Source organism: Pseudomonas poae (assembly GCF_001439785.1).
Taxonomy (GTDB): domain Bacteria; phylum Pseudomonadota; class Gammaproteobacteria; order Pseudomonadales; family Pseudomonadaceae; genus Aquipseudomonas; species Aquipseudomonas poae.
This window is the reverse complement of the sequence record NZ_JYLI01000005.1, coordinates 167,400-279,263: the sequence shown is the minus strand read 5'-3', so window position 1 is coordinate 279,263 and position 111,864 is coordinate 167,400. Positions and strand designations below refer to the sequence as shown.

Sequence of the window (111,864 nt, the reverse complement as noted above, 5' to 3'; positions counted from 1 at the left end):
TTTATTTCACCCCGTGGCGCCGTTTCAGTGTTTTGTGCGCAGCCGAAAGCATGCCCTGAGCGGCCGGAACGGTTAGGATAGCCGCCTGTTTCAGTCAGTTTTTTTTCGGGAGTTGCCCATGAGCGCCGTCAATCGCGCAGCGGTGGAAGCCGTTCTTCGCCAGTACACCGACCCCTACTTGAACCAGGACCCGGTGAGTGCCGGATGCGTACGCGCCATCGAGGTCCAGGGTGACCAGGTCACCGTCCAGTTGGAATTGGGCTATGCCGCAGGCCTGTTCAAGCGCGGCTGGGCGCAGATGCTGCAAATGGCCATCGAAGGCCTGGACGGCGTGCGCTCGGCAACGGTCGATATTCAGTGCGTGATTGCAGCGCACAAGGCCCAGGCGCAGATCCCCGGCCTGGCAAACGTCAAGAATGTGATCGCGGTGGCGTCCGGCAAGGGCGGTGTGGGCAAGTCCACCACGGCCGCCAACCTGGCGCTGGCACTGGCGCGCGAGGGGGCTCGAGTGGGCATTCTTGATGCCGATATCTATGGCCCCAGCCAGGGCGTGATGTTCGGCATCGCCGAAGGCACGCGGCCGAAGGTCAAGGACCAGAAATGGTTCGTGCCGATCGAGTCCCTGGGTGTGGAAGTCATGTCCATGGCGTTTCTCACCGACGACAACACGCCGATGGTGTGGCGCGGGCCGATGGTGTCCGGCGCGCTGTTGCAACTGGTCACCCAGACCGCCTGGGGCGACCTGGACTACCTCGTGATCGACATGCCGCCCGGCACCGGCGATATCCAGTTGACCCTGGCGCAGAAAGTCCCGGTGGCCGGCTCGGTCATCGTCACCACGCCCCAGGACCTGGCGCTGCTTGACGCCAGGAAGGGCGTGGAGATGTTCCGCAAGGTCAATATCCCGGTACTGGGTGTGGTGGAAAACATGGCCGTGCACATCTGTTCCAACTGCGGGCATGCCGAGCATCTGTTTGGCGAGGGCGGCGGTGAGAAACTGGCGAGCCAATACGGCGTCGAATTGCTGGCCTCGTTGCCGCTGTCGATGAGCATTCGCGAGCAGGCCGACGGCGGCAAACCCACCGTGGCGGCTGAACCCGATGGCCAGATTGCCATGGTTTATCAGGAGCTGGCGCGCCACGTCGGTGCGCGCATCGTATTGCAGGAAGCGGCAGCGCCGGCGATGCCGACCATTACGGTCAGCGACGACTGAGTGCATGCTTGCGCCTGCAACATTGCGCTTCAAGCCGACCGTTACGCTTTTACGCAATGGCTGGTGTAAGCATTGGCTTACTTTTCCGTAAGTGTTTGGTTTTTTAGCTCGACGCGTACGGCTCGAATCGCTGCAGGATCTTTCTATCCTTTTGAAATATAACAATTATTTATGGCGGCGAACGTTCAGGGGGCTGCCAGTGTCTTCGTAGCATCCAGTTGAACATCCCTTGGAACTCTTTAACATCAGCCCTGTGTCCACGGAATGACACGGCCATCAAGGAACGGTGGTTTGAAGGAACGTCGCAGGATGCGATTCATCAGGACGATGAAAAAGGAATACAGGGACAGGGAAGAAATGTGGGCGGGTCATACCGCCCCTTTTTTTCGCCTGCAGAAAAGTGAAATACCTTTCCCTGGAATGCAAAAAAGGCCCGCGAAGGGCCTTTTCTATTGGGGCAGCGGCGCGTTTCAGCGCTCCAGGTGCTCGATCTTGCCTGGCTTGCCATCCCACTCGGCCGCGTCCGGCAACGAGTCTTTCTTTTCGGTGATGTTTGGCCAGACTTCCGCCAGCTCGACGTTCAACTGAATGAAGTTTTCCATACCTGCCGGAATTTCATCCTCGGAGAAAATCGCCACGGCCGGGCATTCAGGCTCGCACAGGGCGCAGTCGATGCACTCGTCCGGGTGGATGACCAGGAAGTTCGGGCCTTCGTAGAAGCAGTCCACCGGACATACTTCTACGCAGTCGGTGTACTTGCACTTGATGCAGTTGTCGGTGACGACGAAGGTCATTTCTAATTCTCTCCTCAGGCGGCGGCAGCGAAACCCCTTGTGGCGGGGCTCGCGAGGTTCGGGAGCGATAGTCTGCAGGCCAGGCTAAGAGCCTGCAGCATCCCAAACCGCGCGAGAGTCTACCAGCTTGCAAGCGTCTGCGTTATATCCGAGTCTTCAGTGCATATAACATTTCGAGCGCTTTGCGCGGCGTCAGATCATCCAGGTCCATCTTGGCCAGTTCGTCCAGCACCGGATGGGGCAGACTGGCGAACATGTCGCTCTGATGCGGCGCAGAGGGCTTTTTGCTGGCTTTGGCGGGGCTGACCACCACGTTTTCATGGGGCAGCGCCGTGGTTTCCAGGCGACTGAGGTGCTCGCGGGCCCGGGTGATCACGTCGCCCGGCACGCCGGCCAGTTGCGCCACGGCCAGGCCATAACTCTGGCTGGCGGGGCCTGGCAGCACATGGTGCAGGAACACGATGCGCTCATTGTGCTCGGTGGCATTCAGATGCACGTTGGCCACCAACGGCTCGCTTTCCGGCAATACCGTCAGCTCGAAATAGTGGGTGGCAAACAGCGTATACGCCCGCAGGTGCGCCAGGCGCTCGGCCGCCGCCCAGGCCAGGGACAGGCCGTCGAAGGTGCTCGTGCCGCGACCCACTTCGTCCATCAGCACCAGGCTGCGCTCGGTGGCGTTATGCAGAATGTTCGCCGTTTCGCTCATTTCCACCATAAAGGTCGAACGGCCACCGGCCAGGTCGTCGCTGGAACCGATTCGCGTGAAAATACGGTCCACCAGGGACAGCTCGCAACTGGCCGCCGGCACAAAGCTGCCGATATGCGCCAGCAATACAATCAACGCGGTCTGACGCATGTAGGTGGATTTACCACCCATGTTGGGACCGGTGATCACCAGCATACGGGTATCGTCGTCCAGCGCCAGATCGTTGGCCACGAACGGCGTGGTCAACACCTGCTCCACCACCGGATGGCGACCCTGCACGATGCGCATGCACGGCTCGCTGACAAAACGCGGGCAGTTCAAATCCAGGTTCAGCGCACGCTCGGCCAGGTTGCTCAGCACATCCAGCTCCGCCAGGGCGGCGGCAGTGTCTTGCAGGGGCGCCAGGCGGCTGATCAGGTCTTCGAGCAGGGCTTCATAAAGCATCTTTTCCCGTGCCAAGGCGCGGCTCTTGGCCGACAGTGCCTTGTCTTCGAATTCCTTGAGCTCAGGCGTGATAAAGCGCTCGGCCCCTTTAAGGGTCTGGCGACGCTGATAGTCGATGGGGGCCAACTCGGCCTGCTTGCTTGGCAACTCGATAAAGTAGCCGTGCACACGGTTGTAGCCGACTTTCAGGTTGGCCAGGCCCGTGCGCGCTTTTTCGCGGGCCTCCAGATCGATCAGGAACTGACCGGCGTTTTCGCTCAAGGATTGCAGCTCGTCCAGCTCGCTGTCGTAGCCGGTCTTGAGTACGCCACCGTCACGGATGATGGCGGGCGGGTTGTCGATGATGGCCTTTTCCAGCAACGCGGCCAGATCCGGGTACGTACCTGCCGTCACCGCCAACTGTTGCAGGTGCGGCGTGTCCAGTTCAGTCATCGCCGCCTGCAACTGCGGCAGCGCGCCCAAGGCGTCACGCAGTCGAGCCAGGTCACGGGGCCGCGCATTACGCAGGCCGATCCGCGCCAGAATGCGCTCGATATCTCCGATTTCCTTGAGTTGCGGCTGCAGCTTTTCGAAGCGATAACCGTCCAGCAGGCAGGTGATGGACGTCTGCCGCGCTTGCAGCACGCTCAAATCCCGCAGCGGACGGTTCAACCAGCGGGTCAGCAAGCGGCTGCCCATGGCGGTCTGGCAACGGTCGACCACCGATTGCAGGGTGTTGTCACGCCCGCCGCTGAGGTTGGTGTCCAGTTCAAGGTTGCGACGGCTGGCGCCATCGAGCACCACGGTATCGTCCAGCCGCTCATGACGCAGGCTGCGCAAGTGCGGCAGGGCAGTGCGCTGGGTTTCTTTGGCGTAGCTGAGCAGACAGCCGGCCGCACCAATGGCGAGTGTCAGGGTTTCACAGCCGAAGCCTTTAAGGTCCTGCACCGAGAATTGCTGGCACAGGCTTTTCAGCGCCGAGTCACGCTCAAAATCCCACGGCGCGCGACGCTTGGTCCCACGGCGCTTTTCCGCTGGCAAGTCTTTGGGCCAATCATCCGGGATCAGCAACTCCACCGGATTGATACGCTCAAGCTCCGCCAGCAGGTTCTCCCAGCCCTTGATCTCCAGCACGCTGAAATTGCCGCTGGTGATATCCAGTACCGAAAGCCCGAACAGACGCTCGTCACCCAGCACCGCAGCGATCAGGTTATCGCGCCGCTCATCCAGCAGCGCCTCATCACTCACCGTGCCCGGCGTAATAATGCGCACTACCTGGCGTTCCACCGGGCCTTTACTGGTGGCCGGATCGCCGATCTGCTCGCAAATGACCACCGACTCGCCCAGCTTGACCAACTTGACCAGATAACCTTCCAACGAATGGTAAGGAATCCCGCACATCGGAATCGACTGCCCCGCCGATTGCCCGCGCGCGGTCAGCGTAATGTCCAGCAGCTTGGCGGCCTTCTTCGCGTCTTCGTAGAAAATCTCGTAGAAGTCGCCCATGCGATAGAACATCAACTGATCAGGGTGCTGGTTTTTCAGGCGCCAGTACTGCTGCATCATTGGGGTGTGGGAAGACAGATCGGAGCTGTTTTTACTCATTGGATAGTAGGCAAATTCGTTGAAAGTGGTGGGGCAAAGGGGCGCTTGGCCCAGCATTTATTGCGATGGGCGCAAGGTTAACACGCGAGGTCGGGGGTTCGCAGGTTGCAAACGGCCAGGTAAAACACAAAAGGAAGACGGCGCACTTGTTCAACTGCGCCGCTCCCTTTTCTGGCGCTTAGTCCGGTTTCTGCCTCGACCGAAACGCCGCCACTTTCATGCGATTGCCGCAGGTCGCCATGCTGCACCAGCGGCGACGGTGGGATTTGCTCAAGTCGTGGAAGAGCAGAATGCAGTCATGCGCCTCGCATTGACGCACGAATTCGAACTTGTCGCCCGTCACCACATTTACCAACGCATCGGCTATCGGCCAGAGCAAGCTTGCCGGGGTGCTGTCCGTTCGGTGAACGGTCAGCCGATATCCCTGCGCCTGGCTCTCCCATTCCAGTCTGTTGACCGGGCGACCCGCCTCAAGCACCTGGTTGATCACGCCAGGATCCACCGCAACGCCATTCATTGCAGCGTTCACCAGCGCCCTTGCCGCGTCACGCAGTTGGCGTGCTTCGGCGAGCAAGCCCTCGAATGCTTGCAGTTCAGCGTTCTGCGGCAACAGCCCAGCCGTTTTGAGCCAATTCATCACGCTTTGATCATCGCTGAGACAGTCATGCAGTTGCTCACCCACGCCGTACTGGCTGTTGATGAAGTCGAGGGCGAGGTTGTCAGCGAGGAAGAGGGCGCCGGAAGCGGTATTGGTCGATGTCATGATGTTCTGTAACTCATAAAATATGTTTGACAGGTTACCAAAATTATACGTAACCTTCAAATCTCAAATATAACGGTTACAAGGAAATCGCCATGACTGCTTCCAAACCCATCGCCGCCGCCGGGCTTGCGGCTTCTTTGCTGGTAGGCGGCGCGCAAGCTGCAGATGCAGAGCGCCAGGTTCACTACCGCTACGAACAAGTGGGTGATGTGAAAGTGTTCTACCGGGAGGCTGGCAACCCCACGGCACCGACGGTGCTGCTGCTTCATGGTTTTGCCGGCTCATCGTTCATGTTCCGCGACCTGATTCCCGAACTCGCCGATCGCTATCACGTGATTGCTCCGGACCTGCCGGCGTTCGGCTTCACCGAAGCGCCTGCGCGGGGCGACTACCCCTACACGTTCAGCCAACTGGCGAAGACCGTCGGCCAGTTCACTGAACAGCTCAAGCTCCAGAAATACACGCTGATGGTTCACGACTACGGCGCGCCGGTGGGATGGCGTCTGGCGGTCGCCCATCCGGAGCGGGTCACGGCGATCATTTCGCAAAACGGCAACGCGTATGACGAAGGCCTGGGCGACAGTTGGGCGCCTATCCAGAAATACTGGCGTGCACCGACGCAACAGAACCGCGAGGCGCTGCACGACTTCCCGACACCGGCTTCGATCAAGTGGCAATACCTTGAAGGGGTTGCCGACAAGAGCACGGTTTCGCCAGACGCCTACACGCTGGAAGGGCTGCAGATCGTGAAGCCGGGCAATGCGCAGATCCAGCTTGACCTGCTGCTGGATTACGCCTCGAACGTCGCCATGTACCCCGCGTTCCAGGCGTACTTTCGCCAGTACCAGCCGCCACTGCTAGCAGTGTGGGGAAAAAACGATCCGTTCTTCCTGCCGGCCGGGGCGCAGGCGTGGAAGCGCGATCTGCCCAAGGCGGATATTCGCTTTTACGACACCGGGCATTTCGCGCTGGAAACCCACAGCCGGGAAATCATTCCGGTGATTCGTGAGTTTCTGGACGTCAACGTTCGTTAATAGATGTTCATGCCTGGCCAAGGGCAGGAGTGGCGCTCGGTTTGGAAGCAGTATTCACTTCCAGACCAAGCGCAATGAGCGCGCTAAACCGGCGAGGCTGGGAATGGACCTTCTCGGTCTCTGGCCTCGGGTCAAATTAAAGTGGCGATAACCGCTTTCGCACCCGCAGCATTAGCGGACTACAGATCAGGATGCGGCCGTAACGCATAAAATATGCAAATTAGCATTTGCCAACCCCCAGATCTCCCGGCACTATCTCCCGTTATGCAAAAACGCAACGTTTCAATCGTCCTCAAAGAGCTGCTGGACCGCGACCGGATCTCCCCCACGGAGCTTCACCGGCGCACCGGCGTGCCTCAATCCACCCTGTCCCGGATCCTCAACGGCAAGATCGTGGACCCGTCGGACAAGCACATCTCCCGCATTGCCGAGTACTTTCGCGTCAGCACCGATCAGTTGCGCGGGCGCGCGGCCATAGGCGCTCTGCGAGATGAAGAACGCGACCCGATGCATTCGGAACTCAAGGACATAAGCCTGTGGGACGACGACACCCCCGTGAATGACGACGAGGTGTCGATCCCCTTTCTGCGCGAGGTTGAATTGGCTGCTGGATCAGGAAGATTCGTCATTGAGGAAAGCGAAAAGGCCAGCCTGCGGTTCGGCAAGCGCAGCCTGCGGCATAACGGTGTGCAGTTCGACCAGGCCAAGTGTGTGACGGTGCGCGGCAACAGCATGTTGCCGGTGTTGCGTGATGGCGCAACGGTCGGGGTGAATGCGGGCAAGAGCGGCATTGGCGATATCGTTGATGGCGACCTGTATGCCATCAATCACAACGGGCAATTGCGGGTTAAACAGCTCTATCGCCTGCCTTCCGGGATTCGCCTGCGCAGCTTCAACCGCGATGAGCACCCGGACGAGGACTACAGCTTCCAGGATATTCAGGACGAGCAGATCAGCATCCTCGGCCATGTTTTCTGGTGGGGCATGTACGCTCGCTAACCTTGCTCTGTAAGAAAAAACCTGCCAGCGAGCAGGTTTTTTTTCGCCTGCAAAACGCCTCAATCCCCACGCCTACCTGCGTGAAAATGCATTCGTGCATTTAACCACGAAAATAAATGCATTTACGCATTGACTGTATATGCATAAATGCATATTCTTCATCTCAAGCCAGCCAACAAGGTCTGGTGGAGGCAGCAAGGATGCTGCCAGGGAAGACAAGGAAGGCACGCAACATCGGCAAGGATGCCATCGACGCGATGGCAGGGATGCCAGGCAACACCGGCAAGGATGCCGACGCTCTTTAGTGGTACCGCTTCAAAAACAGGCAGCGATGAACCGGCCTTAACGGTTCAGAGGGTTGGCAACTGACCCGGGTGTGCAGCGTAAAGCACCAGAAGCAGTTATCCGGCAGACAGGGATCGTGGTCGGAAAAACATTGAGGAAAGGACCGTACCGCGCCAGTAGCGCCGAAAGTCCGCGGACAGCATTACTGAAAAGCCCGGGCGACCGGGCTTTTTGGAATGCCTACCTATCGAATTATTTGCAAATGAAAAACGGACTATTCAGTGCTCAGCCAGGAGGCGTGACATGACAAACGAACAACAGGCGTTAGCGGAAATGCCTATCTGGCTGGTCATCATATTGGCGGTGATCGGCGGCGTGTCCGGCGAAATGTGGCGTGCCGACAAGGAAGGCGCCCGCGGCTGGTCGCTGATTCGGCGCCTGGCGCTGCGCTCCGGGGCCTGCATGGTCTGCGGCGTTTCAGCCTTGATGCTGTGTTACGCCGCCGGCATGTCGATCTGGACGGCCGGCGCCATCGGATGCCTCACCGCCATGGCCGGCGCCGACGCAGCCATCGGGCTCTACGAGCGCTGGGCGGCCAAACGTATCGGGATCAACGAAGGCCCGCGCCAGGATCCGCGTTAATTGCTGCAAGGAAGTCACTGACATGATGCTCATCGAAAAACCCTCCCAATTGCCGCAAGCCATCGGCCAGGCGCTGCACGCTGCCTTCCCCGACCTGAAGATCGGCAGCCATCAGGACTTTCAGGGCGGCGGCGTAAACACCGGCGTGCTGGTCACGGTCGAGGGCAACGGCCCCGGCATTCGCTCGCCAGAAGGGCGCAAGGCACACGCGCTGACCATTTCGCTCAAGGCCATGGTTGCACCGGGTGCCTTGCCGTTCGACGCCTGCGACCTGGCCAGTCAACTGATGGACCTGGTGCTGGACAACCGCTGGAACCTGCCCCAGGCACAGTGCGATTTGCCGACGAATATCATTGCCGCTCCTGCTTCGCGGGCTGCGGCAGAAACGGACTACGACACCTGGGCTGTTTCCTTCACCCAAACCCTCTACATCGGGCCGGTGTTGCTCAACGACCCTACAGGCCAACCTCTGTTTGCCAGCACTTGGGAAGTCATGAACATCAATGACCCTGACCAATACAAACCACTGGCGGAGTAATTTATGTTCGACGCGCTCTTACGCATGCAACTGGGGCCGATTGTCGAGCGCCTGGCAGAAATGGAAAGCCAGCTCGAAGACCTGTATCGACGCGCCGAGAGCTTTTGCCGAATCGGTGTTTGCCAGCAGGTCGACGCCGCCGCCAATACCTGCAAGGTCAGCCATGGCGATCTGCTCACGCCAGCGATCCGTTTTTTCAATCCCAGCGCTGGTGCGCAAACCGAAACGCGCATTCCATCGGTGGGTGAGCAGTGCCTGTTGCTCAACTATGCCGGTGGCGAAGGCGGCGCGCAGTCGGTGGCCTTGTTCGGGCTCAACAGCAGCGTGTTTCCGCCGGTCTCCAGCGTTGCGTCGTTAACCCGGCGCCGTCATCAGGACGGTACGCAGAGCGACTACGACGACGCCAGCCACACATTCAACTGGGTCAACGGCCCGACCACGTTTAGCGGCTCGCGCGAGCAGATCGAGGCCAGGGTCGGCGCCAGCGGCCTGATCCTCAACGCCCAGGGCATCACCCTGCAAATCGGCGGCACCGCGTTGTTGCTCGACGCCGGCGGCGCCCATTTCAGCGGCCCGGTGGTTGACCACCAAGGGCGCCTCATCAGCCCCCGATAAGGACATCCCATGATCGGTATCGACCGAAACAGCGGGGCAGCCGTCGATGACTGGCTGCAATTCGTGCAGCGCGCCACCCGAGCGCTCACCACTCCTCTGGGCACTCGCCAGAAGCGTCCGTTGTACGGCTCGCGGGTCCCGCAACTGCTGGGCCAGAACCTTGGCGATGATCTGCTCATTCTTGCGCAGAGCCACGCCGCCCAGGCGTTCTACAACGCGCAGAACGGCATTGGCGACTTTCAACCCCAGGTCATCGTCGCCACTCGCCAGGGGGCCGGCTTGTTGCTGCGGTTCTCCGGCACTTGGAAAAACCGCCAACAAACCTTCGAGGTCGTGACATGAGCATGTTGATCCCCGGCCAGAACCAACTGGCGGAACCGGCCATCATTGCGGTGGACGAGTTCGAACCCTTGCTGGCCGAATTCAAGGCGTTCGTGGTGGACTACGTTGCCACCCGCGCGCCGCAAAGCGCGGCCAAACTCAAGGTCAGCCTCGACAACGAAAGCGAACTGCTGACCCTGGCCCTTGAAGCCTTTTGCGTGCGTCTGCAAACCCATGAGCGCCAATACAACGCCCGCATCAAGCAGATGCTGGCGTGGTGGGCCACCGGCAGCAATCTGGATGCGCGCCTGGCCGATATGGGCCTGGAGCGCCAGGTGCTGGACCCCGGCGACTCCGCCGCATTCCCGCCGGTGCCGCCGACCCTGGAAAGCGACGAGGATGCCCGGTTACGCTACTACCTCGCCCCTCACGCCCCGGCTGCCGGCTCGCGCATGCAGTACCGCCGCGAAGTGTTCACCCTTGGCGAACGCCCGGCGGTGAATGTGCAGAGCGCGACGCCGGGCGTGGTCACGGTCACGTATACCTTCGACCCGGACGGTTATGCGGTGCGGGTCAAGGATGGCAATGGGCGGCGAACCGCACCTGGCGAGGTCATGGTCACCGTCCTGGCGCGGGAAGGCGATGGCACGCCGTCTGCCGACTTGCTGGACGGCGTTCGACGACATTTCGCACGGCCGGATGTCCGTCCGGAAACCGACCTGGTCAGTGTGCAAGGCGCACACATCCTGCCGTACAAAATCCGCGTGGTCGCCAAGATCAATGCCGGACCGGATTCCGGACTCACCCAGGTCGCCGCGCAAAAGCTGCTGCAGGCATACGCCGATTCCTGCCATCGCCTGGAAGGGCGGGTGGACCCGAGCTGGATCGACTACGCCATCCACAGTGCTGGCGCGGCACAACTGCAGATCCTTGAACCGCTGGAGCCGATTGTCAGCTCGGCGTTCGAGGCTCCGTACTGCACGGGTGTCGAGGTGGAGGTGCGCACGCTATGAGTGACCTCAACGCGAGTTTGTTGCCGGCCAACAGTTCACCGCTGGAAAAGGCGCTGGATGTGGGGTTCGGAGTATTGCTCGACCGGGTTGTGCCGCCGTTTCCCGGGTTGATGGACCCAACCCATACGCCTGTCGCGTTCCTGCCCTATTTGGCCGCCGACCGAGGTGTCAAGGAGTGGAGCACTGGTGCACCTGTGATCGAGAAACGCCTGACCGTAAAACTGGCCTGGCCCACTGCTCGCCAGGCGGGCACCCGGCAAGCGCTGGAAAATGCAGCCAGGGGCCTTCAACTGAGGCCGCAAGTACAGGCCTGGTACGAACAACGCCCACCGGGACTGCCCTACAGCTTCTCCGTTCGAGCCTATACCGAGCTGCCTTACAGCGAAGCGATTGACATACGTTTGGACCGCCGCCTCGGTGATGCAAAAAGTGAGCGCGATGTGCTGTCTGTCTCTGTTGGGTTGAGTGTTTCCGGTCGCCACTGCATCGGTGCCGCGACACTTTGCGGCGAACTAACGACGATTTGCCCTACGTTGGTACCGGGTGTTCAGGCATCGGGTACTTCCTACCGAGCAGTTGGGCTCTATACCGTCGAAACCACCACTCTTTATCCACAGGAATAGAAAATGGCTGACTATTACACACTGCTTACAGACGCAGGCATTGCTTACGAAACAGCCTGCAAGGCGGCCGGCATACCTATCAAGCTGGCGCAGATATCCGTCGGTGATGGGAATGGTGCTATCTACAACCCCGATGCAACAGCCAAAGCACTCAAGCGCGAAGTCTGGCGGGGGCCCTTGAATGCGCTTTTTCAGGATCAGAAAAATGCCAATTGGCTGATGGCGGAAGTCACTATTCCGTCAGACGTTGGCGGCTGGTATGTGCGCGAAGCAGGCCTTTGGACCGATACGGGTATCTTATATGCGATTGTCAAGTACCCTGAGTCTTACAAACCTCTGCTGGAGACGTCTGGAACGGGCAAAGAGTTTTATATTCGCTCGATTTTTGAAACCACCAATGCTTCGCTGGTCACGCTGCTTATTGATGACACGGTAGTGAAAGCTACGCGTGCTTGGGTGATGGATTACGTTGCGAAGGCGACTTACACCAAGGCTGAAGTCGACGCGATGACCGCGCAGGCGACTGAAGTAAACCGAGGTACGGCGAGAATTTCGACTCCGGCTCATATCAATCAAGGCTTGGATGACTCCACGATTGTTACGCCAAAAAAGTTGCGTTTGGGTTTTTCAATTTCCTTGGGTGCCCAGAGCTATATGGTTTTTCCGAGTTGGCTGGGGGGATTAATCTTGCAAATGGGCAATAGCGCGATAGTGACAGGAAGTACCGATGTCTCTTTCCCTATCGCTTTCCCAAACCGCTGTATCTGGGTTTCGGAGCACGACAACACAGGCCCAGGCGGAGCCATGAAAGCCGTCTGGCAATTTCGGGCGATCACAAAGACCGGACTGAACGCGCTCAACATGGGAACGCTCACTCAAGGGAGCACCACATTTAACGGGCCTACCGCATCTGGCTGTGTTTACTTTGCAATTGGTTATTGAGGTTTCATTATGAAGCGGTACTACAGTCAACAAACCGGATGTACTTACCTGGAGGGCTTGCATGAAGTCATCCCTGCAGATGCGGTTCCCATGTCCGAAGCTTCTTATAACGAGATTATTCGAGATGCAGGCACCGATAAGGCTCGTCACCATGATGATCACGGTGTGCCATTTCTGGTTGATATCGTTCCCGTAGCGCTCGACCCGGCTTTTGAGGAGCGCACTTGGCGCGATGCCCAATTGATGCAGATTACTTGGTTACGTGATCGGCATCGTGATCAGTTGGAACTCAAGGCGCCTGTGACCCTAGAGGCAGAACAGTTCCTTGCGTTGCTGACATACATGCAGGCACTGCGTGATTGGCCGCAATCTCCTGATTTTCCTCACTTGGAGCACCGGCCGACAGCGCCACTTTGGTTGGCCGAACAGACGGCATAACTACCTTTAATGGCTCGGATTTCCCGCTCGCCACACACGTTTCACTCAATACCGCGCAAGCGGTTTTTTTTCGCCTGGAGATTTTTCCCATGCCCACCCGCCAAACCTACACCGTCCTCATCCCATTCCCCATCGGAGGGGGCCACTGGTCTACCGCCGGCGAGGAGCTGGAACTGCTCGACGTCGAAGCATCCGCCCTGCGCACCGCCGGCCGCCTGGAACTGACCAGCGTCCTCAACTCCACCCCCAAGAAGGCTGACTAATCATGGCTGAGGTTTTGAACTTCGAGCACAACGGCATCACCGTCAATGCCACCGAATCTCCCGAGGCCATGGGTGGCCTGGGCGATAACGTGATCGGCCTGGTCGGCACCGCGCCGAACGCCCACGGGTCGATCCCGAAAAACGCGCCGTTTCGCATCAACAGCTTCACCACCCAGGCGCTGCTGGACCCCACTGGCACTGAATCGGGCACGCTGTTTCAAGCGGTGTACCAGATCCTCAAAGTGGTGAAGGTGCCGGTCTACGTGGTGATCGTGGAGGAGGGCGCCACCCCGGCCGATACGATCAACAATGTGATCGGCGGCAACGACCCGGTCACCGGTCGCAAGCTGGGCCTGGCTGCCCTGAGCAGCGTCCCTGAAGACCTGACCATCATCGGCGCTCCAGGTTTTACTGGCACCAAAGCCGTAGCCGGTGAGTTTGCCTCCTTCGGCAAGCGCATCAAGGCACGTGTGGTACTGGATGGCAAGGACGCTTCGGTGGCCGACCAAGTGACCTACAGCGGCGAGTTGGGCGGTGCAGACTTGGGCTTCGACCGCTGCCTGCTGGTGCACAACATGCCGTCTGTGTACTCCAAGGCGGCGAAGAAAAACGTGTTCCTGTCGCCGTCCTCCCTGGCCATCGCCGCACTGGCCAAGGTCAAGCAGTGGGAAAGCCCGGGCAATCAGGTGACCTTCGCCGAAGACGTTTCCCGCGTGGTCGAGTACAACATCCTCGACACCTCCACCGAAGGCGACCTGCTCAACCGATATGGCGTGAGCTACTACGCCCGCACCATCCTCGGCGGGTTCTCGCTGCTGGGTAACCGTTCCCTCACCGGCAAGTTCATCAGCTACGTCGGCCTGGAAGACGCCATCAGCCGCAAGCTGGTCAAAGCCGGGCAGAAGGCCATGGCCAAGAACCTCACCAAGTCCTTCATGGACCAGGAGGTCAAGCGCATCAACGACTGGCTGCAAACCCTGGTCGCCGACGAAACCATTCCCGGCGGCAGCGTGTACCTGCACCCGGAATTGAACAGCGTCGAGAAGTACAAGAACGGCACCTGGTTCATCGTCATCGACTACGGCCGCTACGCGCCGAACGAACACATGGTTTATCAACTCAACGCCCGCGATGAAATCATCGAGCAGTTCCTGGAGGACGTTCTCTAATGTTTACCAACCGAGTCAGACAGGCCATTGCGGCCACCCTTCAAGGCCTGCCGTTGTCCGCGACCGTTGAGGAATTCACCCCGCCGAAGATCGAATTCGAGATGGAAGCCATGTCCGGTGGCCGCTTCATTGCCGAGGAAATGGCCAAGAGCGGCAAGGTGCTGGGCGCCACACTGGTGCTGCAAGGTGCCGGCCCCGAAATCATGCTGGCCCTGGGCGTACGCACGGGTGACGACATCCTGCTGAACGTGCGTGAAGCCGGCCAGGATCAGGACGGCAAGACCTATTTCACCTACCACACCGTCGGCGGCAAGTTGAAATCCCTGGGCGAAGCCAAGCTGAAAATGGGCGACAAGGCCACGACCACGCTGGAGCTGTCCTGCCGCACCTACAACCGTCTGGATAACGGCATTTCGGTGATCGATATCGACGTGCGCACCCAGAAGTTCGTGCTCAATGGCGTCGATATTCTGGGCGATGCGCGCCGCGCGGTGCTGATGCCTTAAGCACGCCGGCAACCTGAAACGCGCACGGTCCATGTGGGAGCTGGCTTGCCTGCGATGGCATCACCTCGGTTCAACAGATACCTCGAGTCGCCTGCATCGCGGGCAAGTCCGGCTCCCACATTGACCGCGCCCGGCTTCACGGTTGCGGTGCTTTTATCCCACCTTCATCAAGGAATAACCCATGGCCTGGATGCCGCCGCTGCACCACCTGCTGTCTCCGATCACTGCCGACACCGGCGCTGTGATCGAGCAGGTGCAACTCAAACCGCTGTTCTACGCCGCGCAGAAAGACGCGCTGGCCCGGGCCGGTGATGACGAGGACGACCAGTTTTTCGAACTGGCGAAACTTGCCACCGGCCTGTCGGAAAAAGAGCTCGACCAACTCAAGCGCCCGGACTACGTGAGCATTGCGCAATACGTGCATGAAATGTCGACGCGCCCGGCGTCGTTCTTCCTGCAAGCGCAAGAAGAAAACCGCCATGACCAGCCGGTCCAGTTGCTGCTGCCCCTCAATGCCGCTGGCCGCACGCTGACCGAACTCCCACTGGAAATGCCCGCCCTGCGTGCCACCAAGGTGATGAAAAAACTCGCCACCAACAAAGAGCGCGCCGAGTTCATCACCGCTCACTGCACCGGCCTGATGATCCCTGACCTGGGCGACTTGACCGTGCCCGACTGGACGCAATTGCAGGAGCGCATCGACGATTTTTTAAATCAACCGGCGGACTTCTTTCGCAGCGCGACATCGAAGTGATCCTTGATGTGGTACCGCTGGTTTACTCGGTCAATGAAGCGGACATCCTCGATTGGGATGCTGCAAAAGCGTTGCGCCGCTACGACATCGCGATCACTCGCCTTGGCGTCAAACAGGAGTAAGCGGGATGCAGAATACCTATTCGCTCGCCTATGCCGTGGCCAGGGATGGCCAGGGCGCTTTCGGTCGCGCAGAGGGCGCCAATGATGCCGATATTGCCAGTCCAGGCGCGCTGTCAGCTGACCGTTCAGGCCAACTGGCGGGCTTGCCTGCGCTGTCCGAAACACTGGCTGCGCTGACCAACGCGAATCTGAAGCTTGATGAATTGGCGCAGTCGCTGGGCACCTTGCGCGAGGGTGTGGACTCGCTCGACACCGTCTTGTCATCGTTGAGAACCCTTGATCGGCAGCCTGTGCGCAGGGATGAGCGGACAGAATCAACAACGCTGTCTGAGTCCACTTCGAGCACGTCTGTGGATCAGCGGCAAACTCGCGAGGCCCTGATGCTGGGCAGCGCGCAGATCATCGATCTGGCCAGTGCGCTGCAGCAGTCGGGCAGCCACCTGACGCTCGAGAAAACCGCCCGCTCGGAACAGTCGATCAGCGTGCTGCGTGAAGCGTCCAGTGCAAGCGAAAAACGCTTTTCCACCACCTTGGATGCCGCACCGGTGTGGGGCGAAGCGCTGTGGTTGAAGGCCAGGACCGGGCTGACAGAGAGCGCCAATGGCGCCGTTGAAGGTTCGCCGGCTTTGGCCAGTGCGGTCAAAACGGCTCAGGCCGTGGTGTCGACCACGGTGACGCCGATGATTTCCGAAGTCCTTTCAGGCTTGGGAGAAACGATTAAAAGCCGGGTTGCAGGCAATGTGGTCGATGCCACCCTCGGCAGGCTCCCCGGCATTGGCAAGCTGTTCAAGGACGGCGGTTTTGATGGCGAAAAGGGCAAGGACGCGCACTGTTGCTGCGCCAGTCCACTGTCCCTCGGCGCGCCGGATGCGTTGGGCGGATCTGCGGCGCAGATGCCCGAGAGTGTTGGCGATACGGTGCGTAGGAAAGACAAGGACAAACCGGCCGTTAACAAGAAACGGCGCGTCAGGCTTCCCAGGCCGGGCCAACCGGTTGCGCGCCAGCCCCTTGCAGCCGGCCCACGGCAATCGGTGCAACGCCAACCCCGGACATCCGGCTCCCAGCAATCCGCGCAGCTCCAACCATTGCGTCCAGCGCCGGTGATCAGGCCTGGCCCTGCACTCAGTGCAATGAGCCAACCCCCAGTGCCGTTCGACGCGGCCCGTGTGACCCCACCGTCGACCCAGGTTCCCGGCAACGCGTTTGCCGCCCCTGTTGCGCCAGCAGCCATCCGGCCGTTGGCTCGCAGCAGCGAAAAAGGCCTGGCGGCAGGTCTGTCCGGCACGTTGGCCAAGCTGGAGTCCGGCGTTGCCCGGCGCCTGGGCCCGTTGAAGTATGTCGACACGGCCATCGATGTGGTGCAGGGCGTGCGCAATGGTGACGTCAATGCCGTCGGCGCCGGCTTGAGCACTGCCGGTGGCGCCTGGGCCGGTGCGTCCGCTGGCGCCGCACTCGGCACGCTGGTCTTCCCGGGTGTCGGTACCGCCATCGGCGGGGCCATTGGCGGCTTGCTCGGCAGTGAAGCGGGCGCCTGGCTCGGGGACAAAGTGTTTGGCTCAAGCGACCGTCTGCCCGCGCCCGCTGCACTGAGCAAGGAACTCACCCGCGCCAGCTCGGATAACGTCCAGGTCACGATTTCACCGAACATCCAGATCACCGGCGTGAACCCGGCGGATGCCCAGCAGGTGGTCAATCAGGTGATCCAGGCCTTGCAGTTCCAGTGCCTGCCGATGGTGACCGACACCTTGGGCATCCGACGTAACGCGGCACTGGCCGATCCATCAGGAGGTGATTGATGCGACAACAAATGGTGCTCGGCGACTTTATTTTCGGCCTGTCCCGAGGGTTCGCCTATTCCACGCTGTCCCGCGCCAGCGACGGCGGCTGGCAGGACCTGGCGATTATCGCCAGCAAGCCGCAGTCGCGACAGAACGGCCAAAAGCTGGAAAAGCTGACCTTCGGCGGTACCGCAATGTACGCCGTGGGCATGCAGCGCCTCGACGAACTGCGCGCCTTGCAGAACGCCCGTGCGCCGCTGCCGCTGGTCGACGGTATCGGCCGTAATTGGGGCCTGTGGCGGATCAATTCGGTGACGGAAGCCCAAAGCAACGTGATCGATGACGGCACCGCCATGGTCATGACCTGGACCCTTGAACTGGAGGAATTCGTCAATGCGTAGAGTGCGAAGCATCGCCGGCGATTCGGTCAACCTGCTGCTCTACCGAGAGCTGGGCCGTTGCGACGATAGCGCGGAGGAAACGCTTTGGCGTCTGAACCCCGAGCTTGCCGAGTACGGCCCGGTGCTGCCGGCAGGCGTGTGGGTCATTGTGCCCGAGCTGACGTCGCGGCCTGCTGCCGTGCGTCCCGTTTTGGCCTGGGATTAAGGAGGCGGCATGGCACAGGGATTTACCCCCATCGTCGAGTTTTACGGCGTGAATGCGGCGCTGCTCAATCAACGCTTGATGCATTGGAGTCATACTGATGCGGCGGGGATTGAGTCCGATCGGTTGGAATTGACGCTCAATATCGAGGGCTTGGAAGGCCTGCCCAGCCTGAGTGGCAAGATCGGCCTGCGCGCTGGCTATCAGGAATCCGGGCTGGTAGAAAAAGGCGAGTTCGTCATTACCCAGCGCACCCCCGTGTTGTTTCCCATGCGCTTGATGATTGTGGCGACGGCAGCGCCCTTCAGCGTGGCGGATGCCAGTGGCTATCGTCAGCGCAGGTCGGAAAGTCATGGGCCGACAACATTGGGTGCGCTATTTCGCCAATTGGTCAGCCGGCACGGCTTTTCACCGCGTGTGGCGCCGGCACTGGACGGCATTGCGATCGCTCATATCGACCAGTCCAACGAAAGCGACATGGCCTTTATCACTCGTCTAGCCCAACGCTACAACGCGGTAACTAAACCGATTAATGAGCTCTATGTTCTGGCTGAAGCGGGACAGGTCAAGACGCTGTCCGGTCAGCTGCTGCCCGAAGTGAAATTGTCCGTGACACAAGATAATCGCCCCGGTGATCAAGCCTTTATCACCGCCAGGCTTGATGAAAAATCGCGCGCCAAATACATGGGCAGCCGGGTCGCCTGGTGGGATGCCCCCGCTGGCAAGCTGCGCATGGTTCAAATCGGCGTCGCACCCTTCAAAAACCTGCGCCAACGCTACCAGAACGAGTCAGAGGCACGCGCCGTGGCCGAAGGTGAACTGCGTCGAGTGGGTCGCGAAGGTTTGACATTGCAGATCGATTGCCCGGGCAATCCACTGCTGGCTGCTGAAGGTGTACTGATGCTGGATGAGACTTGGCCTTCTTACATGCAGGGGCGCTGGTCGATGACCAAGGTGACCCATGTGGGTGACCCGGCGACGGGATATCGCAGCTCAATTGTCGCCAGCGGCTTGGCGTCCTGATTGCCAACGCTGCGCGCGGGCGATCGTTGAAATTTCCCCCAGTGTAAATCCCTACCGCAATCGATAGAGGAACCGATGCCTATGAATGACGAAGAACTGGCCGCGATCAACCGTTTGATCGCTGCCCTGCAAACCCAGACCGATGGCCAGGTCGCGCTCAACGCGGCCATTCGGTTGTTGGCCCAGAGCAACCAGGCAATGGTCGACGTGATCAAGAACCGTGAACCGGACCCGAATGCACCGCCTTATCTGGATGGTAAACCGGCCACCTGATTCACCCGACCTGCCTCGCTTGCAGCGACACAGTCGTTACACCCCCACAACCCGCCTTTGCGGGTTTTTTATTGTTCATGGAGAACACTCGATGTCGATTCTTACCCAAGGTACCCAGATTTTTGCCCTCGTTCCGCCGGTCTCCGGCACCGGGCCCTACACTGTGCTGGAAGTCGAGCACGCCACCTCGTTCGAACCGGGCGGCGCACCGGCCGAACAGATTGAAGACACCAGCCTCAATGCCGAAGAGCGCAGCTACAAAAAAGGCCTACGCACCCCAGGCACGGCGAGCCTTGGCCTGAACGCCGACCCGACCAATGCAAGCCATATTCGCCTGCACCAGTTGTCGGAGGCCAAGGGCGATACCGGCGTCAAATGGGCAGTGGGCTGGTCCGACGGCAAAGACGTGCTGCCAGCGGTGAATGCCAAAGGTGATGGCTTTGAACTGCCGGCGACCCGCACCTGGTTCACCTTCGACGGCTACGTCTCGGACTTTCCGTTCAACTTCGCATTGAACGCGGTCGTGACCACCACCGTCACCATCCAACGCACCGGCGGCAGCGCCTGGATCAAGAAAACCTGAGAGACGCCATGAACTTCAAACAACTGAAAGCCAAGGGTGGCATCGTCGATAGCCAGCCGGTGAAAAAAGACATTAGCTGGACGCATCTGGACAGCCAAACCGGCAAAGAAGTGACCGACACATTCACGTTGCACATCCGACGCCAGTCATTCGGCGTGATCGAGCGTCTCTTCAGCCAAGGTGAGTCTGCACAGAGCCGCAATGCCAGCTACCTCGCGGCGTCGGTGTCGCTGGGCGCCGAGGGTGATGAAGCCCTGTGTTACGACGATGCCTTTGGTCTTGAGCCCTCATTGGGGTTTGTGATCCTCAATGCAGTCAATGAGGTCAATGGCACTCAGGGTGGCGGTGCAAAGAGCTGACGGTCGCCGATGAGTTCTGGCACGAACTGGTGCTGAACGGAGTGGGCGGCCGCACGATCGCCGAAGCCAAGGAACGCATGACCTATCACGAAGCCCTGGCTTGGGGGCGCTATATCGACCGATATGGCTCCCTGCATGCCGGTAGGCGGCTGGAGGCGGGCAGCGCATTGATAGCGTTGCAGACCCACCGGCTGGGCGGTGGCACGGCTGAGCTGATTGATTTCATGCCCCATGAGCTGCGCCGGGGCATGTCACTCGAGCGTGCAATGAACGCGTGGCGTTAAGGACGACGCCACGTTCCTTGAAACCCGTTTCGACGGGTTTTATCCATGACCCGGAGAAACCTATGGCAACTGCTTCCCAGGGTAATTTGACGCTCAACCTCGGCAGCCTTGAGCAGGCCCTGGCGAAGGCGTCACGGATTACCGAAAACAGCATGCGCGAGATGCAGCAGAAGATCGAGGTCGCCAGTAAAAAGGTCAGCGCTTCTGCCGCAGCGGCGCTACAGGTCACGTCCGGCCAGTTCAAGGGCTTTCAAAGGGCCTATGACCCGGCCACGGATGCGGCAGAAAAATTTATCCAGAAAAACGCGCAACTGTTACAAGTGCTCAAGCAGAGCCAGGGTGCGCAGAATGATTTTGTTGGCGCGTTGGATTCGCAGTCCAGTTATACCGAGCGGGCCGGGCTGAAGTTTCCAGCAGGTGGGCCGTATAGGGATGTACCTGTGCCGGGCGCGGGTGATGACTCGTCCGGGTTTGCCTTCCTGGATGATGATAAGACACAGCAGGTTCAAGGTCATTTCACCTTACTGACCAAGCTGGTCGATGATTGGAGCGCAGGTGCTCAAAGCGCATTCAAAGACTACCTGAGCAGCTCGGGAACCGCCGCAGAACAATCGAAAGCCATGTTCACCGGCGCTTTCAAACAGATGGATGATGCCGTTGCGACGTTTGTCACCACCGGCAAGTTCAACTTCTCCGAGTTCGCCAAGTCGGTCCTCAAGGACATGGCGACGATGGCGGCGAAAACTGCCGGGTCGAGTGCGTTGAGCTCATTGTTCGGCATCGCCAGTTCAGCACTGCAGAGTTTGTTTACACCGAGTGCTGGAGCGCCAGGCGCCAGCACCGCAGTTGGACCAGGCGGCTATACCAACGCGCTCAAACCACCAGCAGACTTCAATTATTCACCTCCCTCAACATTCAAGTTTGCCAACGGTGGTGCGTTCACCAATTCCGTCGCCACTGGCCCAACCTTGGCCCCCATGGCCCTTTTCGGCGAAGCCGGCCCCGAAGCCATCATGCCTCTGAGCCGTGGTTCCGACGGCTCCCTGGGCGTGCGCGCACTGGGCGGCAGCCAAGCAGGCAACACCAGCAGCAACCAAGTGGTGATCCAGCAAACCATCAACGTTGCCGACGGCCAAGGCTCAGGCACCGACGCCAACACCCAGAACGTCGCCCGCGCCTATGCCGGTTCAGCCCGCCAGGGTGCCGCCGAGCAGATCGCCCGCGACCTCAAACCGGGCGGGCAAATCTGGTCGGCCATCAACGGCCGCTGACCCTCAACGGCTTAGGCCTGGAGAAAACATGAGCACAGAAATTTTCACATGGGTGCCTAAGGTGGAGCCCGTCGGCAGCGTCGAGTTTCGTCTTAAGACGGCCAAGTTTGGCGATGGCTACCAGCAGACAGCAGCGGACGGGATCAACAACAAGACCCAGTCCTGGCCACTGACGTTCGTGGGTGACGAAGCGCGCATCAAAGCGATCGTCGCTTTCCTTGATCGCCATGCCGGCGCCAAGGCGTTCAACTGGACCGCACCACTTGCAGCGCCTGCGTTGTATCGCTGCAAGGGCTACCAGCCAACGCCCATGGGCGCCGGGCTCTACTCTCTGACAGCTACGTTCGAGCAAGCCTTCCACCCCTAGCGCCGCCTCCACCCCGCCGTAGTGCGGGGTTTCTTTGCCCGGAGAATCATATGTCCATCACTGCAGATATCCAGACCCTGGAGCCCGGGGCCTGGGTGGAGCTTTTCGAACTCGATGCCACCCCCCTGGGCGCCGAGTTGTACCGGTTTCACGGTTACCCCCAGGAGTCATCGATCTTCTGGCAGGGCCATGAATATTCACCCTGGCCGATCCAGGCCGAGGGCTTCGAAATGTCGGGGCAGGGCGCCCAACCGACGCCAACGCTGGCCGTAGGTAACGTCGGTGGTTTCATCACGGCGCTGGTGCTGTATTTCGAAGATTTGGTAGGCGCGCGACTGATCCGCCATCGGACTTTGGCCAAATACCTCGACGGCCAACCCGAAGCCGACCCTGAAGAGGAACTGCCGCCGGACATCTGGTACGTCGAGCGCAAAGTCGCGGAAAGCAGCGAGACGGTGAAGTTCGAACTGGCCAGTGCGCTGGACTTCAACGGCGTGCAGCTGCCACGTCGCCAGATCGTTGCCAACGTGTGTTGGTGGCTCAGTTGCGGTGGTTACCGCGGTCCTTATTGCGGCTATAACGGCGGCCCGGTGGCGGATGCCAATGACGTGATCGTCACCGACGCTGCCAAGGATAAATGCGGTGGGCGGCTGACCAGCTGCAAGCTGCGTTTCGGCGAGAACAACCCATTGCCCTACGGCTCATTCCCGGCAGCCGGACTGTTGCGGAGCTGATCATGAACAAGACCAACCTGGCGGCGATTACCCGGCACGCCGTGGCCGCGTATCCCCATGAGTGTTGCGGCTTGCTGATTCGTGAAGGGCGCAAGCGTGTGTATGTGCCTTGTCGAAATACGGCGAGCACACCCAGCGAACACTTTCGGCTGGCGCCCGAGGACTATGCCGGCGCGGAAGAACGCGGCGAAATCCTCGCTGTGGTGCACAGCCATCCGGATTGCCCGGTGACACCCAGTGAAGCAGACCGCGTGGCGTGCGAAGCCTCCGGGTTGCCTTGGCACATCGTTGAAGTACGCACCGACGAGGACGGGCAGGTGCGCACCGGTGAATGGGCCAGTTGCACGCCAAACGGCTACCAGGCGCCCCTGATCGGTCGCGCCTTCGCCCACGGCGTGCATGACTGCCTGAGCATTATCCTTGACTACTACCGCCGCGAGCTGGGCATCGAGCTGGGTGACTATCAGCGTGAAGACGGTTGGTGGGACAAGGGCGGCAACCTCTACCTGGACAACCTGCCGGCCGCTGGCTTCGTGCCGGTCAGCCAACTCCAACAGGGCGATATCGTACTGATGCAGATCCGCTCGCCAGTGCCCAACCATGCCGCGATCTACCTGGCCGATGGCGTGCTGCAAAGTGAACCCGAACATTACCCCGCTCCCGGTTCGATCCTGCACCACCTGTATGGCCGCGACAGCAAGCGCGATACCTACGGCGGCTACTGGGGTGAGGTGACGGTGAGCTACTGGCGACACGGCCTGCGGGCCAAACATTAACCACATCGGCGGATCATTCGCCGGGAGGATGCCATGCATCATGAAAAAGTCAGGACGGTGCGCCTCTACGGCAGCCTTGGCGCGAGCTTCGGGCGCGTGCATCGACTGGCGGTGAGCAACGCCTCGGAAGCGATCCATGCGCTGTGCATTCTGGTGCCGGGGTTCGAGCGCTTCCTGATGGAATCCAAGGACCGGGGCGTGACGTATTCGATTTTCCTGGGCCGTGACAACATTGCCCAGGATCGCCTCAAGGCACCTCCAGGCGCTGCGGATATCCGTATCGCACCGGTACTGCTGGGCAGTAAGCGCGCAGGGTCGATGCAAACCATTATTGGCGTGGCGCTGATTGTGGCTGCGTCGTACTTCTCTGGCGGTCTGGCCTCGGGCAGTTCCTCCACCCTGATCGGTGCTTCATCCACCACTGGCTGGACCTTTGCCGCGAGCATGGGGATTTCCATGGCCATGGGGGGCGTCGCGCAGTTGATGTCGCCCATGCCCAAGGGCCTGGGCACCATGGACCGCCCGGGTAATCGCTCCAGCTACAGCTTCAATGGCCCGGTGAACACTAGCATCCAGGGTGGCCCGGTAGGCCTGTTGTATGGCGAACTGACGGTGGGCAGTGCGGTGGTCAGCGCGGGTATCTATGCGCAGGACCAACTCTAGCCAACGTTGCGAAGATGACCAGGAGAGTGCTCATGGGATTGGCAGTAGAACAAAATACGATGCGAACCGTCCTGCTATCAGGCTCGCTCGCCAGGCTTTTCGGTCGAGAGCATCGTGTGACCACCACGGGTGGTTTCAAGGACGTGATGGGCTACTTCAAACAGTTTCCCGGCTTTGAACGTTACATGCTGCAGAGCGCTGATAAAGGTTTGCGTTTTGCGGTATTCAACGGCAAACGCAACATTGCCGAAGACGATATTCAAAAGCCTCTTGGCAAGGACGTGATTCGTATCGCGCCAGTGTTGACCGGCTCCAAGCGGGCCGGCGGGCTACAGACCATTATCGGCGCGGTATTAATCGCGGTGGCCTATTACAACCCGTTTGGCTTTCTCACGGGGCCGGCGGCCAGCATGATGATGATGGCCGGTGCGTCCATGGCGATGGGGGGCGTCATGCAGATGTTGTCACCTCCCCCCAAAGGGCTTGGCGCCCAGGATAGCCCCAACAATCGCCCGAGCTACAGCTTCAATGGCCCGGTCAATACCAACGCCCAGGGCAATCCGGTAGGGCTGCTCTACGGCGAGTTAGTCGTCGGTAGTGCTGTGATCAGTGCCGGCATCTACGCCCAGGACCAACTCTAACCGTCCTCCTTTTCACCCAGCCCGCCGAGTGCGGGCTTTATTTCGCCTGAAGGAAAGCCATGACTGACCTCACTCTCGCTGGCAGCAAAGGCGGCGCGTCCAAGCCCCGTCCCTCCGTGGAGGCGCCAGACAGCCTGCAAAGTACGGCCTATGCCCGTATCCTCGATCTCGTCAGCGAAGGCGAGATTGTCGGTTTGAAAAACGATAAGCGCTCGGTGTTTCTTGACGAGACCCCGCTGGCCAACGCCGATGGCAGCCTCAACTTCAGTGGCGTGACCCTCGACACCCGCAATGGCAGCCAGGACCAGTCACACATACCTGGCTTCCCGGCGGTGGAAAACGAAAGCCCGGTGTCCGTCGAGCTGCGCAGTGATCAGCCCTGGACCAAGTCCTATTCCAACCTGCAACTGTCGGCGGTACGGGTTCGCCTGGCCGTGACGCGGCTGTCGCAGACCAACACCAGCAACGGCGACACCAACGGTTATACCGTGCAGTACGCCATCGACCTGTCCACCGACGGCGGCGCATTTACAGAGGTGCTGGCCGCCGCGTTCAGTGGCAAAACCACCACCAAGTACGAACGTTCCCACCGTGTCGACTTGCCACCTGCGAAAGTCGGCTGGACTTTGCGCGTGCGCCGTATCACGCCGAACTCCACCAGTGGCACGATTGCCGATACCACCACCGTAGAATCGTCCACCGAGGTGATTGACGCCAAGCTGCGCTACCCGGGCTCGGCGCTGATCGGCCTGCAATTCGATGCCGCTCAATTTCAGTCGATCCCCTCGCGCTCCTTCGAACTGCGCGGGCGCATCATCAAGGTGCCAAATAACTACGACCCGCAAACCCGCACCTACAGCGGTGTATGGGACGGTACGTTCAAATCGGCCTGGACCGACAACCCGGCGTGGATCTACTACGACCTGCTATTGCACCAACGCTATGGGCTGGGCCACCTGCTCAACGCCGGCCAAGTGGATAAGTGGGAGCTTTACCGCATCGGCCAGTACTGCGACCAGCCGGTGTCCGACGGCAAGGGCGGTACCGAACCGCGCTTCACCTGCAACCTGTACCTGTCGGTGCGTGCCGATGCACTGAAGGTGCTGCAAGACCTGGCGACTACCTTCCGGGGCATGGCCTATTGGGGTGCCGGTTCCGTGATGGCCGTGGCGGATATGCCGGAAGACCCGGTGTACACCTACTCCAACGCCAACGTGATCGGTGGCCAGTTCATCTACGGCGGCTCGGCGAAAAAGACCCGCTATACCGTTGCACTGGTCAGCTGGAATGACCCGGCGGATTTCTATCGCCAGAAGGTGCAGTACGTCGACGACGCCGAAGGCATCGCGCGCTACGGCATTCAGCAAACCGAAATCAGCGCCACCGGTTGCACGTCCCAGGCGCAAGCCCAGCGTATCGGCAAATGGGCATTGCTGACCAACCGTTTGGAAACCGAAAGCGTGACCTTCTCGGTCGGGCTCGACGGCACCCTGGCGCGGCCCGGCCAGGTCATTCGCGTGGCCGACAACGACCGCGCCGGCCGCCGCATTGGCGGGCGCCTGCGTGCTGCCACACTCGACAGCCTGACCCTGGACGCCGAAGTCACCGCCACGGCAGGCGACACCATCACCCTGGTGATGCCCAACGGCAAGGCTGTGTCCCGAAAGGTCAAATCCGTCAGCGCCGCAGGTACGGATGGGCAGTTGGTAGTGCTGCAAACCAAGCTCGACGAACTCCCGCCGGCCCAATCGATCTGGGCCATCGACTCCGCGACCCTGGCTTTGCAACAGTTCCGCGTGCTGTCGATTTCCGAAGACTTTTCGGATGACGAAATCAAATACAGCCTCAGCGCGGTCAAGCACGTACCGAGCAAATTTGCCGCCATCGACGACGGCGCCAAAATCGACAGCCCGCCGATCACTGTAATCCCGCCGAGCGTGCAAGCAGCACCGACCGGCGTGACCGTCAGCAACGACCATTTCGTCGAGCAAGGCAGCGCTGTCAATGTCATGACCATCGAGTGGCAGCGGGCGGCCAATGCCATTGCCTATGAGGCTTACTGGCGCAAGAACGACGGTGAATGGGTCTACGCAGGCCGCACGGGCGGCAGTTCTATCGAGGTGTCCGGCATTTATGCCGGACGTTATGTGGCCAAGGTGCGGGCGATCAATGCGCTGGATATCGGCTCCCTGTACAGCGAGTCCGTGGAGACCGTACTTAACGGCAAGACCACACTGCCGCCGACCGTGGCAGCGCTGACGACAGAATCGTTGGTATTTGCGATCAAGGTGAAATGGCAGATTCCGCAGGGTGTTAGCACAGCGGATTTGCAGCGCACGGAGATCTGGTACGGGAAAACCGCTGATTTGGCGATGGCAACCAAGCTGGGGGATTACGCCTATCCGCAGACCGATTTGACCATGATGGGGCTGGCGGCGGGGACGTCGTTATTTTTCTGGGCACGGTTGGTGGACCGGACGGGCAATATTGGGCCGTGGTTTCCAAGCGGGTCGGGCGTCAACGGGCAAGCGAGTTCGGATGCGTCGCCGATCCTGGATCTGATTGCAGGGCAAATCAGCGAGACGCAACTGGGCAAGCACTTGCTCGACCGTATCGAGTTGATTGATGGATCTGGCTCGGGTTCGGTCAACGACCGATTGGACAATACCCGTAAAGAACTGCAAGCACTGGTTGATCAAGTCACGGATGCGTTGCTGTACGACGCGGCCCGGACATATGCCAGTGGCGAGTTTGTACGCCAGGAAAATCATCTTTACCAGGCTATCCAGGCAGTACCGGCTAACAGCCCACCGGCTAACGCGGCTTATTGGCTGGACATTGGCTCCCTGGTGCAAACCAGCAATGCACTGGCGTTGCAGATCCAGCAGAACAAAACGGCGATTGAGACGGTGGACGGCAAGGTCACCAGTACTGCCCAGAAAACCGACGGGGTGTATGCCCAGGTCAACCCGAAGATGGCAGGTGATGAGCAAACCTCATTCGCGGGTGATGACGTTTCCATGGCTGGCACTTGGTCGGTGATGTCGGCGATTGCCGAGGGTGATATTGCCCAGGCAATGAAGACGGATGCGTTGGAGGTGAGGGTCAATCAGAACCGAGCCAGTATTACCAACGTAGACAGCGCTTCTGCTTCCCGGGATGAAGCCCTTGCCCAGCGAGTTACGCGACTGGATGCAAGGGTCAGTCAGAACAAGGCCAGTATCACCAACGTAGACAGCGCTTCAGCTTCCCGGGATGAAGCCATTGCCCAGCGGGTTACGCAGCTGGATGCAAAGGTCAATAACAACTCGGCATCGATTGATACGCGACTAACGACCTTGGCCACTGCGGATAAAACGCTGGCCCAAAGCATTGAAACGGTACAGACCAAAGTTAACCAACAGTCAGTGAGTATCCAGACCAATGCCTCGGCGATTGCGGATACCAATGGGAAGTTGGCGGCGAATTGGTCAGTGCGGATGCAAGTTGCTGCGGGGGGGGGTTATAAGTTTGCCGGTATTGGGTTGGGCATCGAGAATGGTCCAGGTGGGGTGCAAAGTCAGTTTCTGATTTCGGCGGATCAGTTTGCGATTTATAACGAAAATACGCCGGGTAAGCCTTCGACACCGTTCGCGGTTAGAGGGGCTGAAACATTTATCAATAGTGCGTTTATTCAAAATGGCACGATCACCAACGCCAAAATTGGCAGCACTATTCAATCTGATGCGCTGGGCGTCAATGGGAAACCAGTGTGGATTTTGGATAAGTCAGGTTTATTTGAACTTAATAGTTCCGGGCCAGGGGGGCGTCGTGAAGTTCGACCAAATGTTGACAAGATTTATGATGCTGAAGGAAACCTAAGGATAAAAATTGGAGATCTCAACTCATGACGCATGGTATCCAGTTTTACGATAATCGAGGAGGCAAAACCTTAGGGCTTGACTCAAAAACCATGAGAGCAGTTTCCCTTGTTCATGGGAAGGGCTTGCCAACGAATGGCGCAGTGGTAGCGCTTCCGAATTTTGATCCTCAAAAGGGGGTAGTTATGGTGGAGGCCTATGGCATAGAACAAACAATAATGCCGGGCTACTCCATTATGGGCGCATATCCAAATGCAAGTTTGAAATTCGATGTGCTGGATGCGCAGTGGGCAGCTGCTTTCGCCGCGCAGTATGCGAATCAGCAATATTCGATTATGGCGGTGCACTATAAATGAGCTATGGAATATTATGTGTTGGTAACGATGGTCAAACGATTATCGACGATGAAAACTCTCTGTTTCATGTTATGTCATCAGGAAGCTATGCCGCTGCGGCACCCAATGTTGAAGGGTGTTGGATCTATGTGACGTACACAGCGCCGATAAACTCGCCCAGACCACCGCTGGTATTTATTTCGCCGGATGGCGCGGGTGTTTATTTTCCGGTTGTACATACGGGCACTGCTGGAGCATGGACGGGATTTTCGGTTTACTTTGCCGGCAATTACCCAACGGTAGGTCTCGCTTACACTGGAAAGTATTGCGCCTGTGTCGCTCATCCACCCGCAACAGATGGTTATGGAATGCAGGTGTTTGATAAAAGCGGTCAGGTGGTGTTTGACAGTAATTACAAGATAATGAGTTTTGTAGGTGGGGTCCAGGATTGGGTCCCCCATGACTATCTGGATATGAGCTTTTTCTTTCGAGTGTGGATGTATAACCTGCCTTGGACCTACGGTAAGAATTCATATTTTTTAATGAATATTTTTCGACAGGACTTTTTGTCCGGGATGAATTTGTCATCAGTGACTGTAGGGTTCCCCAATGCATCGAGAGAAACTATTGAATTATCCATTGTGACCGGTAAAACGGCTGCGCCGAGGGTAAATTGGCCGCTGCTCGTCGGTATACCTTAATTTCATGAAATCTGATTTTTTAGCGCGAGTCCTCTGTAGATATTTTATGTGTGCGACCAGTGCTGAAGGTTTTTTGATCTACTAGCGGAAGGAAAAAATGGCACGACAAGAAATTGACCTAGGTACAAAACCCGCGGGCATCGGCGGGGATACTCCCCGCAGTGCTAATTTAAAAATCAACTCGATGACCCAAGAGTTATACAGCCGAATCGATGCGCTGGGCACAGCAGCCACTGGCATATTGACTACAAGTGCCGACGACCATACTCCAGGCCGAGTCGTTCGCGTGGGCGACTTTGGCATGGGTGCCTACAACCCCCTCCCGGAGGCGGACCTTGATGGTGTACGCAAAGCGGGCACCTATTATTCAATATCCGGCTTGCATACCCCCACAGGCCAAAACGGTTGGTTGACCGTCAATGAGGCGGGTGCCGGCTACACAATGCAAGAGTACTTCGTCGTCAACGACGCTTCGAAGTGGGTTCGTGTGGAGGTTGTGGGTGTTTGGCAACCCTGGCAAAAAGTTCTCACTGACGGCCCGGGCCTGGCTTCCACCCAGCAACGGCTGGGTCTCAAGTCGCGTGCCTTTCAGGCCGATGGTGAGCGCCTGCTTGGACAAAACACCACGGAGGCGGGGAGGGCCAGTGGTTCGCTGGTTTCCTCGCTGACCATTCACACCGCCATCCCCTATACCGAGAGTGAATCGCCGTTGATTCGTTGTGTGGGCTGCATAAACGGCTACACGTCGCCGTTTACGCTCGACCTATCCTGGTACTACTACCAGGGCGGTTTCAGTTCCGGCGTTGCGCTGTTGAATGCAGCATCCCCGGCCATCGGCAACTTGCAAGGCGGACCTGCTTTGAAAGTCCGCGTGTACCGCCGTCCAGAGACCGGCCTGATGTCCATTTACATCGGATTTCCCGGAGTTGTCTACCTGCCTCGGTTTGCGATGTACTCAATTCAGACTGGCACCCTTGAAGTACCTGCAGCCTTTGCATCGAACTGGCTCACGGAGTCGGACATCGCACCGCCTACCACCAGCATGAACATGGGCGCGCTGAATGTCATCACCACTTTGAACACCGCCAACTGTGCAAAGCAGGCCGATGGCTCGATAAAGGCGATTTGAAAATGAGAGCAGTCATTGAACTACGCGGGGCCGAGGGCGCTTGCACGGTTGTTCCCTTCAGCAATCAGAAAGTCACCTCGAAGCGAAAGGCTCAAGGTGTCTATGAGGTGCGCGGTACGTTGGGCCTTATCCCGCTGGCGCCTGAAGGGAGTGGGTGGGGCTACAGCATGGGAGTGGGTGAGAAAGAAGTGTCGGCAGTTGTCACCTACTCCAGAAAAGTCATGACCGTCAAACTGCAAAAAGACGGGCAACCCTATGAGTTGGCTGGGGCCGTTTCTCTGCATTGTGAAATCGCAGATTCGGCTCCGGTGATCGTGCCAGTTTTTGAATAGTTGACTGGCATTTTCCCGTGCCCGCCTTCGCGCGGGCTTTTTATTGAATTGACTATGGAGAGTCCACATGGCACGACAGGAAATCAATATTGGTGCAGCACCCACTGGCGTCGGCGGCGACACACCACGCAGCGCCAGCGTCAAGATCAACGCAATGACCCAGGAACTGTTCGCCCAGCAGGCCCAACTCGGTACTGCCGCCACCCAAAGCATCGTCACCGCCAGCGATGATTTCACTCCAGGTCGCATACCCATTACGGGCCACGCTGGCTGGGGCGCTCAGCCGATTCCGAAACAACCCACTGACGATGCCAATGAGTTACCGCGCGTCAGCGGCTTGTTTCAGTTCGGTAACGGCGGCGTCAATCTGCCTAATCCTTACGTACAGATCCTGCAGATTGCCAACTCGGGCGGCTATATTTGGCAAACCGCGAAAGCCATGCTTGATGAGTCGACTTTTACACGAGGGAGACGAGGTGATGGCCAATGGACCCCGTGGCGTACCGAAATCAATACCTCGCTCTTCGCCATCGGGACCGCGCAAGGCGCAGCGCCGGGAGAGTTGATGGGGTTGTCGGCGCCGCAAAGTGCTTCGCCCAATAAAGCAAATACCGGCCTCTATAGCTATTACCAGCACCCCGATGGTGTGCCGGGGTTTGGCGCAATCAGTGTTCTGTCACAGGCGTGGGGCCATGATCCGCAATGGCGCGCGCAGTTGTCGATGGCAGTGTCTGGGGATGGTATTCACTTCCGCCAGTTCAGCGTCAATCCAGGCGCGGCTGCGCCCAATTGGCGCAGTATTCTTCATAACGGCAATGCGATTTCCGGTGTGCTCAACGCTGGCACTTCGGGTGCTTTGCCGATTAATTCCGGGCTCATTGAGCGCGGCGGGGCACTCGACAACTGGTATTTCCGCTTTGCCGGCGGCCTGCAAATCTGTCAGCAGCGATTTACCGGCTACACCGCCGGCGTCACGCGCAACGTCTCATGGTTGGCAGCTTTCGCGGACACGCCTGTGGCGGTGTTCCACAACATCTACCCGTCGATTGACTGGGATCTGACGGCCAGATGCTACGGCAATGGTGGTTCCTACTTCTTTATGTCCGACCGGACGCTCAACAATATCGTGACAGTAACGGCAATCGGGAGATGGCACGCATGATTATTCACCACGTTCCTTTTCGGCCTCTTGGCCCCGCCATCCCCACGAAAGCTTTCATCGAGGGGGAAACACTGATCCTGAATGATGAAAGGATTGATCTTTCACTGATCCCTGACGGGATGACCCTGCCTATGTCCGCGATAGGAAATGAGTTGTTCGCAGGGCCTGTCAGCCGTCGTAACGGTGAGATCGAGCTGACCTTGAAGCTGGCTCTCAACGCAGGTGCGCCCGCCTATATGTGGCAGAACGGGAGGCTCCAGGTATCGGCCGGCCCCGTTCCTTTTCCGGTCGAGCCAATTGATGTTTCCATCCGTCCAGCCAAACCTGATGAGGGCCTGAGCGATGTTTGATCTTTCGAAGCTGGAAAAAACCCAGAGCCCTCAGGACCTCCAGGCACAGCAAGACTCGCGTGAGGCCCTTGCTTATCTGGCTTTAACCGACTGGTACAGCTTGCGGTTCCTTGAAGAGAATACGCCCGTGCCCGCAGCCATTCTGGCGGCCAGGGCGGCGGCCCGAGGCAAGGTCATCTCATGACGCTCGCACAACTCCAGCAAGTCTTCCCACGCGCCCGCTCTTTAGCGGGCGTTTTCATCTGCGCACTTAACTCGGCAATGCTGAATCGGCAAATCAACACTCCCCAACGTGCTGCTGCCTTCCTCGCTCAAATCGGTCATGAATCCGGTGAACTGCATTACGTGCGCGAATTGGGCAGCGATCAATACTTGAGCAAATATGACACCGGCGCCTTGGCAGTGCGTCTAGGCAACACCCCCGAGGCGGATGGCGACGGCCAGAAGTACCGTGGACGAGGGTTGATTCAGATCACGGGACGTCGCAACTACCGATCATGCAGCCAGGCATTGTTTGGCGATGATCGCCTGCTGCTGCAACCGCAGTTGCTGGAGCAACCTCAGTGGGCCTGTGAGTCGGCCGCCTGGTTCTGGCAAAGCAATGGCCTCAACCAGTTGGCTGATAAAGACCAGTTCAACACTATCACACGTCGCATTAATGGGGGCTTGAACGGCCTTCAGGATCGCTTGCAGATTTGGGAACGGGCCAAGGTGGTGCTATGCGTTTTCTAGGGGATGGCCGTGTGATTGGGGCGTGCGTGCTCATGGCACTGGTATGGCAAGTTCAGGCCTGGCGTTACGGCGCGCAGCTTGAACACCAGGCAACAGGTCATGCGCAGGCGCTCAGTCAGCAAAGCCAGGCGGCCTTGCGGCGGCAACAGGCAGAACAGGATAAACGCCTGGCCCTTGAGCAACAGCTCAGCACCAGCGACAAACTACATGCACAGGAGTTGAGCGATGCCCAACGTAACCAGACTGCTCTGCGCGACCGCCTGGCCACTGCTGATGTGCGGTTGTCAGTCCTTCTCGACGCCACCGACGCCAGCGGTTGCGCTGCAGTGCCTGCCTCCACCGCCACCGGCAGCGTGGTTCATGCAGCCCCGCGAGCCCGACTTGACCCGGCGCATGCTCAGCGAATTATCGGCATCACCGACGACGGTGATAACGCCCTGATCGCCTTGCGTGCTTGCCAGGCCTATGTGCGAGCGATTGTGCGTTAGCGTCTTGATGCACTCTGCAACTTGCATGGTTGAACGGCTCCTGTAGGGTAGGCAAACGCCCGCCCACTCCCGGAGACGACCGTGAACGAAATCACCCAGCTTGCCGCTGAACTTGGCCGCCGTCTGCAGGTGCTCAATGCCCATGTCACTACGGCCGAGTCGTGTACGGGCGGTGGCATTGCCGAGGCCATCACGCGCATCCCCGGCAGCTCGGCCTGGTTCGAGGCGGGTTATGTCACCTATTCCAATCGGCAGAAGACTCGGCAATTGAATGTGCCGGAGCAACTGTTCGACAGCGTCGGGGCCGTCAGCCAGCACGTGGTGGAAGCGATGGTGCGTGGCGCGCAGGAGAAAAGCCTGTCGCGCTTTGCCGTGGCGGTCAGTGGCGTGGCGGGGCCGGATGGCGGCTCACCAGACAAACCGGTGGGCACCGTCTGGCTGGCGTGGGGGGTAGGCGATGAGGTGTCGGCGCAGCTTGCGCACTTTCCCGGCAACCGTGATGAGGTCCGCCGACAAACGGTAAAGGCCGCGCTGGAGGGCTTGTTGCGACGAGCTGCAGCAGAAATGGAAAATCAGGGGTAGGCGATCTCTGATCTTTGTGGAACAATACTGTCTACTTATACAGGTGTTGGCCGTCAGGCCTTATTGATTACGTGAGGACTTTAATGGACGACAACAAGAAGAAAGCCTTGGCTGCGGCCCTGGGTCAGATCGAACGTCAATTCGGCAAGGGTGCCGTAATGCGTATGGGCGATCACGACCGTCAGGCGATCCCGGCTATTTCCACTGGCTCTCTGGGTCTGGACATCGCGCTCGGCATTGGCGGCCTGCCAAAAGGCCGTATCGTCGAAATTTACGGTCCTGAATCTTCCGGTAAAACCACCTTGACCCTGTCGGTGATTGCCCAGGCACAAAAGATGGGCGCCACCTGCGCGTTCGTCGACGCCGAGCACGCCCTCGACCCTGAGTACGCCGGCAAGCTGGGCGTCAACGTTGACGACCTGCTGGTTTCCCAGCCGGATACCGGCGAGCAGGCCCTGGAAATCACCGACATGCTGGTGCGCTCCAACGCCATCGATGTGATCGTGGTTGACTCCGTGGCAGCCCTGGTACCCAAGGCTGAAATCGAAGGCGAAATGGGTGACATGCACGTGGGCCTGCAAGCCCGTCTGATGTCCCAGGCGCTGCGTAAAATCACCGGTAACATCAAGAACGCCAACTGCCTGGTGATCTTCATCAACCAGATCCGCATGAAGATCGGCGTGATGTTCGGCAGCCCGGAAACCACCACCGGTGGTAACGCGCTGAAGTTCTACGCTTCGGTCCGTCTGGATATCCGCCGTACTGGCGCGGTGAAAGAAGGTGACGAAGTGGTAGGTAGCGAAACCCGCGTTAAAGTCGTGAAGAACAAGGTTGCTCCGCCGTTCCGTCAGGCCGAGTTCCAGATTCTCTACGGCAAGGGTATCTACCTGAACGGCGAGATGATCGACCTGGGCGTGCTGCACGGTTTCGTCGAGAAGTCCGGTGCCTGGTATGCCTACAACGGCAGCAAGATCGGCCAAGGCAAGGCCAACTCGGCCAAGTTCCTGGCGGAGAACCCGGATATCGCGGCCACACTTGAGAAGCAGATTCGCGACAAGCTGCTCACCGCCGCGCCGGATGTGAAGGCTGCAGCCAACCGTGAGCCGGTTGAAGAAGTTGAAGAAGCTGACACTGATATCTGAAGCAAACGATGACCGTTGTACTGGATACACTCGTCGCCGTTCGGCGCACTGCAATGGACCTGCTCGCTCGCCGCGAGCATGGTCGGGTCGAGCTGACGCGTAAATTGCGTCAGCGCGGCGCAGAGCCCGAAATGATCGAAACAGCCCTGGACCGTTTGACGGAAGAGGGGCTGCTGTCTGAATCCCGTTATCTCGAAAGTTTCGTGTCTTATCGAGCGCGCTCCGGTTACGGTCCTGCGCGAATTCGTGAAGAACTGAGCCAGCGTGGTCTGCAACGTGCCGATATCGACCTTGCCTTGCGCGAGTGCGGTATCAGTTGGCAGACGCAGCTGGAAGACACCTGGCGTCGCAAGTTCTCTGGTCATTTGCCGATTGATGCCAGAGAGCGTGCGAAGCAAGGGCGTTTTTTGAGTTATCGCGGTTTTTCGATGGACATGATCAGTCGCTTGTTAAGCGGTCGGGATATGGACGATTAGATAGCACACAAGCATATTGAGGGCGGTAAATCCGTTCTCACTTTGAACACACTTGGCGCCATTTAGAGTGCCAGTCAGAAAAGGCCCACTATGAAAATAGTGGGCCTTTTTTGTTTCAGAAAATCGTTGAGTCAAAAAATCAGAGCATCGCTTTGATCCGCCATAAAGGAGTCCCCATGAAACAGAAAGGAATCAGTATGAAGAAGATCATCATCGCGCTTATGTGCCTATTGTCTGCCGCAGCCCATGCCGAAAAATACTCTACCTATGCAGAGTCCCCTGGAACTGCTGTGGGATTCGTCACTTCAGTCGTTGATTACAGCCCTGGAAGTGGGGCATCTGGTGACGGCGCTATTCAAAGTAACGCAGTGGGCACGCCGGATGGTAAGTACCTCTCGCTTGGGAAGAGTGGCAGCGCAGTATTTAAAGTGGGTCCCAATGCGCTTAAGGCTGATGGCACTTCAGATGTGGACATCTACGTATATGAGGCTGGCTGGTGGGATTCATTTGATGTGTACGTCTCGGCCAATGGCGTGTCTTACACTAGGCTGACACCCACGATTGTCTCCCTGGCATCCGGTGGTTCAGGTTCTTGGGTAGGTTTCAATATCGACGGACAAGTCGATAAGGTGCTTGCTTATCCTTATGTGAAGGTGGTTGACACCAGCAACAGCACCAGTGTAATCCCGGGCACCGATGGAGCCGATGTCGACGCCATCATAATTACAACTGCTGCCGAGCCGGTAGGCAACAATGTGCTTTATGATACCGACACGCTCAACGGTGACACCTACAACCTCTATGCGGATGCGGATTCTGGTGTTGTAGGGGTAAAAGTTATTAAATCGAACGGTGTGGTTACCTATATTCCATTTTCAGCTGGTAACACGCTGACACCTATCGCTGTTTCCGTCCAGTCTGATGTGAACGGTGATTCGGTAAATGACATTAATGTACTTGCAACTCGTAAATCCGATAATGCGCAGCTCAATATCTACCGTGATTTGAATGGCGCGCTCATCAAGACGGTTGATAATTCCGCCATCAAATAATGCGTGTAAAAATGTGGGAGGAGGCTTGCTCCCACATGAATGCATTTGGCAAAATTTAAGGCACTGTGCAGAAAAGGCCCACTATGAGAATAGTGGGCCTTTTTTTTTGCTCAAAAATCACGCAGGCTCCGGCGCCGCTCTCTGCTGCGTCGTGCCCTGGGCCTCTGCCCAGTTCTCCGGCAAGTTGATGTAATCCACCAGCTCACGCAAACGGCCTTGATCACGGCCGTTGAAGTTGAACACCAGTCGCGTCAGATGGCTGAACTTCGGCTCATCATGATCTTCCCCGGTGTAGGCATGTTGCTGGAATTCGCCGCTCAAGCGCAGACTGGCGAACTCATCCTGCAGGTGAGTCATTGCGCGTTCGCTGAGAGCGTGATGCATGCGCAACACAAATTCCCGCTTCAGCCAGCGTGTGGAATGGAAGTTGGCATAGAACTGATTGATTTCTTCCACGGCTTCTTCTGCGCTGTACACCAACCGCAACAGCTTGAGGTCTGTGGGCAGGATATAGCGGTTGGCTTCCAGCTGGCTGCGGATAAAGTCCAGGGCGCCTTGCCAGAAACCGCCCCCCGGCGCATCCAGCAGCACCACGGGTACCAGCGGGCTTTTGCCGGTCTGGATCAAGGTCAACACCTCCAGCGCTTCATCCAGCGTGCCGAACCCGCCTGGGCACAGTACCAGCGCATCGGCCTCCTTGACGAAGAACAGTTTGCGGGTAAAAAAGAAATGGAAGGACAGCAGGTTATCGGTGCCATCGATGGTCGGATTGGCGTGCTGTTCAAACGGCAGGGTAATGTTGAACCCTAGGCTGTGCTCCAGGCCTGCGCCTTCATGTGCTGCGGCCATGATGCCGCCACCGCCGCCGGTGATGACCATCAGGTCCGAGCTCGCCAGCGCGGCGCCGACTTCCCGAGCAAGTGCGTACAACGGACTTTCCATCGGCGTACGGGCTGAGCCGAACACTGTCACCTTGCGCCGGCCTTTGAACTGTTCCAGCACGCGAAAGGCGTGATCCAGCTCCCTGATAGCGCGCAGGGTGATTTTGGCGTTCCAGCGGTCCCGGTCGTCTTGTGCCATGCGCAGCACAGTAAGAATCATGTCGCGATATAGCGCAATATTCTGGCTGTTGGGGGCGATCAGTTGGAGCTGCGCGTCGACCTGTTGCGTGAGATCGGTCCCGTTTTCTTCAAAGTGCCGTAATAGAAGCTCATTCGATTCATAAGGCATTCAACTTCTCCTTTTTTGCCCTGAAAATATGACAGAACAGCAGTGAGACTGCTGCGAGCGAAAGGATGGGATGGCTTGATCATGGGCCGAAAAACCCTTGGCTGGCAACCGCTTATTGGCGGTCAGGCAAGCGTCTGGCTGGGCGGGAGAAACTGACGCGGGGAGTCACGCGCCCAGGGACCTGGGCACGAGGAGAGCAAGCAGGGCTTACTTTTTCTTTTTAGCGGCAGTCGGTGCCGGGCAATCGGCTTCCACGAACTTGACCGACGCCACAGGGCGGTTGGTCTTGTTCTCGGTAATCTCGTAGCGCATGACGGCGCCCTTGGCCATCAGTTCGCGGTAACCCGGATTGAGGCACACGCTCTGGCCCAGCTGGAAATACACAGCCTTGGGGTTGGCGCGCATCTGTTCGGCGCGGTCAGGCAGTACGCTGAGGTGATCGATCAGCTGCATGCCTTCAACGGTGTAGGCCACTTCCAGGGTTTTTTCGTCAATTTCCCGGGGCAGGTCCTTGTTGCTTTCAGCCGCGACGCTTTGCAGCTTCCTGTTCATTTGGGCCTCCAGCAGCGAGGCCGCCTGGGCGCCAACAGGCAGCACCAGCGCGAGGGCGATGGACGGGGCAGCAAGGCGCAGCATGGAACGCAGCATGAAACTCTCCTGATTCGGTTACTGGTGCATAGACCCGCCACAGGGCCGTGCGTTCAGTGGCGCGCGATTATAGGTGAGCCCTGGCCACTACAGCCAGGCGTATCGCTGGTAAACTGCGGCCACTTTTGCCTTCCACGAGTTTTTCCCGTGTCGATTGACCCGATTTTGTGGCGCACCCGATGAGCCACGCCGTTTTCCGCCTGCGCACCGAGCGCCTGGCGCGAGCCGTGCGACCCTTCCTCAACCGTGGTTCGCGCGCTGAACGTTGCCCCAACTGCCGTGTGATTCCCGAGTATTGTCTGTGCGCCTGGCGACCAGAGGTCCAGGCCCGGTCGGCCATGTGCCTGTTGATGCACGATGTTGAACCGATGAAACCCAGCAACACTGGCTGGCTGATTGCGGATGTCATTCGCGACACCACAGCATTCGCCTGGTCGCGCACTGAGGTCGATCAGGGTTTGCTCACCTTGTTGGCCGACCCGCAGTGGCAACCCTACATCGTGTTTCCCGGTGAGTTCGTGACGCCTGAGCGTGTGGTCAGCGAAGTTCGCGTGGAGGAGGGCAAGCGCCCGTTGTTCATCCTGCTGGACGGCACCTGGAGCGAAGCGCGCAAGATGTTTCGCAAGAGCCCGTATCTGGAGCGTCTGCCGGTGCTGAGCCTGGCGCCGGAACAGCTGTCGCGCTACAAGCTGCGGCGTTCCAAGCGTGATGATCATTTCTGCACGGCCGAAGTCGCAGCCCTGTGCCTGGAGCTGGCCGACGACCTGGCCGCCAGCGAAGTGCTCGACGCCTACCTCGACGTGTTCAGCACCCATTACCTGGCCGCCAAATTCCAGTTGCCACTGGACCCGACCGACGACGCCCACACGCGCCTTGCGCCCTTTGTACCGATGGCAAAGCCATGATGGCAAGGTAACGCTACAACCCGCTAAAATGCCCGCGGCGTAGTGCTTGACCCTCCAGGCAGCGCTGGGCAAGCCGGGCGCCGATCAGGGGCCCCATAAAAACAGGATCATTTAATCAATGGCCACATACGAAATCCTGATAGCCGATGACCATCCGCTGTTTCGCAGTGCGCTGCATCAGGCCGTCACTCTGGGCCTGGGTCCTGATGTTCGCCTGGTCGAAGTGGCCAGCATTGCCGAACTGGAGGCGCGCCTCACCGAAAAAGCCGACTGGGACCTGGTGCTGCTCGACCTGAACATGCCGGGCGCCTATGGCTTTTCGGGGCTGGTGCTGCTGCGTGGCCAGTATCCGCAGATCCCCGTGGTGATGGTCTCGGCTCAGGAGGACGCCGATGTGGTGGTGCGCTCCAAGGAGTTCGGTGCCAGCGGCTTCATACCCAAGTCCAGCGCGATGGAAGACATTCAGCAGGCTGTGCGCACGGTATTGGACGGTGATGTGTCGTGGCCGCCGCAAGCGTTTGAAGAAATCAACGTGTCCGACGAAGCCAAGGCTGCCCGCGATGGTCTGGCGAGCCTGACGCCCCAGCAGTTCCGCGTATTGACCATGGTCTGCGAAGGTCTGCTGAACAAGCAGATTGCCTACGAGCTGAGCGTGTCGGAAGCGACGATCAAGGCCCACGTCACGGCGATCTTTCGCAAACTTGGGGTGCGTACGCGAACCCAGGCGGCGTTGCTCTTGCAACAACTTGAGTCAATTTCTCAGCATTAAGCTGTTACCGCTTCACGCTTTTTTGACTTTGCGTGATCTAGCTTCCCCACTTCTTTGGTTCAGTTGCCTATATCTATGTCGCCTTTCAAGGGTCAAACCGGTATCAAACGTATCTTCAACGCTGGGGGTTATTCCCTGGATGGCCTGCGCGCAGCCTTCACCGGTGAGGCAGCCTTTCGTCAGTTGGTGCTACTCAACGTCGTTCTGGTGCCACTGAGCTTTTTCCTGAATGTCAGCCGGGTCGAGCGGGCGCTGATGATTGCCGTGTGCTTGCTGGCTTTGATCGTCGAGTTGCTCAATTCGGCGGTTGAAGCGGCCATCGACCGTATTTCCCTGGACCTCCATCCCCTGTCGAAAAACGCCAAGGACATGGGCAGCGCCGCGCAATTTGTGGCGCTGACGATGATTGCGCTGGTGTGGGGCGTGATCCTCGTCTGACCCTCAGGCGATGCTCGGCAGCACGATCTCGTCGCTGCGCTGAACGCCTGCGGTGAACGCGCGGCACAGCTCCAGAAACTCGCGCATCGCCGAGGTCTGGTATTTCTGTTTATGCCAGATGAAGTAGAACTGCCGGGCCAGGTCCAGATCCGGTGTTTCCACCGGCACCAGGCTGCCGCGGCGAAACGCGTCGCGCAGCGCCAGGCGCGAGATACAGCCAATCCCCAAACCCGACTCCACCGCGCGTTTGATCGCTTCGGTGTGTTCCAGCTCCAGGCGAATATTCAACGTGCTGCGGTGATGGCGCATGGCTTGGTCGAAGGTCAGGCGCGTGCCAGAGCCTTGTTCGCGCAGAATCCACGCCTCGCGGGTCAGCTCATCCAGGCTTGCCGTGCCCCGTTTGGCCAGGTGATGTTGCGGCGCGCAAAACACCACCAGTTCATCCTCCACCCAGGTTTGCACTTCGATATCAGGGTGGCTGCAGTCGCCTTCGATCAGACCCAGGTCAATTTCGTAGTGCGCCACCTGATGCACGATGTTGGCCGTGTTCTGCACATGCAGCTTCACCTGACTCTCGGGGTGCTGCTGCATGAAGCTGCCGATCAGCAGGGTAGCCAGGTAGTTACCGATGGTCAGGGTCGCGCCGACCGCCAGGGAGCCGAAGCCGGACTTGCCGTTGAGCAGGTCCTCAATCTCCTTGGCCTGGTCCAGCAGCGCCACTGCCTGGGGCAACAGTTGATGGCCGAGCGCATTGAGACTCAGGCGTTTGCCGGCGCGGTCGAACAATTGGCAGCTGGATTGACGCTCCAGCTCAGTGATCGAAGTGCTGGCGGCGGATTGCGATAAGGCCAGAAGGCCAGCAGCGCGCGAAACGCTTTCCTGCTGGGCGACGGCGACGAAAACTTGCAGTTGACGGAGAGTAAATCGCATATCGATATAACCGATAACCCTTATCTTAATAATCCAGTTAACAGATATTGTCGCCGCCATTAGAATGCTGTGCAATTGCGCATCCACACCTTTGGCGCAGACCCATCTCCAGGAGTCCCCCGTACATGAGCAACATGAACCACGAGCGTGTCCTCAGTGTTCATCACTGGAACGACACTCTGTTCAGCTTCAAGTGCACCCGCGATCCGGGCCTGCGCTTCGAGAACGGTCAGTTCGTGATGATCGGCCTGCAACAGCCCAACGGCCGCCCGCTCATGCGCGCTTACTCCATTGCCAGCCCAAACTGGGAAGAGCATCTGGAGTTCTTCAGCATCAAGGTGCCCGATGGCCCGCTGACCTCCCAATTGCAGCACTTGAAGGAAGGCGACGAGATCATCATCAGCAAGAAACCGACGGGCACCCTGGTGCTTGACGATCTGAAGCCTGGCAAACACCTGTACCTGCTCAGCACCGGTACTGGCCTGGCGCCCTTCATGAGCGTGATCCAGGACCCGGAAACCTACGAGCGTTTCGAAAAAGTGATCCTGTGCCACGGCGTGCGTTACGTCAACGAAGTCGCCTACCGCGAATTCATCACCGAGCATCTGCCGCAGAACGAATTCTTCGGCGAGGCCCTGCGTGACAAGTTGATCTACTACCCGACTGTGACCCGCGAGCCGTTCGAAAACGAAGGTCGCCTGACTGACCTGATGCGCAGCGGCAAGCTGTTCACCGACATCGGCCTGCCGCCGATCAACCCCGAGGACGACCGCGCCATGCTGTGCGGCAGTCCGAGCATGTTGGACGAAACCAGCGAAGTGCTGAACAGCTTCGGTCTGAAGGTTTCGCCACGCATGCGTGAGCCGGGTGATTACCTGATCGAACGCGCGTTCGTCGAAAAGTAATTCCGCGCCACTGACAAACGCACAACCAAAAATGTGGGAGGGGGCTTGCTCCCGATTACGGTAGGTCAGTCAACCGAGACAGTGACTGACACGCCGCGATCGGGAGCAAGCCCCCTCCCACATCTGGTTTGCGTGCTATTGAGCCGGCAGCACTTCCAGCACGCAAATCATCCCAGGCTCCGGATAGTGCCAACGCACATCCACATCCCAGAACTGCGCCCCATATTCGCGCTCTGACGTTGGCACCTGATACGCCGGCCTCGGGTCCTGCGCCAGACACTGCTCAACCAGTTCCACCAACGGTTCGTCCAGGCGCTGGGCATGGCCTTGCGCCTGTTGCAACGCAGTCTTGAGCCACTGCACGCCAATCAGCTGCGGCGCAGCGCTGGCGACGTTGTTGGTGGCGGTGTCGATGATGTCGGCATACGGCACATACGGCTTGATATCCAGCACTGGCGTGCCGTCGAGCAGATCGATCCCGGAAATCCACAGCCGGCCCGCTTCCACCTTGTCCAGCTTCACCACCGACTGGCCGATGCCATTGGGCCGATGGGTGGCGCGGGTGGCGAACACGCCCATGGACGCGTTGCCGCCCAGGCGCGGCGGCCGCACTTTGAGGCGCGGCTTGTCTTCCAGTGCTTGATGGAACACAAACAGCAACCACACATGGCTGACTTGCTCCAGGCCCTGCACCGCCTCACCCTTGTCGAACGGCGCCACCAGTTCCAACACGCCCCGTGCCGCAGGCGCCAATTGCGGTTGGCGCGGAATGGCGAACTTCTCCTTGAAGCAGGAGCGCACGAAGCCGACAGGCGAGACGTTGTAAGTCATGGCTTACGCACGAACCCGCAGCGTCAGGCCCTTGAGGAAATTGCGCAGCAGCTGGTCGCCGCACGGGCGATAGTTGGTGTGCCCGAACTTGCGAAACAGTGCGCTCAGCTCCGGCTTGGACACTGGAAACTCGGCGGCCTTGAGGATGGCGTGCATGTCGTCTTCCTTGAGTTCGAAGGCCACGCGCAGTTTCTTGAGGATGATGTTATTGGTGACCGGCGTTTCGATCGGTTGCGGTGGACGGCTTTCGTCCTTGCCACGCTTGAAGATCACCAAACCATCGAGGAAGTGCGCCATGACGTCGTCCGGGCAGAACACAAAGCCTTCTTCCTCGTCTTTCTTGAGGTAGGTCAGCAGGTCTTCCTTGGTCACGTCCATGCCGCCGATCTTGATAATCTCGACCATCTTGTTGTCGCTGATGTCGAGCATGTAGCGCACGCTGCGCAGTACGTCGTTGTGAATCATGGTGAGCAATCCTGGTATTCAACTGAGGACACCGCCCATCAGGCGGTGTCGAGAAAAGGGGAACGGCGTTTTAGAACTTCTCTTTGCCGGACAGATAGCGCCACTGGCCTACCGGCACCTTGCCAATGGACACGCCGCCGATGCGGATGCGGCGAATGGCGACCACCTTCAGACCAACGGCTTCGCAGAACAGCGCGATCACGCCCGGTTGCGGATTTTTCATCGCAAAGCGCAGGCGGTTTTCGTTCTGCCAACTGGCCTTGACCGGCGGCAATTCCTTGCCCTTGTACGTCAGGCCGTGGTTCAGACGGTTGAGGCCGTGGGCAACCATGTCGCCTTCGACCTCCACCACATACTCCTGCTCGATCTTGGCGGCATCGGCGGTCAGCTTGCGCAGGATCTTCCAGTCCTGGGTGAACACCAGCAGGCCACTGGCTTTGGCTTGCAGGTCAGCGCTTGCGGTCAGGCGCAAGAAGTGGCCCTTGAGCGGACGCTTGCTGAAACGGTGTTCTTCGGACAGCGTCTCGGCGCTGATCGAGGCCATCGCCGTTTCGGCATCCACGCCGGCTGGCGCGTGCAGCAGAATGGTCACCGGCTCCGGCACGGTGGCCTTGGCGTCCGGGTCCAGTTCGACTTTTTGCGTGGTGACCTTGAACTGCGGCTCGTCGATCACTTCACCGTCCACCGAGACCCAACCGCCTTCGATAAACAGCTCAGCCTCCCGACGGGAGCAGCCGACCAGTTCGATAAGGCGTTTGGAGAGGCGTATGGGGTCGGTCATGACAAGGGCCGTAACAAAATGGGGCGCCTATTGTACCTGCCTGGCGCCGGTTAATCCCGGTCCCATTTCAGCTCGCTTGAAAATGTGGCGGCTGGCTTGCCATGGGTCGCTCACGCAAACGCAGATGCAGCAACGGGTAGGGCTGGCCCAGGCCGTCATGGGCCGTGCGGCCGACCACCTCAAAACCCTGCTTGAGGTAAAACCCGAGTGCCTCGGGGTTTTGCTCATTCACATCAAGCGCTTGGGCATTCAAATGCTCGATTGCGTAACGCAGCAATTGACGGCCCAGACCCTGGCCTCGGTGTTGCGGGTCGATAAACAGCATTTCGACCTTGCCCGCCGCCACGCCGGCAAACCCGGTGATGCGCTGGCGGGTGTCTCGGGTGCACACCAGCATCACCGCATCGAGGTAGCGGGTGAGCACCAGGTTTTTCAGCAGCACAATGTAACTGTCCGGCAGAAAATCGTGGGTGGCCCGCACGGAGTCTTCCCAGATGCGCGTCAACTCCACGTAGTCAGTGGTGTTGGGTGTATGGATGACCGAATGCTCACGCATGTCCGCTGCTCCTTGCCTCTCTCTGCCCTTTATGGGCAAAACAATAGACCCAAAAAAGCCCCGCCTCTTGTTCAGAGGCGGGGCTTTTGTATTTCTTTACAGAATTAGTCGCGCTTTTCGGCCCACAGGTCGTACTCGTCGGCATCGGTCACGGTGCACCAGACCTTGTCGCCCGGCTTAAGGCCGCTGGCGTCGTCGATAAACACGTTACCGTCGATTTCCGGCGCATCGAAGAAGCAGCGGCCAACTGCGCCTTGCTCGTCGACTTCGTCGATCAGCACTTCGATTTCCTTGCCGATGCGCAGTTGCAGGCGCGCCGAGCTGATCGCCTGCTGATGCGCCATGAAACGCTCCCAACGGTCTTGCTTGACGTCGTCCGGCACCACGGCCAGGTCCAGCAGATTGGCCGGAGCACCTTCCACCGGCGAATACTGGAAGCAGCCGACGCGGTCCAGCTGCGCTTCAGTCAGCCAGTCCAGCAGGTACTGGAAGTCTTCCTCGGTTTCGCCGGGGAAGCCAACGATGAAGGTCGACCGGATGATCAGTTCCGGGCAGATCTCGCGCCAGTTCTTGATACGCGCCAGGGTCTTGTCTTCGAACGCCGGGCGTTTCATCGCCTTGAGCACCCTGGGGCTGGCGTGCTGGAACGGAATGTCCAGGTACGGCAGGATCTTGCCGGCGGCCATCAACGGAATCAGCTCGTCCACATGCGGGTAAGGGTAGACGTAGTGCAGGCGAACCCACACACCCAGGCTGCTGAGGGCTTCGCACAGTTCGGTCATGCGGGTTTTCACCGGCGCGCCGTTCCAGAAACCGGTGCGGTATTTCACATCGACGCCGTAGGCGCTGGTGTCCTGGGAGATCACCAACAGCTCTTTGACGCCGGATTTGACCAGGCGCTGGGCCTCGTCGAGAACATCGCCCACCGGACGGCTGACCAGCTTGCCGCGCATCGACGGGATGATGCAGAAGCTGCAGCTGTGGTTGCAGCCTTCGGAAATCTTCAGGTACGCATAGTGACGCGGCGTCAGCTTGATGCCTTGAGGCGGCACCAGGTCGATCAGCGGATTATGGTCCTGACGCGGCGGCACCACCTCGTGCACGGCGTTGACCACCTGCTCATACTGCTGCGGACCGGTCACCGCCAGCACGCTGGGGTGCACGTTGCGGATATTGCCTTCTTCCACGCCCATGCAGCCGGTCACGATGACCTTGCCGTTTTCCTTGATGGCCTCGCCAATCACTTCCAGCGACTCCGCCTTGGCCGAATCGATAAAGCCACAAGTGTTGACCACCACCACGTCAGCGTCCTGATAGGTGGACACCACGTCATAGCCTTCCATGCGCAGTTGCGTGAGGATGCGTTCGGAGTCGACCAGAGCCTTCGGGCAACCCAGGGAAACAAAGCCAACCTTGGGGTTGGCCTTTGCGATGGTGGTGGACATGTCTAACCTCGGTATTGAATGACACCGCCAGTCGGGCACGACAAGGCGGTTGCCGGGCACTTGGTGTGCCTCTGATCAAAAAGTGCGCAATTCTAGCGATGGGCGGCGCAGTTGACCAGCTTTATGCGGGGAAATGCGACGAGTGCTGCGCTATGCTTCGCGCCTCTACTCACGGGCCGGTCCCGTGAGTCAATAAAACGTCTGTTACGAGAAGTTAAACGGCGCATGCTAGGGTCCGCTCAGGTGCGTTGTTTATAAATGGCCGCAGGTCTAAGGGCAGGAGTGGTTGATGGGTCAGGCAAGTAGTCAGGCGGCGGGTGCCGAGCATTCAAACACCAAGCCGATAGGCATGCTGGTGGCGGCGGTCGGGGTGGTTTATGGCGATATCGGGACCAGTCCACTTTATACCCTCAAGGAAGTATTCACTGGCGGTTATGGGGTGCAGGTCAACCATGACGGTGTGTTGGGGATCCTGGCGCTGATTTTCTGGTCGCTGATCTGGGTCGTGTCGATCAAGTACATGCTGTTCGTGCTGCGCGCCGACAACCAGGGCGAGGGCGGCATCATGGCCCTGACCGCGCTGGCGCGACGTGCGGCGGGGGAGCGCAAGAAGTTGCGCAGTTTCCTCGTGGTCTGTGGCCTGTGCGGTGCGGCGTTGTTCTATGGCGACAGCATGATCACTCCGGCGATCTCGGTGCTGTCGGCCGTGGAAGGCCTGGAGCTGGCGTTCGACGGCGTGGATAAGTGGGTGGTGCCCATCGCGCTGGTGGTGCTGGTGGCGCTGTTCCTGATCCAGAAACACGGCACCGACCGCATCGGCAAGCTGTTCGGGCCGGTGATGGTGACCTGGTTTCTGGTGCTCGGCGGCCTTGGTGTGTATGGCATCACCCTGCACCCGGAAGTGCTCAGTGCGTTGAACCCGATGTGGGCCGTACGTTTCTTCGAGGCGCACCCCGGCATCGGCGTGGCGATTCTGGGCGCAGTGGTGCTGGCGTTGACCGGTGCCGAAGCGCTGTACGCCGACATGGGCCACTTTGGGCGCAAGCCCATCGCCCGCGCCTGGTTCATTTTGGTGCTGCCGGCGCTGGTGCTCAATTATTTCGGCCAGGGCGCCATGCTGCTGGGCGACCCTGAAGCCGCGCGCAACCCCTTCTACCTGCTGGCGCCGAGCTGGGCGCTGATCCCGCTGGTGGTGCTGTCCACCCTGGCCACGGTGATTGCCTCCCAGGCGGTAATTTCCGGCGCGTTCTCGTTGACGCGCCAGGCGATCCAGCTGGGTTACATCCCGCGCATGCACATCCAGCACACCTCCAGCGCCGAGCAGGGCCAGATCTATATCGGTGCGGTGAACTGGTCGCTGATGGTCGGTGTGATCCTGCTGGTGCTGGGCTTCGAATCCTCCAACGCGTTGGCCTCGGCCTACGGAGTGGCCGTGACCGGCACCATGCTGATGACCACCATCCTCGTGTCGGCGGTGATGCTGCTGCTGTGGAAATGGCCACCGATACTGGCCGTGCCGGTATTGCTCTGCTGCCTGTTGGTGGACGGGCTGTATTTTGCCGCCAACGTGCCGAAGATCATCCAGGGCGGCGCCTTCCCGGTGCTCGCGGGGATCGTGCTGTTCGTGTTGATGACGACGTGGAAGCGCGGCAAGCAGTTGCTGGTGGAGCGCCTCGACGAGGGTGGCCTGCCGCTGCCGATCTTTATCAACAGCATTCGCGTGCAACCGCCTCACCGCGTACAGGGCACGGCGGTGTTTCTTACCGCGCGGCCGGACGCAACGCCCCATGCGCTGCTGCACAACCTGCTGCACAACCAGGTGCTGCATGAGCAGGTGGTGTTGCTGACGGTGGTCTACGAGGACATTCCGCGCGTACCTGCCGCCCGGCGCTTCGAGGTGGATGCCTACGGTGAAGGTTTCTTCCGGGTGATCCTGCACTTTGGTTTTACCGACGAGCCGGATGTGCCCCAGGCGCTGAAGCTTTGTCATCTGGAAGAGCTGGATTTCAGCCCGATGCGCACCACGTATTTTCTCAGCCGCGAAACCGTGATCGCCTCGCGCATCAAGGGCATGGCGCGTTGGCGCGAAGCGCTGTTCGCCTTCATGTTGAAGAACGCCAACGGCAACCTGCGCTTCTTCAAACTCCCGGTCAATCGCGTGATCGAGCTGGGCACCCAGGTCGAAATGTAGACGGCCGTACCGCGGGAGCCGGCAATCGGCTCCCGTCTTTACTTCTGAACCCTGTGTGACGGGCGGTTGTCGACTAGGCTCCAGGCACCGTTGATGTGCCTACAGATCCCGCAAGAGGTGCGCCATGAGTCAATTGCTCGAACCCTATGCCCTGCGCCAACTGACCCTGCTCAATCGCATCGTGGTCTCGCCGATGTGCCAGTACTCCAGCGCCGATGGCCTGGCCAACGACTGGCATCTGGTCCACCTCGGCAGTCGCGCGGTGGGCGGCGCCGGGCTGATCTTTACCGAATCCACCGCCGTGACCGCCGATGGCCGTATCACCGCCCAGGATTTGGGACTGTGGAACGACGCACAGATCGAGCCGCTGCAGCGCATCACCCGGTTCATTGCGGCCCAGGGCGCGGTGGCCGGTATCCAGCTGGGCCATGCCGGACGCAAGGCCAGCACTCACCGCCCGTGGATCGGCAAGCATGGCAGCGTCAAGCCGGAAGACGGCGGCTGGGTGCCGGTGGGGCCCTCGCCGATCGCGTTCGACCCTCAGCACACCCAGCCCACGCCGCTGGACGAAGGGCAGATCCAGCAAGTGATCGCCGATTTCGTGGCAGCCGCCAGGCGCGCGTTGACGGCGGGTTTCGAGGTGGTGGAAATCCACGCCGCCCACGGCTACTTGCTGCACCAGTTTCTCTCGCCCATCAGTAACCAGCGGCGCGACCAGTACGGCGGCTCCTTCGAAAACCGTATCCGCCTGGTGCTCGAAGTGACCCGCGCGGTACGCGAAGTCTGGCCTCAAGAACTACCGCTGTTTGTGCGCGTGTCGGCCACCGACTGGGTGGAGGACGGCTGGAACCCTGATGAAACCGTGGAGCTGGCGCGGCGCCTGAAGGACCTGGGCGTCGACCTGATCGACGTCTCCTCCGGCGGCACCGCCGCCAACGCTGAAATCCCTACGGGCCCCGGCTACCAGACGCGTTTTGCCGAGCGTGTGCGCAAGGAGTCCGGGATTGCCACCGGCACCGTTGGCATGATCACCGAGCCGGCCCAGGCCGAGCATATCCTGCGCACCTGCCAGGCCGACCTGATCTTCCTCGCCCGTGAACTGCTGCGCGACCCGTACTGGCCGCTGCATGCCGATGACGACCTGGGCGGACGCAAGGCGACCTGGCCGGCGCAGTATCAACGCGCGACCCATCGCGACCAGCCGATCCATGAATCTGATCTGCGCGATTGATTCCACGCAGACGGCACCGAAACCCACCCTGACCCGGTGGGTTTTTTTGTGTCTGGAATGTGGGATTCGGCTGTAGGTATTTGTTACCGAAGCATTTTTTTAAGTGAATACTCTAAAAAAATCCCACACGTGACGAGATTGTTTCTACGCTTAGGGTAAGTCTGGTTTCTGGCCCGAGAAGTCAGTCGGTTTGCCCGCGAAGGGATTGCACTTCATGGCAGACAAAAAATGGGCACAAGGAGTATTTGATCGTTATCAGGAGAATCAGGTCATGGCCAAGTCCTATGGTGTAGCGGGTGCGGTGGCGTCTTATCTGACCCGCAGAATGTCCCAGCGTGGTCACAGGTTGAGTTCGGACGAGGCTGAATTGCTGGCGCAGTATCGCGCCCTGACCGAAAACGATCAGGTGGCGATGCGGTATCTGGTTGGGGCAATGAAGAGTGTGTCGCGCTTTTAAAACCAGCGAAAATCAAATGTAGGAGCGGCGGTGCGACGATTCGACTTGCCCGCGATGACGGTAGACCAGTTGCGACATGAACGACTGACTCATCGCTATCGCGGGCAAACCCGTTCCCCTGTTTATAATCGGCGCCTCACGTGTACTTGCGTTTGTCCGGCGCAGGCGGGAAGTACTGGTACAGCCAGGTTTCACTCAAGGTGCGGTCCTGGGTGCGGATAAACAGGCGCAGCTCCACCGGCTCCACGCTGTCGCTGGTGGGGTACCAGTCGAACAGGATGCGGTAACCCTTGATGTTGTCGAGCACCAGCACGCTGAAATCCTTCACCTCACCATGGGAGCAGGTCACCACTGGCTCGATGCCGGTGCCGGCCGGCAGGCGGTCCAGGCCGCCGCCCTTGAAGTCCACTGCAAAGCGCCGCGCCCACACTTCGGGGTAATGCTCGCCGGGTGCCCAGCCTTCGGTAAAGCCGCCCATGCCGGAACGGGTGGCGTCGACCTGCGCCAACGGCGTGCTGACCGGGGGCAGGGCGCTCCAGTACAGTTTGTAGCCATAATTGAGGGAGTCACCGGCAGCGACGGGCTTTTTCGGGGTCCAGAAGGCCACGATATTGTCCAGGGTCTCTCCGGTGGTGGGGATTTCCAGCAGGTCGATCGAGCCTTCGCCCCAGGCGGTGGTCGGTTCCACCCACAGGCTTGGACGCTTGCTGTACCAGTCCACGGTGTCCTGATAGCTGGCGAACTCGTGGTCGGTCTGCACCAGGCCAAACCCTTTTGGGTCGGTGTCGGCGAATGCGTTGAATTGCAGCTTGGCCGGGTTGTTCAGCGGGCGGCACACCCACTCGCCGTTACCGCGCCACATCGCCAGGCGGTCCGAGTCGTGGATTTGCGGGTGAATGGTGTCGCACATGCGCCGTTCATGGGTGCCACAGCTGAACATGCTGGTCATCGCCGCGATGCCCAGTTGTTCGATGGCGGTACGCGCGTTGATATGCGCGTCGATCGCCATCACCACCTGGTTGGCCTGACAGTCGATATCGAAGCGATAGGCACCCGTGGCGCTCGGCGAGTCGAGCAGGGCGTAGACCACGAAGCGCGTGGCGTTCTTCTCCGGGGTCTCGAACCAGAACTGGGTGAAGTCGGGGAATTCCTCGCGCTTTTTCGCGTAGGTATCAATTGCCAGGCCGCGTGCCGAAAGGCCGTACTGGCCGGTGGAGTCCACCGCGCGGAAATAGCTGGCGCCCAAAAACGACAACACGTCATGACGGTCCAGCTCCGGCGCCTTGAACAGCTTGAAGCCGGAAAACCCCAGGTCACCGGTCAGTTGTTTGGTGTCCACCGTGGTCTTTTCATAGTTGAACAGTGAGGGGCGGAAATGCACCTCACGGGCTTCGCGGGTCTTGGGGTCGACGCTGTGCATGCGCACCGGCGTCTTGAAGCCCATGCCGACGTGGAAGAACTGCACATCCAACTGGCCGTTCAGTTCTTTCCATAGCGAATGATTGCCGTCGTAGCCAATCGCGTTGAAATTTTGCGGGGTCATGGTCGCCAGCGTGGGCGGCAGCACCTGCCGGGTGTCTTTGTAGGCAGAGCCTGCGAGCTGTTTAGCCTGGGCCTTGAGCGTTTCAAAATCGAATGCCACGGCCTTGCCATCGGCGGCACGGTTACCGGCCCAGGCCTGAGCGGCCAGCAGGCCACTGGCCGACAAACCGGTGTAAGCCGCAATGGCCATGGACGCTTTGAGCAAATTCCTGCGATGCATAGAGACAACCTGTCGTGAGCAAATCCCGCGCCGTTCCTGGCACGTAATGGATCAGAAATAACGGTTCGGACATGCCTTCGGCCAAACGCAACGGACATTAAACAGACGCCGGATAGCCTAAGCGGTTCGATGAACAAGGAAAATTGATTGATAGCACTGTGCCTGCTTCGCATGTGCGACAAGACATTTCCAAGTTAGCAGGCGGGCGACTGTAAAGCTTCAAAGTACAAGTGGGGTGTTACATCTGGAAGCACTCTAGCGGGCAATAAATTTGGCACTTGGTTTTACGCTGGGGTCTGTTTGTCCTGTGTACCCCCTAGTGCCTGGAGGCTATTTATGAATACCCGTGGATTGCTCGATCAGTTGCTTAAGTCTGGTCAGGACATGTTGCAGAAAAAGGCGGGCGGTCAGCGCAAGTCGGATGAAAAGGGCGCCCTGGATGGCCTGCTCGGCAGTGGCGGCCTTGGCAGCTTGCTCGGCGGGGCCGGCGGTGGCGCGTTGGCGGCGGGTGCCATGGGCCTGCTGATGGGTAACAAGAAGGCGCGCAAATTTGGCGGCAAGGCGCTGACCTACGGCGGGCTGGCTGCCCTGGGCGTCATCGCCTACAAGGCGTACGGCAACTGGCAGGCGCAGCAGGCCAGCGCGCCGCAGAGCGAACCGCAGACCATCGACCGCCTGCCGCCGGCCCAGGTCGAGCAGCATAGCCAGGGCATCCTCAAGGCACTGGTCGCCGCCGCCAAGGCCGACGGGCATGTGGATGATCGCGAGCGCGCGCTGATCGAAGGCGAGTTCACCAAGCTGGACAACGACTTCGAGCTGCAAAGCTGGCTGCACGCCGAACTCAACAAACCCCTGGACCCCGCCGATGTAGCCCGCGCCGCAGGTACTCCAGAAATGGCCGCCGAGATGTACATCGCCAGCGTGATGCTGGTGGACGAGGAAAACTTCATGGAAAAGTCATACCTCGACGAACTGGCCCGCCAGCTCCGGCTGGAGCCCGGCCTGAAGGCCGAACTGGAGAAGCAGGTGCGTCTGGCCCAGTAAATACAGGCGGTACGCAAATCAAGATATGGGAGGCCCCGTTTCTTGTGGCGAGCGGGCTTGCCCCGCGTTGGGGTGCGAAGCGCCCCCAATCAAGAAACCCTCGGTATACCTGATACTACGCGGAGGCTGGTTTTGGGGCTGCTGCGCAGCCCAACGCAGGACAAGCCTGCTCGCCACAGGGAGTCTGCGCTTGACTGAACGGCGTTAGGTCAAGCCCGTTCGCCACAGCAATGAGGTTGCCTGAGCCAGTCAGTCAGTACCTTTGATACAAACACACCGGCATCGCAAGCAACCCCCCTCGCACATTCCGCTCAGCTATACTCCCCTCCATTTGAACGGCCCTTCGAGGAATTACTGTGAAGAACTGGACCTTGCGCCAACGGATTTTGGCGAGCTTTGCGGTCATTATCGCCATCATGTTGTTGATGGTCGTGGTGTCCTACTCACGGTTGCTGAAGATCGAAGCCAGCCAGGAAGCCGTCAGGGATGATGCGGTGCCCGGGGTCTACTTAAGCTCGATGATCCGCAGCGCGTGGGTCGACAGCTATTTGCTGACGATTGACATCATCGGCCTGCGCGAGGAAAAGACCCTCACCAATACCGACAAGAACGACTACAAGTCCTTCGAAGCGCGTATCGAGCAGCAGATGGCCAACTATGAAAAAACCGTGCATGAACAGGCTGACCGCATGGAGTTCGACAACTTCAAGGCCGCGCACATCAATTACAACAAAGTGCTGGACCAGGTGCTGGAACGCGTTGAAGCCAACGACCTGCCCGCTGCCAGCGTGTTGCTCGAAGAGCAATTGACGCCCATCTGGACCGAAGGGCGCATGAAGCTCAACGACATCATCACTGAAAACAAGAACGTGGCCGACCGCGCCACGGCCGCCATTGATGAGTCCGTGATGTCAGCCAAGATCAGCATGGTGGTGTCGCTGATCATCGCCGTCCTGGCGGCTGGGTTGTGTGGCCTGCTGCTGATGCGCGCAATCATGGCGCCGATGAAGCGCATCGTCGAGATCCTCGAAACCATGCGCACCGGTGACCTGAGCATGCGCTTGAACCTGGAACGCAAGGACGAATTCAACGCGGTGGAAACCGGCTTCAACGACATGATGACCGAGCTGACCGCCCTGGTGTCCCAGGCCCAGCGCTCCTCGGTGCAGGTGACCACCTCGGTGACCGAGATTGCCGCCACCTCCAAGCAGCAGCAGGCCACCGCAACCGAAACCGCTGCCACCACCACCGAAATTGGCGCCACGTCGCGGGAAATCGCCGCCACGTCCAAGGACCTGGTACGCACCATGACCGAAGTCTCCACCGCCGCCGATCAGGCCTCGGTGGCTGCCGGCTCCGGCCAGCAGGGCCTGGCGCGCATGGAAGAAACCATGCACTCGGTGATGGGCGCCGCTGACCTGGTGAACGCCAAGCTGGCGATCCTCAATGAGAAGGCTGGCAACATCAACCAGGTGGTGGTGACCATCGTCAAGGTCGCCGACCAGACCAACCTGCTGTCGCTCAATGCAGCCATCGAGGCCGAGAAGGCGGGCGAATACGGGCGCGGCTTTGCCGTCGTAGCCACCGAAGTACGACGCCTGGCCGACCAGACCGCCGTGGCCACCTATGACATCGAGCAGATGGTGCGCGAGATCCAGTCGGCGGTGTCGGCGGGGGTGATGGGCATGGACAAGTTCTCCGAGGAAGTGCGCCGCGGCATGTTCGAAGTGCAGCAGGTAGGCGAGCAACTTTCCCAGATTATCCATCAGGTACAGGCGCTGGCGCCGCGGGTGTTGATGGTCAACGAGGGCATGCAGGCCCAGGCCACCGGCGCCGAGCAGATCAACCACGCGCTGGTGCAGCTCGGCGACGCCAGCAGCCAGACCGTGGAGTCCTTGCGTCAGGCCAGCTTTGCCATTGATGAATTGAGCCAGGTTGCGGTGGGTCTGCGCAGCGGCGTGTCGCGTTTCAAAGTCTGATGAGCGACCTCGCGGCTAAACGCGGCGCCGTTACGGCAGCGAAAAAGGCGTTGTTCCTGCTGTTCCACATCGGCAGTGAACGCTTTGCCCTCAAGGCCACCGAAGTGGCCGAGGTATTGCCGCGCCTGCCACTCAAGCCCATCGCCCACGCGCCGGTCTGGGTGCCCGGCATTTTCGCCCATCGCGGCGCGCTGGTGCCGGTCATCGACCTGAGTGCGCTGACCTTCGGCACCGCCGCCCAGGCCCGCACCAGCACGCGGCTGGTGCTGGTCAATTACCAGCCGCAACCATGGGCCGAACCGCGCCGGCTGGGGTTGATTCTCGAACAGGCCACCGACACGCTGCGCTGCGACCCCGCCGAATTTCAGCCCTATGGCCTGGACAACCGCCAGGCGCCCTACCTGGGGCCGGTACGCGAAGATGCGGCGGGCTTGACGCAATGGATTGGCGTGAATGACCTGCTGACCGAAGACGTGCGTGCCTTGCTGTTCTCTGCCGAGTTGAGCCCATGAGCAACGACCCGCGCTTTTTTGCCTATTTGAAAGAACGCATCGGCCTGGACGTTGCCTCGGTGGGCGAAGCCATTATCGAGCGTGCCGTGCGCCAGCGCAGCCAGGCGGTGCAGGCGCAGACGGCGGATGATTACTGGCAGCACCTGCAACGTTCCCACGACGAACAGCAGGCGTTGATCGAAGCGGTGATCGTCCCCGAGACCTGGTTCTTTCGCTATCCCGAATCCTTCGCTACCCTTGCGCGGTTGGCCAAGGCGCGTCTGGACGAGCTCAATCAGTTGCGCGCCTTGCGCATTCTGAGCCTGCCATGCTCCACCGGCGAGGAGCCCTATTCGATCGCCATGGCTTTACTCGATGCAGGCCTTGCGCCGCATCAGTTCAAGGTGCAGGGCATGGATGTCAGCCCGCTGTCGGTGGAACGCGCCCGGCGCGGCGTGTACGGCAAGAATTCGTTTCGCGGCGGTGACATCGACTTTCGCGACCGCCACTTCAGCGAACAGGCCGATGGTTACCACATAGCAGACCGCGTGCGCGAACAGGTGCGCCTGCAAGTCGGCAACCTGCTCGACCCGGCCCTGCTCGCCAATGAGTCAGCCTATGATTTCGTGTTCTGCCGCAACCTGCTGATCTACTTCGACCAGCCGACGCAACAGCAAGTGTTCGATGTGCTCAAGGGCTTGACCCACCTGGACGGGGTGCTGTTCATCGGCCCGGCCGAGGGCAGCCTGTTGGGGCGCCACGGCATGCGTTCGATTGGCGTGCCGCAGTCGTTTGCCTTCAGCCGCCACGCGGAACCGGTCAAGCCGGCGCCGGTGTTTGCACCCATGCCCAATCCCGTGCTTGCGCGCAGCGCGGCACCGATGCCGCTGCCGCTGCCGGTCAAGCCGCGACCGTTCAGCACGGCCAGCGCTCAGGTGGTGCCAATCAAGGCGCCGCCCTCCGACACGGTCGACTTGCTCAGCCAGATCGCCACCCTGGCCAACGCCGGCAAGAGCGCCGAAGCCCGCGCCGCCTGCGAACGCTATTTGAGCAACCACCCGCCGGCCGCCCAGGTGTTCTACTGGCTGGGGCTGCTCAGCGATGTGGCCGGCAGCGCCCTGGAAGCCCAGGGTTATTACCGCAAAGCCTTGTACCTGGAACCCCAGCACCCGCTGGCCCTGATGCACCTGGCCGCGTTGCTCGAGTCTCAGGGCGACAGTGCGGGCGCGCGTCGCCTGCAGGCACGTGCCGCGCGCAGCGAGCGAGCTGACAGTGAGTCCAAACGATGAGTAGCACCAAGGCGCTCGACACCGCCGGCCTGGACCTGACCCTGGCCGATACCCAGGCCATCGACGATTGCTGGAACCGCATCGGCGTCCATGGCGACAAGTCCTGCCCGCTGCTGGCGGAGCACATTCACTGCCGCAATTGCTCGGTGTATTCGGCCGCCGCCACGCGGTTGCTGGACCGTTACGCCCTGCAACAGGAGGACCGCCGGCCGGTGGCTGCGGCCGAGGTCGATGAAGATGTCGTCACCCGTTCCCTGCTGATGTTCCGTCTCGGCGAGGAATGGCTGGGCATTGCCACCCGCTGTCTGGTGGAGGTCGCACCGCTGCAGCCGATCCATTCCCTGCCGCACCAGCGCTCCCGTGCGTTGCTCGGCGTGGCCAATGTGCGTGGCGCGCTGGTGGCGTGCCTGTCGTTGGTCGAACTGCTCGGCCTGGATGCCACCAGCGCCGGGGCGACAGGCGGGCGGATCATGCCGCGCATGCTGATCATCGCCGCGCAGGATGGCCCGGTGGTGGTGCCGGTGGATGAGGTCGACGGTATTCATGCGGTCGATGAGCGCACGTTGAAAGCGGCATCGGCTTCCGGCACCCAGGCCAGCGGACGCTTCACCCAGGGTGTTCTGCAGTGGAAGGGCCGCAGCCTGCGCTGGCTGGACGAGGCACAATTGTTGTCCGCCGTGACCCGGAGCCTCACATGACCCCCGACCAGATGCGCGACGCCTCGCTGCTGGAACTGTTCAGCCTGGAAGCCGATGCGCAGACCCAGGTGCTCAGCGCAGGCCTGCTGGCCCTGGAACGCAACCCCACCCAGGCCGACCAGCTCGAAGCCTGCATGCGCGCCGCGCACTCGCTCAAGGGCGCCGCGCGCATCGTCGGGGTGGACGCCGGGGTCAGCGTGGCCCACGTGATGGAAGACTGCCTGGTCAGTGCCCAGGAAGCGCGCCTGTACCTGCAACCCGAACATATTGACGCGCTGCTGCAGGGCACCGACCTGCTGATGCGCATCGCCACGCCGGGCAACGACGTTTCGCCTGCCGATATCGCAGCCTATGTGGCGTTGATGGAGCGGTTGCTGGATCCGTCGCAACCCACTGCGAAAATCGCAGCGCCATCCGAGCCAGCTCCGCCTCCGACGCCCGTGGTGGAAACCTTGCCGCCCGAGCCTGAGCCTGCACCGCCCGCTGTCAGCGAGCCCGCGCGCCAGGGCAAGCGGATGACCGAAGGCGGCGAACGCGTGCTGCGGGTCACCGCCGAGCGCTTGAACAGCCTGCTGGACCTGTCCAGCAAATCCCTGGTGGAAACCCAGCGGCTCAAGCCGTACCTGGCCAGCCTGCAGCGTCTGAAGCGCATCCAAAGCCAGGGCGTGCGGGCGCTCGACTCCCTGGACGGCCAGCTCAAGACCCTGAGTCTGAACCTCGAAGCCCAGGAAGCCCTGGCCGATACCCGTCGCCTGCTGAGCGAAGCTCAGGCCCTGCTGGCGGAAAAAACCGCCGAGCTGGACGAGTTCGGCTGGCAGGCCGGGCAGCGCGCCCAGGTGCTTTATGACACCGCGCTGGCCTGCCGCATGCGCCCCTTTGCCGATGTGTTGACGGGGCAGGCGCGCATGGTCCGCGATCTTGGCCGAACCCTGGGCAAGCGGGTGCGTCTGGAGATCGAGGGCGAAAAGACCCAGGTCGACCGCGACGTGCTGGAAAAGCTCGAAGCGCCGCTCACCCATTTACTGCGCAATGCCGTCGACCATGGCATTGAAATGCCCGAGCAGCGCGTGCTCGCCGGCAAGCCCGCCGAGGGCCTGATCCGCCTGCGCGCGTCTCATCAGGCCGGTTTGCTGGTGCTGGAGCTGAGCGACGATGGCAATGGCGTCGACCTGGAGCGCCTGCGTGGCAGCATCGTCGATCGCCACCTGTCGCCGCTGGAAACCGCGTTGCGCCTGAGTGAGGAAGAGCTGCTGACGTTCCTGTTCCTGCCGGGCTTCAGCCTGCGCGACAAGGTCACCGAAGTGTCCGGGCGCGGGGTCGGCCTGGATGCGGTGCAGCATATGGTGCGGCAACTGCGCGGCGCGGTGGTGCTGGAGCAGACCGCGGGGCAGGGCAGTCGCTTCCACCTGGAAGTGCCGTTGACCCTGTCAGTGGTACGTAGCCTGGTGGTTGAAGTCGGCGAAGAGGCCTACGCGTTTCCGCTGGCCCACATCGAACGCATGCGCGACCTGGCCCCCGACGATATTGTGCAACTGGAAGGTCGCCAGCACTTCTGGCACGAGGGCCGGCATGTCGGCCTGGTCGCCGCCAGCCAGTTGCTGCAGCGCCCGCCGGGGCAGAATAACGACGAAACGCTTAAAGTCGTGGTGATCCGCGAGCGCGACGCGGTGTACGGGATTGCCGTGGAGCGCTTTATTGGTGAACGCACGCTGGTGGTACTGCCGCTGGATGATCGCCTCGGCAAGGTCCAGGATATTTCCGCCGGCGCCTTGCTCGACGATGGCTCGGTGGTGCTGATTGTCGATGTGGAAGACATGCTGCGCTCGGTGGACAAACTGCTCAACACCGGTCGCCTGGAACGCATCGCCCGGCGCAGCCAACAGGCCACCGAGGCGCCGCGCAAGCGCGTGCTGGTGGTCGATGACTCGCTTACCGTGCGTGAGCTGCAACGCAAACTGCTGCTGAATCGTGGCTATGAAGTGGCCGTGGCGGTCGACGGCATGGACGGATGGAACGCCTTGCGCTCCGAAGACTTCGACCTGCTGATCACAGACATTGATATGCCTCGTATGGACGGTATCGAATTGGTCACACTCCTGCGCCGAGACACGCGCCTGCAATCGTTGCCGGTGATGGTGGTGTCCTACAAAGACCGCGAAGAAGACCGACGTCGAGGACTCGACGCCGGCGCCGACTATTACTTGGCCAAGGCCAGTTTCCATGATGACGCCCTGCTTGACGCCGTGGTCGAACTGATCGGGGGCGCCCGGGCATGAAGATTGCCATCGTCAACGACATGCCGCTCGCCGTCGAAGCCCTGCGCCGCGCCCTGAGTTTCGAGCCGGCGCACCAGGTGGTGTGGGTGGCCGGCAATGGGCTGCAGGCGGTGCAACGCTGCGCCGAACTGACCCCGGACCTGATCCTGATGGACCTGATCATGCCGGTGATGGACGGTGTGGAAGCCACCCGGCTGATCATGGCCGACAACCCCTGCGCGATTCTGCTGGTGACCGTCGACCGCCAGGCCAACATGAGCCGCGTGTTCGAAGCGATGGGCCATGGCGCCCTGGACGTGGTGGACACCCCTGCGCTGGGCGTGGGCAACCCCAGGGATGCAGCCGCGCCGTTGCTGCGCAAGATCCTCAATATCGGCTGGCTGATCGGTCAGCGGGGCAGCCGCGTGCGCGCCGAAACCGTGCCCCAGCGCACCATCGGCAAACCCCACAGCCTGGTGGCCATCGGCTCCTCGGCCGGCGGCCCGGCTGCCCTGGAAAGCCTGCTCAAGGGATTGCCGCAGGACTTTCCCGCCGCCATCGTGCTGGTGCAGCATGTGGATCAGGTATTCGCCGCCGGCATGGCCGAATGGCTAAGCAGCTCCTCCGGCCTGCCGGTGCGCCTGGCCCGGGAGGGCGAGCCGCCACAAAGCGGCGTGGTGCTGCTGGCTGGCACCAACCACCACATTCGTCTGTTGAAGAACGGCACACTGGCCTATACGGCAGAGCCGGTGAACGAGATTTACCGGCCATCCATCGATGTATTTTTTGAAAGCGTGGCCAGCCACTGGAGTGGCGATGCCGTCGGCGTATTGCTGACCGGCATGGGGCGCGACGGCGCACAGGGACTTAAATCAATGCGTGAACAAGGCTATTTGACCATCGCCCAGGACCAGCAGAGTTCGGCGGTGTACGGCATGCCCAAAGCGGCGGCGGCGATTGAAGCCGCTGTTGAAATTCGCCCACTGGACAGGATTGCGCCCCGGTTGCTGGAGGTCTTCGCAAAATGATCAATGCCCCAGTCAACACCGGCCTGCAGGTGGTAATTCAGGTAACTGCATATGAATGAATTACAGATCGACGACATCAAGACCGATGAAAACGCCGCCATGGTGTTGCTGGTCGACGACCAGGCCATGATTGGCGAAGCCGTGCGCCGCGGTCTGGCCCATGAAGAGAACATCGACTTCCATTTCTGCGCCGACCCGCACGAGGCGATTGCCCAGGCGATCCGCATCAAGCCGACGGTGATTTTGCAGGACCTGGTGATGCCGGGCCTGGACGGTTTGACCCTGGTGCGCGAATACCGCAACCACCCGGCCACGGCGAACATCCCGATCATCGTGCTTTCCACCAAGGAAGACCCGTTGATCAAGAGCGCCGCGTTTGCCGCAGGGGCCAACGATTACCTGGTCAAGCTGCCGGATAACATTGAGCTGGTCGCGCGTATTCGCTATCACTCACGTTCCTACATGACCCTGTTGCAGCGCGATGCTGCCTATCGCGCGTTGCGCGTCAGTCAGCAACAGCTGCTGGACACCAACCTGGTGCTGCAACGCCTGATGAACTCCGACGGCCTCACCGGGTTGTCCAATCGCCGGCATTTCGACGAATACCTGGAGCTGGAGTGGCGCCGCGCCATGCGCGATCAGACCCAACTGTCGTTACTGATGATCGACGTGGACTTCTTCAAGACCTACAACGACAGCTTCGGCCATGTCGAGGGTGACGAGGCCCTGCGCAAGGTCGCCGCCACCATCCGCGATGCCAGCAGCCGTCCTTCGGACCTGCCGGCGCGCTACGGCGGTGAAGAGTTCGCCCTGGTGCTGCCGAACACTTCGCCGGGCGGCGCACGGCTGGTGGCTGAAAAGCTGCGCATGGCTGTCGCCGCATTGAAAATTCCGCACATCGCGCCCACTGAAGGCTCGAGCCTGACCATCAGCATCGGCCTGTCCACCCTCACACCGGTGCAAGGCACCGATTGCCGGCAGTTGATCATGGCGGCGGACAAGGGGTTGTACATGGCCAAGCATAATGGGCGTAATCAGGTGGGGATCGAATGATCTGAGTGCGCCGCAAATCAAAGTGTGGGAGGGAACTTGCTCTAATGCCAGTCAGTTAAGCGCAGATCCCTTGTGGGAGCGGGCTTGCCCGCGAAGGCGGTGGGTCAGTCAATATCAATGCTTGCTGAACTACCGTCTTCGCAGGCAAGCCAGCTCCCACATTTGATCTTCGTCGCTTTGAGCATTGCGTCCGCTTAATGGAACCCTGCCTTTTCGCCAAGCGGGCTGCCGTTCACCCCCGTTTGCCGTTATACTCGCCGGCTTTCAAAAGTTCGCCAACGAGTGCTGCCCGCCATGGAAATCAACCCGATCCTTAACACCATCAAGGACCTGTCCGAGCGCTCCGAAACTATTCGGGGGTATCTTTGACTACGATCAAAAGCATGAGCGTCTGACCGAGGTCAATCGCGAGCTTGAAGATCCGAGTGTCTGGAACAAACCTGAATACGCCCAGGAGCTGGGCCGCGAGCGCTCGGCGCTGGCGCAGATCGTCGACACTCTCGACGAGCTGAACACCGGCCTGGGCGATTGCCGTGACCTGCTGGACATGGCCGTCGAGGAAGACGACGAAGGCGCAGTGGGCGATGTCGTCGCCGAGCTGGCCCGTCTTGAGGAAAACCTCGCCAAGCTTGAATTTCGGCGCATGTTCAGCCATGAAATGGACCCGAACAACGCCTACCTGGACATCCAGGCCGGCTCCGGTGGCACCGAGGCCCAGGACTGGGCCAACATCCTGCTGCGCATGTACCTGCGTTGGGCCGACAAGCGCGGTTTCGACGCGACCATCATGGAGCTGTCCGCCGGTGAAGTTGCCGGTATCAAGGGCGCCACCGTGCACATCAAGGGTGAATACGCCTTTGGCTGGTTGCGCACCGAGATCGGCGTGCACCGTCTGGTGCGCAAGAGCCCGTTCGACTCTGGCAACCGCCGTCATACCTCGTTCTCGGCGGTGTTCGTCTCGCCGGAGATCGATGACAAGGTGGAAATCGAGATCAACCCGGCCGACCTGCGCATCGATACCTATCGTTCCTCCGGTGCCGGTGGTCAGCACGTAAACACCACCGACTCGGCCGTACGGATCACCCACGTACCGACCAACACCGTGGTCAGCTGCCAGAACGAGCGTTCCCAGCACGCCAACAAGGACACCGCCATGAAAATGCTGCGGGCCAGGTTGTACGAGCAGGAAATGCAGAAGCGCAACGCCGCTTCCCAAGCGCTGGAAGACACCAAGTCGGATATCGGCTGGGGTCATCAGATCCGCTCCTATGTGCTCGACGCGTCGCGGATCAAGGATCTGCGCACCAATATCGAACGCAGCGACTGCGACAAGGTGCTCGACGGTGATATCGACGAATACCTGGAAGCCAGCCTGAAATCCGGCCTGTAACACCCTGTGTGGGAGCGGGGAGGACGCCTGGTCCTTGCCCCGCGATCCCCAGGCCGCAGGCCTCGGGGCAACGAACCTGTGATGGAAATTTTAAAGACATGAGCGACCAAGAACTCGACCCGCAAGCCCTGCAACAGGAAGAAAACTCCCTGATCGCCCTGCGCAAGGAAAAGCTTGCTGCCGAGCGCGCCAAGGGTAATGCCTTCCCCAACGACTTCCGCCGCGACGACTACTGCGATGCCCTGCAGAAGCAGTACGTGGACAAGACCAAGGAAGAGCTGGCAGAGGCTGCGATTCCGGTCAAGGTGGCAGGTCGCATCATGCTCAACCGTGGCTCGTTCATGGTGATCCAGGACATGACCGGGCGTATCCAGGTCTACGTCAACCGCAAGACCCTGCCTGAAGAAACCCTGGCTTCGGTAAAAACCTGGGACATGGGCGACATCATTGCCGCCGAAGGCACCCTGGCCCGTTCCGGCAAGGGCGACCTGTACGTCGAAATGACCAGCGTGCGTCTGCTGACCAAATCCCTGCGCCCGCTGCCGGACAAGCACCACGGCCTCACCGACACCGAGCAGCGTTATCGCCAGCGCTACGTTGACCTGATCGTCAACGAAGATGTGCGCCAGACCTTCCGCGTGCGCTCGCAGGTGATCGCCCACATCCGCAGTTTCCTTGCCAAGCGTGACTTCCTCGAAGTCGAAACCCCGATGCTGCAGACCATTCCCGGGGGCGCCGCAGCCAAGCCGTTCGAGACGCACCACAACGCGCTGGACCTGCCGATGTTCCTGCGCATCGCGCCTGAGCTGTACCTCAAGCGTCTGGTGGTCGGTGGCTTTGAGAAAGTGTTCGAGATCAACCGCAACTTCCGTAACGAAGGCGTCTCGACCCGTCACAACCCTGAATTCACCATGTTGGAGTTCTACCAGGCCTACGCCGACTACGAAGACAACATGGACCTCACCGAAGAACTGTTCCGCGAACTGGCGCAGCTGGTGCTGGGCAGCACCGACGTGCCGTACGGCGACAAGCTGTTCCACTTCGGCGAGCCGTTCGTGCGCCTGTCGGTGTTCGACTCGATCCTCAAGTACAACCCCGAGCTGACCGCCGCCGACCTCAACGACATCGACAAGGCTCGCGCCATCGCCAAAAAAGCCGGCGCCAAGGTGCTGGGTTTCGAAGGCCTGGGCAAGCTGCAGGTGATGATTTTCGAAGAGCTGGTGGAGCACAAGCTGGAGCAGCCGCACTTCATTACGCAGTACCCGTTCGAAGTGTCGCCGCTGGCCCGTCGCAATGATGACAACCCGAACGTGACCGACCGTTTCGAGCTGTTCATCGGCGGCCGCGAAATCGCCAACGCCTACTCCGAGCTTAACGACGCGGAAGACCAGGCCGAGCGCTTCATGGCCCAGGTGGCCGACAAGGACGCTGGTGACGACGAGGCCATGCACTACGACGCCGACTTCGTGCGTGCCCTGGAATACGGCATGCCGCCCACCGCCGGTGAAGGTATCGGCATCGACCGTCTGGTGATGCTGTTGACCAACTCGCCGTCGATCCGCGATGTGATCCTGTTCCCTCACATGCGGCCGCAAGCCTGACCGAAGTGAAATCCTGAGCCGCCTTTTATAAGGCGGCTTTTTTATGTGGCGTTTATAAGCGTCAAGCAAACAGCGCCAGGTTTTAATCAAATCCAAGGATGTGTGTGGTGAACCGTGTAATGGCTCAAGAAGGCGCCGCCGGCATTGCTGCTGCCGTGGCTGAAAGTGTCCAGTACCAGGGTCGCAAGGCCAGTCGTCGAGGCAGCGAACAGCGCCGGCAGGAGATTCTCGATGCGGCCATGCGCATCGTCGTGCGTGAAGGCGTGCGGGCCGTGCGCCATCGCGCCGTGGCAGCGGAGGCGGGCGTGCCGCTGTCAGCCACCACCTACTATTTCAAGGACATCGATGACCTGCTCACCGACACCTTCGCCCAATACGTCGAACGCAGCGCCGCGTTCATGGGCAAGCTGTGGGTGCGCAACGAAGGACTGCTGCGCGAGATGGTCGCCTATGGTGACGGCAGCCCGGCATCGCGCTCGCAACTGGCCGATGACATTGCGCGGCTGACGGCGGACTATGTGCAGCGCCAACTGAGCAACCGGCGCGACTATTTGATGGCCGAGCAGGCGTTTCGCCAGGAAGCGCTGTTAAACCCGCGGCTGGCCGAGCTGGTGCGTTCCCACCAGCAGATCCTGTTGCAAGGCACCGGGCAGTTTTTCCAGGTATTAGGCTCCCGCGAGCCGCAGCAGGATGCCAAGGTGTTGACGGCGATTATCAGTCGGATGGAATATCAGGGCCTGTTGGGCGGCGCAGAGCCGCTGACCGGTGACGAGATGCTTGAGATTCTCAAGCGATACATGCATTTGGTGCTGGCCTCGGTGTAGCCATGCCCATGTGCGATCCGCTTTATGTGGGCGCTGGCTTGCCTGCGATGCAGAGTCCCGGGTCATTCAGGCACACTGCGGTGATGCTGTCGCAGGCAAGCCAACTCCCACCCTTGATGGAGTACGCAATGAAAGCCTGGCGTGTCTCGGTAATTGCCTTGTCGTTCCTGCTGCTCAGCGGTTGCCTGGTGACCTTCAAAAGCCCGCTGCCCACGCGCGAGGCGGCGCCCAACGAGCTGCTGGGCAAATGGGTGAGCAAGAATGCCTGGGGTGAGCCGCTGAACCTGCAGATTACCCGCGCGGGTGAACAGCGTTACAAAGCCGTGAGCTATCCTTCGGCCAAGCCGGAGCAGCGTGATGAATACCTGTTCAGCGTGTCGCGCCATGGCAGTCGCTGGTACCTGTCGGCGCCGCTGCCGGCCAAGCTGGGCGGGCATTTCATCCTGGCCGGCTTCGAGTTCGACGAAAAGCACGAATTGGTGGTCTACAACCTCGACCTTGAGCAGATCCATCAGGCGATGGAACAAAAGACGCTGCAAGGCACTGCCGTGCAAACCGTCGAGGGTGACGGCGTGCTGATCGACAGCCCCATTGACCAGGTGTTTGCCTACCTGGATGACCCGGCCAACGCCGATGTATTCGTGCAAGCCGTGCGCTACCGGCGCGCGGGCAAATAACGTTTAAAGAGGAAGCACCGGGTGGACGATTACCAGCAGACGATACGCACGTTGTCCGATCGCATTGTGCTGGCGCAAACACCGATTCGCGTGCTCGATGCCGTGAAGTGGGACGAGAACATTCGCCAGGGATTTCTCAAGGCCAAGGGCAAGGAGATGCCCGCTGTTAACCGCGACTATTACCTGAACCGGCCATTGGCGTTCGATTCCAGCGCGGTCAAGCTGGAGTTCCAGAACATCGAACGCGACATCACCCGCCGCCTCGGCCAGTTCAGCCCGGTGGGGCAGATCATGCGTCGCATGTGCCGCGAATACCGCATGGTGGTGCGCATGCTGGAAGCGCGCGGCACCGAGGACTTCGGCTTGATCTCCCAGGAGCTCTACGGTGCCGCCTCCGATGCCTTCCACGCCGGCGACCCCACCCTGGCCGACCTGGGCCTGATGCTCTCCGACTACCTGAACAATATCGACGGGCGCGGCGACCTCAAGGACGAAGCCAAGACTCTCACCGCCAAGGACGCCGTGGCCCTGCTGCAAACCCGCTTGAACAAAGTGTTTGGCGAGGCCGAAGAGACCATTCGCGTGTTCGAGTCCGATGGCATCGTCGCCGACGCCGCAGCGGGCGCCGACTACATCAAGATCCGCGCCGACGCGATGTTCAACGAGCGTGATGTACGCGCCCTGGAAGTACACGAAGGCCTGGTGCACGTGGGCACGACCCTCAATGGCCAGAACCAGCCGATCTGCACCTTCCTGTCCAAGGGGCCGCCGTCGTCCACCGTGACCCAGGAAGGCCTGGCGATCCTGATGGAGATCATCACGTTCGCCTCCTACCCCAGTCGCTTGCGCAAACTGACCAACCGCACCCGTGCCATCCACATGGTGGAGGAGGGCGCAGACTTTTTGCAGGTGTTCGAGTTCTTCCGCGAGCAAGGCTTCGAGATCGCCGACAGCTATGGCAACGCCAGCCGGGTGTTCCGTGGCTCGGTGCCGAACGGCCTGCCGTTCACCAAGGACCTGTCCTACCTCAAGGGCTTCATCATGGTCTATAACTACATCCAGCTCGCCGTGCGCAAGGGCAAGCTGGAGCAGGTGCCGCTGCTGTTCTGCGGCAAGACCACCCTGGAAGACATGCGCACCCTGCGCCAACTGGTGGACGAAGGCCTGGTGGTGCCACCCAAGTACCTGCCCGAGCAATTTCGTGACATGAACGCGCTGGCGGCGTGGATGTGCTTTTCCAACTTTCTTAACCACCTGAGCCTGGACCGGATCGAAGCAGATTACTCCAATATCCTGTGACCGAACCCTGGAGAAATCGATAAATTTCAGCCAAATCAAGAGGTTTCAACGGATGAGAATCCTCGGTATCCTGTGCCTGCTGCTCACCTTGAGCGGCTGCAGTTCCCTGCTGTTCTACCCCGAACCCGGCCTGCCGTTCACGCCGGAAAAAGCCCATCTGCAGTACCGCGATGTCACCCTTACCACCGCCGACGGCGTGAAGCTGCACGCCTGGTGGCTGCCGGCCAAGGCGGGTGTGCCGCTCAAGGGCACGGTGCTGCATCTGCATGGCAACGGCGGCAACCTGGCCTGGCACCTGGGGGGCAGTTGGTGGCTGCCCGATCAGGGTTATCAGGTGCTGCTGCTGGACTACCGTGGATACGGGCTGTCGCAGGGCAAGCCCTCGTTACCGGCGGTCTATCAGGATGTGGATGCCGCCTTCAACTGGCTCGACCAGGCTCCCGAGGTTCAGGGACGGCCACTGATCGTCCTCGGTCAGAGCCTCGGCGGTGCGCTGGCGGTGCACTACCTGGCCGCGCATCCGCAGCGCCAGTCTCAACTCAAGGCCCTCGTGTTGGACGGCGTGCCCGCCAGTTACCGTGACGTAGGGCAATTCGCCCTGAGCACGTCCTGGTTAACTTGGCCGCTTCAGGTGCCGTTGTCCTGGCTGGTGCCGGATGCTGACAGTGCGATCACGGCCATGCCTGGGCTTACCGGCGTGCCCAAACTGTTGTTTCACAGCCTGGACGACCCGATTGTGCCGGTAGCCAATGGTATCCGCCTGTATCAGGCGGCTCCGGCGCCCAGGGTGTTGCAATTGACCCGTGGGGGGCACGTGCAGACCTTTGCCGACAAGACCTGGCAAACCGTGATGCTGCGTTATCTGGACGACCCGCAGCACTTCAATGGCCTGCGCCGGCTGGGTGAAATTCCGAGCTACCCTGTCCCTCAAGTCGATTCGTCAGAGACGCCGCAATGAGCGAGGAACGCAACCTGATCCCGCTGATGCTCACCGGCATCGGCACCATCATCGGTACGGTCGGCTGCCTGTGGTATTACGGCTACCTGCACTTCGCCAAGCCCGAGGACGCGTTACTGCTCAGTGACTTCACGCTGCTCAAGACCGTACCCGGCGAGGACTATAAGGTGTCACTGACGCCGGCTGCCCAGGTGGCGCAGTGCGTCGAGGGTGTGCTGGTGATGTTTGATACTGAGCACAAAGGCTTGAGTGGCGTATTGGTGAACAACAAAAAGCAGGCTGTTCGTTGCATGGGCCAGGAAACACCGACAATGCGCGAGTAAGTGCTCTTCACCTAAATCGCCCGATTCCAGAAATATCTGGAACGGTATTGCGTAAGACGCCACTGAGTGACGTGTCAGTGTTGCTGGCAGACAACTTACGTATATCGATTCTGGGAGCGTGAACATGATTGGTGGAATGGACGGAATTGGCGCGATCGCCAAGATGATGGAACTGGCCCAGGGCGCAGAAAAGCTGGGTCAGGGTGGTGCGCAAGGTGGCCAGGCGAAACAGGACCCGATGAAAATGCTCATGGAGATACTGTCCAAGGCAATGGGTGGTGCGCAGGGCGGTGGTTCTGGAGGCGCTGAAGGCGGCCAGATGGACCAGGAGATGCTCGATAAAATGATGGCCGGTCGCCAAGGCATGGAGGCGATGATGCCGGAGAGCGACAACGGTCGTAAGATCGAAGTCTGATCAATAAAAAAACCCACCGAAAGGTGGGTTTTTTTGCAGCGTCAGTCGATCAGTTAGCCATGGAAGAACGTGGCTTGACCGGCTGGTTGTCGTTGGAGATGGTCACTTCAACACGACGGTTCATGGCGCGTCCCGATGCGCTGCCGTTATCGGCAACCGGGTATTCCTTGCCGTAACCCTGGGTCACGATGCGCGAGATGTCCACGCCTTGCTGAGCCAGTGCACGCTGTACGGAAGCCGCGCGGCGCTCGGACAGGCTCTGGTTGTACGAGTCCGAACCGGTGCTGTCGGTGTAGCCTTCGACGATGACTTTACGGTCCGGGTTGTCGCGCAGGAACTGCGCCAGCTTGGTGATGTTGACCAGGCCGGTGGATTTCAGGTCGGACTTGTTGGTGGCGAACAGCACGTCACCGAAGGTCACCAGGGTGCCACGGTCGGTTTGCTTGGCGTTCAGGCTGTCCTGCAACTGCTTGATCTGTGCATCACGCGCATCCAGCAGAGCACGGGCGCGGTCGTCGCCAGCGTTTTTCAGCTTGGCTTCGGATTCACGCAGGGAAATGGTGTCTTTGGCCACTTCAACACGCTGGTTGGTCAGGTAGGCCAGCTGGTCGACTTTCTTCTCGTCTTCCTTGTCGCGGTACGCCTTGTCAGCCTTGTCCAGCCATTCGCTGGCGTCTTTGGTTTCAAGCGCGGCCAGCTTGGTCGCTTGCGGATTGGTTTGCAGGGCCGTGAAGTTGGTCCGTGCGTTTTCCAGGTTCGCGTTCGGCGGGGTGGAGCAGGCCGCCAGAGCAACGCTCATCGCCAGCAGGGCAGGGATCATCATTTGTTTACGCATAATCGTGTCGTCCTTTCAATTCGATAACAGGTGCGATGCAGTAAGTAGCAATGGCTTACTTCTGCTGGATAACAGCCGGGCGCATGCCTTCTCGGCGCAGATCGTCAACCGCCTTCTGGGAATCCTTCACAGCCTGTTCAGCTTTGGCAGCCTGAGCCTTGCGCTCGGCGACGCGGGCATCCCATTCGGCTTGCTCAGCCAACTGACGCGCCTTGTCGTAGTTCTTGTCGTGCATGGCGATTTCAGCTTCTTTGAGCTTGTCCTGGGCCGCCTTCATTTCCACGGCCGCAAACTCGGTGCCGCCGGCGCTGACAGCGCTGTTCACCGCAGATTGGGTCACCGCGTACTGCTCGGTCGGAGGGTTGCCGGCACAGCCCGCCAGAACAAAGCTGGTGCCGATTGCCAGCGCGGCCAACTTCAGCCCGCGCAGAGGGTTAAACGAGGATTTGGCAGTGCTGGTCTTCATGGTCTTCAACTCCATTGGATAACTCCTGAAAAATATCAAAATCCGGTTCACTGGTTCAGCGGTAGGGGCCGGCGGTGAAAAATCGACATGCCCTTTAAAACGACCGTTCCAAGTGATGGCTTACTGGTTGTGACCGGAGGCTTTTTTCAAAAGTTCAGCGGAGATGGCGATTTGCCTAAAAAAATATCTGACTGAATGGTCAACCCTGAAAACTTGGAACTTTGACGGCGCGCAGTGGTACTCAGGGCCTGCTTGAGGCCCGGAATACCGGGGTTTTCTTCCAATTCAGGAGGGCTTCGATTGATCGCCGTCGGCGGATAGATCATGCAGAAAACGACGCGACAGCTCGAGAAAGCGTGGCGTGGGGCCGACGTCTTCGTACAACGGGTCGCCTTCCTCGTCAGTGGCAACCACGTGCTGGCCCTTGACGTAGGGAAAGCTCGCTTCCAGTTCTTCAAGGGCTGCGCCGATCAATTCGCCGAGCAATTCCTCGGTTTGGCGCTTGGGGTACATTTCAGCGATGGCCGAGAGTCTTGCCGCAGCCTCCACGTCCAGGTGAATCGCGTACTCGGTCTTGGTCAATCGGCCTGTGGCGGTTTCTTCCCAATGCTGGGCCAGATCTCGAATTTTCATGGCTACCTCAATAAAGCCTGTGTTTGCAGGCGGTGATGGGCGTCCAGCCGACGGCGTGAGTAAACCCGGCGACTCATGGCTTGAGACTCGCGGCGAGCGCCAAGGTTTAAAGTGTCTTGTCAGAAACCGGCGCGAGCGGCACTCTGCAAAACCTGCGCGTCCCGCAAATTCTGGCTGGAGAGTGGCTGATGAGTGATATCGATGCACGCTTGCGTGAGGATGTTCACCTGCTGGGTGAATTGTTGGGTAATACCATTCGAGAGCAGTACGGCGATGCCTTTCTCGACAAGATCGAGCAGATCCGCAAAGGCGCCAAGGCTGACCGGCGTGGCGCCGGCGATGAGCTGAGTAGCCGGCTGAATCAGTTGCAGGAAGACGAGCTGCTACCCGTGGCACGGGCCTTCAACCAGTTCCTCAACCTGGCCAATATCGCCGAGCAGTACCAGCTGATTCACCGGCGCGACGAGTCGCAACCCGCGCCGTTCGAGTCTCGCGTGTTGCCTGAGCTGCTGGCGCGTCTGCAGGCCGAAGGCCATAGCGATGAATCCCTGGCCCGCCAACTCGGGCGCCTGGAGATTGAGCTGGTCCTCACCGCTCACCCCACCGAAGTGGCCCGGCGTACCCTGATCCAGAAATACGATGCGATTGCCGCGCAACTGGCGCTGCAGGATCACCGCGACCTCACCACTGCCGAGCGCGAGCAGATCCGCGAGCGCCTGCAACGCCTGATTGCCGAGGCCTGGCACACCGAAGAAATCCGCCGCACCCGGCCCACGCCGGTGGACGAAGCCAAATGGGGCTTTGCGGTGATTGAGCATTCGCTGTGGCACGCCATTCCCAATTACCTGCGCAAGGCCGACCAGGCCCTGCATGCCGCCACCGGTTTACGCCTGCCCCTGGAGGCGGCGCCGATTCGTTTCGCCTCGTGGATGGGCGGTGACCGCGATGGCAACCCGAACGTAACGGCACCGGTCACCCGCGAAGTCCTGTTGCTGGCGCGCTGGATGGCTGCCGATCTGTACCTGCGTGATGTCGATCAACTGGCGGCCGAGCTGTCAATGCAAAAGGCCAGCGCCGCATTGCAGGCCAGGGTCGGCGACAGCGTTGAGCCTTATCGTGCCGTGCTCAAGCAGTTGCGTGAGCGCCTGCGCGCCACACGCCAGTGGGCGCATTCCGCGCTCAGCAGCAGCACCCCGGCGTCTGCTGAAGTGTTACAGGACAACCGTGATCTGCTGGAGCCGCTGCAGCTGTGCTACCAGTCGCTGCATGAGTGCGGCATGGGAGTGATCGCTGACGGTCCGCTGCTCGACTGCCTGCGCCGCGCGGTGACCTTCGGCCTCTTCCTGGTGCGGCTGGATGTGCGCCAGGACTCCACCCGTCACTGCGCGGCCATGAGCGAGATCACCGATTACCTCGGCCTGGGTCGCTATGAAGAATGGGACGAAGACGCGCGCATCCGTTTTCTGATGCAGGAACTGGTCAATCGTCGACCGCTGCTGCCGGCCTATTTCAAACCCTCGGCCGATACCGCCGAAGTGCTCAATACCTGTAAGGAAATTGCCGCCGCGCCTGAGGCTTCGCTCGGCTCGTATGTCATCTCCATGGCCGGCGCGGCGTCGGATGTGCTGGCGGTGCAATTGCTGCTTAAAGAGTCGGGCGTGCAGCGGCCGATGCGCGTGGTGCCGCTGTTCGAAACCCTGGCCGACCTGGATAACGCAGGTCCTGTGATCGAGCAACTGTTGCTCTTGCCGGGCTATCGCGCGCGTCTGCACGGCCCGCAGGAAGTGATGATCGGCTATTCGGATTCGGCCAAGGACGCCGGCACCACCGCCGCCGCCTGGGCGCAATACCGGGCGCAAGAACGTCTGGTGGATATCTGCCGCGAGCAACAGGTGGAACTGCTGTTGTTCCACGGTCGCGGTGGCACCGTGGGGCGTGGCGGCGGCCCCGCTCACGCGGCGATCCTGTCGCAGCCACCCGGTTCGGTGGCGGGGCGTTTCCGCACCACCGAGCAGGGCGAGATGATCCGCTTCAAGTTCGGCCTGCCGGATATCGCCGAGCAGAACCTCAACCTGTATCTGGCCGCCGTGCTGGAAGCGACGCTGTTGCCGCCGCCGCCGCCCGAACCGGCCTGGCGCCATTTGATGGATGAATTGGCGGCCGACGGCGTCAGCGCCTACCGCGCGGTGGTGCGGGAAAATCCGCAGTTCGTCGAGTACTTCCGCCAGTCCACCCCGGAGCAGGAACTCGGTCGCTTGCCCCTGGGCAGCCGCCCGGCCAAGCGCCGTGCCGGCGGCATCGAGAGTCTGCGCGCGATTCCGTGGATTTTCGGCTGGACCCAGACGCGCCTGATGCTGCCTGCCTGGCTGGGCTGGGAAGACGCGTTGAGCAAGGCGTTGGCGCGTGGTGAAGGTGATCTGCTGGGGCAGATGCGCGAGCAGTGGCCGTTCTTCCGCACCCGCATCGATATGCTGGAGATGGTGCTGGCCAAGGCCGATGCCGATATCGCCCGCTTGTACGACGAGCGCCTGGTGCAGCCGGACCTGTTGCCCCTGGGCGAGCATTTGCGCGACCTATTGTCGCAGGCCTGCGCGGTGGTGCTGGGCCTGACAGGGCAGTCGCAACTGCTGGCCCATAGCCCGGACACCCTGGAGTTCATTCGCCTGCGCAATACCTACCTGGACCCCTTGCATCTGTTGCAGGCCGAACTGCTCGCTCGTTCGCGGGCGCAGGAAGCGGCCCAGGACAGCCCTCTGGAACAGGCGCTGCTGGTGTCAGTGGCCGGTATTGCCGCCGGTTTGCGCAACACCGGCTAGGGTTTTTTGCGTGTTCTCAAAGGCTTGCAGTTAAACAGCGGCGACCGCCCAAAACAGGGCGGTCGTTGTTCAGGCGCTCGGGGCGCACTCAGGCACCCCCGGCCTGCAGCGCATGCGCAGCGCAATTGACTGCGACTTTCGGCGGCTTGTGTGGTTAGGGCCTGCTGTGTATCTTGATCAGCCTTTGGCCGTTTGGTCGGCCTCCAACCCTATTTTTACGAGATTGGCCCCACGTGGCGAATCCGAGCGTCATCTCTATAAAAAATTGAGGAGCACATCGATGCGCGTCATTCTGCTGGGAGCTCCCGGGGCCGGTAAAGGTACTCAGGCAAAGTTCATCACTGAAAAATTCGGCATTCCACAAATCTCCACCGGCGACATGCTGCGCGCTGCCGTCAAGGCTGGCACCGAACTGGGCCTGATCGCCAAGAGCGTAATGGACAGCGGCGGCCTGGTCTCCGATGACCTGATCATCAACCTGGTCAAGGAACGCATCAGCCAGGACGATTGCAAGAACGGTTTCCTGTTCGACGGTTTCCCTCGCACCATTCCCCAGGCTGAAGCCTTGGTGAAGGCCGGCGTCGAGCTGGATGCCGTGGTCGAAATCGCCGTTGAAGATGAAGAAATCGTCCAGCGCATTGCCGGTCGTCGCGTTCACGAAGGCTCGGGCCGCGTGTACCACATCGTCTACAACCCGCCAAAAGTGGCAGGCAAGGACGACATCACCGGTGAAGACCTGGTGCAGCGCAAGGACGACACGGAAGAAACCGTGCGTCATCGCCTGTCGGTCTACCATTCCCAGACCAAGCCGCTGGTGGACTTCTATCAGAAGCTGTCCGCCGCACACGGCAAGCCGAAATACAGCCACATCCCTGGCGTGGGCTCTGTGGAAGCGATCACAGCCAAGGTGCTGCAGGCACTGAGCTGATTGCGCCTCGATTGTTTACAACGGCCCGCTTGCGGGCCGTTGTTGTTTATACTGGCGCACTTTTTTCCGACCTGGACACCCACACCGATGAGCACCCTGCTGGCCCTGGACACCGCGACCGAAGCTTGCTCCGTTGCCTTGCTGCACGATGGCAAGGTAACCAGCCACTACGAGGTGATCCCGCGCCTGCATGCGCAAAAGCTGCTGCCGATGATCAAGCAACTGCTTGAAGACGCCGGCATCGCCTTGTCTGTCGTCGATGCCATCGCCTTCGGTCGCGGCCCCGGCGCCTTTACCGGCGTGCGTATCGCCATCGGTGTGGTGCAGGGCCTGGCGTTTGCGCTGGAGCGCCCGGTGTTGCCGGTGTCCAACCTCGCCGTGCTGGCCCAGCGGGCGCTGCGAGAGCACGGTGCAACGCAGGTAGCGGCAGCGATTGATGCGCGCATGGACGAAGTGTATTGGGGCTGCTACCGCGAGGCAGCGGGTGAAATGCGCCTGGTGGGTGTGGAAGCCGTACAGCCGCCCGAGTCTTCGGGGTTGCCTGATGATGCCAGCGGTGACTGGTTCGGCGCTGGCACCGGTTGGGGATATGGCGAGCGCATCGATGTGCCGCTTGCTGGCCAGGACGCCACGATGTTGCCCCATGCCGAAGACCTGCTGACCCTGGCGCGCTTCGCGTTCGAGCGTGGCGAGGCGATCCCTGCCGATCAGGCCGCCCCGGTTTACCTGCGCGATAAGGTCGCTCAGACCAAGGCCGAGCGCGGCCTCTGATTCATTCAAACGCAAACGATCAGGCTCCTGTGGCAACCGCGCTTGCCCTAATGCCGTTCAGTTAAGCGCAGATTCCCTGTGGCGAGCAGGCTTGTCCTGCGTTGGGCTGCGCAGCAGCCCCACAACCAGGCGCTGAGCCGTATCAGGTACACCGCGTGTTGCTGGATTGGGGGCGCTTCGCACCCCAACGCGGGGCAAGCCCGCTCGCCACAGGACTCAGTTGAAGATGGCCTGGACTCTAAATTCTGCGCCAATCGTCAGAATCTGACCCTGCTTTGAAACATTTTTCAAAATATGTGTTCTAGTTATCACCAGAGCATTTGCGCGCCACGGAAAGCGCCAGTAAAGTGCCATCATTGATAGCGAGCTCGCATCCATGCGTATAGACGGCTTTTCCTCACAGTCCTACCCCATCAAGCGCAAGCCGCGTAAGGCGAACGTTCGGGTGGACGATGCCGTCGAGGATTCGCCCGACTTCATTGAAGTCCACGCCGAATCCCACGCCAATGCGCAAAGCGGCGCAGGTGCGCGCATCAGCGGCCTGCCGGCCCGTCAGCAAGACATGGTCTTCCCTCGCTCCATGAGCAAAAGCGTCGCCACCGCCCTGGCCAGTTACCTGACCACCGCCGGTTTTGTCGAATGGGACATGGAAGTGCTGGGCCTCGACGTTCACATTTGATGCGGCTGCCTTACTACATCGGTTGTCCGTCCTGGAGTGAAAACGCCTGGCGCGAGTACCTGTATCCGGTGGATGCGCGTTCCAGCGATTACCTGGCGCTGTATTCACAGGTCTTCAATGCTGTTGAAGGCAACACTACCTTTTATGCTCGACCCTCGGCCGCCACGGTGCAGCGCTGGGCCGAGATCATGCCTGATGATTTTCGCTTCACCGCCAAGTTTCCCGGTGACATCAGCCACGGCGGCGACCTGCGCGAACAATTGCCTGCGGCGCAAAGTTTTGTCGGTTTGATGAGCCCGCTGGGCGAACGTGTGTCGCCGCTGTGGCTGCAATTGCCCGCAGCCTTTTCGCCGCAACGCCTGGGCGAGCTGGCCGGGTTTATCGATGGATTGGAACGCCCGTTGGCGGTTGAGGTGCGTCATCAGGCGTTTTTCGCCAAGGGCGAGGCCGAGCGCAGTCTCAACCGCCTGTTGCGCGACCGTGGCGTGGAGCGCATCTGCCTCGATCCGCGCGCGCTGTTCAGTTGCACCTCAACAACGCCTGCGGTGCTGCACGCCCAATCGAAAAAGCCCAAGGTGCCGCCGCGCCCGGCAGCGCTGACGCAATGGCCCCAGGTGCGTTTTATTGGCCATCCGGAGCTGGAGGCCAACGATCCTTTCCTGACACCCTGGGTGGAAAAAGTCGCCGGCTGGATTGAAGAGGGCCGCACCCCTTACGTATTCCTGCACACCTCCGACAACCGTCTCGCGGCGCAACTGGCTTTGCGGTTTCACGCCAAACTGATGGCGCGTCTGCCCGGCCTGCTGGCGCTACCGACCTTGCACCGCGAGCCCGCCGCGGAGCAACTGGGGTTACTCTAGGGCTCCCTTTCCCGCCAGGAGTCAGTCATGGATGCCCAAACCCTTCGCGCCGAAACCTTCCAGGCCCTGCACACCCGTGATCGCGCATTCGTGATGCCCAATCCGTGGGACGCGGGTTCCGCCATCATGCTTGCCCATCTGGGCTTTGAAGCACTGGCCACCACCAGCGCCGGTTATGCCTTCAGCCTGGGGCGTCCGGATGCCGAAGGGGCGTTGTCCCTGGAGGACACTCTGGTCAACGCCGGCATGATTGCAAAGGCCACGGCCTTGCCAGTGGCGGCCGACCTGGAAAACGGCTTCAGCGACACCCCTGAAGGCTGCGCCCGGACCATTCTGCGTGCCGCCGCAGTGGGCATGGTCGGGGGCTCCATCGAAGATGCCACGGGGATTGCTGCTGACCCGATCTACGCCTTCGACCTGTCGGTCGAGCGTGTGGAAGCCGCCGTGGCTGCAGCGCGCAGCCTGCCGTTCCCGTTCATGCTGACGGCTCGCGCGGAAAATCTCCTGCACGGTCGCCTGGATTTGCCTGACACCCTGCGGCGGTTGCAGGCCTACGCCGAGGTCGGTGCCGACGTGCTCTACGCGCCGGGCCTGCGCAATGCCGAAGAGGTCATGGCGGTGGTCAAGGCCGTCGCACCCAAACCTGTGAACGTGTTGATGTCCGGTGCCCTCAAACTCAGTGTGGCGCAGTTGAGCGACATGGGCGTCAAGCGCATCAGCGTGGGCTCGGCCATGGCGCTGGCGGCGTATGGCGAGTTTTATCGGGCGGCGCAGGAGGTGTACGGGTTGGGTACTTTTACCTTTACCGAACGTTCGATGCCCTACAGCCAGGCCAGCCAATTCTTCAAGGCATAAGCGGTGCGCGGCCTTAACGTCACCGGCTCGCTGCTGTTGCTCGCGGGCGCGCTCGCACTGGGCGTCTGGCGCGGCTGGCTGCTCGTGCCGAATCAATGGAACCCCTGGGCGCCGCTGGAGGTGCGTGCCACGCCTAACCTGTTGACGCGTTTCAAACTGGGACGCTTACAGGATGACCCGGCCCTGTGCGACCAGGTGCTGCAGACGTCGGGCTTGCGCGTCAGCCATCAGGCCGATTCGTCGGCCGATGCCGCTTGCCCGTTGCGCGATGTGCTGCGCGTGCAAGGCGCGCAGGTGAGCTTGAGCAGCAGCTTTCTCGCCAGTTGCCCGCTGGCGGTGGCGTTTGCCCTGTTCGAGCGCCACAGCCTGCAACCGGCGGCCCAGGCGGTGTTTGGCCAGGCGGTGGCGCGTGTCGATCACCTGGGCAGCTTTGCCTGCCGCAATGTCTATAACCGCGCCGACGGGCGGCTCAGCCAGCATGCGTCGGCCAATGCATTGGATATCGCAGGCTTTCGCCTGGCGGACGGGCGCCGCATCAGTGTGCTCAAGGATTGGCCGGGGGAGGGCGACAGTGCGCGATTTCTGCGCCAGGTGCGCGACAGCGCCTGTGATGATTTCAACGTGGTGTTGAGCCCGGACTACAACGCGGCGCACCGCAATCATTTCCATCTGGACATGGGGCGTGGGTGGGTGTGTCGTTAAGCAGCCAGGCGCAGGTTTTGCGCCACCAGCGGGCGCGCCCAGTAAGCGTCGAAGTCCAGGGCCTTTTGCTGCGCCACCAGCGCTTCGCTTGGATACGGCTCGGCAGGCGCCGGCAGCAGGTCCAGTTCGAACTCGGCAATCGGCAGGTGCAGCGGGCGTGGTTGCGGCGCCGGGCCTGGCGCGGGCGGCTGCTGGCCGGCGGTCAGCACCAGAGGGCGCACCCAGCCGCTTTCGAAGTTCTGCTGGCGCTGTTGAGCGACCCGTTCTTCCTCGGGGAACGGCGTCGCAGCCGGTGGCAGCAGGTCGGTCTCGAATTCGGCAATCGGCAAGAACAGGGGTTCAGGCGGGGCGATCGGGGTGTCAGTGACGTTGCATTCGCGCTGGGTGAGGATCTGCGACAGCAGGTCGGCGCCGGCGCTGGGCTCGATCGCCGGGTCCGCCACGGCTGGAGCCTGAGCCGCATGCGCATCCGCTGTCTCGCCCAACTGCTCGGCCAGCGCGCGGGCGAAGAAGTCCTGCCACACATGACTCACCCCGGCCAGCGCTTGAGTATTGCGCAGGCCGTAGTGGTTATGGGTCGGCAGTACACCGATGGTTAGGGGGAGAATGTCTGACATTTTTCTCGGTCGACGCTCAGCTCTGGCAAAATACCTGACTGTTGGTTTTATCGGCCGTTATTGGCCGATCCTTAATATTTTTGAGCGTAGCGATTGATGAGCGAACAACCAGCGGCCAGCCGCATTCGGGTCGAAGCCTTGGCCGACGGATTCAAGGATCGCGCCGAGCATTGGGCGGCGCTGCTCGGCTTGCCGGTGCAACTCGAAGCGGCGGATTTTTCCCTGCAAGTGGGCGAGCATGGCCTGCAACTGCAACAGCTTGGGCCTGACGCGCCGGGGCCGGTGCGCGTTGACTTTGTTGAAGGCGGCGCCGCGCATCGACGGCTATACGGCGGCGGCAGTGGGCAGATGATCGCCAAGGCAGTGGGGGTTGCTCAAGGCGTACGGCCACGGGTACTCGATGCCACCGCAGGCCTGGGCAAGGACGCTTTCGTGCTGGCAAGCCTGGGTTGCGAGATGCGCCTGATCGAGCGCCAGCCGCTGATCGGCGCCTTGCTCGAAGACGGCCTTGCGCGTGGGGCGGATGATTTTGAGGTGGCGCCGATTGTCGCGCGCATGCACCTGCTCAAGGGCAACGCCATCGACCTGATGCTCAACTGGCAAGGCGAGCCGCCCCAGGTCATCTACCTCGACCCGATGTTCCCGCACCGTGAGAAAACAGCGCTGGTGAAGAAAGAAATGCGCCTGTTCCGGCCCCTGGTGGGCGATGACCCGGACGCCCCCGCCCTGCTCGCGGCCGCCCTGGCACTGGCCAGCCACCGCGTGGTGGTCAAACGCCCACGCAAGGCACCTTGCATTGACGGGCCCAAGCCCAGCCATGCGCTGGATGGCAAGTCCAGCCGGTATGACATTTATCCTAAAAAAGCGCTCAAGCCTTAGGAGCACGGACCTCTGTGCGATAGGCCCGCATAAACAACCCCACCACATCCTGCACATGGGCCTCGGCGGCCTGCTCACTCAACTGCCCGCCGCAGCCATACAGCAGGCGAAAGTTCGCCGTGCCCTTGAGCAGGCAGAAGAAGTGTTCGGCCGCCGTAAACGGTTTGTCGATGCTCAATGCGCCGCTCTGGTCGATCTTGCCCAGCAGGCGCTCCATGCCTTGCAGCATGCGCATGGGGCCCGCCTCGAAGAAGATTTGCGAGAGTTTCACGTCCTGATTGCCCGTGGTCATCATCAGGCGATGCAGGTTCACTGACTCTTCACTGTTGATCAACCGATGAAAGCGCCGCGCGATGTTCAGCAGCACTGTTTCCACGGGGACGCCTGTTGGCAGCTCGAAGTACATCACCGGCAACTGTTCCTCGCAGGTGGCGGCAACAGCGGCAGTGAACAGGGTCTCCTTGTCGGTGAAGTGACTGTACACGGTGAGTTTCGACACACCGGCCTCAAGGGCCACCGCATCCATGCTGGTGCTGGCGTAACCATTACTCAAAAACAGCACCTTCGCTGCTTCGAGGATTGCCTGGCGTTTTGCCATGTCCTTGGGACGCCCAGGGCTGCTGGTGTTTCCACGATTGTAGGACATTTTACCTTTAATACTGGACTGGTGAGTTTGGTATTAATAACATACCGGCCAGTATAATTATTCCTAGCTCCATTTGCGAAAGGTCCTTCAGCATGCGCAGCACTTTCCTGCCCCTTGCGTTGCCTGTCAGTCTGGTCTTCCTGTTGGCCGCCTGTGGCCACGAAGAAGCGGTCCAAACCAGCGTGCGCCCGGCCATGGTGGTGCAACCGCAGCCTTCGGCGCAGGCGACGGACAGCTACACCGGTGAGGTACGTGCCCGCTACGAGCCGGACCTGGCCTTTCGCATCGGCGGCAAAGTCAGCAAGCGCCTGGTGGAGGAGGGGGAGCGGGTCCGGGCCAATCAGCCACTGGCCGAGCTTGATCCGCAGGATGTGCGCCTGCAGCTGGACGCCTCGCGCGCCCAGGTGGCCGCCGCCGAGGCCAACCTGAACCTGGTGCGCGCCGAGCGGGATCGCTACAAGACGCTGATGGACCGGCAGATGGTCAGCCGCTCGCAGTACGACAATGCCGAAAACCTCTACCGGGCGGGTGAAGCACGGCTCAGACAGATCAAGGCGGAATTCACCGTGGCCGGCAACCAGGCCGGCTACGCCGTGCTGCGCGCGCCGCAGGACGGCGTGGTGGCCCGGCGTGCGGTGGAAGTCGGCCAGGTGGTGTCCGCCGGGCAGACCGTGTTCACCCTGGCCACCGATGGCGAGCGGGAAGTGGCGATCAGCCTGCCGGAGCAGGGCTTTGCCCGTTTCAAAATCGGTCAGCCGGTGTCGGTGGAGCTGTGGAACCAGCCGGATCAGCGCTTTACCGGGCATATTCGCGAGCTGTCGCCGGCGGCCGATCCCAAATCACGCACCTTTGCCGCGCGCGTTGCGTTCACGGGCGGCAAGGTCCCTGCGGTACTGGGGCAGAGCGCACGCGTATTCATACAGGCCGATGGGGTGATTCCGCTGTCTGTACCGCTGTCTGCCCTCAGTGCGGAGAATGGCGCGTCCTACGTGTGGCGCGTGCGACCGGACAGCACCCTGGAACGTGTCCCGGTGCGTATCGGTGCCTTCGGTGAGCACAGCGTGCCGGTGCTGGAAGGCCTTGACCCCACGGATTGGGTGATTGCCGCCGGCGTGCATGTGCTCCACGACGGCCAGCAGGTGCGCCCGGTGGATCGCGCCAATCGCGTGGTGAATCTGGCGGCCAAGGAGTAGTCCCCATGGGTTTCAATCTTTCCGAATGGGCGTTGCGTAATCGCCAGATCGTGTTATTCCTGATGATCCTGCTGGCGGTAGTCGGTACGTTGTCCTACACCAAGCTGGGGCAAAGCGAAGACCCGCCGTTTACGTTCAAGGCCATGGTGATCAAAACCAACTGGCCAGGCGCCACGGCCGAGGAAGTCTCGCGCCAGGTCACCGAGCGCATCGAGAAAAAACTCATGGAGACCGGCGATTACGAGCGCATCGTGTCGTTCTCCCGGCCAGGTGAATCCCAGGTCACTTTCATTGCCCGCGACGCCATGCACTCGGCGCAGATCCCCGAGTTGTGGTACCAGGTGCGCAAGAAAATCAGCGACATTCGCCAAACCTTGCCGCCGGATATCCAGGGTCCGTTTTTCAATGATGAATTCGGCACCACCTTCGGCAATATCTACGCCTTGACCGGTGACGGCTTCGACTACGCCGTGCTCAAGGATTACGCCGACCGTATTCAGATCCAGCTGCAGCGGGTAGCGGATGTGGGCAAGGTCGAGTTGCTCGGCCTGCAGGACGAGAAAATCTGGATTCAACTGTCCAACCTCAAGCTTGCCACCCTCGGCCTGCCCCTCGCGGCGGTGCAGCAGGCGTTGCAGGAGCAGAATGCGGTCTCTACCGCCGGCTTCTTCGAAACCCCGACCGAGCGCGTGCAATTGCGCGTGTCGGGTAATTTCAAAAGCGTGGAGCAGATTCGCAACTTCCCGATTCGCGTGGGCGAGCGAACCCTGCGTATCAGCGATGTGGCCGAGATTCAGCGTGGCTTCAGCGATCCGCCGTCACCGCGCATGCGCTTCATGGGCGCCGATGCCATCGGGCTGGCCGTGGCGATGCGCGAGGGTGGCGACATTCTGGTGCTGGGCAAGGCCCTCGAAGGCGAATTCGCACGGCTGCAAAAGAATCTTCCGGCCGGCATGGAACTGCGCAAGGTATCGGATCAGCCGGCGGCGGTGAAAACCAGTGTCGGCGAATTCGTTCAGGTGCTCGCTGAAGCACTGGCCATTGTGTTGCTGGTGAGTTTCTTCTCCCTGGGGGTACGCACCGGCATGGTGGTGGCCCTGGCGATTCCGCTGGTGCTGGCCATGACCTTCGCCAGCATGTATTACCTCGGTATCGGCCTGCACAAGATCTCCCTCGGCGCCCTGGTGCTGGCCCTGGGCTTGCTGGTGGACGACGCCATCATCGCCGTGGAAATGATGGCGATCAAAATGGAGCAGGGCTACGACCGCCTCAAGGCCGCCAGTTTTGCCTGGACCAGCACCGCCTTTCCGATGCTCACCGGCACGCTGATCACCGCGGCAGGCTTCCTGCCGATTGCCACGGCGCAATCGAGCACCGGTGAATACACCCGCTCGATCTTTCAGGTGGTCACCATTGCGCTGCTGGCGTCATGGGTGGCGGCCGTGGTGTTTGTGCCATTCCTGGGGGAAAAACTCCTGCCGGATCTGGCGAAGATTCACGCGGCCAAACACGGCTCCAGTGGGCCTGATCCCTACGGCACTGCGTTCTATCAACGTGTCAGGCGTGTGGTTGAATGGTGCGTACGCCGACGCAAAACCGTGATTGTGCTGACCCTGTTGCTGTTTGTCGGGTCGGTGGTGTTGTTTCGCTTTGTGCCGCAACAGTTCTTCCCGGCCTCGGGTCGTCTGGAGTTGATGGTCGATCTGAAACTGGCCGAAGGCGCGTCCCTGAGCAACACCGCCGACCAGGTCAAGCGCCTTGAAGGCTTGCTCAAGGAGCATGTGGGGATCGATAACTATGTGGCCTACGTGGGCACCGGTTCGCCGCGTTTTTACCTGCCGCTGGACCAGCAACTGCCCGCCACCAGCTTTGCGCAGGTGGTGGTGCTGGCGAGCTCCATCGAGGCGCGCGAAAACCTGCGCACCTGGCTGATCGAAACCCTCAACGAACAATTCCCCGACTTGCGCTCCCGCGTCACGCGCCTGGAGAACGGCCCGCCCGTGGGCTACCCGGTGCAGTTTCGGGTGACCGGCGAGCACATCGACGAAGTGCGCGCCCTGGCGCGCAAAGTGGCGGCCAGGGTTCGCGAAAACGCCCATGTGGTCAACGTGCACCTGGACTGGGAAGAACCGAGCAAGATCGTCTACCTCAATATCGATCAGGACCGCGCCCGCGCCCTCGGCGTAAGCACCGCCAACCTGTCGCGATTCCTCCAGCGTTCGTTGACCGGCGCCAGCGTCAGCCAATACCGGGAGGACAACGAGTTGATCGAAATCCTGCTGCGCGGCACCGTTCAGGAACGTACGCAGTTGTCGCTGCTGCCAAGCCTGGCGGTGCCCACCGACAACGGCAAGAGCGTGGCGTTGTCGCAGATCGCTACCCTTGAATACGGCTTCGAGGAAGGCATCATCTGGCACCGCAATCGCCTGCCGACGGTGACGGTGCGCGCCGATATCTACGGCAAGGAGCAACCGGCGACGCTCGTGCAGCAGATCCTGCCGACCCTGGCGGATGTGCGCGCCGAGTTGCCGGATGGCTACCTGCTCGAGGTGGGCGGCACCGTCGAAGATGCCGCCCGTGGACAGAACTCGGTGAAGGCCGGCGTGCCGTTGTTTATCGTGGTGGTGCTGACGTTGCTGATGCTGCAACTGCGCAGCTTCTCGCGCACGGCCATGGTTTTTCTGACCGCACCGTTGGGCCTGATCGGCGTGACGTTGTTCCTGCTGGTATTCCGCCAGCCGTTCGGCTTTGTGGCCATGCTCGGCACCATCGCCCTGTCGGGAATGATCATGCGCAACTCGGTGATTCTGGTGGACCAGATCGAACAGGACATCAAGGCCGGCCTTGCGCCCTGGCAGGCAATCATCGAAGCCACGGTGCGACGCTTTCGTCCGATTGTGCTGACGGCGCTGGCGGCAGTGCTGGCGATGATTCCCCTGTCGCGCAGTGTGTTTTTCGGGCCGATGGCGGTCGCCATCATGGGCGGGCTGATTGTGGCGACGGCGTTGACGCTGTTGTTCCTGCCGGCGCTGTATGCGGCGTGGTTCCGGGTAAGGAAGAACACGTAGTCCCCGGAACCATTCTTTTGTGGATACCACATAGGGATTACCCGACCGGTAGGTGCCGTCGTACGAACAATGCGGCGGTTTGGGTTCCGATGTGAATTCAATGAGAAGGAATGTTTATGATCTTGCCAATACCAGTGCCAATGCTGATGCCACTGTTGAATGCGATGTTAGGGGGGAACGGCCGTAACCAGGACCAGGAACATCGCCATGACAAGGATAAAGGCCAAGGCAACAACAAGCTGGATATCAATATCAACATCAATAACAGCAACGAAAATTCGACGATGTCGTTCTCGCAGAACACCAGCAGTTCGTCGGTAGGCCGCATCAGTTACTAAGTGGTCTGGTGAGGATGCCAGGCACTTGGTTGAGCATGAAAAAGCCCTGACACTGTCAGGGCTTTTTTCATGCGTCATTACGGCTTCGGCGCACGGCTCAGAGTGCACCAAACACTTTTTTGGCCAGGCTCGTCGCTGCAGCTGCCGGATTCTTGCGAATAGTTTCTTCCTGCTGCGCAATCATCTTGAACAGACCGTCCAGCGCTTGTTCGGTCACGTAGCTTTCGACATTCGCGCTCTTGGCATCCACCGCGCCGAAAGCGGCCGCCTTGCCGGCCAGGGCGTTGTACTGCTGGGCCACGCCAACCTTGTCGGTCGCCGCCTTGACGATCGGCAGGAATTTGGCGCGGATCTGCTCACGGCTGCTCTTGTTCAGGTACTGCGTGGCCGAGTCCTGACCACCGCTGAGTATGCCCTTGGCGTCGGTGACGCTCATGTTTTTCACGGCGTTGACCAGAATCGGCTGAGCCTGGGTCACCGCCGTTTCGGCCGCTTTGTTCATGCTGGTTTCCAGCTGGGTGACCTGTTCACCCATGCCGAACATTTTGAGCTTGTCGGCGACTTTACCGAGCTTGCCCGGCAGGCCGATTTTTACCTCGGGGTTGTTGCTGAAACCGCCGGGCGTACCGAGTTGTTTCACGGCAATCTGTGCGCCTTGGGTCAGCGCATCCTTGAGGCCGCCACTGGCGTCACCCTGGGACAGGCTGCCAAGGTCCAGGGCCATGGCGTTGGCACCGAGCAGCAGGCCGGCACACAGGGCAGTCAGGCGAAGCGTGTTACGGAGCATGAGGGCTTCCTTATATTCAGAGGTTGATCATTCAATCTAGCGGCTTTGTGCAGGTTCCACCGGCGCTTCGGCCGCGCCATCGACACGGTGCAGCGCCACCTGGCGGATCGACAGGCGAATGTCGGCGGGCAATACGCGTTTGGCGGCGCCTTCGGCCAGCTCGCCGAGCAAATCGTGATAGCTCAATTTGCCGGCGTCGTCGCGGCGCAGCACATCTTGCTCCAGCAGCGTCTGGATGAAATGTCGGAAAAGACTCTTGTCGAAGAATTCCGGGGCATTGAGGCCATGCAGGATCGACAGGCGCTGGGCCATGATCGTGCACAGGTCTTCCAGCTCTTCGGCGCTGATGCTGCTCTGGCCGCTGTTGAGCAGCAGCGAGATCGCCATATAGAAGCGTTGCAGGGTCTGGGCGATGCTCTTGGACAACAAGGTCAGCAGCACGAAATGCCGCGAACTCGGTGCCGGGCGCAGGTACACCTCGTTTTCGAAGCGCAACAGGCCCTGCTCGACAAACGCTTGCAGCCACTGGTCGACCACGGCGTCGAGGTCGTCCAGGGACCAGCGGATAAACAGCTCTGATTGCAGGTACGGGTAAAGCGCGTGGGTGTAGCGCAGCATCTGCTCGCGGCTCATGCGCGAGCTGCTCTGGAAGAAGCTCGCCAGCAGGGCCGGCAGGGCGAAGATGTGCAGCACGTTATTGCGGTAGTAGGTCATCAGGACGGCGTTCTGCTCGTCCAGGTAAAGGATCTTGCCCAGGGCATCGCTTTGTTCCGACAGCAGGTCCATGTCCTTGACGTGCTTGATCAGCGCCAGGCCATCACCCTCGGGCACGGTGGTGTGCGGCGAGTAGGGCACACGGCGTAGCAGCGTCAGGTACAGGTCGAGCTGGCGGGCCATGGCCTGTTCGTCCAGGGCCAGGCGCGTGGTCGAGAGCAAGGCGAGGGCCACCAGGTTCACCGGGTTGACCGCCGCCGCTTCGTTCAAGTGGCGCGCCACCTGTTCGCCAAGACGATGGGTGGTTTCATGCAGCCACTGCGGCTTGTAGTTCGGAGCCAGTTCCTGGGAGCGCCAGTCCGGTTGCTCGCTGTCGAGGAACTCGGCCAGTTTGATCGGCTCGCCGAAGTTGACCGCGACCTGACCAAAGCGCTGCTTGAGCGCGCCGACCACTTTGAAAATATCGAAGATCGACTCTTTCTTCTTGCTCGCGCCGCGCAGTTCGCCAAGGTAGGTGCGACCTTCGAGCACGCGTTCATAGCCGATGTACACCGGCACGAACACGATGGGCATGCGCGAAGAGCGCAGGAAACTGCGCAGTGTGATCGCCAGCATGCCGGTCTTGGGCTGCAGCATGCGCCCGGTGCGTGAGCGCCCGCCTTCGACGAAGTACTCCACCGGGAACCCCTTGGTGAACAGGGTGTGCAGGTATTCGTTGAACACCGAGGTGTACAGCGGATTGCCCTTGAAGGTGCGGCGCATGAAAAACGCACCGCCACGGCGCAGCAGGCTGCCGATCACCGGCATGTTCAGGTTGATGCCAGCAGCGATGTGCGGCGGGGTCAGGCCGTTCTTGAACAGCAGGTAGGACAACAGCAGGTAGTCGATATGGCTGCGGTGGCAAGGCACGTAGATCACCTCGTAGCCCTGGGCGACCTGTTGCACACCTTCGATATTGTTGACCTTGATGCCGTCGTAGATCTTGTTCCAGAACCAGCTCAGCACCACTTCGAGGAAACGGATCGCGGTGTAGGTGTAGTCCGAGGCAATTTCGTTGCCATAGCGCAGGGCCAGGGCCTTGGCTTTTTCCGGGGTGATCTTTTCCCGTTCGGCCTCATCCAGGATGGCCTGGCGCACCAGGGGCATATTCACCAGGCCCTTGACCAGGTTGCGGCGGTGGGACAGGTCGGGGCCGATCACCGCCGTCTTCAGGTTACGAAAGTGCACGCGCAGGATGCGTTGGGCCATGCGCACGGTGCGTTCGTGGCCTTTATTGTGCTCGATCAATTCGCGCAGGTTGATCGGCGCGGAGAATTGCACCCGGGTCTTGCGGCCCAGGATCAGGATGCTCAACAGGCGGCGCAGGCGTCCGGTGACGGCCCAGCTGTCGGCAAACAGCAGCTTCCACGGGCTGGACTCGCTCTCGGGGGACTGGCCCCAGAACACGCTGACCGGAATGATTTGTGCATTTTCTTCAGCGTGTTCGCTGAGGGTGTTGACCAGGCGCGTCAGGGCCGGCGGTGCACCGCGCTTGTCCTGGCGACCCAGCCAGTCCGGGTCCGGCGTGAGGTAGAAGAACGCGGCCGCCTCCATCAGCGGGCCCACCGCTACCGGCAGCACCGGGCGCGGCAGGCCGGCCTTGGTGCACTCGGCATCGACCACCGCCAGTTCGGTGAGGGAGGGCGATTGCAGGACGTAGAACACCGGCCGGCTGCGGTCGAGGTTGAGGGTCAGGGACGACTGGTTGATCGTCTCCGAGCGAACCCAGAGGTACAACAGTCGGCGCAAGGTGCCGAACACCAGACGGCGGAACGGGGAGCGGGTCATAGGCGAGCTGCTTGAAGGGGAGATGGGGCAGCTTCAAGCTTCTAGCTGCAAGCTGCAAGTTTTGGAGTGGGTGTATGCGGCGTGTAGCTTGCCGCCCTAAGCCGTTCTCCATGTGATCTGTTCTTCACCGTCGGCGCTGATGCGAATCCAGGTGTCGGCGCTTTCCTCTCCTTCTTCCTCGACCCACGTACCCGGCGCGCAGCGCACTTCCACATTCAGTGCGGCAAAGGAGGCGCGGGCGCAGGCGATGTCGTCTTCCCAGGGGGTCTGGTCGCTTTCCAGGTACAGGCTGTTCCATTTGCCGACGGCCTTGGGCAGCCAGGTGACGGGAACGTTGCCGGCCGTGCACTTGTAGGTCTGGCCTTTCTGGACCCAGTCCGAGCAGGCGCCCAGGGCAGCGCCCAGCCAGGCGGCGATGGCCTTGTGGTCGACGTCGGCGTCTTTCAGGTAAATCTCGATATCGGGTTGGCGCATGGATATTCCTCGTTGCGGGATTTTAAAAATCCATTCGCGGTGCTGAAAAGGTTGGTTATTGAAGCACGAAATAATCGTAGCGCATCGACACGGTGACCTGCAGCGGCTCGGCCGCTTCGATCACCCGGGCACGGCGCTCGGCGCTGGCGCGCCAGCCGTGGGGCGTCATCGCCAGCAGGTTGGCGCGATCTCCGGGCTCGGCCAGGCTCAGGCTGAATTCAAGCATCTCGCTGTGCGCCAGGCTCATGCCGTCCGGCACCAGGGCCAGGTGCTTGTCATCGGTGTACTCGCGCACTTCGTCGTACAGGCGCTCGCGCAACTCCATCAGGTGGCCGCTGGTGGGGCCGACCTTCATCAAACCGCCGCCCGGGCTGAGCAGGCGCTTGGCCTCTTCCCAGTCCAGCGGGCTGAACACGCTGGCCAGGAACTGGCAGCTGGCGTCGGCCAATGGCACACGGGCCATGCTGGCGATCAACCAGGTCAGCGCCGGGTTGCGTTTGCAGGCACGCTTGACCGCCTCCCTGGAAATATCCAGCGCATAGCCATCGGCGTGGGGCAGGGCGGCGGCGATCTGCGCGGTGTAGTAACCCTCGCCGCAACCGATGTCTACCCAGCGCTGCGGCGCGCGCTCGGCGGCCAGTTCTGCCAGGCGCCTGGCCACCGGCGCATAGTGTCCGGCGTTGAGAAAGTCACGACGCGCCTCGACCATCGCCAGGTTGTCGCCCGGGTCGCGGCTGTTTTTGTGCTGCACCGGCAGCAGGTTCAGGTAACCCTGGCGTGCGCGGTCGAAACGGTGCCCGGCCGGGCACGCCACGCCGTTGTCCACTGGGTTGAGCGGGGCGCTGCAAAGGGGGCAGGCGAGCATCAGGCGAGCAACTTGATCAGGGTCTGGTAGTAGATCTCGGTGAGCACGTCGAGGTCGCTGGCCAGGATGCGTTCGTTGACCTGGTGGATCGTCGCATTCACCGGGCCCAGCTCGACCACCTGAGTGCCAAGGGTCGCGATGAAGCGCCCGTCCGACGTACCGCCGCTGGTCGAAGCCTGGGTTTCGCGCCCAGTGATCGCCTTGATGCTGGCCGATACCGCATCGAGCAGCGCGCCCGGCTCGGTCAAAAACGGCAGGCCGGACAGTGCCCAGTCCACGTGCCAGTCCAGACCGTGTTTGTCGAGAATCTGCGCAACGCGCTGTTGCAGGCCTTCCACGGTGGATTCGGTGGAGAAGCGGAAGTTGAACACCGCCGTCAGGTCACCGGGGATCACGTTGGTGGCGCCGGTGCCGGAATTGAGGTTGGAGATCTGGAAGCTGGTCGGCGGGAAGAACGTGTTGCCATCGTCCCAGTGCTCGGCGGCCAGTTCCGCCAGGGCTGGCGCGGCCAGGTGAATCGGGTTCCTTGCCAGGTGCGGGTAGGCCACATGGCCCTGTACGCCGCGCACGGTGAGGGTGGCGCCGAGGGAACCGCGACGGCCGTTCTTGACCACGTCGCCCACCAGCGTGGTGCTCGACGGTTCGCCGACGATGCACCAGTCCAGGCGTTCCTTGCGCGCAGCCAGGCGTTCGATCACGGCCTTGGTGCCGTGGTGCGCCGGGCCTTCTTCATCGCTGGTGATCAGGAAGGCGACCGAGCCACGGTGGTCCGGGTAGTCCTGCACAAAGCGCTCCGCCGCCACCAGCATGGCCGCCAGGCTGCCTTTCATGTCGGCCGCGCCGCGCCCGCAGAGCATGCCGTGCTCGTCGATCAGCGCGTCGAACGGGTCGTTCTGCCAGGCCTGCAGCGGGCCGGTCGGCACCACGTCGGTGTGGCCGGCAAAGCACAGCACCGGGCCTTCATGCTGGCCGTGGGTGGCCCAGAAGTTGTCCACGTCCTCGATGCGCATCGGCTCCAGGGCAAAGCCGGCGTCGCCCAGGCGCTGCATCATCAGCTTCTGGCAATCGGCGTCAATCGGCGTCACCGAGGGGCGACGGATCAGGTCGATGGCAAGTTGAAGGGTCGGCGAAAGGTCGGCATGGGCCGTCATGGGAAAACTCCGGAATGCGTGTGGGGGGCGCAGGACGAATGTGGAATACAGAACTTGAAACGGCGCAGGACAAATGTGGGAGCTGGCTTGCCTGCGATCGCATCACCGCGGTGTAACTGTCAGACCGCGGCGTCTGCATTGCAGGCAAGCCAGCTCCCACAGAAAGCAGGGCCAGCCCAAGACTCACAAAACGGCCGTTATCTTATAGCAAAACGGCGACCAGAGGCCGCCGTTTAGTGCATTGCGCAAGTTTTTACGCAGCAGGCGCGGGCTCGGGCGCCGCTGCCGGTTTGGGCAGTGACGACAGGAACGCCATGATCAGCGCTGCCACATACGGCAGCGACTGCACCAGCAGCATCACCACCCAGAAGCGCATGTCATTGCTCGGCAGGCCCTGCACCAGGTAGATCCCCAGCGCGGCGCCCCACAACAGCAGCATGATGAACATCTCTTCGCGGGCTTCGGAAATCGCCACCCAGAAGCCGTGGTTATCGGCGTTTTTCGGCGTACGAAAGAACGGAATGCTGGTGGTGAAAAAGCCATACAGCACCGCCTTGGCGATGGTGTGCGACAACGCCAGTCCGGCCAGGGCCGCGCAGAATGCGTCCTTGAGGTTCACGCCGACGGCGCGGCGGTACAGGAAGATGATCTTGCCCACCTTGAACACGAACAGCGCCAGTGGCGGGATCGCGAAAATCAGCAGCGGCGGGTCGACCCGCGCTGGCACGATGATCATCGCCGCCGACCACAACAGCGCGCCGACGGTAAAGAAGATGTTCATGCCGTCCGCCACCCACGGCAGCCAGCCCGCAAGGAAGTGGTAGCGCTGGCCACGGGTCAGCTCGGTGTCCTTGCCGCGCAACAGACTTGCGGTGTGGCGCTTGATGATCTGGATCGCGCCATAGGCCCAGCGGAAACGCTGCTTCTTGAAGTCGATGAAGGTGTCGGGCATCAGCCCTTTGCCGTAGCTGTCGTGGTAATACGCAGCCGACAGGCCTTTCTCGAATACCCGCAGGCCCAGTTCGGCGTCTTCGCAGATGCACCAGTCAGCCCAGCCGAGTTCTTCGAGCACCGAGCGACGTGTCATGGTCATGGTGCCGTGCTGGATGATCGCGTCGCGGTCGTTGCGGGTGACCATGCCGATGTGGAAGAAGCCCTTGTATTCGGCGTAGCAGAGCTTTTTGAAGGTGCTTTCGTTCTGGTCGCGATAATCCTGGGGCGATTGCACCACGGCGATTTTCGGGTCGGCGAAGTGCGGCACCATGTGCTTGAGCCAGTTGGGCGACACGCAGTAGTCCGAGTCGATCACCGCGATCACTTCGGCGTCCGCTGCGGTGTGCGGGATCAGGTAGTTCAGCGCGCCACCCTTGAAACCGGCCAGGGGCGAGACGTGGAAAAACTTGAAGCGTGGACCGAGGGTTTCGCAGTAGTCGCGCACCGGTTCCCACACCGCCGGGTCTTTGGTGTTGTTGTCGATGATCAGGACTTCATAGTCCGGGTAATCGAGGGCGGCCAGGGCATCGAGGGTCTGTTTGACCATCTCCGGCGGCTCGTTGTAACACGGCACATGGATCGACACTTTCGGGCGGTAGTCCGAATCACCTTCCACCGGCAGGAATTCACGGCGGCGCTTGTGCGTCCACACCGCTTCGGCCAGCTCGTGGGCTTCGGTCAGCAACACGATGAACACGCCCATCGCACCCAGTGCCAGCAGGAATCCGACGGTCAGGCTGAACCAGGTGCTGTACTGCTGGCTGTAGTCGTAGCCGATCCACACCAGCACCGACCCGCACAGAAACGCGATAAAGGTCAGGAAGGTGCGACCGCGCTGACGCAGCGCCGAGCCATCGATCATCAGCAGGGTCAGCGAGAGCAGGGCCAACACCACCGAACCGATCGCCAGCACCCGCCATTGCGGGATCGCGACCACCGGCCCTTCAAAGTTGAATTTCTGCTGGCGTGCCGCGTTGAACACGCCCCAATAGGCGCCCGCCGAGCCTTCGTCGCTGACCTTCCACGGCTGGTCGAATGCCTCGATCACGAAATAGTTGAAGCCCTGGCGATTGAGCTTGTTGACCAGCGTGCGCAGGTAGATCGCCTGGTCGGCCGGGGATGATTCATTGCCGCCGCGCATGCGCCCGTTGCTCGGCCAGCCGACTTCAGACAGCAACAGCGGTTTTTTCGGGAATAGTTTCTTCAGGTCCCGGGCACGGTCGAGTACGTACTGGCCGGCCTTGTCCATCGGGATAAATTCCCAGAACGGCAGGATGTGCGCGGCGATCAGGTCGACGTGTTTGGCCAGTTGCGGGTTCTTTTCCCATATGTGCCATTGCTCGGAGGTGGTCACCGGCACTTTCACGGCGGCGCGCACCCGGTCCAGCAGCACGATCAGCGCTTCGGGGGTGATTTCTTCACGGAACAGCGCTTCGTTGCCCACCACCACGCGCACCACGCTGCGCGAGCTGTTGGCGATTTCGATGGCGCGCTGGACTTCACGCTCGTTGCGTTCCAGGTCCGGGCTGATCCAGATACCCAGGGTCACGCGCAGGCCGAACTCTTCGGCCAGCTTGGGGATATCACCCAGGGTGCCGTCGACCGAGTAGGTACGGATGTTGTCCGTCAGCTTGCTCATGATTTCGAGGTCGCGACGCATCTGGTCGTCGCTCGGGTATTGGTTTTTCTGCGGGTACTGGCCCTGCTGGAACGGCGAGTAGGAGAACCCCGAGATCTGTTCCGGCCAGTTGGGAGTGGTGACCGGGCGGTTGATCAGCGCCCAGAAACCGGTGAACAGCGCGGCAATTGCCAGCACCACCACCAGGTTGAGTCCAAATTTACGCGATGACATGGCGATTTCGGGTTCCAAAGGGTGTGGAACGAAAAGAGGCGTCGGCCTACGCCGAACGGCGCGCATCCTACACCGGCCTTTCCCTGAGCGTACAGCAAGCCAGGAAAAACCTGACTTTGGGCAGCGAAACGCTCGCTAAGTTCTTCACCTGTCAGTTGTCGCTTAAAACTTGCCGCTGCGTAGCCCATAATGCGCGCCGGTTTTTGGGGTAATGGTTATGAGCACAGAAGATCCACGGTTTGCAGGCGTCGCTCGCTTGTATGGCATTGAAGGCCTTGAGCGCTTGAAAGCGGCCCATGTGGCGATCGTCGGCGTCGGCGGCGTCGGCTCCTGGGCGGCGGAGGCCATGGCCCGTTGCGGGGTGGGCGAGATTTCGCTGTTTGACCTGGACGATGTCTGCGTCAGCAACAGCAATCGCCAGTTGCATGCGCTGGACAGCACCGTGGGCAAACCCAAGGTCGAGGTCATGGCTGAGCGTCTGCGCGGCATCAACCCAGCGTGCACGGTGCATGCGGTGGCGGATTTCGTGACCCGCGACACCATGGCTGAATACATCACGCCGAACATCGACTGCGTGATCGACTGCATTGACGCGGTCAACGCCAAGGCCGCGCTGATTGCCTGGTGCAAGCGCCGCAAGATCCAGATCATCACCACCGGCGGCGCGGGCGGGCAAATTGATCCGACGCTGATTCAGGTGTGCGACCTGAACCGCACGTTCAACGACCCACTGGCCTCGAAAGTGCGCTCGACCCTGCGTCGCGACTATGGTTTTTCGCGTACGGTGACGCGCCATTACAGCGTGCCTTGTGTGTTTTCCAGTGAGCAACTGCGCTATCCGAAGCCGGATGGCAGCATCTGTTTGCAGAAGAGTTTTGTCGGGGATGGCGTGAAGCTTGACTGCGCGGGTGGGTTTGGTGCGGTGATGATGGTGACTGCGACGTTTGGGATGGTGGCGGCGACCAAGGCGGTGGATAAGATTGTGGCTGGGGTGCGCAGGCCTTCGGAGCGGGTTAAGGCGAATTAGGTGGGGGGGTACATATCCGTTGCTGCGGTAACGGCTGATAGGGGTTCCGCCCTTACGGCGGGTCACTTTTTGAAGAGCGCGAAAAGTAACCAAAAACGCATCGCCCCACCACTTGGCACCTCGCTTAGGCTCGGTGTGCCCGCACGCAGGCTTGAATCCGTGGGCCGCCGCAATGGGCCATCCCTGGCCCAGTGCGGCTAACCCGGCGTCCTGCCGGGTTACCCACGGATTCAAACCTGCGTTCGGCCAGCGTGGTTGACGGGGCGCCTAAGATCAAGATCAAAAGCCAAAACAAAGCAGATCAAAAGCAGTGTGATATCCAGCAGGCAAATGGAGATCCTAATGTGGGAGGGGGCTTGTCCAGTGTCTGGCAGAGGATCCCGGTCGGCTCTCAGGCCGCCGCGCTTTTGCTTTTGATCTGAGGCGCCCCGAGTCTAGGCGAGGCACCAAGTGTTGGGGCAAGAGCAGCCGTTAGCGCAGCAACGGACAGGCACCCAGCCCCATCAATTTTGCATGCGCGCCAAGCCCCGCATGCGCTGCAAAACCGCATTCAACCCATTACTACGCGAAGGCGACACCTGCCGGGACAACCCCAGTTGATTGAACCAATCAGACAAATCCACCGCCTGCAGCTCAGCCACCGACAGCCCATTAACCCGCGCCAACAACAGGGCCACCAACCCGCGAATCATCCGCGCCTCGCTGCTGGCCGCAAACTGCCAGTGCCCGTCCTGCAGGCGGCCCACCAACCACACCTGGCTTTCGCAGCCCTGCACCAGGTTGGCCTCGACCTTGTCTTCCTCCGCCAGTACCGGCAGCCGCTCGCCCCATTGCATCAGCATGCGCGCGCGCTGCTCCCAGCTGCCTACGGCCTGGAACGCCTGCAATGCGGCCACTGCATCCACTGGCAGTTGGCTCATCGCAACATATCCAGGGCCTGATCCAGCGCCGCGAAGAATCGCTCCAGGTCATCCGAGTCGTTGTACAGCGCCAGCGATACGCGGATTGCCCCGGGCAACTGCATGGCCTTGAGCAGCGGCATCGCGCAATGGTGACCGGCACGGATGGCAATGCCCTGTTCGGTCAGCAGGTGAGCCAGGTCGGCATTGTGCACGCCCTCGACCACGAAGCTGACCAGCGCGGCCTGTGGTGTGCCCAAAACGCGCACGCCGTTGCGCGCGTTCAGGCCGCGCAGCAGGTAGTCATGCAGGGCCGCTTCATGGGCCATGACGGCTTGCGGGTCCAGTGAACTCAGGTAATCCAGGCTGGCGCCCAGGCCGATCACGCCGGCAATTGGCGGTGTGCCGGCCTCGAAACCCAGTGGCGCGGGGCGAAAGCTCGCCGCATGGTAGTCGGCCTGTTGCACCATCTCGCCGCCGAATTGCCAGTGACGCAGGTGATGCAGGGCTTCGTTGCGGCCAAACAGCACGCCGACACCGTCCGGACCGTAGAGTTTGTGGCTGGAAAACACATAGAAGTCGCAGTCCAGGGTTTGCACGTCGTGTCGACCGTGCACGATGCCTTGGGCGCCGTCGACCACGCTCAGGGCTCCCCGCGCGCGGGCCAACGCCAGCAAGGGATGCAGGGGTTGCCAGGTGCCGAGCACATTGGACAATTGGCTCACCGCCAGCAGACGCGTACGCGGGCCGATCAGTTCGGCGGCGGCGTCGAGGTCGATCAGACCGGCCGCATTGAGCGGCAATACCACCAGTTTCAGCGCGCGGCGTTTGGCCAGTTGCTGCCAGGGCAGCAGGTTGGCGTGGTGCTCCAGGGCGCTGATGACCAGCTCATCGCCCGCATTGAACAAGTGCTCAAGGCCATAGGCCAGAAGGTTCAGCGTCGAGGTGGCGCCGTGAGTGAACACGATTTGCCCGCTGTCGCCTGCGTTGAGCCACTGCGCGACCTTTACACGGCTGTCTTCGAACGCCTGGGTGGCATGGGCCCCCGGCAGATGCTGGGCACGGTGCACATTGGCGGCGCCATTGGCGTAGTAATGGCTGATCGCATCCAGCAAGGCCTGGGGTTTTTGGGTGGTGGCGGCGTTGTCCAGGTAGGTCTGGTCCTGCCGTTGCAGGGTGGCAATGGCCGGGAAATCGGCGCGCCAGGGGGAGGGCACAAGCATGGTGGTCAAGACTCGTATAAGCGAACCGCACCCCGAGGGCGCGGCCCGCCAGTGGCATCGAGTGGCTGCTTAGTTGTGAGCGTGCAGCGCTTCGTTCAGTTCGATGGCCGATTTGTGAGTTTTGCACTCCACGGCACCGGTCTCGGAATTACGACGGAACAGCAGGTCAGGCTGGCCAGCCAGTTCGCGCGCCTTGACCACCTTGACCAGTTGGTTCTGCTCGTCCAGCAGCGCCACCTTGGTGCCGGCGGTCACGTACAGGCCCGATTCCACGGTATTGCGGTCGCCCAAGGGGATACCGATACCGGCGTTGGCGCCGACCAGGCAGCCTTCACCGACCTTGATCACGATATTGCCGCCGCCCGACAGGGTGCCCATGGTGGAGCAGCCGCCACCCAGGTCCGAGCCCTTGCCGACGAACACGCCCGCCGACACACGGCCTTCGATCATGCCCGGGCCTTCGGTGCCGGCATTGAAGTTGACGAAACCTTCGTGCATCACCGTGGTGCCTTCGCCCACATACGCACCCAGGCGGATACGCGCGGCGTCAGCGATACGCACGCCGGCGGGGACCACGTAATCGGTCATTTTCGGGAACTTGTCCACCGAGAACACTTCCAGCAGATCGCCACGCAGGCGCGCTTCCAGTTGGCGCTCGGCCAGTTCATTGATGTCGATCGCGCCCTGGCTGGTCCACGCCACGTTCGGCAACTGCGGGAACACACCGGCCAGGCTCAGGCCGTGGGGCTTGACCAGGCGGTGGGACAGCAGGTGCAGCTTGAGGTAGGCCTCAGGCGTGGACGTGAGTGCAGCGTCTTCGGCCAGCAGGGTGGCGACCAGCGGCGTGTGGCTCTCGGCCAGGCGGCTGAGCAGCGCGGCCTGGGCCGTGTCGACGCCTTTAAGCGCGTCGGCCAGTTGCAGGGCCTGGGACACGGTGAAGGTGATGGCCTGGTTGCCGTCGGTGTAACCGAGGATCGGCGCGATGGCCGCGACGATTTCAGCCGATGGGTTGAGCAGGGGTTGTGCGTAAAACACTTCCAGCCAGGCACCCTGGCGGTTCTGAGTGCCAACGCCGAAGCCCAGGCTGAACAGGGAATGGGACATGCTGTTACCTCTACAAAGATGGAAGGCTGGCCTACTTGAGGGCCGCCGAATAACTTTCTGGCTTGAAGCCAATCAGGGTTCTGTCGCCGAGATCGAGCACCGGGCGCTTGATCATCGAGGGTTGTGCGAGCATCAATTCAATGGCTTTCGACTGATCGAGATCGGCTTTGCGTTCGTCTTCGAGTTTGCGAAAGGTGGTGCCCGCACGGTTCAACACCACTTGCCAACCGTGCTCATCGCACCATTGGGTCAAATGTTCGCGGTCGATACCGGCCGTTTTGTAATCGTGGAACTGATAGGCGACGCCGTGCTCGTCGAGCCAGGTGCGCGCCTTTTTCATGGTGTCGCAGGCTTTGATGCCGAAAAGGTGCAACGTTTTGCTTGAATCGGTCAAGGAACTGCCCCCTTTTGGACTAATGAAACCGAAGGATCGCGGATTATGCCATGCCCAGCGGATTTGGGTGCTGTAGGACTTTTGTGCACGAGCCTGGGCAGCATAGGCGGCTAATATGGCACTTCAACGGCCAATTGTTGCCTGATGTGTGTCATTGCAAGTCGATTGTCCGGGAACCCCGCTTTATGCAAACCGCTTACACCGTGCTTATCCTGCTGATGCTGGTCAGCGTTTCGCGTCTGGTCGGACGTGTCGTCCCCCTGCCGTTGCCCCTGGTGCAGATTGCCGCCGGCGCCTTGCTGGCCTGGCCGACGCTGGGGCTGCATGTGGCGCTGGACCCGGAGCTGTTTCTGTTTCTGTTTCTGCCGCCGCTGTTGTTCTCCGATGGCTGGCGGATGCCCAAGCGCGAGTTGTGGCGCTTGCGTGGGCCTATCCTGACGTTGGCCGTAGGGCTGGTGCTGTTCACCGTGGTGGGTGCCGGTTATTTCATTCACTGGCTGCTGCCTGCGATCCCGCTGCCGGCGGCCTTCGCGCTGGCGGCGGTGTTATCACCGACGGACGCGGTAGCCGTGTCGGCCATTTCCCAGAATCGTTTGCCCAAGCCGCTTATGCACATGCTGCAGGGCGAGGCGTTGATGAATGACGCGTCAGGTTTGGTGACCTTCAAGTTCGCCCTGGCGGCGGCGCTGACGGGGGTGTTTTCCCTCGCGGACGCCAGCCTGACGTTTGTGTTGGTGGCGGTGGGCGGCCTGGCAGTGGGAGTGGCATTGAGCTGGCTGGTCGGCCGCCTGCGTGCCTGGATGATCGCGCGCGGCTGGGACGATCCGGCCACTCACGTGGTGTTCATGCTGCTGCTGCCGTTTGCCGCGTATGTAGTGGCCGAGCGCTTGGGCGCGTCAGGCATCCTCTCGGCGGTGGCGGCGGGCATGATGCAAAGCTGGCTCGATCTGCTGCCGCGTCAGACCAGCACGCGTCTGCTCAATCGCAGCGTCTGGTCGCTGCTGGAGTTCGCGTTCAACGGCCTGATTTTTCTACTGCTGGGCCTGCAACTGCCGGACATCATCAAGGCCGTGGTCAGCCATGAGCCGACGGTATGGCCCACCCTGTTTTATCGCTGCCTGGACGTGGTTGTGATTTTCCTGGTGCTGGTGGTGTTGCGCTTTATCTGGGTGCAGAGCACCTGGCGCCTGTCAGTCTTGCTTCGACGTCTACGTGGGAAAGGTGAGCTGACCCAGGTACCGACCGCGCGTTCGTGCTGGCTGTTGACCTTTGGCGGAGTGCGTGGCGCCGTGACCCTGGCTGGCGTCATGTCGGTGCCTTTGCTGCTGGCGCCGGGGCAGAATTTTCCCGAGCGCGACCTGCTGATCTTCATCGCGGCCGGGGTGATTCTGTTGTCGCTGGTGGCGGCCTGTATCGCCTTGCCCCTGCTGTTGCGCGGCCTTGAAAAAAGCCCGGATGAAAAGCGCCAGAACGAAGTGCGCGAGGCCTGGAGGAAAACTGCGGAAGCCGCGATCCATGCCCTGGAAGCCGAGGAGCCCGCCGAAGCGGACCCTGCGGATGCGGCCAAGGCGGCCCTGGCGACCGAGCTGAGAGCGCGGTTGATGTCGGAGTACCGCCATCAGTTGGAGGTGTTCAATGACTCCGCCGAAGCCCAGGCTCTGGCGCAGCAGATGGACCAGCTTGAGCGCAAGCTGCGGCTCAAGGCCCTGCGTGCGCAACGCCTTGAACTCTACAGCCTGAGCCGTCATCACCAGATTGGAGATGACGTGTTGAGGGAGGTCTTGGCGGAGCTGGACATGAGTGAGGCGAATCTGGGGACGATGAGGCCCGGATAGCTGAACTGTTTACGGGTTGGCGCTTGAATCGGCGTCGCCGCCCTTAAACCGCCTGGGCGTATAAAGTGTGCGAATAATGGTCTGGTCCCCTTTGGATAAAGAGTAGTTTTGCGGCACTTCCTGTCCATCGATGGTTTCGTCGGCATACGTAGCGTAGTGCATGATAGAGCGGGTGTCGTAGGGGGTTTGAAGTACATTGGGGCCGGTATAAGTACTAAATATATGAAGATCAATCATGTCTTTATCCCAGCCTTGACTTTCATTTATGGACCTATAGACGTAGTCCTTGTCCCAGTTGATCGTGTTGGCCGGGTGCTGGTGTTCATGTTCCATTCCCAGGGCATGTCCGATTTCATGCAGGGCCGTCGTGCGGAACACTGCCGAGTCGTCATTCCTGTCCAGGTGCATCGTCGGCTCGTCCAACGGCATGTCTTTCGCATCGATTCCTACAACCGACCAACTGCCCTGGAAGCCCTCGTCATCGGTGATTCTAATATCGCCGTCCTTGCCATCGACAACGTTGAAGCGCAGCGCGGGGGTGTGATGAGCCCATTCTCTGAGTGCGTCGATTACCAGCGCTTTACTTCTGTTATCTCTCAGGTCCAATGCGATATTAACAATGCCGTCCGGCCACCTTTTACTGGTGTCCGCAATCCCTCTTTTGGTTCGAGAGACAGGGTTGGAAGCCGAAGTTTCTCCCGGTATGTCAGATGGGCGAGGAATAAAGGTCGATACGTGAATGGGGGAACTCATGCTTTCTACTCTCGGAATAAGGTACCGAGTAGTGGAGAGCAGGATTTAATTGGTTCCCTGAGCAAATTGAAACCGCACTGCGTTGCACAGTGCGGGATTTGAACGAATTAGCGGGCGCGCTGAACGAAGTCGCGAATCCGCTCCGCCGCTTCCACGCACTCGGCCAGCGGCGCAACCAGCGCCAGGCGTACGCGGCCGGCGCCAGGGTTTACGCCGTCCACTTCCCGCGACAGGTATGAGCCCGGCACCACGGTCACATGCTCTTGCACAAATAAGTCGCGGCAGAACGCGGCATCGTCACCCTGCACATTCGGCCACAGGTAGAAGCCGCCGTCCGGGTGTTGCACGTCCAGTACCGGCTTGAGGATGGCCAGCACGGCGTCGAACTTCTCGCGATACAGGTCACGGTTGGCCTGCACATGGGCTTCATCCTGCCAGGCCGCAATGCTGGCCAGTTGGGTCTGCACCGGCATCGCGCAGCCGTGGTAGGTGCGGTACAGCAGAAAGGCCTTGAGGATATCGGCGTCGCCCGCCACGAACCCGGAACGCAGGCCCGGCAGGTTGGAGCGCTTGGACAGGCTGTGGAACACCACGCAACGCTTGAAATCCTGACGGCCCAGCTCGACGCAGGCGCTGAGCAGACCCGGCGGCGGGGTGTGTTCGTCGAAGTAGAGTTCGCTGTAGCACTCGTCGGCGGCGATGACGAAGTCGTACTCGTCGGCCAGGGCGATGAGTTTTTTCAGGGTGTCGACCGGGATGAGTGCGCCGGTTGGGTTGCCGGGGGAGCACAGGAAGAGGATCTGGCAGCGTTTCCAGATGTCCGGTGACACCGCATCGAAATCCGGGTTGAAGCCGTTTTCATCCAGGCACGGCAGGTAATGCGGCTTGGCTCCGGCGAGGAACGCAGCGCCTTCGTAGATCTGGTAGAACGGGTTCGGGCTGACCACCAGGGCATCGTCGCTGCGATTGACCACGGTCTGGGTAAAGGCGAACAGCGCCTCGCGGGTGCCGTTGACCGGCAGAATATTACGCGCCGGATCCAGCCAGCCCTTGGGCACAGTGAAGCGACGTTCGCACCAGGCACCGATGGCTTCGCGCAGCGCCGGGATGCCCAGGGTGGTTGGGTACACCGCCATCTGGTCGAGGTTGTTGCTCAGTGCCTCGGCGACGAAGGCGGGCGAAGTGTGCTTGGGTTCGCCGATGGACAGGGCAATCGGACGCTTGTCCGGGTTTGGCGTGACGCTGCCGAGCAGCGCGCGCAGTTTCTCGAACGGGTAGGGCTGCAGCTGGTTCAGGGCGTTGTTCATTACAAGTCTCGTCAAATTCAGTTGTCGGCACGCGGTCTGGTTGCCGGGGAACATCCAATGTGGGAGGGGCCCGGCATGGCTCAAATAGTCAGGCGGGTCACGGGCTCCTGGGTCACGCTCAATTGCTGCACGATCGCCGCCTGCAGGCGCCGGCACAGCTCGGGGTCGGACAGCGGCTGGTTGTCGGCGTCGGTAATAAAGAACACGTCCTCCACGCGCTCGCCGAGCGTTGCGATTTTGGCATTTTGCAATGACAGATCGAATTCCAGGAAAATCCCGCCGATGCGTGCCAGCAGGCCGGGGCGGTCGGGCGCGCTGAGTTCCAGTACGGTGACCGGGCGCTGGGCATCGTTGGAGATGGTGACCTGGGGCGCAAAGGCAAAATGCTTGAGCTGGCGCGGCACCCGGCGCTGGATGATGGTCGGATAATCGTCCGGGTTGCGCAGCGCGTCGGTCAGGCCGTCGCGGATTTTCTTCACCCGCGCCGGGTTGTCGCCGATGGATTCGCCTTCGGTGTCGAGCACGATATAGGTGTCGAGGGTGAACTGGCTGCTGGAGGTGATCACCCGGGCGTCATGAATGTTCAGGTTGAGCTGGTCCATGGCCGCCACGGTCACCGCGAAGAAGTCGTGCTGGTCGGGCGCATAGATGAAAATCTGTGTGCCGCCCTCGAATTCGCGCTGGGTGGTTTCCTTGATCAGCACCAGCGGACCGCCATCGGCCGGCTGCTGCAGGATCGCATCGGTGTGCCAGGCCACATCGCCGGCAGTGTGACGCAGGAAGTAATCGTCGCCCAGTTGCGACCACAGTTGCTCGACGTCATCCGGGTCGTTGCCGCCGCGCACCAGAATATCCAGGGCCGCGCTCTGCGTGCGACGGATCTGCTCTTCACGGTCCACCGGGTTTTCCAGGCCGCGGCGCAGGGCACGCTTGGTCTCGGTGTACAACTGGCGCAGCAGGCTGGCGCGCCAGGAGTTCCACAGCGTCGGGTTGGTGGCGTTGATGTCGGAAACGGTCAGCACATACAGGTAGTCGAGGTGGGTTTCATCGCCGACGATCTGCGCGAAGTCGTGGATCACCTGCGGGTCGGACAGGTCCTTGCGCTGGGCGGTGGTCGACATCACCAGATGGTTCTGCACCAGCCACACGATGAGGCGGCTGTCCCACAGCGGCAGCTGGTGGCGCTGGCAGAACGCTTCGGCGTCGACCGCGCCGATCTCCGAGTGATCGCCATGGCGGCCCTTGCCGATGTCGTGGTACAGGCCGGCGAGGTAGATCAGTTCCGGCTTGGGCAGCTTGGCCATGAGTTTGCTGGCCAGCGGAAATTTTTCTGACACCTGGGTGTATTGCAACTTGCGCAGGTGCTTGATCAGGTTGAGGGTGTGGGCGTCGACGGTGTAGATGTGGAACAGGTCGTGCTGCATCTGCCCGACGATAAAGCCGAACTCCGGCAGGTAGCGCCCGAGGATGCCGTAGCGGTTCATCCGCCGCAGGTTGCGGTGGATGCCGATCCTGCACTTGAACAGTTCGATGAACAGGCTGGTGTTGCGAATGTCGTTGCGAAACTCGTCATCGATCAGGTGACGGTTTTCCCGCAGCAGGCGAATCGTGTCGGCGCGCACGCCTTTGATCTCCGGCTGCTGGGCCATCAACACGAAGATTTCGAGCATGGCGAACGGGGTGCGGCTAAACACGTTGTCGTTGCGTGCCTCGATGTAGCCATCGTGCAATTGGAAGCGCGAGTTGATGGGCTGCGGCGGCGCTTCGTCCTCGGGGGCCAGAATCACTTCTTCGAAATGCTGGATGATCAGGTCGCTGAGCTGGGCGATGCTCATCACCACCCGATAGTACTGCTGCATGAAGCTTTCGATGCTGGTCTTCGCGTCTTCGCCCTCGAAACCGAGCAGTGTGGCGATGGAGCGCTGATGGTCGAACAGCAGGCGGTCTTCCGAACGACCAGCGAGCATGTGCAGCGCGTAGCGCACCTTCCACAAAAACTCCTGGGACGACGCCAGCAAGGCGTTTTCGCTCTCTACCAGGAAGCCTTCGCCCGCCAGCGCGCGCAGGTTCAGGGTGCCGTACTGGCGCCGCGCTACCCACAAAATCGTCTGGATATCCCGCAACCCGCCCGGCGAGCCTTTGACGTTGGGCTCAAGGTTGTATTCGGTGTCGTTGTACTTGTGGTGCCGGGCTTTCTGCTCGGCGCGCTTTGCCAGGAAGAACTCCTTGCTCGGCCACATATGCGCGGTGCTGGTGACGTCCAGCATGCGTTGGCGCAGGCGCTCGGGGCCGGCGATGGTGCGGCTTTCCATCAGGTTGGTGATAACCGTCAGGTCGGCGCGGGCCTCTTCGGCGCATTCGGCGACCGAACGCACGCTCTGACCGACTTCCAGGCCAATGTCCCACAGCAATGTGAGAAAGCGCTCAATGGAATCGCGAAAGATCTCATGATCGTCGCTGTCCAGCAGAATCAGCAGGTCGATGTCGGAGTAGGGGTGCAGTTCGCCGCGCCCGTAGCCGCCAACTGCCACCAGCGCAATATCCGCCTCGCGGCTCCAGCTGAACTGCTCCCAGGCCTTTTGCAGGATGTTGTCGACGAACCAGGCGCGGTCCTCGATCAGCCGACGAATGTCCCGGCCGCTGCGAAAGCGTGCATCGAGCACTTCGCGGGCCTGGCGGATGGCCTTCTTGAACGCGGCGATGGGACTCGCCTTCAGGGCCAGTTCGGCCTGGAACTGGCCACGGTCGAAGAGTTCGGGATCCACCTGGGGCATCGATCGGCTTTCCTTTCTATCTATTGAGTTGCACGCAACGTGGGAAAACCAGCGCAAGCCTTATGGCGAGACGCGTGCAATCGTGTCGTCGGCGCGCAGGGTGAAGATTTCGTAGCCGGTCTCCGTGACGAGCAGGGTGTGTTCCCACTGGGCTGAAAGCTTGCGGTCCTTGGTGATGGCGGTCCAGCCGTCGCCCAGCACCTTGGTGTCGGCCTTGCCCTGGTTGATCATCGGCTCGATGGTGAAGGTCATGCCTGCCTTGAGCTCCATGCCGGTGCCGGCACGGCCGTAGTGCAGGATCTGCGGCTCTTCGTGGAACACCGTGCCGATGCCGTGGCCGCAGAATTCACGGACCACCGAGAAACCGTTCTTTTCGGCGTGCTTCTGGATCACTTCGCCGATGTCGCCCAGGCGGCAGCCAGGCTTGACGATTTCAATGGCCTTGTACATGCATTCCTGGGTCACCTCGGACAGGCGCTCGGCCCAGACCGGCACGTTGCCGACATGGAACATGCGGCTGGTGTCGCCGAAGTAGCGGTCCTTGATCACCGTGACGTCGATGTTCAGGGTGTCGCCGTCCTTCAACGGTTTGTCGCCGGGGATGCCATGGCACACCACATGGTTGACCGAGGTGCAGATCGACTTGGGGAAGCCCTTGTAGTTGAGCGGCGCGGGGATGGCGCCCTGCACATTGACGATGTAGTCGTGGCAGATCTGGTTCAGAGTTTCGGTGGTGACGCCGGGCTTGACGTGCTCGGCGATCATTTCCAGCACGTCCGCTGCCAGCTTGCCGGCGATACGCATACCGGCGATGTCTTCGGCGGTTTTCAAACTAACGGTCATACAGGCTCTCTTTAGCGCAATGCGCTGAAATCAATACGGTTCGAGGGCGTGCGATAAAAGGTTACAGAATTCGCACAGGCCGCAAAAAACGCGATTCTATCAGACGCGGGCGGCAAATCATGAGCCCCTGATGATCGCTTCTGTCTATAAGGTGGGGCTAAATGGGCTCTATTCAAAGGGTTACATTCGGGTTGCGCAGGCCGGATGTGATTTCGAGTTCCGTTTTCGTCTTCGCCGTGGTATAAAATGCGCCGCTTTCCGGGGATACCCCGCAAAGCTTAAATCCACACACGTGTCGACACGATGACCTGGGTGCCGGAGGCCTTGATGCCGCTGGTTGGTCATTGGGATACGTGGAGGCCAAACCCGACTTATCAAGGAACTATCATGTCCCAAGTCAACATGCGCGATATGCTGAAGGCCGGTGTGCACTTCGGTCACCAGACCCGTTACTGGAACCCGAAAATGGGCAAGTACATTTTCGGCGCACGTAACAAGATTCACATCATCAACCTTGAAAAAACCCTGCCGATGTTCAACGAAGCACTGACCTTCGTAGAGCGCCTGGCCCAGGGCAAAAACAAGATTCTGTTCGTCGGCACCAAGCGTTCCGCTGGCAAGATCGTTGCTGAAGAAGCAGCACGTTGCGGTTCGCCGTACGTCGATCACCGCTGGTTGGGCGGCATGCTGACCAACTTCAAAACCATCCGTGCTTCCATCAAGCGTCTGCGTGACCTTGAAGTGCAAGCCGAAGACGGTACTTTCGCCAAGCTGACCAAGAAAGAAGCGCTGATGCGCTCCCGTGACCTGGAAAAGCTCGATCGTTCCCTGGGTGGTATCAAGGACATGGGCGGCCTGCCTGACGCACTGTTCGTGATCGACGTTGATCACGAGCGCATCGCGATCACCGAAGCCAACAAGCTGGGCATCCCGGTTATCGGCGTTGTCGATACCAACAGCAGCCCGGAAGGCGTTGACTACATCATCCCAGGCAACGATGACGCAATCCGCGCTATCCAGCTGTACATGGGTTCGATGGCTGACGCTGTCATCCGTGGTCGCAACCACGTTGCTGGTGGCACCGAGCAGTTCGTTGAAGAAGCTCCGGTAGCCGCAGCTGAGTAATTGACGCCCTGGCGTTGACTCAGTAAGCAAAAAGGGGGCTTGGCCCCCTTTTTGCCCCCTCGGAAACCGTTTGTCGGCAGCGCAGCTACTTTTTTGTAACGTGCAGCGGCCCGCAACGGTGATTCGGGAAGAATTGATCCCCCGTTCGATCGGGTGGAATGGTTGAAAACCTATCCAAGAGGAATTTGAAAATGGCAGCAATTACTGCAGCGTTGGTTAAAGAACTGCGTGAGCGTACTGGCGAAGGCATGATGGATTGCAAGAAAGCCCTGGAAAAGGCTGACGGCGACATCGAAAAAGCCATTGATGACATGCGTGCTTCCGGCGCGATCAAGGCTGCCAAGAAAGCAGGCAACGTCGCTGCTGAAGGCGCGATCGCTCTGAAGGAAGACGGCAAATCTGCCGTTTTGCTGGAAGTGAACTCGCAGACCGACTTCCTGGCCCTGCAGGACGACTTCAAAGCCTTTGTTGCTGCCAGCGTTGAAAAAGCGTTCGCCGACAAGCTGACTGACGTCGCTCCGCTGATCGAAGCTCAGGAAGCGGATCGCCTGGTACTGGTCGGCAAGGTTGGCGAAAACGTCAACATCCGTCGCCTGGTTCGCGTTGAAGGTGATGTTGTTGGTGGTTACCTGCACGGCAACAAGATCGGTGTTGCCGTTGTACTCAAAGGCGGCAACGTTGAACTGGCCAAGGACATCGCTATGCACGTAGCGGCCAGCAACCCTGAGTTCCTGCTGCCTTCGGAAGTTTCTGCCGAAGCCATCGAGCGTGAAAAAGCTGTGTTCCTGCAGCTGAACGAAGAAAAAATCAAAGGCAAGCCAGAAAACATTGTTGAGAACATGGTCAAAGGCCGTATCAGCAAGTTCCTGGCAGAAGCAAGCCTGGTTGAGCAGGCGTTCGTCAAGAACCCTGAAATCAAGGTTGGCGAGCTGGCCAAGAAAGCCGGTGCCGAAATCGTTTCCTTCACTTACTTCAAAGTAGGCGAAGGCATCGAGAAGCCGGTCGACAACTTCGCTGAAGAAGTTGCTGCCCAGCTGGCTGCCGCCAAGCAATAAGACAGTTTTCAACTGTCGCCCGAAAGAGGCTGCCCGCTCACGCGCGCAGCCTCTTTTCAAATGGGCAGGCCGATTTAATTTGGCTTCCCCTCGGAACTGGCTTACAAAGCCGTGTTCCGATGGCGCTGTGACAGCGTCCAGCTAGAGTGAACGCAAGCCGTAAACGGCTCGCCAAGAATTTTTAAAAAATACGCCGCAGGAGAGATTCGCAATGGCTCAGCAGGGCAGTGGTTATCAGGCTCGCTATAAACGCATTCTACTCAAGCTCAGCGGCGAGGCCCTGATGGGCTCGGAAGAGTTCGGGATCGATCCCAAAGTGCTCGACCGCATGGCGCTGGAAGTCGGCCAACTGGTTGGCATCGGTGTGCAGGTCGGCCTGGTGATCGGCGGCGGCAACCTGTTCCGCGGTGCGGCGCTGAGCGCGGCCGGCATGGATCGCGTGACCGGCGACCACATGGGCATGCTGGCCACTGTGATGAACGCCCTGGCCATGCGTGACGCGCTGGAGCGTGCCAATATCTCGGCCATCGTGATGTCGGCTATTTCCATGGTGGGCGTGACCGATCACTATGATCGCCGCAAAGCCATGCGCCATCTCAATTCCAAAGAGGTGGTGATTTTTGCCGCCGGCACCGGTAACCCGTTCTTCACCACCGATTCGGCGGCGTGCCTGCGTGCCATCGAGATCGATGCCGACGTGGTGCTCAAGGCCACCAAGGTGGATGGTGTGTACACCGCAGACCCATTCAAAGACCCGCATGCCGAGAAGTTCGATCATCTGACCTACGATGAAGTGCTGGATCGCAAGCTGGGCGTGATGGACCTGACGGCTATTTGTCTGTGCCGCGACCACAAAATGCCGCTGCGCGTATTTAACATGAACAAGCCCGGTGCCCTGCTGAACATCGTACACGGCGGCGCGGAAGGGACTCTGATCGAGGAAGGCCAACAATGATCAACGAAATCAAGAAAGACGCTCAAGAGCGTATGCAGAAATCCCTGGATTCCCTGAACCATGCATTTGGTCAGATTCGTACGGGAAAGGCTCACCCAAGCATTCTGGGCAGCGTGATGGTGCCGTACTACGGCGCAGACACCTCCATCACTCAGGTGGCCAACATCACCGTAAAGGACTCGCGCACCCTGCAGGTCGTGGCATTTGAGCGCAACATGCTCGGCGCCGTCGACAAGGCCATCCAGAGCGCCGGTCTGAACCTCAACCCGACCAACCTGGGCGAGTTGCTGCTGATTTCCATGCCGGCGCTGACCGAAGAGACCCGCAAGGGCTTCACCAAGCAGGCGCGTAGCGCGGCTGAAGATGCGCGTGTTGCCGTGCGTAACATCCGTCGCGATGCCTTGGGTGACCTGAAGAAGCTGGTCAAGGACAAGGAAATCAGCGAAGACGAAGAGCGTCGCGCCGTCGCCGACATCGACAAGCTGACCAAGGATGCCGAGGCGCAGATCACCAAGGCAACCGACGAGAAAGAAAAGGACCTGATGGCCGTATAAGGGGTCAGGACGCCTTCATGGAAAAGACCAAGCAGACTGTGCCCTCCGTGGTGCCGCGCCATGTCGCGATCATCATGGATGGGAATAATCGCTGGGCGAAGAAGCGCTTTATGCCGGGCGTGGCCGGGCATAAAGCGGGTGTCGACGCGGTACGGGCTGTGATTGAAGTGTGCGCCGAGGCCAAGGTCGAGGTGCTCACGCTGTTTGCCTTCTCCAGTGAGAACTGGCAGCGCCCGGCCGACGAAGTCAGTGCCTTGATGGACCTGTTCTTCAAGGCCCTGCGTCGTGAAGCCAAGCGCCTCAATGACAACAACATCAGCCTGCGCATCATTGGTGATCGCTCGCGCTTCCATCCGGAACTGCAGGCCGCCATGCGCGAGGCCGAGGCGATCACCGCCGGGGCCGACCGTTTTGTGCTGCAGATCGCCGCCAACTATGGCGGTCAGTGGGATATCGCCCAGGCAGCTCAGCGATTGGCCAGAGAAGTGCAGGCCGGTCACTTGCAGCCGGAAGACATCACGCCCGAGTTGTTGCAAACCTGCCTGGTGACCGGCGACCTGCCGTTGCCGGACTTGTGCATTCGCACCGGTGGCGAACACCGCATCAGCAATTTCCTGCTGTGGCAGCTGGCTTATACCGAGCTGTATTTCTCCGACCTGTTCTGGCCGGACTTCAAACACGATGCCATGCGCAAAGCGCTGGCTGATTTCGCTTCCCGTCAGCGTCGCTTCGGTA

At 60.6% G+C, this 111,864-nt stretch carries 117 protein-coding genes and 1 pseudogene (1 of these 118 cut by a window edge); 87 read left to right on the top strand and 31 right to left on the bottom strand.

Annotation, left to right across the window (positions count from 1 at the left end; genetic code table 11):
- Positions 1–118: 118 nt before the first annotated feature.
- Positions 119–1,213: an iron-sulfur cluster carrier protein ApbC gene (gene apbC, locus TU75_RS08565; protein WP_060548685.1), complete on the top strand. Its 1,095-nt coding sequence runs from the start codon at positions 119–121 to the stop codon at positions 1,211–1,213.
- Between the two features lie 470 nt (positions 1,214–1,683).
- On the opposite strand, the gene fdxA is transcribed toward apbC, so the two are convergent.
- The 3 genes from fdxA to TU75_RS08550 form a co-directional block, all read right to left on the bottom strand.
- Entirely contained in the window at positions 1,684–2,007 is a 324-nt protein-coding gene (fdxA, locus tag TU75_RS08560) for a ferredoxin FdxA (RefSeq protein WP_003231394.1), read from the bottom strand.
- Positions 2,008–2,149: 142 nt separating this feature from the next.
- Positions 2,150–4,741 carry a DNA mismatch repair protein MutS gene (gene mutS / locus TU75_RS08555; protein ID WP_060548726.1) on the bottom strand — a complete coding sequence of 864 codons (2,592 nt, stop codon included), beginning with the start codon at positions 4,739–4,741 and terminating at the stop codon, positions 2,150–2,152.
- 178 nt (positions 4,742–4,919) lie between these two features.
- Positions 4,920–5,504 (bottom strand): CGNR zinc finger domain-containing protein, encoded by a 585-nt coding sequence (locus tag TU75_RS08550; RefSeq protein ID WP_060548684.1) that lies wholly within the window; start codon positions 5,502–5,504, stop codon positions 4,920–4,922.
- A 92-nt stretch (positions 5,505–5,596) separates the two neighbouring features.
- On the opposite strand from TU75_RS08550, the gene TU75_RS08545 reads away from it, so the two are divergent.
- The 45 genes and pseudogenes from TU75_RS08545 (at position 5,597) to TU75_RS08345 (ending at position 37,464) form a co-directional block, all read left to right on the top strand.
- Positions 5,597–6,538: an alpha/beta fold hydrolase gene (locus tag TU75_RS08545; RefSeq protein WP_060548683.1), complete on the top strand. Its 942-nt coding sequence runs from the start codon at positions 5,597–5,599 to the stop codon at positions 6,536–6,538.
- Positions 6,539–6,802: 264 nt separating this feature from the next.
- Positions 6,803–7,537, top strand: coding sequence for a LexA family transcriptional regulator (locus TU75_RS08540; RefSeq protein WP_003231387.1), 735 nt, complete (start codon positions 6,803–6,805; stop codon positions 7,535–7,537).
- Between the two features lie 116 nt (positions 7,538–7,653).
- Positions 7,654–7,842, top strand: a complete 189-nt coding sequence (locus TU75_RS27315) for a hypothetical protein (RefSeq protein ID WP_141719127.1) — start codon at positions 7,654–7,656, stop codon at positions 7,840–7,842.
- 283 nt (positions 7,843–8,125) lie between these two features.
- Entirely contained in the window at positions 8,126–8,464 is a 339-nt protein-coding gene (locus TU75_RS08535) for a phage holin family protein (RefSeq protein ID WP_003231384.1), read from the top strand.
- Positions 8,465–8,486: 22 nt separating this feature from the next.
- The gene (locus TU75_RS08530; protein WP_060548682.1) at positions 8,487–9,002 is read left to right on the top strand and encodes a hypothetical protein; all 516 of its coding nucleotides are present in this window, start codon (positions 8,487–8,489) and stop codon (positions 9,000–9,002) included.
- A 3-nt stretch (positions 9,003–9,005) separates the two neighbouring features.
- Complete coding sequence (locus TU75_RS08525; RefSeq protein WP_060548681.1) at positions 9,006–9,617, top strand: phage baseplate assembly protein V; 612 nt, start codon at positions 9,006–9,008, stop codon at positions 9,615–9,617.
- A 9-nt stretch (positions 9,618–9,626) separates the two neighbouring features.
- Positions 9,627–9,959: a hypothetical protein gene (locus tag TU75_RS08520; RefSeq protein WP_015371360.1), complete on the top strand. Its 333-nt coding sequence runs from the start codon at positions 9,627–9,629 to the stop codon at positions 9,957–9,959.
- Complete coding sequence (locus tag TU75_RS08515; protein WP_060548680.1) at positions 9,956–10,951, top strand: baseplate J/gp47 family protein; 996 nt, start codon at positions 9,956–9,958, stop codon at positions 10,949–10,951. The genes TU75_RS08520 and TU75_RS08515 overlap by 4 nt, the downstream gene beginning before the upstream one ends.
- On the top strand, positions 10,948–11,574 hold the full coding sequence (locus TU75_RS08510) for a phage tail protein I (RefSeq protein WP_060548679.1): 627 nt from the start codon (positions 10,948–10,950) through the stop codon (positions 11,572–11,574). Before TU75_RS08515 ends, TU75_RS08510 begins: the two co-directional genes overlap by 4 nt.
- A gap of 3 nt (positions 11,575–11,577) precedes the next feature.
- A pseudogene (locus tag TU75_RS27990) lies at positions 11,578–12,051 on the top strand (phage tail protein); the annotation flags it as partial.
- The gene (locus TU75_RS28500; protein ID WP_428838905.1) at positions 12,034–12,516 is read left to right on the top strand and encodes a gp53-like domain-containing protein; all 483 of its coding nucleotides are present in this window, start codon (positions 12,034–12,036) and stop codon (positions 12,514–12,516) included. The pseudogene TU75_RS27990 and the gene TU75_RS28500, both read left to right, overlap by 18 nt.
- Before the next feature lie 9 nt (positions 12,517–12,525).
- The gene (locus TU75_RS26340; protein WP_069665418.1) at positions 12,526–12,954 is read left to right on the top strand and encodes a phage tail assembly chaperone; all 429 of its coding nucleotides are present in this window, start codon (positions 12,526–12,528) and stop codon (positions 12,952–12,954) included.
- An 89-nt stretch (positions 12,955–13,043) separates the two neighbouring features.
- A complete protein-coding gene (locus tag TU75_RS27630; protein WP_003231371.1) occupies positions 13,044–13,217 on the top strand; it encodes a hypothetical protein in 174 nt (57 codons plus the stop codon).
- Positions 13,218–13,219: 2 nt separating this feature from the next.
- Positions 13,220–14,386, top strand: a complete 1,167-nt coding sequence (locus TU75_RS08495; RefSeq protein WP_060548677.1) for a phage tail sheath protein — start codon at positions 13,220–13,222, stop codon at positions 14,384–14,386.
- Positions 14,386–14,892 (top strand): phage major tail tube protein, encoded by a 507-nt coding sequence (locus TU75_RS08490; protein WP_060548676.1) that lies wholly within the window; start codon positions 14,386–14,388, stop codon positions 14,890–14,892. Before TU75_RS08495 ends, TU75_RS08490 begins: the two co-directional genes overlap by 1 nt.
- Before the next feature lie 181 nt (positions 14,893–15,073).
- The gene (locus TU75_RS08485) at positions 15,074–15,646 is read left to right on the top strand and encodes a phage tail assembly protein (RefSeq protein WP_015371365.1); all 573 of its coding nucleotides are present in this window, start codon (positions 15,074–15,076) and stop codon (positions 15,644–15,646) included.
- The gene (locus tag TU75_RS28300; RefSeq protein ID WP_015371366.1) at positions 15,643–15,768 is read left to right on the top strand and encodes a hypothetical protein; all 126 of its coding nucleotides are present in this window, start codon (positions 15,643–15,645) and stop codon (positions 15,766–15,768) included. The genes TU75_RS08485 and TU75_RS28300 overlap by 4 nt, the downstream gene beginning before the upstream one ends.
- A 5-nt stretch (positions 15,769–15,773) precedes the next feature.
- Positions 15,774–17,564 (top strand): hypothetical protein, encoded by a 1,791-nt coding sequence (locus TU75_RS08480; protein ID WP_060548675.1) that lies wholly within the window; start codon positions 15,774–15,776, stop codon positions 17,562–17,564.
- Positions 17,564–17,947, top strand: coding sequence for a phage tail protein (locus TU75_RS08475; protein WP_003231366.1), 384 nt, complete (start codon positions 17,564–17,566; stop codon positions 17,945–17,947). The genes TU75_RS08480 and TU75_RS08475 overlap by 1 nt, the downstream gene beginning before the upstream one ends.
- A complete protein-coding gene (locus TU75_RS08470; protein WP_003231365.1) occupies positions 17,940–18,152 on the top strand; it encodes a tail protein X in 213 nt (70 codons plus the stop codon). Before TU75_RS08475 ends, TU75_RS08470 begins: the two co-directional genes overlap by 8 nt.
- 9 nt (positions 18,153–18,161) lie before the next feature.
- Entirely contained in the window at positions 18,162–19,172 is a 1,011-nt protein-coding gene (locus tag TU75_RS08465; protein WP_060548674.1) for a contractile injection system protein, VgrG/Pvc8 family, read from the top strand.
- Positions 19,173–19,253: 81 nt separating this feature from the next.
- The gene (locus TU75_RS08460; protein WP_060548673.1) at positions 19,254–19,445 is read left to right on the top strand and encodes a hypothetical protein; all 192 of its coding nucleotides are present in this window, start codon (positions 19,254–19,256) and stop codon (positions 19,443–19,445) included.
- 91 nt (positions 19,446–19,536) lie between these two features.
- The gene (locus TU75_RS08455; protein WP_060548672.1) at positions 19,537–20,028 is read left to right on the top strand and encodes a phage tail tube protein; all 492 of its coding nucleotides are present in this window, start codon (positions 19,537–19,539) and stop codon (positions 20,026–20,028) included.
- An 8-nt stretch (positions 20,029–20,036) separates the two neighbouring features.
- Entirely contained in the window at positions 20,037–20,387 is a 351-nt protein-coding gene (locus tag TU75_RS08450) for a phage tail assembly chaperone family protein, TAC (RefSeq protein WP_060548671.1), read from the top strand.
- Between the two features lie 29 nt (positions 20,388–20,416).
- The gene (locus TU75_RS08445; RefSeq protein WP_060548670.1) at positions 20,417–20,671 is read left to right on the top strand and encodes a hypothetical protein; all 255 of its coding nucleotides are present in this window, start codon (positions 20,417–20,419) and stop codon (positions 20,669–20,671) included.
- Positions 20,672–20,823: 152 nt separating this feature from the next.
- On the top strand, positions 20,824–21,942 hold the full coding sequence (locus tag TU75_RS08440; RefSeq protein WP_248844503.1) for a phage tail tape measure C-terminal domain-containing protein: 1,119 nt from the start codon (positions 20,824–20,826) through the stop codon (positions 21,940–21,942).
- Between the two features lie 28 nt (positions 21,943–21,970).
- A complete protein-coding gene (locus TU75_RS08435; protein ID WP_060548668.1) occupies positions 21,971–22,309 on the top strand; it encodes a phage tail protein in 339 nt (112 codons plus the stop codon).
- Positions 22,310–22,359: 50 nt separating this feature from the next.
- Positions 22,360–23,043 carry a phage minor tail protein L gene (locus TU75_RS08430; protein ID WP_060548667.1) on the top strand — a complete coding sequence of 228 codons (684 nt, stop codon included), beginning with the start codon at positions 22,360–22,362 and terminating at the stop codon, positions 23,041–23,043.
- 2 nt (positions 23,044–23,045) lie between these two features.
- Positions 23,046–23,819, top strand: a complete 774-nt coding sequence (locus tag TU75_RS08425; protein WP_060548666.1) for a C40 family peptidase — start codon at positions 23,046–23,048, stop codon at positions 23,817–23,819.
- A gap of 33 nt (positions 23,820–23,852) precedes the next feature.
- Complete coding sequence (locus tag TU75_RS08420; protein ID WP_060548665.1) at positions 23,853–24,482, top strand: tail assembly protein; 630 nt, start codon at positions 23,853–23,855, stop codon at positions 24,480–24,482.
- 32 nt (positions 24,483–24,514) lie between these two features.
- Positions 24,515–25,123 carry a tail assembly protein gene (locus tag TU75_RS08415; protein ID WP_060548664.1) on the top strand — a complete coding sequence of 203 codons (609 nt, stop codon included), beginning with the start codon at positions 24,515–24,517 and terminating at the stop codon, positions 25,121–25,123.
- A gap of 59 nt (positions 25,124–25,182) precedes the next feature.
- Positions 25,183–29,013: a TipJ family phage tail tip protein gene (locus tag TU75_RS08410; protein ID WP_060548663.1), complete on the top strand. Its 3,831-nt coding sequence runs from the start codon at positions 25,183–25,185 to the stop codon at positions 29,011–29,013.
- Positions 29,010–29,339 (top strand): hypothetical protein, encoded by a 330-nt coding sequence (locus tag TU75_RS08405; RefSeq protein ID WP_060548662.1) that lies wholly within the window; start codon positions 29,010–29,012, stop codon positions 29,337–29,339. Before TU75_RS08410 ends, TU75_RS08405 begins: the two co-directional genes overlap by 4 nt.
- On the top strand, positions 29,336–30,019 hold the full coding sequence (locus TU75_RS27310; RefSeq protein WP_141719128.1) for a hypothetical protein: 684 nt from the start codon (positions 29,336–29,338) through the stop codon (positions 30,017–30,019). The genes TU75_RS08405 and TU75_RS27310 overlap by 4 nt, the downstream gene beginning before the upstream one ends.
- Before the next feature lie 97 nt (positions 30,020–30,116).
- On the top strand, positions 30,117–31,148 hold the full coding sequence (locus TU75_RS08395; RefSeq protein ID WP_060548660.1) for a pyocin knob domain-containing protein: 1,032 nt from the start codon (positions 30,117–30,119) through the stop codon (positions 31,146–31,148).
- Between the two features lie 2 nt (positions 31,149–31,150).
- The gene (locus TU75_RS08390; protein ID WP_060548659.1) at positions 31,151–31,480 is read left to right on the top strand and encodes a hypothetical protein; all 330 of its coding nucleotides are present in this window, start codon (positions 31,151–31,153) and stop codon (positions 31,478–31,480) included.
- Between the two features lie 67 nt (positions 31,481–31,547).
- On the top strand, positions 31,548–32,642 hold the full coding sequence (locus TU75_RS08385; RefSeq protein ID WP_060548658.1) for a hypothetical protein: 1,095 nt from the start codon (positions 31,548–31,550) through the stop codon (positions 32,640–32,642).
- Complete coding sequence (locus tag TU75_RS08380; RefSeq protein ID WP_060548657.1) at positions 32,639–32,992, top strand: hypothetical protein; 354 nt, start codon at positions 32,639–32,641, stop codon at positions 32,990–32,992. Before TU75_RS08385 ends, TU75_RS08380 begins: the two co-directional genes overlap by 4 nt.
- Positions 32,985–33,176: a hypothetical protein gene (locus tag TU75_RS08375; RefSeq protein ID WP_060548656.1), complete on the top strand. Its 192-nt coding sequence runs from the start codon at positions 32,985–32,987 to the stop codon at positions 33,174–33,176. Before TU75_RS08380 ends, TU75_RS08375 begins: the two co-directional genes overlap by 8 nt.
- Positions 33,173–33,724: a glycoside hydrolase family 19 protein gene (locus tag TU75_RS08370; protein WP_060548655.1), complete on the top strand. Its 552-nt coding sequence runs from the start codon at positions 33,173–33,175 to the stop codon at positions 33,722–33,724. Before TU75_RS08375 ends, TU75_RS08370 begins: the two co-directional genes overlap by 4 nt.
- Positions 33,712–34,212, top strand: coding sequence for a lysis system i-spanin subunit Rz (locus TU75_RS08365; RefSeq protein ID WP_060548654.1), 501 nt, complete (start codon positions 33,712–33,714; stop codon positions 34,210–34,212). The genes TU75_RS08370 and TU75_RS08365 overlap by 13 nt, the downstream gene beginning before the upstream one ends.
- Before the next feature lie 81 nt (positions 34,213–34,293).
- Positions 34,294–34,794, top strand: a complete 501-nt coding sequence (locus TU75_RS08360; RefSeq protein WP_003231360.1) for a CinA family protein — start codon at positions 34,294–34,296, stop codon at positions 34,792–34,794.
- Between the two features lie 83 nt (positions 34,795–34,877).
- The gene (gene recA / locus TU75_RS08355) at positions 34,878–35,936 is read left to right on the top strand and encodes a recombinase RecA (RefSeq protein WP_003231359.1); all 1,059 of its coding nucleotides are present in this window, start codon (positions 34,878–34,880) and stop codon (positions 35,934–35,936) included.
- 8 nt (positions 35,937–35,944) lie between these two features.
- Positions 35,945–36,412, top strand: coding sequence for a recombination regulator RecX (gene recX / locus TU75_RS08350; protein WP_003231357.1), 468 nt, complete (start codon positions 35,945–35,947; stop codon positions 36,410–36,412).
- Between the two features lie 176 nt (positions 36,413–36,588).
- Entirely contained in the window at positions 36,589–37,464 is an 876-nt protein-coding gene (locus TU75_RS08345; protein WP_060548653.1) for a hypothetical protein, read from the top strand.
- A 117-nt stretch (positions 37,465–37,581) separates the two neighbouring features.
- Here TU75_RS08345 and TU75_RS08340 read toward each other — a convergent pair whose 3' ends face one another.
- The gene (locus TU75_RS08340) at positions 37,582–38,694 is read right to left on the bottom strand and encodes an LOG family protein (RefSeq protein ID WP_060548652.1); all 1,113 of its coding nucleotides are present in this window, start codon (positions 38,692–38,694) and stop codon (positions 37,582–37,584) included.
- Between the two features lie 207 nt (positions 38,695–38,901).
- Entirely contained in the window at positions 38,902–39,342 is a 441-nt protein-coding gene (locus tag TU75_RS08335) for a PA3611 family quorum-sensing-regulated virulence factor (RefSeq protein WP_057007719.1), read from the bottom strand.
- A 179-nt stretch (positions 39,343–39,521) separates the two neighbouring features.
- Here TU75_RS08335 and TU75_RS08330 point away from each other — a divergent pair, with 179 nt between their 5' ends.
- The 3 genes from TU75_RS08330 to TU75_RS08320 all read left to right on the top strand — a co-directional run bounded on the left by TU75_RS08330 (position 39,522) and on the right by TU75_RS08320 (position 41,454).
- Positions 39,522–40,247, top strand: coding sequence for a tRNA-uridine aminocarboxypropyltransferase (locus TU75_RS08330; RefSeq protein ID WP_060548651.1), 726 nt, complete (start codon positions 39,522–39,524; stop codon positions 40,245–40,247).
- Positions 40,248–40,365: 118 nt separating this feature from the next.
- On the top strand, positions 40,366–41,016 hold the full coding sequence (gene erdR, locus TU75_RS08325; RefSeq protein ID WP_003231349.1) for a response regulator transcription factor ErdR: 651 nt from the start codon (positions 40,366–40,368) through the stop codon (positions 41,014–41,016).
- A 69-nt stretch (positions 41,017–41,085) separates the two neighbouring features.
- A complete protein-coding gene (locus tag TU75_RS08320) occupies positions 41,086–41,454 on the top strand; it encodes a diacylglycerol kinase (protein WP_173664767.1) in 369 nt (122 codons plus the stop codon).
- Between the two features lie 3 nt (positions 41,455–41,457).
- Here TU75_RS08320 and TU75_RS08315 read toward each other — a convergent pair whose 3' ends face one another.
- On the bottom strand, positions 41,458–42,384 hold the full coding sequence (locus TU75_RS08315; protein WP_003231346.1) for a LysR family transcriptional regulator: 927 nt from the start codon (positions 42,382–42,384) through the stop codon (positions 41,458–41,460).
- A gap of 125 nt (positions 42,385–42,509) precedes the next feature.
- Between TU75_RS08315 and fpr the strand changes: the two genes are divergently transcribed.
- Positions 42,510–43,289, top strand: a complete 780-nt coding sequence (fpr, locus tag TU75_RS08310) for a ferredoxin-NADP reductase (RefSeq protein WP_003231344.1) — start codon at positions 42,510–42,512, stop codon at positions 43,287–43,289.
- Between the two features lie 135 nt (positions 43,290–43,424).
- Here fpr and tsaA read toward each other — a convergent pair whose 3' ends face one another.
- The 5 genes from tsaA to rimO form a co-directional block, all read right to left on the bottom strand.
- Entirely contained in the window at positions 43,425–44,120 is a 696-nt protein-coding gene (gene tsaA / locus TU75_RS08305) for a tRNA (N6-threonylcarbamoyladenosine(37)-N6)-methyltransferase TrmO (RefSeq protein ID WP_003231341.1), read from the bottom strand.
- A gap of 3 nt (positions 44,121–44,123) precedes the next feature.
- Positions 44,124–44,585 (bottom strand): YehS family protein, encoded by a 462-nt coding sequence (locus tag TU75_RS08300; protein ID WP_003231339.1) that lies wholly within the window; start codon positions 44,583–44,585, stop codon positions 44,124–44,126.
- Between the two features lie 70 nt (positions 44,586–44,655).
- Entirely contained in the window at positions 44,656–45,366 is a 711-nt protein-coding gene (locus tag TU75_RS08295) for an rRNA pseudouridine synthase (protein ID WP_003231338.1), read from the bottom strand.
- Positions 45,367–45,433: 67 nt separating this feature from the next.
- Positions 45,434–45,922 (bottom strand): GNAT family N-acetyltransferase, encoded by a 489-nt coding sequence (locus tag TU75_RS08290; protein ID WP_003231336.1) that lies wholly within the window; start codon positions 45,920–45,922, stop codon positions 45,434–45,436.
- Between the two features lie 104 nt (positions 45,923–46,026).
- Positions 46,027–47,367: a 30S ribosomal protein S12 methylthiotransferase RimO gene (gene rimO / locus TU75_RS08285; protein ID WP_060548649.1), complete on the bottom strand. Its 1,341-nt coding sequence runs from the start codon at positions 47,365–47,367 to the stop codon at positions 46,027–46,029.
- 289 nt (positions 47,368–47,656) lie between these two features.
- Between rimO and TU75_RS08280 the strand changes: the two genes are divergently transcribed.
- The 3 genes from TU75_RS08280 to TU75_RS08270 all read left to right on the top strand — a co-directional run bounded on the left by TU75_RS08280 (position 47,657) and on the right by TU75_RS08270 (position 51,246).
- Positions 47,657–49,558: a potassium transporter Kup gene (locus TU75_RS08280; RefSeq protein WP_003231332.1), complete on the top strand. Its 1,902-nt coding sequence runs from the start codon at positions 47,657–47,659 to the stop codon at positions 49,556–49,558.
- Between the two features lie 124 nt (positions 49,559–49,682).
- The gene (locus TU75_RS08275; RefSeq protein ID WP_060548648.1) at positions 49,683–50,789 is read left to right on the top strand and encodes an NADH:flavin oxidoreductase/NADH oxidase; all 1,107 of its coding nucleotides are present in this window, start codon (positions 49,683–49,685) and stop codon (positions 50,787–50,789) included.
- A 271-nt stretch (positions 50,790–51,060) separates the two neighbouring features.
- Positions 51,061–51,246: a hypothetical protein gene (locus TU75_RS08270; protein ID WP_015371376.1), complete on the top strand. Its 186-nt coding sequence runs from the start codon at positions 51,061–51,063 to the stop codon at positions 51,244–51,246.
- A 136-nt stretch (positions 51,247–51,382) separates the two neighbouring features.
- Here the strand turns inward: TU75_RS08270 and TU75_RS08265 are convergent, their stop codons facing one another.
- A complete protein-coding gene (locus TU75_RS08265; protein ID WP_003231325.1) occupies positions 51,383–53,008 on the bottom strand; it encodes a glucan biosynthesis protein D in 1,626 nt (541 codons plus the stop codon).
- Positions 53,009–53,344: 336 nt separating this feature from the next.
- Here TU75_RS08265 and TU75_RS08260 point away from each other — a divergent pair, with 336 nt between their 5' ends.
- The 16 genes from TU75_RS08260 (at position 53,345) to TU75_RS08180 (ending at position 70,332) form a co-directional block, all read left to right on the top strand.
- Entirely contained in the window at positions 53,345–54,052 is a 708-nt protein-coding gene (locus TU75_RS08260; protein ID WP_060548647.1) for a tellurite resistance TerB family protein, read from the top strand.
- Positions 54,053–54,408: 356 nt separating this feature from the next.
- Entirely contained in the window at positions 54,409–56,031 is a 1,623-nt protein-coding gene (locus TU75_RS08255; protein WP_015371378.1) for a methyl-accepting chemotaxis protein, read from the top strand.
- Positions 56,031–56,543 (top strand): chemotaxis protein CheW, encoded by a 513-nt coding sequence (locus TU75_RS08250; protein WP_003231321.1) that lies wholly within the window; start codon positions 56,031–56,033, stop codon positions 56,541–56,543. Before TU75_RS08255 ends, TU75_RS08250 begins: the two co-directional genes overlap by 1 nt.
- Positions 56,540–57,811 carry a CheR family methyltransferase gene (locus tag TU75_RS08245; RefSeq protein WP_060548646.1) on the top strand — a complete coding sequence of 424 codons (1,272 nt, stop codon included), beginning with the start codon at positions 56,540–56,542 and terminating at the stop codon, positions 57,809–57,811. Before TU75_RS08250 ends, TU75_RS08245 begins: the two co-directional genes overlap by 4 nt.
- On the top strand, positions 57,808–58,509 hold the full coding sequence (locus tag TU75_RS08240; RefSeq protein ID WP_015371381.1) for a chemotaxis protein CheW: 702 nt from the start codon (positions 57,808–57,810) through the stop codon (positions 58,507–58,509). Before TU75_RS08245 ends, TU75_RS08240 begins: the two co-directional genes overlap by 4 nt.
- Entirely contained in the window at positions 58,506–60,785 is a 2,280-nt protein-coding gene (locus TU75_RS08235; protein WP_060548645.1) for a hybrid sensor histidine kinase/response regulator, read from the top strand. Before TU75_RS08240 ends, TU75_RS08235 begins: the two co-directional genes overlap by 4 nt.
- Positions 60,782–61,792, top strand: coding sequence for a chemotaxis response regulator protein-glutamate methylesterase (cheB, locus tag TU75_RS08230; protein ID WP_003231317.1), 1,011 nt, complete (start codon positions 60,782–60,784; stop codon positions 61,790–61,792). The genes TU75_RS08235 and cheB overlap by 4 nt, the downstream gene beginning before the upstream one ends.
- 51 nt (positions 61,793–61,843) lie before the next feature.
- The gene (locus tag TU75_RS08225) at positions 61,844–62,845 is read left to right on the top strand and encodes a diguanylate cyclase (protein ID WP_003231316.1); all 1,002 of its coding nucleotides are present in this window, start codon (positions 61,844–61,846) and stop codon (positions 62,843–62,845) included.
- 294 nt (positions 62,846–63,139) lie between these two features.
- Positions 63,140–64,235 (top strand): peptide chain release factor 2 gene (gene prfB / locus TU75_RS08215; protein ID WP_122457926.1). Its coding sequence is split into 2 segments (ribosomal slippage): positions 63,140–63,211 and positions 63,213–64,235, totalling 1,095 coding nucleotides; the frame shifts between segments, so codons are not numbered across the junction.
- A 98-nt stretch (positions 64,236–64,333) separates the two neighbouring features.
- A complete protein-coding gene (lysS, locus tag TU75_RS08210; RefSeq protein WP_015371384.1) occupies positions 64,334–65,836 on the top strand; it encodes a lysine--tRNA ligase in 1,503 nt (500 codons plus the stop codon).
- A gap of 107 nt (positions 65,837–65,943) precedes the next feature.
- A complete protein-coding gene (locus TU75_RS08205) occupies positions 65,944–66,660 on the top strand; it encodes a TetR/AcrR family transcriptional regulator (RefSeq protein ID WP_080627506.1) in 717 nt (238 codons plus the stop codon).
- A gap of 128 nt (positions 66,661–66,788) precedes the next feature.
- Positions 66,789–67,337 (top strand): hypothetical protein, encoded by a 549-nt coding sequence (locus TU75_RS08200; RefSeq protein WP_060548644.1) that lies wholly within the window; start codon positions 66,789–66,791, stop codon positions 67,335–67,337.
- A gap of 21 nt (positions 67,338–67,358) precedes the next feature.
- Complete coding sequence (locus TU75_RS08195) at positions 67,359–68,636, top strand: flavohemoglobin expression-modulating QEGLA motif protein (RefSeq protein ID WP_003231309.1); 1,278 nt, start codon at positions 67,359–67,361, stop codon at positions 68,634–68,636.
- A gap of 52 nt (positions 68,637–68,688) precedes the next feature.
- A complete protein-coding gene (locus TU75_RS08190; RefSeq protein ID WP_060548643.1) occupies positions 68,689–69,594 on the top strand; it encodes an alpha/beta hydrolase in 906 nt (301 codons plus the stop codon).
- A complete protein-coding gene (locus TU75_RS08185; protein ID WP_003231306.1) occupies positions 69,591–69,917 on the top strand; it encodes a PA3694 family proteiin in 327 nt (108 codons plus the stop codon). Before TU75_RS08190 ends, TU75_RS08185 begins: the two co-directional genes overlap by 4 nt.
- Positions 69,918–70,041: 124 nt before the next feature.
- Positions 70,042–70,332: a hypothetical protein gene (locus TU75_RS08180; protein WP_015371389.1), complete on the top strand. Its 291-nt coding sequence runs from the start codon at positions 70,042–70,044 to the stop codon at positions 70,330–70,332.
- Positions 70,333–70,381: 49 nt separating this feature from the next.
- Here the strand turns inward: TU75_RS08180 and lptF are convergent, their stop codons facing one another.
- The 3 genes from lptF to TU75_RS08165 all read right to left on the bottom strand — a co-directional run bounded on the left by lptF (position 70,382) and on the right by TU75_RS08165 (position 72,266).
- Positions 70,382–71,167, bottom strand: a complete 786-nt coding sequence (gene lptF, locus TU75_RS08175; protein WP_003231302.1) for a lipotoxin F family OmpA-related lipoprotein LptF — start codon at positions 71,165–71,167, stop codon at positions 70,382–70,384.
- 55 nt (positions 71,168–71,222) lie between these two features.
- Positions 71,223–71,648 carry a DUF4398 domain-containing protein gene (locus TU75_RS08170; protein ID WP_003231300.1) on the bottom strand — a complete coding sequence of 142 codons (426 nt, stop codon included), beginning with the start codon at positions 71,646–71,648 and terminating at the stop codon, positions 71,223–71,225.
- 270 nt (positions 71,649–71,918) lie between these two features.
- On the bottom strand, positions 71,919–72,266 hold the full coding sequence (locus TU75_RS08165; protein WP_003231297.1) for a hypothetical protein: 348 nt from the start codon (positions 72,264–72,266) through the stop codon (positions 71,919–71,921).
- Between the two features lie 188 nt (positions 72,267–72,454).
- Here TU75_RS08165 and ppc point away from each other — a divergent pair, with 188 nt between their 5' ends.
- The 7 genes from ppc (at position 72,455) to TU75_RS08130 (ending at position 79,877) form a co-directional block, all read left to right on the top strand.
- Positions 72,455–75,082: a phosphoenolpyruvate carboxylase gene (ppc, locus tag TU75_RS08160; RefSeq protein WP_060548642.1), complete on the top strand. Its 2,628-nt coding sequence runs from the start codon at positions 72,455–72,457 to the stop codon at positions 75,080–75,082.
- Between the two features lie 280 nt (positions 75,083–75,362).
- The gene (gene adk / locus TU75_RS08155; protein WP_003231293.1) at positions 75,363–76,010 is read left to right on the top strand and encodes an adenylate kinase; all 648 of its coding nucleotides are present in this window, start codon (positions 75,363–75,365) and stop codon (positions 76,008–76,010) included.
- A gap of 87 nt (positions 76,011–76,097) precedes the next feature.
- Entirely contained in the window at positions 76,098–76,781 is a 684-nt protein-coding gene (gene tsaB, locus TU75_RS08150; protein ID WP_060548641.1) for a tRNA (adenosine(37)-N6)-threonylcarbamoyltransferase complex dimerization subunit type 1 TsaB, read from the top strand.
- A gap of 376 nt (positions 76,782–77,157) precedes the next feature.
- Positions 77,158–77,460, top strand: a complete 303-nt coding sequence (locus TU75_RS08145; RefSeq protein WP_032869905.1) for a hypothetical protein — start codon at positions 77,158–77,160, stop codon at positions 77,458–77,460.
- On the top strand, positions 77,460–78,320 hold the full coding sequence (locus TU75_RS08140) for a DUF72 domain-containing protein (RefSeq protein ID WP_060548640.1): 861 nt from the start codon (positions 77,460–77,462) through the stop codon (positions 78,318–78,320). The genes TU75_RS08145 and TU75_RS08140 overlap by 1 nt, the downstream gene beginning before the upstream one ends.
- 27 nt (positions 78,321–78,347) lie before the next feature.
- Positions 78,348–79,175 (top strand): isocitrate lyase/PEP mutase family protein, encoded by an 828-nt coding sequence (locus TU75_RS08135; RefSeq protein ID WP_003231285.1) that lies wholly within the window; start codon positions 78,348–78,350, stop codon positions 79,173–79,175.
- Positions 79,176–79,178: 3 nt separating this feature from the next.
- Positions 79,179–79,877, top strand: coding sequence for an extensin-like domain-containing protein (locus TU75_RS08130; protein ID WP_060548639.1), 699 nt, complete (start codon positions 79,179–79,181; stop codon positions 79,875–79,877).
- Here the strand turns inward: TU75_RS08130 and TU75_RS08125 are convergent.
- The gene (locus tag TU75_RS08125) at positions 79,874–80,494 is read right to left on the bottom strand and encodes a hypothetical protein (RefSeq protein WP_060548638.1); all 621 of its coding nucleotides are present in this window, start codon (positions 80,492–80,494) and stop codon (positions 79,874–79,876) included. The genes TU75_RS08130 and TU75_RS08125 overlap by 4 nt on opposite strands.
- 96 nt (positions 80,495–80,590) lie before the next feature.
- Here TU75_RS08125 and TU75_RS08120 point away from each other — a divergent pair, with 96 nt between their 5' ends.
- Positions 80,591–81,373 (top strand): class I SAM-dependent methyltransferase, encoded by a 783-nt coding sequence (locus tag TU75_RS08120; protein WP_060548637.1) that lies wholly within the window; start codon positions 80,591–80,593, stop codon positions 81,371–81,373.
- Here TU75_RS08120 and TU75_RS08115 read toward each other — a convergent pair.
- Complete coding sequence (locus TU75_RS08115) at positions 81,363–82,019, bottom strand: TetR/AcrR family transcriptional regulator (RefSeq protein ID WP_003231277.1); 657 nt, start codon at positions 82,017–82,019, stop codon at positions 81,363–81,365. The two genes, TU75_RS08120 and TU75_RS08115, sit on opposite strands and share 11 nt — an antisense overlap.
- A gap of 92 nt (positions 82,020–82,111) precedes the next feature.
- On the opposite strand from TU75_RS08115, the gene TU75_RS08110 reads away from it, so the two are divergent.
- From TU75_RS08110 to TU75_RS08100, 3 genes are all read left to right on the top strand, one after another.
- Positions 82,112–83,212: an efflux RND transporter periplasmic adaptor subunit gene (locus TU75_RS08110; RefSeq protein WP_060548636.1), complete on the top strand. Its 1,101-nt coding sequence runs from the start codon at positions 82,112–82,114 to the stop codon at positions 83,210–83,212.
- A 5-nt stretch (positions 83,213–83,217) separates the two neighbouring features.
- Complete coding sequence (locus TU75_RS08105) at positions 83,218–86,280, top strand: efflux RND transporter permease subunit (RefSeq protein ID WP_015371397.1); 3,063 nt, start codon at positions 83,218–83,220, stop codon at positions 86,278–86,280.
- A 116-nt stretch (positions 86,281–86,396) separates the two neighbouring features.
- Positions 86,397–86,618, top strand: a complete 222-nt coding sequence (locus TU75_RS08100; RefSeq protein ID WP_122458180.1) for a hypothetical protein — start codon at positions 86,397–86,399, stop codon at positions 86,616–86,618.
- A 97-nt stretch (positions 86,619–86,715) separates the two neighbouring features.
- Here the strand turns inward: TU75_RS08100 and TU75_RS08095 are convergent, their stop codons facing one another.
- From TU75_RS08095 to TU75_RS08070, 6 genes are all read right to left on the bottom strand, one after another.
- Positions 86,716–87,405, bottom strand: coding sequence for a DUF4197 domain-containing protein (locus tag TU75_RS08095; protein ID WP_003231268.1), 690 nt, complete (start codon positions 87,403–87,405; stop codon positions 86,716–86,718).
- 36 nt (positions 87,406–87,441) lie between these two features.
- Positions 87,442–89,946, bottom strand: a complete 2,505-nt coding sequence (gene plsB, locus TU75_RS08090; RefSeq protein ID WP_003231266.1) for a glycerol-3-phosphate 1-O-acyltransferase PlsB — start codon at positions 89,944–89,946, stop codon at positions 87,442–87,444.
- Between the two features lie 96 nt (positions 89,947–90,042).
- Positions 90,043–90,420, bottom strand: a complete 378-nt coding sequence (locus TU75_RS08085) for a hypothetical protein (protein ID WP_060548635.1) — start codon at positions 90,418–90,420, stop codon at positions 90,043–90,045.
- Between the two features lie 55 nt (positions 90,421–90,475).
- Positions 90,476–91,285, bottom strand: a complete 810-nt coding sequence (locus TU75_RS08080; protein ID WP_003231263.1) for a putative RNA methyltransferase — start codon at positions 91,283–91,285, stop codon at positions 90,476–90,478.
- Positions 91,285–92,436, bottom strand: a complete 1,152-nt coding sequence (dapE, locus tag TU75_RS08075; RefSeq protein WP_015371400.1) for a succinyl-diaminopimelate desuccinylase — start codon at positions 92,434–92,436, stop codon at positions 91,285–91,287. The genes TU75_RS08080 and dapE overlap by 1 nt, the downstream gene beginning before the upstream one ends.
- A 253-nt stretch (positions 92,437–92,689) precedes the next feature.
- The gene (locus TU75_RS08070) at positions 92,690–95,281 is read right to left on the bottom strand and encodes a glycosyltransferase (protein WP_003231258.1); all 2,592 of its coding nucleotides are present in this window, start codon (positions 95,279–95,281) and stop codon (positions 92,690–92,692) included.
- Between the two features lie 217 nt (positions 95,282–95,498).
- Between TU75_RS08070 and tcdA the strand changes: the two genes are divergently transcribed.
- Complete coding sequence (gene tcdA, locus TU75_RS08065; protein WP_015371401.1) at positions 95,499–96,308, top strand: tRNA cyclic N6-threonylcarbamoyladenosine(37) synthase TcdA; 810 nt, start codon at positions 95,499–95,501, stop codon at positions 96,306–96,308.
- Positions 96,309–96,811: 503 nt separating this feature from the next.
- On the opposite strand, the gene TU75_RS08060 is transcribed toward tcdA, so the two are convergent.
- The 4 genes from TU75_RS08060 to TU75_RS08045 all read right to left on the bottom strand — a co-directional run bounded on the left by TU75_RS08060 (position 96,812) and on the right by TU75_RS08045 (position 99,928).
- Positions 96,812–97,228 (bottom strand): SufE family protein, encoded by a 417-nt coding sequence (locus tag TU75_RS08060; protein ID WP_060548634.1) that lies wholly within the window; start codon positions 97,226–97,228, stop codon positions 96,812–96,814.
- The gene (locus TU75_RS08055; protein WP_060548633.1) at positions 97,225–98,430 is read right to left on the bottom strand and encodes an aminotransferase class V-fold PLP-dependent enzyme; all 1,206 of its coding nucleotides are present in this window, start codon (positions 98,428–98,430) and stop codon (positions 97,225–97,227) included. The genes TU75_RS08060 and TU75_RS08055 overlap by 4 nt, the downstream gene beginning before the upstream one ends.
- Before the next feature lie 69 nt (positions 98,431–98,499).
- On the bottom strand, positions 98,500–99,534 hold the full coding sequence (dapD, locus tag TU75_RS08050) for a 2,3,4,5-tetrahydropyridine-2,6-dicarboxylate N-succinyltransferase (RefSeq protein ID WP_003231250.1): 1,035 nt from the start codon (positions 99,532–99,534) through the stop codon (positions 98,500–98,502).
- 31 nt (positions 99,535–99,565) lie between these two features.
- Positions 99,566–99,928: an ArsC family reductase gene (locus TU75_RS08045; protein WP_003231248.1), complete on the bottom strand. Its 363-nt coding sequence runs from the start codon at positions 99,926–99,928 to the stop codon at positions 99,566–99,568.
- A gap of 185 nt (positions 99,929–100,113) precedes the next feature.
- On the opposite strand from TU75_RS08045, the gene TU75_RS08040 reads away from it, so the two are divergent.
- Positions 100,114–101,763, top strand: a complete 1,650-nt coding sequence (locus tag TU75_RS08040; protein WP_060548632.1) for a Na+/H+ antiporter — start codon at positions 100,114–100,116, stop codon at positions 101,761–101,763.
- 9 nt (positions 101,764–101,772) lie between these two features.
- On the opposite strand, the gene TU75_RS08035 is transcribed toward TU75_RS08040, so the two are convergent.
- The 4 genes from TU75_RS08035 to map form a co-directional block, all read right to left on the bottom strand.
- Positions 101,773–102,516: a M12 family metallopeptidase gene (locus tag TU75_RS08035; protein WP_060548631.1), complete on the bottom strand. Its 744-nt coding sequence runs from the start codon at positions 102,514–102,516 to the stop codon at positions 101,773–101,775.
- Between the two features lie 107 nt (positions 102,517–102,623).
- Positions 102,624–103,823, bottom strand: coding sequence for a succinyldiaminopimelate transaminase (gene dapC, locus TU75_RS08030; protein WP_057007779.1), 1,200 nt, complete (start codon positions 103,821–103,823; stop codon positions 102,624–102,626).
- A gap of 80 nt (positions 103,824–103,903) precedes the next feature.
- The gene (locus TU75_RS08025; RefSeq protein WP_015371407.1) at positions 103,904–106,597 is read right to left on the bottom strand and encodes a [protein-PII] uridylyltransferase; all 2,694 of its coding nucleotides are present in this window, start codon (positions 106,595–106,597) and stop codon (positions 103,904–103,906) included.
- Positions 106,598–106,657: 60 nt separating this feature from the next.
- A complete protein-coding gene (gene map / locus TU75_RS08020) occupies positions 106,658–107,440 on the bottom strand; it encodes a type I methionyl aminopeptidase (RefSeq protein WP_003231237.1) in 783 nt (260 codons plus the stop codon).
- A gap of 387 nt (positions 107,441–107,827) precedes the next feature.
- Between map and rpsB the strand changes: the two genes are divergently transcribed.
- From rpsB to uppS, 5 genes are all read left to right on the top strand, one after another.
- Positions 107,828–108,565 (top strand): 30S ribosomal protein S2, encoded by a 738-nt coding sequence (rpsB, locus tag TU75_RS08015; protein ID WP_003189158.1) that lies wholly within the window; start codon positions 107,828–107,830, stop codon positions 108,563–108,565.
- Between the two features lie 191 nt (positions 108,566–108,756).
- On the top strand, positions 108,757–109,620 hold the full coding sequence (tsf, locus tag TU75_RS08010; protein WP_003231235.1) for a translation elongation factor Ts: 864 nt from the start codon (positions 108,757–108,759) through the stop codon (positions 109,618–109,620).
- Positions 109,621–109,831: 211 nt separating this feature from the next.
- Entirely contained in the window at positions 109,832–110,575 is a 744-nt protein-coding gene (gene pyrH / locus TU75_RS08005) for a UMP kinase (protein WP_003189161.1), read from the top strand.
- Positions 110,572–111,129 (top strand): ribosome recycling factor, encoded by a 558-nt coding sequence (gene frr / locus TU75_RS08000; protein ID WP_003231233.1) that lies wholly within the window; start codon positions 110,572–110,574, stop codon positions 111,127–111,129. The genes pyrH and frr overlap by 4 nt, the downstream gene beginning before the upstream one ends.
- Before the next feature lie 17 nt (positions 111,130–111,146).
- Positions 111,147–111,864, top strand: partial view of a polyprenyl diphosphate synthase gene (gene uppS, locus TU75_RS07995; RefSeq protein ID WP_060548630.1) — the 5' portion only. 38 nt of this gene lie beyond the right edge of the window; only the first 718 of its 756 coding nucleotides appear in the window; it begins with the start codon at positions 111,147–111,149; its stop codon lies off the right edge, out of view.

What these genes read in the sequence shown, in the direction of transcription:
- apbC (WP_060548685.1), top strand. Translation starts at nt 119, where the DNA reads ATGAGCGCCGTCAATCGCGCAGCGGTGGAAGCCGTTCTTCGCCAGTAC.
- fdxA (WP_003231394.1), bottom strand. Translation starts at nt 2,007, where the DNA reads ATGACCTTCGTCGTCACCGACAACTGCATCAAGTGCAAGTACACCGAC.
- mutS (WP_060548726.1), bottom strand. Translation starts at nt 4,741, where the DNA reads ATGAGTAAAAACAGCTCCGATCTGTCTTCCCACACCCCAATGATGCAG.
- TU75_RS08550 (WP_060548684.1), bottom strand. Translation starts at nt 5,504, where the DNA reads ATGACATCGACCAATACCGCTTCCGGCGCCCTCTTCCTCGCTGACAAC.
- TU75_RS08545 (WP_060548683.1), top strand. Translation starts at nt 5,597, where the DNA reads ATGACTGCTTCCAAACCCATCGCCGCCGCCGGGCTTGCGGCTTCTTTG.
- TU75_RS08540 (WP_003231387.1), top strand. Translation starts at nt 6,803, where the DNA reads ATGCAAAAACGCAACGTTTCAATCGTCCTCAAAGAGCTGCTGGACCGC.
- TU75_RS27315 (WP_141719127.1), top strand. Translation starts at nt 7,654, where the DNA reads ATGCATTTACGCATTGACTGTATATGCATAAATGCATATTCTTCATCT.
- TU75_RS08535 (WP_003231384.1), top strand. Translation starts at nt 8,126, where the DNA reads ATGACAAACGAACAACAGGCGTTAGCGGAAATGCCTATCTGGCTGGTC.
- TU75_RS08530 (WP_060548682.1), top strand. Translation starts at nt 8,487, where the DNA reads ATGATGCTCATCGAAAAACCCTCCCAATTGCCGCAAGCCATCGGCCAG.
- TU75_RS08525 (WP_060548681.1), top strand. Translation starts at nt 9,006, where the DNA reads ATGTTCGACGCGCTCTTACGCATGCAACTGGGGCCGATTGTCGAGCGC.
- TU75_RS08520 (WP_015371360.1), top strand. Translation starts at nt 9,627, where the DNA reads ATGATCGGTATCGACCGAAACAGCGGGGCAGCCGTCGATGACTGGCTG.
- TU75_RS08515 (WP_060548680.1), top strand. Translation starts at nt 9,956, where the DNA reads ATGAGCATGTTGATCCCCGGCCAGAACCAACTGGCGGAACCGGCCATC.
- TU75_RS08510 (WP_060548679.1), top strand. Translation starts at nt 10,948, where the DNA reads ATGAGTGACCTCAACGCGAGTTTGTTGCCGGCCAACAGTTCACCGCTG.
- TU75_RS28500 (WP_428838905.1), top strand. Translation starts at nt 12,034, where the DNA reads ATGGATTACGTTGCGAAGGCGACTTACACCAAGGCTGAAGTCGACGCG.
- TU75_RS26340 (WP_069665418.1), top strand. Translation starts at nt 12,526, where the DNA reads ATGAAGCGGTACTACAGTCAACAAACCGGATGTACTTACCTGGAGGGC.
- TU75_RS27630 (WP_003231371.1), top strand. Translation starts at nt 13,044, where the DNA reads ATGCCCACCCGCCAAACCTACACCGTCCTCATCCCATTCCCCATCGGA.
- TU75_RS08495 (WP_060548677.1), top strand. Translation starts at nt 13,220, where the DNA reads ATGGCTGAGGTTTTGAACTTCGAGCACAACGGCATCACCGTCAATGCC.
- TU75_RS08490 (WP_060548676.1), top strand. Translation starts at nt 14,386, where the DNA reads ATGTTTACCAACCGAGTCAGACAGGCCATTGCGGCCACCCTTCAAGGC.
- TU75_RS08485 (WP_015371365.1), top strand. Translation starts at nt 15,074, where the DNA reads ATGGCCTGGATGCCGCCGCTGCACCACCTGCTGTCTCCGATCACTGCC.
- TU75_RS08480 (WP_060548675.1), top strand. Translation starts at nt 15,774, where the DNA reads ATGCAGAATACCTATTCGCTCGCCTATGCCGTGGCCAGGGATGGCCAG.
- TU75_RS08475 (WP_003231366.1), top strand. Translation starts at nt 17,564, where the DNA reads ATGCGACAACAAATGGTGCTCGGCGACTTTATTTTCGGCCTGTCCCGA.
- TU75_RS08470 (WP_003231365.1), top strand. Translation starts at nt 17,940, where the DNA reads ATGCGTAGAGTGCGAAGCATCGCCGGCGATTCGGTCAACCTGCTGCTC.
- TU75_RS08465 (WP_060548674.1), top strand. Translation starts at nt 18,162, where the DNA reads ATGGCACAGGGATTTACCCCCATCGTCGAGTTTTACGGCGTGAATGCG.
- TU75_RS08460 (WP_060548673.1), top strand. Translation starts at nt 19,254, where the DNA reads ATGAATGACGAAGAACTGGCCGCGATCAACCGTTTGATCGCTGCCCTG.
- TU75_RS08455 (WP_060548672.1), top strand. Translation starts at nt 19,537, where the DNA reads ATGTCGATTCTTACCCAAGGTACCCAGATTTTTGCCCTCGTTCCGCCG.
- TU75_RS08450 (WP_060548671.1), top strand. Translation starts at nt 20,037, where the DNA reads ATGAACTTCAAACAACTGAAAGCCAAGGGTGGCATCGTCGATAGCCAG.
- TU75_RS08440 (WP_248844503.1), top strand. Translation starts at nt 20,824, where the DNA reads ATGCGCGAGATGCAGCAGAAGATCGAGGTCGCCAGTAAAAAGGTCAGC.
- TU75_RS08435 (WP_060548668.1), top strand. Translation starts at nt 21,971, where the DNA reads ATGAGCACAGAAATTTTCACATGGGTGCCTAAGGTGGAGCCCGTCGGC.
- TU75_RS08430 (WP_060548667.1), top strand. Translation starts at nt 22,360, where the DNA reads ATGTCCATCACTGCAGATATCCAGACCCTGGAGCCCGGGGCCTGGGTG.
- TU75_RS08425 (WP_060548666.1), top strand. Translation starts at nt 23,046, where the DNA reads ATGAACAAGACCAACCTGGCGGCGATTACCCGGCACGCCGTGGCCGCG.
- TU75_RS08420 (WP_060548665.1), top strand. Translation starts at nt 23,853, where the DNA reads ATGCATCATGAAAAAGTCAGGACGGTGCGCCTCTACGGCAGCCTTGGC.
- TU75_RS08415 (WP_060548664.1), top strand. Translation starts at nt 24,515, where the DNA reads ATGGGATTGGCAGTAGAACAAAATACGATGCGAACCGTCCTGCTATCA.
- TU75_RS08410 (WP_060548663.1), top strand. Translation starts at nt 25,183, where the DNA reads ATGACTGACCTCACTCTCGCTGGCAGCAAAGGCGGCGCGTCCAAGCCC.
- TU75_RS08405 (WP_060548662.1), top strand. Translation starts at nt 29,010, where the DNA reads ATGACGCATGGTATCCAGTTTTACGATAATCGAGGAGGCAAAACCTTA.
- TU75_RS27310 (WP_141719128.1), top strand. Translation starts at nt 29,336, where the DNA reads ATGAGCTATGGAATATTATGTGTTGGTAACGATGGTCAAACGATTATC.
- TU75_RS08395 (WP_060548660.1), top strand. Translation starts at nt 30,117, where the DNA reads ATGGCACGACAAGAAATTGACCTAGGTACAAAACCCGCGGGCATCGGC.
- TU75_RS08390 (WP_060548659.1), top strand. Translation starts at nt 31,151, where the DNA reads ATGAGAGCAGTCATTGAACTACGCGGGGCCGAGGGCGCTTGCACGGTT.
- TU75_RS08385 (WP_060548658.1), top strand. Translation starts at nt 31,548, where the DNA reads ATGGCACGACAGGAAATCAATATTGGTGCAGCACCCACTGGCGTCGGC.
- TU75_RS08380 (WP_060548657.1), top strand. Translation starts at nt 32,639, where the DNA reads ATGATTATTCACCACGTTCCTTTTCGGCCTCTTGGCCCCGCCATCCCC.
- TU75_RS08375 (WP_060548656.1), top strand. Translation starts at nt 32,985, where the DNA reads ATGTTTGATCTTTCGAAGCTGGAAAAAACCCAGAGCCCTCAGGACCTC.
- TU75_RS08370 (WP_060548655.1), top strand. Translation starts at nt 33,173, where the DNA reads ATGACGCTCGCACAACTCCAGCAAGTCTTCCCACGCGCCCGCTCTTTA.
- TU75_RS08365 (WP_060548654.1), top strand. Translation starts at nt 33,712, where the DNA reads ATGCGTTTTCTAGGGGATGGCCGTGTGATTGGGGCGTGCGTGCTCATG.
- recA (WP_003231359.1), top strand. Translation starts at nt 34,878, where the DNA reads ATGGACGACAACAAGAAGAAAGCCTTGGCTGCGGCCCTGGGTCAGATC.
- recX (WP_003231357.1), top strand. Translation starts at nt 35,945, where the DNA reads ATGACCGTTGTACTGGATACACTCGTCGCCGTTCGGCGCACTGCAATG.
- TU75_RS08345 (WP_060548653.1), top strand. Translation starts at nt 36,589, where the DNA reads ATGAAACAGAAAGGAATCAGTATGAAGAAGATCATCATCGCGCTTATG.
- TU75_RS08340 (WP_060548652.1), bottom strand. Translation starts at nt 38,694, where the DNA reads ATGCCTTATGAATCGAATGAGCTTCTATTACGGCACTTTGAAGAAAAC.
- TU75_RS08335 (WP_057007719.1), bottom strand. Translation starts at nt 39,342, where the DNA reads ATGCTGCGTTCCATGCTGCGCCTTGCTGCCCCGTCCATCGCCCTCGCG.
- TU75_RS08330 (WP_060548651.1), top strand. Translation starts at nt 39,522, where the DNA reads ATGAGCCACGCCGTTTTCCGCCTGCGCACCGAGCGCCTGGCGCGAGCC.
- erdR (WP_003231349.1), top strand. Translation starts at nt 40,366, where the DNA reads ATGGCCACATACGAAATCCTGATAGCCGATGACCATCCGCTGTTTCGC.
- TU75_RS08315 (WP_003231346.1), bottom strand. Translation starts at nt 42,384, where the DNA reads ATGCGATTTACTCTCCGTCAACTGCAAGTTTTCGTCGCCGTCGCCCAG.
- fpr (WP_003231344.1), top strand. Translation starts at nt 42,510, where the DNA reads ATGAGCAACATGAACCACGAGCGTGTCCTCAGTGTTCATCACTGGAAC.
- tsaA (WP_003231341.1), bottom strand. Translation starts at nt 44,120, where the DNA reads ATGACTTACAACGTCTCGCCTGTCGGCTTCGTGCGCTCCTGCTTCAAG.
- TU75_RS08300 (WP_003231339.1), bottom strand. Translation starts at nt 44,585, where the DNA reads ATGATTCACAACGACGTACTGCGCAGCGTGCGCTACATGCTCGACATC.
- TU75_RS08295 (WP_003231338.1), bottom strand. Translation starts at nt 45,366, where the DNA reads ATGACCGACCCCATACGCCTCTCCAAACGCCTTATCGAACTGGTCGGC.
- TU75_RS08290 (WP_003231336.1), bottom strand. Translation starts at nt 45,922, where the DNA reads ATGCGTGAGCATTCGGTCATCCATACACCCAACACCACTGACTACGTG.
- rimO (WP_060548649.1), bottom strand. Translation starts at nt 47,367, where the DNA reads ATGTCCACCACCATCGCAAAGGCCAACCCCAAGGTTGGCTTTGTTTCC.
- TU75_RS08280 (WP_003231332.1), top strand. Translation starts at nt 47,657, where the DNA reads ATGGGTCAGGCAAGTAGTCAGGCGGCGGGTGCCGAGCATTCAAACACC.
- TU75_RS08275 (WP_060548648.1), top strand. Translation starts at nt 49,683, where the DNA reads ATGAGTCAATTGCTCGAACCCTATGCCCTGCGCCAACTGACCCTGCTC.
- TU75_RS08270 (WP_015371376.1), top strand. Translation starts at nt 51,061, where the DNA reads ATGGCCAAGTCCTATGGTGTAGCGGGTGCGGTGGCGTCTTATCTGACC.
- TU75_RS08265 (WP_003231325.1), bottom strand. Translation starts at nt 53,008, where the DNA reads ATGCATCGCAGGAATTTGCTCAAAGCGTCCATGGCCATTGCGGCTTAC.
- TU75_RS08260 (WP_060548647.1), top strand. Translation starts at nt 53,345, where the DNA reads ATGAATACCCGTGGATTGCTCGATCAGTTGCTTAAGTCTGGTCAGGAC.
- TU75_RS08250 (WP_003231321.1), top strand. Translation starts at nt 56,031, where the DNA reads ATGAGCGACCTCGCGGCTAAACGCGGCGCCGTTACGGCAGCGAAAAAG.
- TU75_RS08245 (WP_060548646.1), top strand. Translation starts at nt 56,540, where the DNA reads ATGAGCAACGACCCGCGCTTTTTTGCCTATTTGAAAGAACGCATCGGC.
- TU75_RS08240 (WP_015371381.1), top strand. Translation starts at nt 57,808, where the DNA reads ATGAGTAGCACCAAGGCGCTCGACACCGCCGGCCTGGACCTGACCCTG.
- TU75_RS08235 (WP_060548645.1), top strand. Translation starts at nt 58,506, where the DNA reads ATGACCCCCGACCAGATGCGCGACGCCTCGCTGCTGGAACTGTTCAGC.
- cheB (WP_003231317.1), top strand. Translation starts at nt 60,782, where the DNA reads ATGAAGATTGCCATCGTCAACGACATGCCGCTCGCCGTCGAAGCCCTG.
- TU75_RS08225 (WP_003231316.1), top strand. Translation starts at nt 61,844, where the DNA reads ATGAATGAATTACAGATCGACGACATCAAGACCGATGAAAACGCCGCC.
- lysS (WP_015371384.1), top strand. Translation starts at nt 64,334, where the DNA reads ATGAGCGACCAAGAACTCGACCCGCAAGCCCTGCAACAGGAAGAAAAC.
- TU75_RS08200 (WP_060548644.1), top strand. Translation starts at nt 66,789, where the DNA reads ATGAAAGCCTGGCGTGTCTCGGTAATTGCCTTGTCGTTCCTGCTGCTC.
- TU75_RS08190 (WP_060548643.1), top strand. Translation starts at nt 68,689, where the DNA reads ATGAGAATCCTCGGTATCCTGTGCCTGCTGCTCACCTTGAGCGGCTGC.
- TU75_RS08185 (WP_003231306.1), top strand. Translation starts at nt 69,591, where the DNA reads ATGAGCGAGGAACGCAACCTGATCCCGCTGATGCTCACCGGCATCGGC.
- TU75_RS08180 (WP_015371389.1), top strand. Translation starts at nt 70,042, where the DNA reads ATGATTGGTGGAATGGACGGAATTGGCGCGATCGCCAAGATGATGGAA.
- lptF (WP_003231302.1), bottom strand. Translation starts at nt 71,167, where the DNA reads ATGCGTAAACAAATGATGATCCCTGCCCTGCTGGCGATGAGCGTTGCT.
- TU75_RS08170 (WP_003231300.1), bottom strand. Translation starts at nt 71,648, where the DNA reads ATGGAGTTGAAGACCATGAAGACCAGCACTGCCAAATCCTCGTTTAAC.
- TU75_RS08165 (WP_003231297.1), bottom strand. Translation starts at nt 72,266, where the DNA reads ATGAAAATTCGAGATCTGGCCCAGCATTGGGAAGAAACCGCCACAGGC.
- ppc (WP_060548642.1), top strand. Translation starts at nt 72,455, where the DNA reads ATGAGTGATATCGATGCACGCTTGCGTGAGGATGTTCACCTGCTGGGT.
- adk (WP_003231293.1), top strand. Translation starts at nt 75,363, where the DNA reads ATGCGCGTCATTCTGCTGGGAGCTCCCGGGGCCGGTAAAGGTACTCAG.
- tsaB (WP_060548641.1), top strand. Translation starts at nt 76,098, where the DNA reads ATGAGCACCCTGCTGGCCCTGGACACCGCGACCGAAGCTTGCTCCGTT.
- TU75_RS08145 (WP_032869905.1), top strand. Translation starts at nt 77,158, where the DNA reads ATGCGTATAGACGGCTTTTCCTCACAGTCCTACCCCATCAAGCGCAAG.
- TU75_RS08140 (WP_060548640.1), top strand. Translation starts at nt 77,460, where the DNA reads ATGCGGCTGCCTTACTACATCGGTTGTCCGTCCTGGAGTGAAAACGCC.
- TU75_RS08135 (WP_003231285.1), top strand. Translation starts at nt 78,348, where the DNA reads ATGGATGCCCAAACCCTTCGCGCCGAAACCTTCCAGGCCCTGCACACC.
- TU75_RS08125 (WP_060548638.1), bottom strand. Translation starts at nt 80,494, where the DNA reads ATGTCAGACATTCTCCCCCTAACCATCGGTGTACTGCCGACCCATAAC.
- TU75_RS08120 (WP_060548637.1), top strand. Translation starts at nt 80,591, where the DNA reads ATGAGCGAACAACCAGCGGCCAGCCGCATTCGGGTCGAAGCCTTGGCC.
- TU75_RS08115 (WP_003231277.1), bottom strand. Translation starts at nt 82,019, where the DNA reads ATGTCCTACAATCGTGGAAACACCAGCAGCCCTGGGCGTCCCAAGGAC.
- TU75_RS08110 (WP_060548636.1), top strand. Translation starts at nt 82,112, where the DNA reads ATGCGCAGCACTTTCCTGCCCCTTGCGTTGCCTGTCAGTCTGGTCTTC.
- TU75_RS08105 (WP_015371397.1), top strand. Translation starts at nt 83,218, where the DNA reads ATGGGTTTCAATCTTTCCGAATGGGCGTTGCGTAATCGCCAGATCGTG.
- TU75_RS08100 (WP_122458180.1), top strand. Translation starts at nt 86,397, where the DNA reads ATGATCTTGCCAATACCAGTGCCAATGCTGATGCCACTGTTGAATGCG.
- TU75_RS08095 (WP_003231268.1), bottom strand. Translation starts at nt 87,405, where the DNA reads ATGCTCCGTAACACGCTTCGCCTGACTGCCCTGTGTGCCGGCCTGCTG.
- plsB (WP_003231266.1), bottom strand. Translation starts at nt 89,946, where the DNA reads ATGACCCGCTCCCCGTTCCGCCGTCTGGTGTTCGGCACCTTGCGCCGA.
- TU75_RS08085 (WP_060548635.1), bottom strand. Translation starts at nt 90,420, where the DNA reads ATGCGCCAACCCGATATCGAGATTTACCTGAAAGACGCCGACGTCGAC.
- TU75_RS08080 (WP_003231263.1), bottom strand. Translation starts at nt 91,285, where the DNA reads ATGCTCGCCTGCCCCCTTTGCAGCGCCCCGCTCAACCCAGTGGACAAC.
- dapE (WP_015371400.1), bottom strand. Translation starts at nt 92,436, where the DNA reads ATGACGGCCCATGCCGACCTTTCGCCGACCCTTCAACTTGCCATCGAC.
- TU75_RS08070 (WP_003231258.1), bottom strand. Translation starts at nt 95,281, where the DNA reads ATGTCATCGCGTAAATTTGGACTCAACCTGGTGGTGGTGCTGGCAATT.
- tcdA (WP_015371401.1), top strand. Translation starts at nt 95,499, where the DNA reads ATGAGCACAGAAGATCCACGGTTTGCAGGCGTCGCTCGCTTGTATGGC.
- TU75_RS08060 (WP_060548634.1), bottom strand. Translation starts at nt 97,228, where the DNA reads ATGAGCCAACTGCCAGTGGATGCAGTGGCCGCATTGCAGGCGTTCCAG.
- TU75_RS08055 (WP_060548633.1), bottom strand. Translation starts at nt 98,430, where the DNA reads ATGCTTGTGCCCTCCCCCTGGCGCGCCGATTTCCCGGCCATTGCCACC.
- dapD (WP_003231250.1), bottom strand. Translation starts at nt 99,534, where the DNA reads ATGTCCCATTCCCTGTTCAGCCTGGGCTTCGGCGTTGGCACTCAGAAC.
- TU75_RS08040 (WP_060548632.1), top strand. Translation starts at nt 100,114, where the DNA reads ATGCAAACCGCTTACACCGTGCTTATCCTGCTGATGCTGGTCAGCGTT.
- TU75_RS08035 (WP_060548631.1), bottom strand. Translation starts at nt 102,516, where the DNA reads ATGAGTTCCCCCATTCACGTATCGACCTTTATTCCTCGCCCATCTGAC.
- dapC (WP_057007779.1), bottom strand. Translation starts at nt 103,823, where the DNA reads ATGAACAACGCCCTGAACCAGCTGCAGCCCTACCCGTTCGAGAAACTG.
- TU75_RS08025 (WP_015371407.1), bottom strand. Translation starts at nt 106,597, where the DNA reads ATGCCCCAGGTGGATCCCGAACTCTTCGACCGTGGCCAGTTCCAGGCC.
- map (WP_003231237.1), bottom strand. Translation starts at nt 107,440, where the DNA reads ATGACCGTTAGTTTGAAAACCGCCGAAGACATCGCCGGTATGCGTATC.
- rpsB (WP_003189158.1), top strand. Translation starts at nt 107,828, where the DNA reads ATGTCCCAAGTCAACATGCGCGATATGCTGAAGGCCGGTGTGCACTTC.
- tsf (WP_003231235.1), top strand. Translation starts at nt 108,757, where the DNA reads ATGGCAGCAATTACTGCAGCGTTGGTTAAAGAACTGCGTGAGCGTACT.
- pyrH (WP_003189161.1), top strand. Translation starts at nt 109,832, where the DNA reads ATGGCTCAGCAGGGCAGTGGTTATCAGGCTCGCTATAAACGCATTCTA.
- frr (WP_003231233.1), top strand. Translation starts at nt 110,572, where the DNA reads ATGATCAACGAAATCAAGAAAGACGCTCAAGAGCGTATGCAGAAATCC.